The following is a 115,343-nucleotide window of genomic DNA, read 5'->3' on the forward strand; positions in this document are numbered from 1 at the left end:
AACATAACAGTTACTGATAATAATGCTGTTGTAAGCGGTGGTCCGATTGCATCTCTTGCTCCTGGAGCAACCGATACAACTACTTTCTCTGCATCTCATACAATTACCCAAAATGACATCAATAATGGATTTGTGTACAACTTGGCTTTGGCAACTGCCAAAGATCCTAAAGGAAATGACGTAACAGATACTTCTTCTGATCCTACTCCTTGTACAACCTGTCCGGTTGATCCTGAATGTACTGATTGTACGATTACTGAATTGAATCAATCACCGGCTATTACTATCACTAAAGATGGATTTTATACAGATACAAATCAGGATGGTAAAACCAATGTGGGAGATACTGTTGCTTACAAATTTGTTATCACAAATACTGGAAATGTGACTTTAACCAACATAACAGTTACTGATAATAATGCTGTTGTAAGCGGTGGTTCGATTGCATCTCTTGCTCCTGGGGCAACTGATACAACTACTTTCTCTGCATCTCATACAATTACTCAAAATGATATCAATATTGGATTTGTGTACAACTTGGCTTTGGCTACTGCCAAAGATCCTAAAGGGAATGACGTAACAGATACTTCCTCTGACCCTACTCCTTGTACAACTTGTCCGGTTGATCCGGAATGCACTGATTGTACTATAACTGAATTGAATCAATCACCAAGTATAGCCTTAGTAAAAACAGCTGTTTTTAGCGATACTAATAATGATGGTTATGCTCAGGCAGGTGAAAAAATCAATTATGCCTTTACAGTCACTAATACCGGAAACGTAACAATAAGTAATATTATTATCACCGACCCATTAGTAGGATTGGTATTAGCTGGAAATCCAATAGCAACATTAGCTCCGGCTGCCAGCAATAATGCTATTACCGGAATTTATACATTAACACAAGCTGATATCGATGCAGGCAGAGTAACCAACTCGGCTTTGGTTACCGGAAAAGATCCTAAGAACAACAACGTAACTGATACCTCAGGAACAACTATTGATAACAATACACCAACAGTTATAACACTCCCTCAAAACCCGGGATTAAGTGTTGACAAAACAGCTGTGGTCATCAGTCGTGGTAGCGAAAGTGAGGTTTACAGTTTTATTGATGATGTTATCAACTACACTATAAGTGTGACTAATACGGGCAATGTTACTATTAATAATATTATCGTTAAAGATCCATTGACCGGATTAGACACCACAAGTCAAAGTTTTAGCCTTGCTCCTGGAGAATCTAAAGATTTTTCTCAAAGTTATACTATAACATTAAACGATATGAGAGCAGATAGTGTTACTAATACAGCCACAGCCAACGGACAAACTCCTAACAATAGTCCAATAAGTGCCGAAGATAGCGTGGTTGTTGAAAAAGCTCAAGTTTTAGGTTGTGGCACTATAGTAGTTCACAATGCTTTTACTCCTAATGGAGATACTTTCAACGAAATATTTAAAATTGATAACATTGAAGATACACTTTGTTACCCTGAAAACTCTGTAGAAATTTACAACAGATGGGGAGTATTGGTATATGAAGCCAGAGGATACAACAATCAGGATGTATCATTCAAAGGGGTCTCTGAAGGCAGAGTTACAGTAGACAAATCAGCTGGATTACCTACCGGAACTTACTTCTACATCCTGAACTATACCGCTGTAGATTTACAAGGAGAAAATATCGCTAAAAGAGAACAAGGATACCTATATCTTTCCAGATAAAAAAAACTCAAATCTAACACCAGAGGTTTTAATAAAAACCTCTGGTTATAAAACTTAAGTCCGATGAAAACAAAATTACTACTAATCAGTTTGATGTTTACAGCAGTGATAAGTTATGCACAACAGGATGCACAATTTACACAATACATGTACAACACTATAAATGTAAATCCGGCTTATGCCGGTTCGAGAGGGGCAATGAGTATATTTGCCTTACATCGCACCCAATGGATTGGATTAGACGGAGCTCCTACAACTAATGCAGTTTCTATCAACACACCTTTTAACAATAGTAGATTAGGCTTAGGTGTATCCATTATCAATGATAAAATTGGCCCAACGACAGAAAACACATTATCAGCCGATTTATCATATACCATTCCTACTTCTGAAACTGTAAAACTATCTTTTGGGATTAAAGCTACAGCCAATTTATTTGATTTAGATCCTAATAAACTAAATCCTGAAAACAGTGGCGATCCTAAATTACAAGGGTTCAACAATAGATTTACACCTAATATTGGAGCTGGAGTTTACCTTCACTCTGACAAAGCTTATGTAGGTTTATCAATACCTAACTTTATTGAATCAAATCGCTACGATGATAATGATGTGGCGCTCTTTAAAGAAAAAATGACTTACTATTTAATTGCTGGTTATGTTATGGATTTAAGTTACAACCTTAAATTCAAACCTGCTTTGTTGACAAAAATGGTTCAAGGCTCCCCTTTACAGGTCGATGTTTCGGGTAATTTTATGTTTTTTGACAAATTAACCGCCGGTATTGCCTACCGCTGGAGTGCTTCAGTAAGTGCTCTGGTTGGATTTCAAATATCCGACGCTATGTATGTTGGTTATGGATATGATTTAGAAACAACCAAATTAGATAATTACAATTCAGGCTCACATGAGATTTTCTTGCGATACGAAATTTTCAAAAACAATAAAAAAATTACAACTCCAAGATTTTTTTAAAGACATATTTAAGTGTCTAAAAAAATGTGAACTCTCAACTTAGTCTGAAATGATTTAAGTAAAAAATGATGAAATCATGACACTTTCAAAAACAATTATTATAGAGAATATTATTTTTCTTTACTTAATAATAGCAAGTGTTTTTTCATGCCCTATTTATTCACAAAAAATAAATGCATCTGTTGCCAAAATAAAAGATACTATAACAAAATCTTCAACAGACTCAGCAACAATATCTAATTTAGTAAAAACTGTAATATCCTATAAAGTAGTAGAAAAAATCAATATGACATTTGGTGGTTACACCGTTACCTATGTAGTTTCTGATATAAGTTTAATTAACACAACCGATTTAGGACCAAACAATACCAGAATTGTAACTCCTATTTTTGATATAAAAAGACAAAATATTAAGACAATAAAAAGACCTGTAATCGACTCATTGAATCTAATGCCTGTAAATTTTGATTCAAATATAACCGTAAATTTTGATATACCTGAAAAACCTGTATTTGAAGAGATAGATATAAGTAACGGTACTGAATATATTGACATTGTAAAAACCTATGAAAGAGTTGTTGACAAAGGATTCAAATCGATAGAAATGTTAAAAAGAATAGCAAACGCATATTATTTCGACAATAAATTAGACAAAGCAGCTAAGTACTATCAGGATCTTTTTAATATGACCACTGATTTAGAACCTGAATATTATTTTAGATATGCCAAATCTTTAAAATTTATTAATAAACAAGACAAAGCCAATGAAATGATGAAAATATTCAATCAAAAAAACAATGGTTTATAACTAATTGACATGAAAAGACAAGAATTAAAACCCAATTATTATGAAAAATTATTTAACTGTTTACATGATAATAATAAGTGTTTTTTCATGTACTATTTATTCCCAAAATGAAAAAACAATAAATATACCCGATAAAAATAAAGTTGGCTATTCTGACATAGATCCTTTAAAAACCTATGAAAGAGTAATCGAAAAAGGATACAAATCAGCCGATATGCTAAAAAAAATAGGAAATGCCTATTATTTTAAAGAAGAACTGGACAAAGCGGCTAAATGGTATAAAGAATTGTTTTCCTTGAGTACCATTACTGATTTAGAACCTGAATATTATTTTAGATACGCCCGATCATTAAAATCTATTAATCAAAATGATGAAGCCAACGAAATGATGAAAATATTCAATCAAAAAAATGAGGCAAATACCGAAAAAAATTAAAACTCCAAAATCCATCCTTCTAAAAACAAATATTATGAAAAAAAATATACTCCTTTGCGTAGCTATAGTAAGTGTTTTTTCATTCAACATTTATTCTCAGAAAGCTAGTCTGGCATCAGCTGACAAAAAATATGACAGCTATGCCTATATTAATGCTATTAAAACTTATGAAAGAGTTGTCGAAAAAGGATACAAATCGGCAATACTGTTCCAGAAGTTAGGAAATGCTTATTATTTTAATGCCGAACTGGACAAAGCGGCTAAATGGTATGGCGAATTATTTGCCATGACTACTGATTTAGAACCTGAATATTATTTCCGCTATTCGCAATCTTTGCGTTCCATTGGCGAAAATGATAAAGCCAATGAGATGATGAATCAATTCACTCAATTATCAAACAATGACAACAGAGGGCAATTATTCAAAAAAAATCAGAATTATCTCGATGCAATAAAAGAGAATTCAGGACGGTACAAAATTGAAAATGCCGGAATCAATTCTAAATATTCCGATTACGGAACAACAATACATGACAACAAAATTTATTTTGCAACCGCCAGAGATACCGGAAGTTTAGGTCATCGAAAACATTCATGGACTGACCAGTTTTTTACTAATATATACACCGCCGATTTAGGAGATGAAATGACTGCGGGAAATCCTAAAAAATTCAATCGGTCTATCAATACTAAATTTCACGAAGCTACACCTGCTTTTACAAAAGACGGAAACACAATGTATTTTACCCGTAACAACTATCTCGAAGGAAAAAAAGGAAAAGACGGAAACAACGTTAATCTGGTAAAAATATACAAATCCACTTTAGTCGATGGAAAATGGACTAAAACAAGCGAATTGCCTTTTAGCAGTGATAATTACAGCACGGCTCATCCTACATTAAGTCCTGACGAAAAAACATTGTATTTTGCTTCGGATATGCCAGGAACATTAGGTCAGTCGGATATATTTAAGGTTAAAATAAACGAAGATGGGAGTTTTGGAAATCCTGAAAATCTAGGAAATGGAATCAATACTGCCGGACGTGAAACCTTCCCACATATAAACGATGAAAACGAACTCTATTTTGCTTCAGACGGACATCCGGGACTGGGTGGTTTAGATATTTTTGTTTCAAAACTAAACCCCAACGGTACGTTTAATGAAGTTCAAAATATAGGTGCCGACGCCAATTCGCCAAAAGATGATTTTGCTTATGTAATTGATACAAAATCCCGAAGAGGTTTTCTAAGTTCAAATAGAGATGGCGGTCAGGGATTTGACGACATCTACAACTTTTTAGAAACCAAAAGACTTATTTGTGAACAGTTACTATATGGTGAAATCACAGATATAGAAACTAAAATACTATTGCCTGACACAAAACTAAGTTTGTTTGACAGTCAATTTAATCTGATTAGCACCACAACTTCTGACGAAAAAGGAAACTACTCATTTGCTGTAGAATGCGGAAAAAAATATAGTGTGAGAGCCGAAAAAGAAGATTATACCACTATTGAAGAAAAAGTTACTATTGCAAAAGAAAATGGAAAAACACATTTCCCTCTTGCGCTGGAAAAAGCAAAATGCAAAGTAACTGTGGGTGATGATTTAGGTAAATGTTTTGGTATCAAAATGATTTATTTTGATTTTGATAAATCAGATATTCGTGTGGAGGCTGCCATAGACCTTGAAAAAATACTGGATGTTATGAACGAATATCCAAAAATGAAACTTGACATCCGTTCACATACTGATAGCCGTGGTTCTTTTAAATACAATGAATCTTTATCAGACAGAAGAGCTAAATCCACCATTGCCTGGCTGATTAAAAACGGAATCAATCCTAACCGATTAATTGGAAAAGGATATGGTGAAGGCCAATTGGTAAACCAATGTTCTGACGGAGTAAAATGTACTGAAGAAGAACACCAAATGAATCGTAGAAGCGAATTTATTATCACAGCACTTTGATACTAATTAAAATGTATTGAGTATTATTTTAGAAAAAAAGAACAAAATAGTTGTACTAAAAGGAACACAAATTATAACTATTCTACTAATAATACTTAAAAAACAGCTCTTTTTTATTAAATATATAGATATTTCTATTAAATTTAAAGCCTTATAATTATACAAAAATTATCAATACAATAATTTTTATGTAAAAAAACAACAGTGTTATGACAAAAAAACCACATAAACTTATAATATGAAAATACCCCAAATCTATTTTTTTATTTTAGTCAGTTTAGTATCATACAATGGATTTGCTCAAAATCCAAAAGTGTATATTACTGAGAGGGTTGGCGAAAGTTATGCTTATGTAAATGTTACAAAAACATACGAAAGAGTAGCTGAAAAAGGATATAAATCTATTGATTTATTCCAAAAATTAGGCAATGCTTTTTATACTGATTTGAATATGGGAAAAGCTGCTAAATGGTACGGTGAATTATTTGCAATGACTACCGATTTAGATGCAATATATTATGATCAATATGCAAAATCATTATACGCTATCGGTGAAAATGAAAAGGCCAATTATATCATGGCACAATTAAAACAAAAAGTAAACACAATCAAAAACAAATAACGAAAACCAGTTTTTTCTAACCACAAGAAACAGTTGTAAAATCATTTACAACTGTTTTTTTTTATTATTAGCCGTCATAAAACCAAGTTCATAAACAAAAAAAAGAGACTGTTTCAAATAAAACAGCCTCTTCAATACAAACTCAAACTCAATTATATTTTAGCAAAAATATTAGTATAATATTTTTCACCTGTAACAGAATCCTTTTTAATAGCTAAACCAAAATGAGTAAAATTCCCCACAATATTCACCTTGTGTTTAGGACTATTGAGCCAGGCATTTAAAACTGATTTTGCCGAATCGTAATTAAACGCAATATTCTCAGCAACTGCTTTAGCTCCTAAAACCTTCATTATATTTTCTGAACGGGCATAAAAATCATAGTGATTAAAAACCTTATTATTAATCATATAAATATCATGCTCCTCTGATTTGAATGAAATATGATTAATTTTTTCTAAACGATTCAGTCCTATACTAGCCCGATAATCATTAATTAAATCCATAGTTTCTAATTCAGCAAGATTGTAAGTGTAATTTAAAACTAATTCAGGTTTAACTATAGCACTTAAATTCTCCGCTTCCGTATTATCAGATGAACAGGAATTTAACATAAACAAAGCTAAAAACAGCATTGTTTTAGGTAATAAATTTAATTTCATTCAATTTAAGTTGGTTGGTTTTGTGGTATTCTTTTTTGGTTGCGCCAAACATACAAAGTTTATTCATCTCAATTTCAAAATAACTCAAAATCAAGTGTAATTTTAACATTAATTAAATGTTACCAATAATTTTTCTTACGGGACAAAATGCAAGCAATAAAAAACTAGCTTTCAATTTCTTACGAAAAAAGAAACAAAAAAAAGAGGCTGCAATTGGGGATTTGCAACCTCTTTAATTTTTTTAATACCGAAAGAGAATCGATTTGGGGAAAAATTCTCTTTAGTATTAAATAATTAGTATAAATAAAAAACCAAAAAAATTAAATTTTAGCAAAAATATTAGTGTAATATTTCTTTCCAGTTGTTTGGTTAGAACGAATAGAAATTCCAAAATGAGTATAATTACCTTCAATATTTTTCTTATGTGCCGGACTATTCAACCAGGCATTAAGAGCAGATTGAGGAGTGTTATAATTATAAGCAATATTCTCTCCAACTGTTTTTGCTCCTAACACTTTCATGATATTAGTAGAACGATCTACAAAACCATCATGACTTACTACATTATTATCAATCATATAATAATCATGTTCTTCTGACTTAAATGAAATATGATTAATAATCTCTAATGGATTCAAACCAATACTTACTCTGTAATCATTAATCAATTTCATAGTTTCTAACTCAGTTGCACTATAGTCATAATTCTCTACAATTACAGCAGAAGTTGAATCAGCTGTTACTTCTGATGAATCTGATGAACAAGAATTCATTGTAAATATTACTGTTAAAAGCAACATTAATTTGAGTAAATTTACTTTCATAAGCTAGTAGTTTAAGTTTAAAGTAGATTGTGGGGCAAACTCTTTAAATGTGTTAGTTTGTGTTCTTATTTCTTATTCAAACATACAACACTTTATCGGTAAACTACAAAAAAAATCGATGAAATACATCTTTTTTACTTAAAAAAGAAATTTTTCTTACATATTAAGGCGATAATCGTTCTTTTTTCCATGAATAATCTTCCTGCACAGAATAACGAATTCGATCATGCAAACGATTAGCTCTTCCCTGCCAAAATTCAACTTCCACAGGACGAACAAGATAGCCTCCCCAATGTTTCGGTCTCGGAATTACCATACTTTCAAATTCACTTTCCAGCTGTTTTAAATTTTCTTCCAAAAAATCACGGGACGGAATCACTTCACTTTGATTAGATACTACCGCTCCCAGCTTGCTTCCTTCTGGTCTAGAATCAAAATAATTATCAGAAATAATTTCCGAAGTCTTTTCGGCAATTCCCTTGATGATTACCTGACGCTCCGTATTATGCCAAAAAAAGGAAAGACAAACATGCGGATTCTGTTCAATAGCCTTTCCTTTTTCCGAATTATAATTAGTGTAAAAAATAAAACCTTCTTCATTGTATTTTTTTAACAACACTACTCTGGCCTTTGGAAAACCATCCAAACCAATTGTAGATACGGTCATAGCGTTAACTTCCTCTCCCGAAGCATTGGGACCACCAAAATCTTCTGTCTCGTGAAACCAGCGATGAAAAAGGTTAATAGGATCTTCAGGAATATTGGATTCTAATAATTCACTTTTTTCATAAGATCTTCTGTAATGACTTAAATCTTCCATAATATTTTTATTGTAAAATTTTAATTCTAAACTACAAATCAAATGTTTTTCCGTCATCGGCTAATAAAACATTCGGAAAAACGGTTTCTGCTTCGACCTTAAACAATTCTATAGCCTCGTAGCGCGTGGAGTAATGTCCTAAAATAAGTTGCTTCACCTGAGCTTTCTCGGCAATAGTAGCCGCTTCTATAGCTGTCGAATGCATGGTTTTTGCCGCTAAATTCACTTCTGATTGCAAAAAAGTGGCTTCGTGGTACAGAATATCTGTTTTTTCAATTATAGGCAATACAGCTTCATTATATGCTGTATCGGAACAAAAAGCATAACTACGGGGCTGTTCCGGATCAAATGTCAATTGCTCATTACTGACCAAAGTACCATCATCCAGAAGAATGTCTTTGCCATTTTTTATATTCTGATAATAACATTTCTCAATTTGGTATTGCTCAACCGCTTCGATGTTTAGTTTTCTTTTATCGATTTTTTCCTGAAACAGAAATCCATTAGTATAAACACGATGCTTTAAAGGGATGGTTTTTACCAAAACTTTTTCGTCTTCATAAATTAACTCACTTTGACCGGAAGTTAATTCATAAAAATGCAATCCAAAATTTGGCCAGGAATTAGATAATCGTAATTGTAACATGATGATTTCTTTGATTCCTTTAGGACCATAAATATGTAAATCGTTATTGCAATTCAATAATGAAAAAGTGGAAATCAAACCGATTAAACCAAAAAAATGATCGCCATGCAGATGCGAAATGAAAATTTGGTTAATCTTAGAAAACTTGATTTTATTTTTCCGAAGCTGGACTTGGGTTCCCTCACCACAATCGATAAGGAAAAGACGATTTTTGATTTCTAAAACCTGTGAAGTAGGATTGGTAAAAGTACGCGGAGTTGCTGCATAACAGCCTAAAATGGTTAATTTCATTTTAATTTTAGAATATAAATTTAAACTTTAAAATTATTGACATCTAAAATCAAAAATCTCAAATCTAAAATTTTAAATCAAAAGCCTAAGTCTCTTTCAATTTCTTCCATCTCAATAATATCATGAGCTTCTAACAAAGAAGGAACTACGGTAAATTTTTCAGGTAACGCATTGTAATCAAAATCAGCCACCACCACAACAAATGATTTTTTTGCTTTTTTATGTTGTTTAGATAATGGCAGGAATAATTTTAAATCACTTACCGGTATTTCTTCTTTGTAACCTAAAAGATCAATAATAATGTTATGCTTTTCATAACTCTTATATTGATGCGTAACCTTCATCAAAAAAGAAGTAAAATCACCCTGAGTATCCTTAATTGTAATAGTGTGGTCTTTTTGATCTACTTTCATGATGTTTGATTTTGAAATTATAAGAATCTAAAGTTACTAAGTTTTTTTTATTTACTGAATTTTTGACGCCAAAAGATAAATCACTGCCATTCGGATAGCTACTCCGTTTTCAACCTGATTCAAAATCACCGATTGTCCGGAATCAGCCACTTCAGATGTTATCTCGACACCTCTGTTAATTGGTCCCGGGTGCATAATTACAATTTCTTTATTCAAAGACTCTAATAATGCTTTATCTACACCATATTGTTGTGCATATTCTCTGGTTGATGGAAAATAATTCACGTCCATTCTTTCATTTTGCACACGCAACATATTGGCTACATCACACCATTCTAAGGCTTTTCTCAAATTAGGTTCTACTTTTACCCCTAAAGACTCAATATATTTTGGAATTAATGTTTTTGGGCCGCAAACTTTTACTTCGGCACCCTGCATTTGCAAAGCATAAATATTAGACAGCGCAACTCTTGAATGCAAAATATCTCCAACAATCACCACCTTTTTTCCGGCAACATCTCCTAGTTTTTCTCTAATTGAATAACTGTCTAATAAAGCCTGAGTAGGATGTTCATGAGCTCCGTCACCGGCATTTACAATACTGGCTTTTACATTTTTAGACAAAAAATAAGCTGCTCCGGGATTAGCATGACGCATCACCACCATATCTACTTTCATCGAAAGAATATTATTCACGGTATCAATAAGTGTTTCCCCTTTTTTAACCGAAGACTGTGCCGCCGAAAAACTAATCACATCGGCTGAAAGTCTTTTTTGAGCTAATTCGAAGGAAAGCTTGGTTCTTGTACTATTCTCAAAAAATATATTAGCAATGGTAATATCCCGTAACGAAGGCACTTTCTTAATAGGACGATTGATGACTTCTTTAAAATGATCCGCTGTTTCAAAAATAAGGTCAATATCATTTTTGTTAATATATTTAATACCTAATAAATGATTTACGCTTAATTCGCTCATTGTTTTTTTATTTGTTTGTAGTTTATTGTTTTTGGTTTATAGTTTTGTTTTGCATCCTGTTTTATACATCTGCTATCAGAAAACAATAAACTATAAACAACAAACGATTACATTTTTAACTTAATTAGTAACCAGATAAACGGTGTCTTCTCCATCATTTTCTTTCCAACTCACTTTTACCTTTTCATTATTAATGGCATCTACCTGTCTTCCTCTGTAATCGGGTTGGATTGGTAAATTACGACTAAAACGTCTGTCAATTAAAACCAGTAATTCTATTTCTGATGGTCTTCCAAAAGACTGAATGGCTGTCAGAGCCGCTCTGATACTTCGTCCTGTGTACAACACATCATCAATAAAAATGACTTTCTTATTCTCTACAATAAAATTAATATTGGTTTTATTGGCTTCTAATGGTTTTTCGGTTCTTCGAAAATCATCTCTGAAGAAGGTAATATCCAAATAGCCTAATTTTATTTCGGGAGTAGCATATTCTTTTTCCAGTAATTCCTTAAGACGATTGGCTAAAAAAGTTCCTCTGGGTTGAATACCAATTAAAATAGTATCTTTAAAATCAAGGTGTTTTTCAATTAGCTGACAAGCCAAACGATGAAGAATAATATTGACTTCTTTGGAATTGAGTAAAACTTTTTGAGTCATAGTAAAGTGTTATCTTGGGTCATGCAAAAATAGCATTTTTTTTTCAACCCTTTTTTTAATTCTGTTTAAAAAGCATAAAAAAACCGTCTCAAATTAGTATCGAGACGGCTTGTTATTATTATTTCCAATTCATTACAAATTGTACATTTTCTTTCTTTGTTCCTGAATTTTCTCATCATCCAGATATTCATCAAATGTCATGTAACGGTCAATCACTCCGTTTGGAGTCAACTCCACTACCCTGTTACCAACTGTTTGTGCAAACTCGTGGTCATGAGTGGTAAAAATCACCGAACCTTTAAAGTTTTTCAATGAGTTATTAAAAGCCGTAATCGATTCCAAATCCAAGTGGTTTGTTGGTTCGTCCAGCATTAAAATATTAGCGCGTTCCATCATCATTCTTGAAATCATACAACGTACTTTTTCTCCTCCTGACAACACATTACTGGTTTTTAAAGCCTCTTCTCCAGAGAAAATCATTTTCCCAAGGAATCCTCTAATAAAAACTTCGTCACGCTCTTCTTCAGTTTTTGCATATTGACGCAACCAATCTACCAAAGACAATTCATTTTTGAAAAAATCATGGTTTTCAACCGGTAAATACGCCTGGTTTGTAGTCACACCCCAATCATAAGTTCCGGAATCAGCTTTTTGATTACCATTCAAAATTTCGTAGAAAGCTGTTGTAGCACGGGAATCTTTAGAGAAAAGCACAATTTTATCGCCTTTTGCCATATTCAAATCAACATCTTTGAATAAAATTTCTCCATCAATTGAAGCGCTTAAATTCTGAACATTCAAAATCTGATCTCCTGCTTCACGCTCCTGATCAAAAATAATCGCAGGATAACGACGGCTTGAAGGTTTGATTTCAGAAATATTCAACTTCGAAATCATTTTTTTACGGGAAGTAGCCTGTTTAGACTTCGCAACGTTAGCAGAAAAACGACGAATAAACTCTTCCAATTCCTGTTTCTTCTCCTCTGCCTTCTTATTTTGTTGCGCTCTTTGTTTAGCCGCTAACTGACTGGACTCATACCAGAACGTATAGTTTCCTGAGTAATGGTTGATTTTTCCGAAATCAATATCAGAAATATGAGTACAAACCGCATCAAGGAAGTGACGGTCGTGCGATACTACAATTACTGTATTTTCATAATTCGCTAAGAAATTCTCTAACCAGGCGATGGTTTCAAAATCCAGGTCATTGGTAGGCTCATCCATAATCAACACATCAGGATTTCCAAAAAGCGCCTGTGCCAAAAGCACACGTACTTTCATCTTCCCTTCCATATCCGCCATCAACGTATAATGATGCTCTTCGCCAATACCTAAATTCGACAACATCGAAGCCGCATCAGAATCGGCATTCCAACCGTTCATTTCTTCAAATTGCACTTGCAATTCTCCAATTCTGTCGGCATTTTTATCGTTATAGTCTAAATAGAGTTCGTCCATTTCTTTCTTAACAGCATACAACACCTTGTTTCCCATAATAACGGTTTCCAGAACGGTATGTTCATCAAACATGTTGTGGTTTTGGTTTAAAACCGACATACGTTTTCCCGGTTCTAACTGTACGTGACCCGAAGTAGGATCCATATCTCCGGAAATGATTTTAAGAAAAGTAGATTTTCCGGCACCGTTAGCCCCAATAACTCCATAAATATTACCGTGTGTGAAGGTAGTATTTACTTCGTCAAACAAAATGCGCTTACCAAACTGAACTGATAAATTATTTACTGTTAACATGAATAGCTTTTATAAAATTTGCTGCAAAAGTACAAAAAAATAGCTATTTATCAGAATGGATTTTAAAGTTAGATCCCATCTTTATTTGTAAGAATATTTTAATATATTTGAATATAGATTCCTTAGTTGGTTTAACAATTTTAAAAGTAAAATATTTATTACACAAACATATTCAAATCGCTGTAACATTTAATAAAAAATGAAAAAAATAGCAACAATTTTATTTATAGGAATTATTCTGAATTCTTGTTCAAATAACGATAATTTAGATTCTGAAAATCCAGACGCCCTAGTAACAAGTATAAAGATTGATTTAATCAATGCAGTACAAATGGAAATTTTTGATTTTCAATTTGAGTATGACTATAAAAAAAGATTAATAAAAAAAACAACTGCTCAATTAATTCAGCAAAATGGGAGTTTTAACTATATCAATCTAGATGTATATACTACTTTAACATACAACAACAATAATGTTACTGTCGAAGATTTCTCAACTTCAAACAATTATCCTTTATCAAAAAACACGAATTATTACACATTAAATAACAAAAATCAAATTACAATCAGGGAAATTCCTGACATCTATTATAATGAAAGATCTAAAAAAATGTTTTATAAATATGCTAATAACAAACTAACAGAAATCATAACAACATACCCAAATAGACCTTACGATGTTATTATTCCTTATTATAGCTACATACTAACCTATTCTGAAAAATTTTATTATGATACTAATGGGAATTTATCAAAAACCGAATATTACGAACAACACGATAATGTAAATGTTGGCAATAAGACAATTAGAACATTTGAAAACTATGATAGCTCCTACAATCCTACTAAAAGACTTTTTCTATTAGAAGAATACTTCTACAGATCACTTTCAAATAACAATTTTCGAAGGTATACTCAAAAAACTTATAATGAGTTTAATGATTTAATAAATTTTTCAGAAAACAATTTAAGCTTTAATTATGATGCAAATGGAAACATTATCATAAACTAAATTTAGAAATAATCAGCAACTTATTCCCTGCTTACGCGAACGTTACGCTCGTGAACACAATCTGGGCTGTTGAACATTAAAATAAATTATGAAATTTTAAATAATTATTATGGAAATAAAACCTGGAGCATTTACTCTTTATGTTGGAATTTTATTGTGTCCTTATTATTAATCCTTGTATTAATATCAGAATGGCAAATTGATGAAAAAGGAGAACTTTATAGTGTATTTGGCATGTTTATTTTTTTCTTCTTTGCTAGCATTTATTTATTAATTCATCATTATAATTATAGAATATTAATTCTCGATAAATATATGATTATAACGGATGAACGAAAAAAAAGAAAAGAAATCTACTGGGATGAAATAGAAAAAGTCGATTATAACAAATCTTTTAACATGTTTATCATATTCAGTAACGGAAAAAAAACAAAAATTAGTTCAATTTATCCTCATTTCTTAAATTTTATTGACAAATCGAAGTTTTCCCCTAAGTTAAAAGAAGTATTAGTTGAAAACAAACCTGATAGCAAAGATTTGTAATCCCACAACAATGAGCAACTTGGTCGAATTACTTGATGAGATGCTTTCTCGTCAGCATGACAAAATTAAGGGTAAGTTGAATGTTTGGCAGAATTGTTTCATTCTTCTGGTTAGAAAATAACTTCATTTGCTTCAATCTGCAAAACCTGCGTGCCATTGAAACGTTTTAAAATAACTCACAACTCCTTATTTTCCGTAATTAGGTTAACTTTGCAGGAACTCAATTTAGAAAAATACAACCATGAATATTTTAGAATTAATTCAAAAAAGATATACTGCTAAACATTACCAATCTGACAAAGCGATTCCACAGCAAAAAATAGAAGATTTAAAAGAAATTTTGCGCCTTACACCTTCTTCCATCAACATTCAGCCGTGGAAATTTACTTTTGTACAAAATCCGGAAATGAAGTCCAAATTAGCTGCTGTTTCCATGCACAATACCGAGAAAATCAATCAGGCACAATTATTAGTAGTTTTTAGTGTAGCGGATGATTTGGATGCTTTTCAAAAAGTAGTCGAAAACGAATTACCGGCAGCCAGGAGAGATTGGTACAACAAAATCAAAGCCAGTACTCCTGAAGCCGAATTAAAAACATGGCTGGCCAAACAAGTATATATTGCCCTTGGTGTAGGTTTGACCGCCAGTATAGCTTTAGGATTGGATTCGACAGCTATGGAAGGCATTGAATCGGACAAATACGGTGACATTTTAGGAATGACCGAATACAAACCACTATTTGCGATGGCGGTAGGTTATGGCGCAGAAGACGATTTTAACCGTATTGAAGTTACACCTAAATCCAGAAGATCTTTAGAAAATGTAATTGAAACCATATAAAGACAGATTCTTTAAATTGCTAAACTAAAACAATCGTTATGTCAAATATCAACCTCATTATCGAAGAACGCGCTGCCGATATAGGAAATTTTCTGGTAGGCCGCTTGTTGCCTTTTCGTCAAAAACGCATGGTGGGTCCGTTTATCTACATTGACCACATGGGACCTGTAAAGATGAATGAACGTCAGAATTTTGATGTTTTGCCACATCCGCACATTGGTCTTTCTACCCTTACTTTTTTATTTGAAGGCAGTATTATGCACCGCGACACTCTGGGGAATGAAGTAGAAATCAAACCGGGTGAAGTCAACTGGATGACTGCCGGCAAAGGCATTGTTCACTCCGAGCGTACACCTGAGTATTTACGCCATTCTGAAAAAAACATGCACGGTTTACAAATTTGGGTAGCCTTGCCTAAACATTTGGAGCAAATGAATCCTGAGTTTTTTCATATTGACAGCAGCGAAATTCCGTCCTGGAAAGAAGATGATGTTCAATTCAAATTGGTTGCTGGAGAAGCTTTTGGAAAAAAATCCAAGGTGCCGGTGTACAGTCCGATGTATATGATTGAGATAAAATCGGTGAGCGAGAAAAAATTAAATATTGGTCAGCATCTTTATGGTGAAGCCGGTCTCTATATTCTGGAAGGCGGTATTGAAAACGACGGCAGCGAATATGGTCCGAAACAAATATTGGTAGCTAAAAACAGTACACTTTGCGAATTTACGATCCAGGCCAATTCGACTATCTATATTTTTGGCGGCGAAGCTTATCCCGAAGAACGTTTTATCGACTGGAATTTTGTTTCAACCGATAAAGAGTTAATCGAACAGGCTAAGCAAAACTGGATAGAACAAAAGTTTGACAAAATAAAAGGCGAAACCGAATTTGTTCCGCTTCCTGTATATCCGAAAAAGTAAAAAAAACAACTATAAATTTATAATCAATGGACATTAAAGCATTTTTATTAGACTGGCTGGAAATCAGTAACAGTTATAATACCGAAAACTATTTGGCAAAATATCAGGAAGATGCTATACTAGATGATCCTTCTGTTGGCAGAAAATTTGTAGGTCATAAAGAGATTCGGGAGTATTATACCAGTTATTTTATTGGCTATAAAACACAAACAGAATTGGTAAAATTAGATATTCAGGATACTGGCGCTCATATCGAAGTGGAATTTACAGGTGAATTTCCAGAAGAAAAAATTGGAGGAATCTTTGACTTTACTTTCAAAAACGATAAAATAGCAACCGTAATAGCCGATTTAAAATAAGATGAGCAACAACAACTTTGACGATATTATCAATCGTTCCTTAGAGATAAGAAAAAAATACCACGAATTAGAAGTCCAACATCATGACAGCGAATGGACTGTTGAAGAAGATGCTTTAGCTTTTTTAACAGATGCGGGTTTAGTTGGTCGAAATATTATGTCGCAACAACAACGTTGGCCTAAAGCCAATAGTCAATCGGAATTAGAACACAAACTGGGAGAAAGCATTTGGTGGCTCATCGTATTAGCAAACAGAAGTAATATTGACATCAAAGAAGCAATGGAACAGTTTTTATCCAAAACAGAAAAACTTATAGGTTAAATAAAAATTCCTTTTAACTATTTTAAGTTAATAACATAAACTCAAAAGGATGTCAAAACGAGACGAATTACATCAATTTCCTTTATATCAAAAAGCAGAACAAATTTACAAGATCACCAGAGGATTAATTGAAATTGTTCCTGCTGATAATGAGTTTCTTCAGGAAACAACGGTTCGATTTATGATGGAAAATGCCATGATAATTCCCGCTAAAATTGCCGGCGCTCAAGCAGTCGAATTGTATGATTTAAAAATGGAAAATGCAACCATTATTCGAAAAGCAGCCAGAGAGCTCTATGTTCAGGCAGGAAGTTTACGCTTTGAAGAAGCTATTTCTGATCAGGATTATATTCATTTATTGAGAACCGAAATTGATGAATTCCGACTTCTATTCATTGATTGGGTTGCCGGTTTTGATGTTTGGAATTACATCAAAGACAATTGGGGATTATTCAATCCTCCGGGAATAAGTGCTCACGACAAAGATCCAGATGACGACATTCCTTTTAATCCGAATGATTTTTTTAATCTTGATGACGAGGAGTAATTTTATACTAAAATTCAATCAAAAAAATAGTAGTTTCGCAGTACTAAACAATCAAAAACAATTATAATGGCATCAGGTTTTTTCGCACTATTAGATGATATCGCAGCAATTATGGACGATGTAGCTGTAATGAGTAAGGTGGCAGCTAAAAAAACAGCAGGAATTTTAGGAGATGATTTGGCGGTAAACGCCGAAAAAGCTTCCGGATTTGTATCATCGAGAGAACTTCCTGTTTTATGGGCAATTGCCAAAGGCTCATTTATCAACAAACTAATCATTTTACCCGTAGCCTTTCTGTTAAGTGCTTTTTCACCAATGGCTATCATCATCATATTAATCATTGGAGGATTGTATCTGGCTTATGAAGGTGCCGAAAAGATATATGAGTTCTTTTTTCCTCATCATCACGACAAAATAGCAATCACTGATAAAACTTTTACCGAAGAAGAAATTTTAACTATTGAAAAAGATAAAATTAAGTCGGCTATTATCACAGATTTTATTTTGTCTGTCGAAATTATAATCATTGCCTTAGGTACTGTAATTGGAGAGCCTTTGATGAAACAAATTATTGTAGTTTCTATAATTGCCATAGTTGCCACTGTTGGGGTTTATGGAATTGTAGCTCTAATTGTCCGAATGGACGAAGCGGGTTTAAAATTAATTCAGCTGAGTTCCAAAGAAGAAAGTTTTACCAAATCCCTAGGTACAATTCTAGTACAGGCTTTACCAAAAGTTATCAAAAGTTTATCGTTTATCGGAACTATTGCTTTAATCCTGGTTGCCGGAGGTATTTTTGTTCACAACATCGAATACCTACATCATTTAGCACCACAATTACCGGCTATCATTAAAGAGTTTGGTATTGGACTTTTGTTTGGTTTTATAACTTTAGGAGTTGTAACTCTTTTGAAAAAAATCATAAAAAAATAGTTTCACAATCCACTATAGAACAATACATTAAACCCATATTTTGACACAACAGCTTTTATTTTTTTGTAACTTAGTACTTTACAAAAAACAAAAAAAACAGTACGTTAATTCTAAATCTAAAAGCAATGCCAAAGTATGTTATTGAAAGAGAAATTCCGGAAGCCGGAAAATTAACTCCTGAGCAACTCAAAGCAATTTCGCAAACCTCTTGTGGAGTATTGCTTAAAATGGGTTCTGAAATTCAATGGGTTCACAGTTATGTAACGGATAATAAAATCTATTGTGTTTACAACGCACCAAATGAGGAAATGATTCTTGAACACGCCAAACAAGGCGGATTTCCTGCCAATTCCATCAGTAAGGTTTCCTCAATTATTGATCCCGTCACCGCAGAATAAAATTTAAAAATCAACGGCTGTTTCTTAAAAAAACAGCCTTTTTATATTTTATCTTCCGGTGTAATTAGGACAGCCAAAGCATTTTTTATCCAAATTGAACTGATAGGTCAATGACAACTCATAAACGCCTCCGGTTTTCCCTATTTTAGTAGTATTCATATCATACGAAAGTCCCAATCGTAAATGATCGTATTGCAGTCCCGTAAAAAGATTTACCGAAGTTAACAAATGACCATTCAAACCATTTTTAGCAGGATTAGTAACGGCTGTAACTCCAAAAAACATCTTTTCAAACAATATTGAAGTTCCAATATCCAGACGATTGTAACGTCCTTGCTGCATGTAATTAGCCGTAGCAAACATTTTAGTGGCATACGGAAAAAACTGCACGTCGATATAATCTGCCAAAAGGAATTCGTATCCTGTACTCAACGAGAAAAACGTATTCAAAGGCACATTTCCATCTTTATTAAAAGCAATATTGGGCTTGTTAAGGTGTTTCATCGAAAGACCAATCCACAAATCTTCGGTATTAAAAACCATGGCTGCTCCTACATCAAAAAAACCTACTTTATCATTTTGCAAAGCCGGATCAATTGAAGTTGCATTATTAATTCCTGTTCGAATATTAATTTGGTCTTCCAATAATAAATTTTGAAAAGCAAAAGATTTATAGCCAAAACCCACTTCTATTGCGGGTCTAAAATCCCATTCGTCACTTACCCGAACCCGGTAAGCATAATTAGCATTCAACTGCGAAAAATTATAATTGGTAGCACTTTCTCTTTGATTTAGAAAACTAACACCAATACCACTGTTCATTTCCTCACTCCAAGTATTGAAAAAAGCATAATCGGTATTAATTTTTAAATTCAAATCAGGCCATTGTTCTCTGTGAATAATCCCCATATAAGTGGTTTCCATATAACCTGTAAAAGCCGGATTTAAAGTTTCGGGAACCAAAAAATATTGAGTAAAAACAGGGTCTTGTGCTTTAACATTGGAATAAAAGAAACACAATATCAGGATGCTAAAAAATTTAATTCTCATGTGTAATTGTATTCTTTTATTTGATTAATGTAACCGAACCTTCTTCGGTAATGATATGATTGTAAAATGTTTTTCCCATCATTTTGAAATAGTAATTACCATTTTCGGCATCTAAATCTTTTACTTTTCCATTCCATCCTTTGATCGTTTCGCCGGTTTCACTGTAAATCATACTTCCCCAGGTATCATAAATATTCAAAGTAACCTCAACAAAACCTAAGAATACAGGTGCAAAACTATCATTAGTCCCATCATTATTAGGCGTAAAAGCTGTTGGCATTGCAACACTATAGCCTTTTTCGATGTTAATAGTGGTGTTATAAACATATTGACAACCAAAAGGATAAGTTACCGTTTGTTTTACCGCATAAGTCCCCACTCTGGTATAAATATGCGATGGATTTTCTTCGTCTGAGAAATTACCGTCTCCAAAATCCCAGGAAATATGGGTAAAATCTCCTGTTGCTAAATTGGTAAACAAAATAGGATCAAAAATTGAATACAAATTGTAAACATCCTTTCCATAAGAGTTATACGAAAAATTAGGATTTCCTAAAACAGGTGTATTGACATTAAAAGTAAAATCTTCTTTACACCCAAAACTGTCTTCCACACTAAAAACAATTAAACCGTTGTTATTGGTATTCATTATTTGGTTGTTACTGCCGCTAACCACCCCGTCTGACCAACTGAGTGTATAAGGCGGAATTCCTCCTCTTACACGACCTACAAAAGTCTGCTTGACAAATTTTGTCTCACAATCAAAATCTGTTATGGTTTCAACTGTTGGAGTTAGTTGTTCAAATCGGGTAATTTTCCATGAACTTGTTGCCTTACAACCGTTGGCATCAGTCACGTTAACAATATAATTATCTGGAGGTAAATTGATTAAATCTTCGGTTTTGGCACCATTTGACCAGACATAAGTAAATGGCGGAGTTCCTCCGGTAACAATTAAATTAATAGTACCGGTATTGGCATTATCACAACTCAACGGATTAGCAACATCAGCTCTTAACTCAATCGGTAAAGGTTCGGTTATTATAAAAGTTTGCTCTATTTTACATCCTTTTTTATCGGTAATAATAACCGAATACCTTCCCGGAGCCAGATTATTTCGCTCCACTCCGGCTGTACTATTATCACTCCAGACTAATTGTATAGGCGCTACTCCTCCAACTAAATTCAATCGAATATGACCGTCTTTTTCTCTGTAACAACTCACTTGTTTCACATCGGGAGTAATTGAAAATTCCGGAACATTGTCAATAACAACCGGGAACACTTTTGGACAGCCTAAAGCATCTTCAATAGTAATAACATAAGTCCCGGCCGACAAATTATTTTGTACTCTTCCTGTTCCTAAATTACTCCATTTAATGATATAGGGTTCCCCCGTTGTAAAAGGAACACCTCCTGTAATATTACTAATGGTAATCGAGGCATTGGCATCATTATAACAGGCGATTTCGGTTTTAGTGTATTGCAATTTAATTTCACTGTTTTGAGTCAAAACAACTGTTAAATTGTCCCTGCATCCTGAATTATCAGTTACTCTTAAATTATAAGTTCCGGCAGGCACATTTCTTAAATTCTTCGTGGTGCTTGTAAATCCGTTAGCTCCTGTCCATAAATAAGTATAATTAAAAACACCCGGACTAGTTTCTACCGCTCTTCCTCCTGTTACATTTACATCAATTTCTCCGGTAGCATAACCATAACATAGAATGTCCTGTTGCCTTGCCAAAGTAACATCCAAAAGTGGCGGATTAACAATGGTATAAGTTTCCTCAAGAACATTACAATTATTGACTTCGGTAATAGTAACATGATAAACACCTTCTGCTAAGTTTCGAAGATCTTTTGAACTGGAAAATGGATTGCCGTCTTTGGTCCAAACAAATCGGTAAGGCGTTGTTCCTCCGCTGACATTTAAAGTAATTTGTCCGTCATTCAAATTATGACAGGAAATATCTGTTTTAAATCCTGAAAAACGAAATTCATCCGGTTGTCTTACTACATAACTGGTAGAAAACGGACAATTGCCATCATCAATAATCGTCAAATTATAAGTTCCTGCAACTAAATTAGAAATATCTTCATCCGTACTTGTAAATCCATTAGGCCCTGACCAGGAAAACTGATAAGGATTACCTGTAGCAAAAGGAATTCCGCCTCTTACAGTTAAACTTATTGCTCCATCATTGGCTCCAAAACAAGTTGTATTTCTAATTACTGGATTGGAATTTATCAAAGGATCTACAATTACTGTCACTGTAAAATTAGGACCGGGACAACTTCCTGCTGTAGGCGATACAGTATAAGTAACAGTTGCCCGATTACTTGTATTGTTGATTAATGTCTGACTGATATTAGTTCTGGGACTTGACTGTGCCGATGCACCACTTATTGCTCCAAAGGGAGAAACCACTGGAGTTGACCAGGTATAAGTAGTTCCGGCAGGTACATTATCACCTCCTCCGCTTCTTGGAGTAATAGTAAAAGAGCTTCCACTACAAATTTTATCCGATTTTGGAGCAATAATGGGAGACAAAACCGTATTTACCGAAAAAATTCTCGATTTTGTATCAGAACCACAACTATTGCTTACCGTTAAAGTAGCGGTATAATTTCCACTGGTTGTATAATTAACCGGTCCCGGATCTAAAGAAGTAGAACTCGAGGGTGAACCTCCCGGAAAACTCCATAAATAAGTCAGCTCCGAATTGGGCGCACAATTCTCAACTACTTTCGCCACAGGTCGTATTGTAGCCGAATTACAAAAATCAGAAATTGGTTCTAAAGTAATAGTGGGTGGTTTTTTGACTTCAATGGTTTTTACTCTTTCACGTTCAATACCACAGGAATTTACTGTTGTCAATCGCAAGGTGTAAGTTCCTGAAACAGTAAAATTAATTACGGGATCTTTTGAACCTGAACCGGTTCCGGCAGTAAAATACCAACCCAGATTTTCGTTTTTACAATAAGGATCATAATAACCTATCATTTCCCAATAATATCGTTGAGGCCCGCAAGCCTGACTTGTATCTGTCGTATTGGTAATTGGTGTATTGGAATTGATACAAGCTCTTGTATAAGTAAAATCAGGTTGTAAAATAGGCTCTACACAAATAGTTCTGGTAAACCTTTGCCCTGTTCCACAAGGTGTTACTGCATCTAAAGTAACTGTGTAAGATCCCGGACGTGTATAGACATGACCAGGACTAACTTCTCTTGAAACAGCTGATCCGTCACCAAAATTCCAGGTATAAACATTTTGAGTACTACAACCATTGGTATATCCCGCCACAGTAGTATTACTGAAATAAACCGCCGAATTAACGCAGGCAATACTGGTTGCATTAAAACTTACTACAGGTTTGTCCAGAATAATAATAGGTCCAGCAGTTAAATTTGTACTACCACAAGAATTAGAGATGGTCAAAATAACGGTATTTCCACTCGGACAATTAAAACGGCTAAAAGTATGCGGAACGGGAAAATTTCGTGAAGCAGTAGGATTTGCAGCATTATAATACACTGAATTTTCTAAATCCGATTGGGTAAAATTCTTTGCTGTTCCGTCACCATAACTTATCTGATATCTTGTATCGGAAGGATTCAATGCCCAGGATCCAATAGCAAAATCCATCGGAGCATCTAAAGGCACACAAAAATTGGTGGTGTTTCCCGGAGCAATCAAAGCTCCCACGGGATTATTGGAATTTTTTACAATATACGAAATACGATTATTACATCCGCTTCCTCCCACAGCTGTAATGACCATATTAAATGAACCTAATTTAGTGTAAGTATGTGGTTTGGGAAAACTAACATTCGTTTCGGTACTGCCATCGCCCCAATCAATATTATAAGAAGTAATACAAGCCGTTGAAGCCGACCTGTTATCAACATTAATGGTGTAATTGGGATTCGAATTATTATCTCCACATCGCTCAAAATTAGATGCGTTTAAATTGATAAATCTTAAATCTGGTTTTTGTTGTACCGAAACTCTTTTAGTAACTGAATTATCTAAACCATTTCTATCTCTAACCGTTAATTTTACATCGAAATTTTGAACTCCGCAACCTAAAGCGGTAAAACTATGTGTAGGATTACTATCGGTAGATGTAGTTCCATCTCCAAAATCCCATAAATACGTATAAGGAGCATCGCCACTTACATTGGGGTTAAATGTTATTGGTGTATCCGAACAGCTGTTGTTGTTATTAAAACTAAAATCGACAACAGGTGCTGCTAAAACCTTAGTTTTCCCTGCTGGATTTAGACTAGCGGCTATTAAAGGATTAACTCCCAGCATTGTAATTAACACCAATAAAACAGCTGCAATTCGGTATCTTTTCAGCATAAAAAGCAAAATATATAATTTTCTGACAAAATTATATATAATTTTGAATTACAGCACATTTTTAAAAAATAAATGTAAAATTAACCATTCATTACAAATCAAATAACTCTCAAAGCCAACTGATAACTAAAAATTTTTCTAAAAATCACTATTCTTACTCTTCATAAAAAAAACTATTTTTGCAGTCTAAAATTTTTATCGATGCCAAATAAAAAATACAAAATAGCGGTTATCCAGTTAAATCTGAATGATGTTGCCGAAAACAATCTTAAAAAATGTATCTCTTGGGTAAGAGACGCTGCCGCACAAGGTGCTGAAGTGATTTCGTTACCAGAATTATACAGCAGTCATTATTTCTGTCAAAGTGAAGATGTTGACAATTTTGCCTTGGCTGAACCTTTATACAGCACTTCTTTTATAGCTTTTAGCGAATTAGCAAAAGAATTAGGTGTAGTAATTATTGTTCCTTTCTTCGAAAAAAGAATGGCCGGAATTTACCACAACAGTGCTTATATCATCGATACTGATGGAACTGAAGCCGGATTATACCGCAAAATGCACATTCCGGACGATCCTGCCTTCTATGAAAAGTTCTATTTCACTCCGGGTGACTTAGGTTTTAAAAACAATCCGACAAAAAAAGGAAATATTGGAACTTTAATCTGTTGGGATCAATGGTATCCGGAAGCAGCTCGTATCACTGCCTTAAAAGGTGCTGAAGTTTTATTTTACCCAACTGCTATTGGATGGCATCCGCAGGAAAAAGAACAATATGGCGAAAACCAATACGGTGCCTGGATGAACGTTATGAAAGGTCATGCTGTGGCCAATGGCGTATATGTTGCTGCCGCGAACCGAATTGGTTTAGAACAATATTTACCAAACACTCCCGGAATTGAATTTTGGGGAGCTTCCTTTATCTGTGGACCACAAGGCGAAATTTTAGCACAGGCTTCACATGACAAAGAAGAAATCCTAATTGCTGAAGTTGACTTAGACTTACAGGAAAACGTACGTCAGAACTGGCCGTTCTTCAGAGACCGAAGAATTGATGCTTTTGGTGACATTACTAAAAGAGCGATAGATTAAACCACAAAGATTCACATAGGAAACGCAGAGGCTCAAAAAGTTTTTTAGCAACCTTTAATCTTTCCATTAAAATCAAAATGGACTAAAACGTATTGTTTTAGTCCATTTTTTTATTCCTATTTCAACAGCAAATTACTCTAAATTAACACAAATTTATTTTTTTATAACTTCGAGAGCTTTACGAAAAACTTTGTGCCCTTTATGGTTAAAATTTTACCACAGATTATTTTGTGCTCTTTGCGAAAACTTCAAAAACTTTGCGGTAAAATGAAACTACAACAAATCAGGTTGGAAAAATTTCACCTTTCCATCTCCTTCACTACTTACTACCAATAAACTTCTTTTATTAGGACTTTTAGAAGCCGGAACAAACAACAAACCTTCCGGAGCATCGCCTGTTTTAATACTTTGTAAATATTGTGGTGCCGACGGATTAGTAATATCATAAACGATGACAGTATCTGTTCTTTCCAAACCTACAAACAAAATGTTTTTGTTTCCCATTTTAGCCACTACCACTGCTTCCGGTTCTGAACCTTTATCATCACTACGATTGTCATCATAAGTACCAAAATCATTTGAACGCTTATCCAAATCATTTTTACTGTCAAAAACCAAACTTCCTGTATTTCCGTTCCAAATGGTAAAAGAACGTGCTCCAAAACTGATTAATTCATCTAAATCACCATCGGTGTCTGTATCTCCTTCTGTCGAAATCAAATTCAAACGTCCCATTGAAGCGTCTGCTTTTAAAGTTGCTGCGTTAGGGAAAACAGTAGCGTCAAGTGTTAAATTCTTCAATCGGGCTATATCGGCATAACCGTCATACTCTCTGGCATCCCCTTCATTAGCGGTAATGAAATACGGTGTTCCGCTTACCGTATAACTGGCAATAGCATCCGGCATAAACAATCCTTTTAGTTTCCATGGATTAAAAGCAATAGCCCCGTCTTTATCACTTACATCAATTCCGTTCTCGGCAGTATTAAAATCTTTGTAACCTAATCCGAATAACGAAGTGATCTTTTTAGAAGCCAAATCTACCTTAGCTACTCCGTTATTTTCCTGTAAAGTTACCCAAGCCGTTTTAGAATCGGCAGAAATGGTGATGTATTCCGGTTCGATATCAGCTGCAAAACTGCTCGCCTTTTTTGAAACTCGAAATCCTTTTGTTTTTAAAGTAGTTAACTCACTTGCAAAACCGGCAAAATTCAAAGTGGTAACCGCATAATCCTTATTGACTTCAATGATAGAAACCGAACCATCCGGATCTACTGTATAATCAGCGTTTGGTTCTCCTTCGTTAGCCGTCATAATAAATTTTCCATCTGGTGAGAAAGTAATCATATCCGGCAATGCACCTACGGTAATTTCTTTTATCAAACTATAATCTGAAGTGTTAAAAACCACTACTTTTCCGTTTCCTTGTTTATTTACTGTCGATTCTAATGCAACAGCTAATTTTCCTTCATAAACTGCCACACTATTGGATGCCCCATTGTAAGTAGTTAAGCTAATAGAAGCTAATTTTACAGGATTAGTAGGATCAGTCAAATCAATAACATCAATCTGATTGGTTCCACTGTTGTTTACCGTGAAAAGTCTTTTTGTAGTTTCGTCATAAGCACTAATTTCGGCTGCGGCTTCCCCGCCAATAGTGATACTTCCAATTTCTTTGAAACTGGCAACGTTCTCGTTTACTTCGGTTTCCTGATTGTTTTCATTTCCTTTATCATTTTCACAACTCGTTAAAATAAAAAGAGCTGCCAATAATGAAATTCCAAAATTTCTCATGTTTGTTTATTTTTGTTTGAAACAAAAATAGATTTACAATACAGGTTTTAGATTAAGACAATATTATAAAATCTTTAACTTCAACTTCAAAAACTACTCAAAAGACTGTTTGCAAAATAAAAACAAAGCATAAAAAAAGCTGTTTCAACCTTAGTCGAAACAGCTTTTCTAATTTTTAATTGTATAAAATTACTTCACTCTAAAAGTAACTCTTCTCATGATTTGGCGTGCTTCCTGAGAATTTTTATTTACAGAAGCATCTTCACCATTACCTTTAACAGTTAATCTTGAAGAATCAATTCCTGCATTAACTAAAACATTTTTAACTGCTTCAGCTCTTTTTTGTGATAATTGTTGGTTATAACTTGAATTTCCTACTTCATCAGCATATCCTAATACATCTGCAGTTTTAGATGGATTATTTTTCAAGTATTTCACTAAAAAGTCAACACCTGACAATGATGCATTCGTTGGTTTTGCAGAATTGAAATCAAAATATACATTCACATAACCTCCGTTGATCAATTCTTCTACAGTACTATTAGTAGCGTTAGTAGTATTTTGTCCGTATTTATTATCTAAATAACTCTCTAAATTATCCGGAACACCATTTTTATTCTTATCAACAGATTGTCCTTTTGTATTAACTGTAGCATCTGCTGGAGTATTTGGCTCTAAATCGTATAAATCAGCTACACCATCTTTATCAGAATCAACAATACCTGTTTCGATTGCAGTAACTCTTTCTTCTAATGCGTCATATTTATCTTTTGAATACCAATCAGCATGCTTTTCGTTTTTCCCTAGGTAAAAAGTCAAACCAACAGATGCATTTAGAGTAACTCCATCAAAAGCACCAGTATATGCCGCACTCATTCCATCAAAGTTATGGTTTTGTCTTCCGTAAACCAAACCACTTAAGTCTCCTGTTAAAGCAACACTATTACTTAATTTAACTTGTCCAGTTAAACCAAGTATTCCATGTCCCATATAATCTTTTCCATTAAAACCGTTATCTGAAGATAATTGAGAAACTCCAAGTCCACCATGTGCCAATAAACCAATTGTATTAGTCCATGTCTCAAAGTTCAAGGCTCTTCCTAAATTAATAACTCCTTGTAAACTTGTTCTAATTAATTTACTTTCGAATGGAGCAGTGTTGTCACGCTCTTGGAATTTATCATATCCAAAATCAAGTTTTAAACCAAATTGAGGACTAAACATATATCTTACTCCTAAATCAGCGTGAAATGGATTAAGTGTAGCAGTTGAATACCCAGCTGTCATAGCTCTTAGTGGTTTGTTTACACCACCATTTAACTCAATAGACCATTTATCAAATGGATCTTTTTCAACAGTTCCCACTGAACTTGTTGATGCAACCTGAGCCGTTGCGGCAAATGTTAGTAGTAACAAAGATACAGAGGCAAATTTCTTTTTCATGTTTTACTTTTTTTAAAATTACTTGTTTTTAATTTTTAAAACTGGCACAAATATAAATCATATAATTCTGATAATTGTTATTTTTAGGTTATATAATTCCCATTATTTATTAGTATTTTTACTTAGACCCTTCTTTACAAACAAGTATTATTTTGATTATCAAAAAGTTAAAACCTCTGTTTTATCATCATATATGCTCTTAAAAAAATGTTATTTTTTTTAATTTGTAAGCTAAATTAACCTCATCATTTTAAATTCCCATCGAATGTTTATATTTGCGGTCATTAAATTTTAGCTTTTTTATGACAACTACAAACAGAAGATTTCCCGCTGAATGGGAAAAACAAGAAGGAATTTTACTTTGTTTTCCGCACAACGGAAACGATTGGCCCGGAAAATACGAAGCAATCCAATGGGCTTTTGTAGAGTTCATCAAAAAAGTAGCTACTTATGAAAAAGTGTTTTTGGTTGTAATTGATGAAAAACTACAAGCCAAAGTAAGCGATATGCTCGACAGAGCGAGAGTAAACCTTAAACAAGTTTCATTCATTATCCAAAAAACAAACAGAAGCTGGATGCGTGACTCTGGACCTATTGTGGTATATAAGGATGGAAAAAGAGAAGCCTTAAATTTTAACTTCAACGGTTGGGCAAAATACAAAAACTTCCAACTCGACAAACACGTTCCTGCAAAAGTTGCCGATGCTTTAAATCTTCCGCTAACACAAGTAACATACAAAGGTAAGCCTGTAATTGTAGAAGGCGGCGCGATTGATGTCAATGGACGAGGAACTCTATTAACTTCTGAAGAATGTCTGATGCACTCAAGCATCCAGGTACGTAATGCCGGTTTTACCAAAGAAGACTACGAAGCTGTTTTCAAAGAATATTTAGGTGTGACCAATGTGATTTGGCTGGGCGACGGAATTGAAGGTGACGACACACACGGTCATATTGATGATTTGGCTCGATTTGTAAACGAAGATACGATTGTAACTATAATAGAAACAGATCCTAATGACGCCAACTACAAACCATTGCAGGACAATTTAAAACGTTTGCAAAATGCTAAACTGGAAGACGGAAAAGCGCCGATTATTGTGACTTTACCAATGCCGAAACGTTTGGATTTTGAAGATTTGCGTTTACCTGCAAGTTATGCTAATTTCCTTATCTTAAACAATTGTGTTTTAGTTCCTACATTCAACGATCCTAACGATAGAAAAGCCTTAAATATATTAGCCGAATGTTTCCCTGACAGAGAAATTATCGGCATTAGTGCTATTGATTTAATTTGGGGATTTGGAACCTTACATTGTTTAAGTCAACAGATTCCCGAATAATATTTTCATTAACCGCAAAGAACATAATACCAACTTTGCGGTTATTTTTTTCACCACAGATTAACACAGATTTCATAAACATTTTCATTTATGAAAACAACTTATCTGAGCTTCTTATCCTTTCAGAAAGTATAAAACTTATATGGTGAAAAACATTTAGCCACTGATTATCACAGATTATAAAAAACTTTGCGAATCTTTGCGTTTACTCAGAGAACCTTGGCGGTAAAACTTAAAAAATTTGCGGTTAAATAATGGCTTTATAAAGCATCGCACATAAAATACCGAATCCAAAGCTCAACAAAGTCCCTATCAAAATATATTCAGTCAATCGGACATCTTTGGATTCTTTTAAATCACCAAATCTGAAAATAGATTTGGCAGCCAATAAAAACCCAATTCCTTCCCAGAAATTAATCATCACAAAAAAGAAAACAAACAACCGTTCTAAAATCCCTATGTATTTACCGGCATTATTAGTATTTCCGGTATCTGTTTTTATAATTTGCTCGCTCCATTTAGACAACAATACTTTTAAAATAATAGCACTCACATAAGTCACGGCAACCAAAGCCGTAATCAAAGCTAAACTTTGCTGTGAATACAAACCCGCGATAGCAATTTCGCATGGAAAATAATAAAATACCACCAAGGCTATCACAGCCAAATGCAACAACTGATCGATAAAAAACCATGATTTTGCCGTTTTCTTTTTTTCTAAATATAATTTGATACAATCAATCCCAAAATGACTCAAAGCAATCAAAATTACCGCCGGAAAATATTGTGAACTGAACCGTGTAGTAATAAGCAATAACAGCAAATGCACGCCTACATGACAATACAAATATTTAGACCTGACTTTTCTCTTTTTCTTATCGTTGACCCAGGTTGTAGGCTGCAATAAAAAATCACCAATCAAATGAGCCAAAAGCAAACTTAAAAATAATACTACCATTGTTTTTTGATTTGTTGTTTGTAAAATGCAATCATATTTTTTATTTCCTCATAGCCCGCTCTTTTTAGCGAAGCACTTATCGAGCTTTGACTTTTTCTGTTAAGCACTGTAGCCAATTGGTTTTGATTAATCTCAGGATTTTCAAAAGCTTTTTTAATCACCTCCGCAGATGTACTCGTCCAGTTATCAGCAATCATCAGCATAAAAGATAAAATTACTTCAAAAGCAGAATTGAATTCAGCCCAGGGAGTTTGTATGCCTAAGGTTTGTTTTTTCAAACTTTCAAAGCATTCACCTGAATTAATAAAAGCAGCTCCATTAGATTCGGTCACCTTATCCGCATTATAATCAATACCACCTACACCTATCGCCATCCGTACATCGAGTGCCTTATGTTGTTTGACAGTAGCTTTAATCAATAACGCTATCTCAAGTGCGTCTTCGGCCGAAACCAGCAACTGAAAACTGTCTCCCCGATAAATCTCCCAATCTTTGGGTTCGCTGCCATAACTGTTTAAAACAACCTTTAAATCAGCCAGCCATACTGCTGAAGCTAGTTTTCGGGAATGCATAATATCTCCTGTAATTACTGCTTTCATAATTTTTGATTTTAACGCAAGATACAAAAATTATCGTTAAATTAAGCGATAATTAAAAATATCGTTAAATTAAGCGATAATAAATATTATCGTCAAATAAAGCGATAATAAAACCAAAATTTGCATTTTCAGAATTCCCAATTATAAACTATCTTCGTTTTCAAAATTGAAAGATGAAAGATTGAAAGATTTTACAGAAGTAATTGCTACTAATAAAATCTGAAATCATTAATCTAAAATCTAAAATCCTAAATGTCTTCTAACAATCTCCTACTTACTCCTATCGAATACTTAAAAGGCGTTGGTCCCAGCCGGGGCGAATTGCTTCGAAAGGAATTGGGGATTCATAAATATGCTGATTTACTCAATTTTTACCCAAATCGTTACATCGACCGAACACGTTATTACAAAATCAACGAGTTGCAAAACAATATTGCCGAAGTACAAATCATCGGGAAAATTATCAATATCAAAACAGTAGAATTTGCCAAAGGCAGAAAACGTCTTGTTGCTACTTTTACAGATGATACAGGTCAAATGGAACTAGTATGGTTTCAGGGACACAAATGGATTCGGGAATCTTTGAAATTAAATCAAATCACAGTAATTTTTGGAAAATGTACTTCATTTAACGGCATGTACAATATGGCGCATCCCGAAATCGAATTGCTGAGCGAACACGAACAAAGTTTGCGTTCGGCTATGCAGGCCGTATATCCTTCGACTGAAACCCTGACCAACCGAGGGATTTCAAATAGAGTGATTAACAAAATGATGCAGCAATTGTTTTTGGAAACACAGGCTTTGTTTACAGAAACTTTACCTGATTATTTAACTCAGGAGTTAAAATTGATTCCCAAGAACGCTGCCCTATTCAACATCCATTTTCCTAAAAGTGCCGATGCTTTGAGGAAAGCCCAATTTCGATTAAAATTTGAAGAATTGTTTTTCATTCAGATACAACTGATTATGAAAAACCTGATTCAGAAACATAAAATAAAAGGACATCCGTTTACCAAGGTAGGTCAATTTTTCAACGAATTTTACCAAAATCATCTGCCTTTTGAATTGACCAATGCTCAAAAAAGAGTGATTAAAGAAATCCGAACCGATATGGGAAGCAATGCCCAAATGAACCGTTTACTGCAAGGTGATGTAGGTTCCGGAAAAACCATTGTGGCCTTTATGAGTATGCTTTTGGCAATGGATAATGGATTTCAGGCTTGTCTGATGGCTCCAACAGAAATTCTGGCCAACCAACATTTTTTAGGGCTTTCGGAATTAGCAAACAAACTTAACATCAACATCCGAATCCTTACGGGTTCAACCAAAACTTCCGATAGAAAAATTATTCACGAAGAACTGGAAAACGGAACTTTACAAATTCTTATTGGCACTCATGCCCTACTGGAAGACAAGGTAAAATTCCATAGTTTAGGCTTGGCAATTATAGATGAGCAACATCGTTTTGGGGTAGAGCAACGTTCTAAACTGTGGAAAAAAAATGATATTCCTCCACATATTTTAGTAATGACTGCCACTCCTATTCCACGAACTTTAGCAATGAGTTTGTATGGTGATTTAGATATTTCGGTTATTGACGAATTGCCTCCCGGACGAAAACCCATTCAAACCGTGCATCGTTATGACAGCAACCGATTGAAAATCTGGAAATTTATTCGGGACGAAATTGCTTTAGGTCGCCAAATTTACATTGTTTATCCATTGATTCAGGAATCAGAAAAAATGGATTACAAAGATTTAATGGACGGCTACGAAAGCATTTCAAGAGATTTCCCTCTGCCGCAATACGCCGTTTCTATTGTTCATGGCAAAATGAAACCAGCAGATAAAGATGCCGAAATGAAACGCTTTTCCGAGGGAAAAACCAATATTATGGTAGCCACTACGGTAATTGAAGTGGGTGTCAATGTTCCTAATGCTTCGGTGATGATTATCGAAAGTGCTGAACGTTTTGGTCTTTCGCAACTACACCAATTGCGTGGTCGCGTAGGTCGTGGTGCAGAGCAAAGTTATTGTATTTTGATTACCAGCCACAAATTGAGTTCAGACAGTAAAACCCGAATGGAAACGATGGTACGCACCAATGATGGTTTTGAAATTGCCGAAGTTGATTTAAAACTACGCGGTCCCGGAAACCTGATGGGAACCCAACAAAGTGGTGTATTAAATCTTCAAATTGCAGATATCGTTAAAGACCGCGAAATACTATCACTCGCCCGTGCACATGCCTTGAAAATCCTTTCTGACGATGCACCGCTACAAAAACCGGAACATGCCGTTTTAAGAGCTGTGTATATGGAATTGACTAAGAAAAAAAATATTTGGAATTACATTAGTTAAAAAACTAATAACAAACAACTTACTTACCACAATACAAAACAGCGACAGTTTTTTTTAGTAATTTTAAAAAAAGAAATAAACCTTTCTTTAAAATCAAGGTCATATTTAATTACACTAATAAAAAACACGCTTTCTACTTGTTAAATTTTATTTAAAATAAAATTGTTGTACCTACAAGTATCAAATTTACTTTTAACTTGCAAAGTCTAAAGATGTTCCTAAAAAAGGCTTTTCGACCATAAATCTACTTAAATATGAAAATTAAAAACATCGTTTACGCTTTATTGATTATCGGATTAGGTTCTTTCATTACGTATCGGGTAATGGAAAACAAAAGTGATTCTGAAAACAACAAAGACAAATCGGATAAAAAAAATCCAATTGCAGTAAATGGAATTGTCATAAAACCAGAGGTTTTTAACAGCAATCTCTCTTTGTCCGGTTCAATTGAGGCTAATGAACAAGTAGAAATTCGCTCAGAAGTTTCCGGTATTGTAGAAAGTATTCATTTCAAAGAAGGCAGCAACGTAAGCAAAGGACAATTGCTTTTTAAAGTCAATGATAGCGAATTAAAAGCACAGCTCAGTCAGGCAACAACTAAAGAAAAATTAGCCGCAGAAAATGAACGAAGAGCCCAACTTTTACTGCAAAAAGAAGCTATTAGTCAGGAAGAATACGATATTGCCAGAGCTGAATATGCTTCAACCAAAGCTCAAAGTCAGTTAATCAAAGCTCAAATTGCCAAAACTTCGGTAAGAGCACCCTTTTCGGGAAAAATCGGACTGCGTTCCATTTCTCCGGGAACTTACATCACTCCTACTGTTTTGGTTGCCAAATTAGTCAATATCGAAAAGGTAAAAATCAGCTTTTCAATACCTGAAAAATATGCTGCTCAGGTAAAAATAGGAACCCTAATCGATATCATGGTTTCGGGAACAGCCAAACCATATACCGCAAAAATATACGCCATAGAACCCGAAGTAGAAATTACAACTCGAACCTTAAAAATTCGTGCTATTGCAGATAACACCGATGGAAAACTGTTTCCCGGAACATTTGCTGATGTAAAATTGCCTTTAAACACCATTAATGATGCGATTGTAATTCCTACCGAAGCTATTGTTCCCGTACAAGAGGGAAAAAAAGTTTTTATTTCGAATATGGGAAAAGCCAAAGAAGTAATGGTAGAAGCGACCACCAGAACTGATGCTTCAATCCTGATTCTTTCCGGATTAAATGCTGGAGATACTCTCATAACCAGCGGTGTAATGTCGTTAAAAAATGATGCCCCAATAAAAGTGATCGTTCAAAAATAAAGGTTTTGAATTATGGGTTTTGAGTTTTCAAAATCGAAAATCTGAAGTCTAAAATCAAAAATCTGCCATCACAATGAGTTTATCCACCACCAGCATAAGAAGACCTGTTTTAACCATAGTACTAAACCTTTTAATTATATTGTTTGGTATAATAGGCTATACTTTTTTAGGAGTTCGTGAATTTCCATCAATTGATCCGGCTCAGGTTTCTATTCGTACCAATTATACAGGAGCCAATTCGGATATTATTGAATCCCAAATTACCGAACCACTTGAAAAAGCGGTCAATTCAATTGACGGTATCCGAAACATTACTTCTTCCAGTAATCAGGGAAGCAGTATTATTACCATTGAATTTAATTTAGACAAAGACCTTGAAAGCGCTGCCAATGATGTGCGTGACAAAGTCTCTCAGGCCGTTAGGAATTTACCAAAAGACATCGACGCTCCTCCGGTAGTTTCTAAAGCTGATGCCGATAGTGAGTCTATCATTTCTATGACGCTTCAAAGTGACCGCAGAAATTCATTAGAATTAAGCGATTATGCCGAAAATGTCATTTCACAACGATTAGAAACGATTCCGGGAGTTAGCGGCGTTCAAATTTGGGGACAAAAACGCTATGCCATGCGTTTGTGGATTGACCCCGTAAAATTAGCCGCTTATGGCTGTACTGTTGCCGAAGTTCGCGATGCCTTAAATGCACAAAACGTAGAACTGCCTTCCGGAAAATTAACAGGAAACAATACCGAATTAGCGGTAAAAACAATTGGAAACCTTTCCAGTGCCGAAGAATTCAATAACATTATTATTAAAACTGATGGAGATAAAATTGTTCGTTTTAGTGATATAGGAAACGCCAGTCTGGGTGCCGAAAATATCGAAACCCAAATGACACAATCAGGACTACCAATGATTGGTATGGCTATTGTTCCTATGCCGGGAGCCAATTATTTAGATATTTCTGAAGAATTTTATAAAAAATACGAAGCCTTAAAAAAAGATTTACCTGAAGATATCCAACTCAACATTGCATTGGACAACACCGCTTTTGTCAAAAAATCAGTACTGGAAGTTGCCGAAACATTAGGGATTTCGATTATTCTGGTTATCATAATAATCTACTTATTTTTTAGAGACTGGGCCATTGCATTCAGACCTTTAATTGACATTCCGGTTTCGTTGATTGCTACCTTTTTTATCATGTGGCTTTTCGGTTTTTCAATAAACGTACTGACACTTTTAGCCATTGTTTTGGCCACCGGACTTGTAGTTGATGACGGAATTGTAGTTACCGAAAACATTTTCAAAAAAGTCGAAGAAGGCATGTCGCCTATCGAAGCTGCGATAAAGGGTTCTAACGAAATTTTCTATGCGGTAATTTCAATTTCAGTCACCCTGGCGGCGGTTTTTTTACCTGTTATTTTCTTAGAAGGATTCGTAGGGCGGCTTTTCCGGGAATTTGGTGTTGTTATTGGTGCTGCGGTACTAATATCGGCTTTTGTGGCTTTGACTTTAACGCCAATGCTAAATGCATATTTAATGAAAGGCGGCGAACAAAAAAAATCCAATTTTTATATTAAAACCGAACCTTTTTTCGAAAAATTAAATAGCGGTTATACTAATTCGTTAAAAGCTTTTATGGATAAAAAATGGATTAGCTTTCCCATTTTGATTAGCTGTTTTGGAATCATTTATTTATTCTACACTTTACTGCCAAAAGAAACGGCACCTTATGATGATCGTAGTTCGGTAACCATGCGTATGACCACTCCTGAAGGTGCTACTTATGAATACACCGATCGTTTTATGCAGGAAATTTCAAAATTAGTTGATGATTCTATTCCGGAGAAAAAAGTAAGTTTAGTCATTACATCTCCCGGATTTAGTTCGGCTTCAATTAATAGTGGATTTATCAGACTCACCCTGAAAGATGTCAGCGAAAGAGAAGCTTCTCAAAAAGATATTGCCGATAAATTATCCAAATGGACTAAACAATATCCTAATGCTAAAACATCGGTTATTCAACAGCCAACAATTGCCGTAAACAGACGTGGTGGTTTACCAATTCAATATATTATTCAGGCTCCAACATTCGAAAAACTGCGTGAAAAAATTCCGGTTTTTATGGAAGAAGTGGGAAAAAGTGATGTTTTTTCAATTACCGATGTCAATTTAAAATTCGACAAACCCGAAATCAATGTAACTATCGACCGTAACAAAGCCGAAAGTTTAGGTATTTCGATACTTGATATTGCCCAAACATTACAACTTTCCTTAAGCGGGCAACGTTTTGGTTATTTTATTAAAAACGGCAAACAGTATCAGGTTATTGGTCAATTTGATCAAAAAGACCGTTCGAAACCGCTGGATTTGACTTCTATATTTGTTAAAAACAACAAAGGCGAATTGATTCAGATGGACAATGTGGTCAGTGTGGAAGAACAAAGTAATCCGCCGCAATTGTATCACAACAATCGCTACATGTCGGCAACGGTTTCAGCCGGTCTCGCTCCGGGCAAAAGTATCAGCGACGGAATTGATGCCATGAACGAAATAAAAGCCAAAGTACTTGATGATAGCTTCACCACTGATTTAGGTGGAGAATCCAGAGATTTTGTCGAAAGTAGCTCGAATACCTCTTTCGCTTTCGGACTCGCTTTATTATTAATTTTCCTGATTTTAGCAGCTCAATTTGAAAGTTTTGTTGATCCTTTCATCATCATTCTTACCGTACCAATGGCAGTTGCGGGAGCTTTATTTTCATTATGGTTATTTGACCAAACCTGGAATATTTTTAGCCAGATTGGAACGGTAATGCTTATTGGATTAGTAACCAAAAACGGTATTTTAATTGTTGAATTTGCCAATCAATTGCGCGAACAGGGAAAATCAAAATACGATGCTATTATGGAAGCTTCCGAAGCTCGTTTAAGACCTATTTTAATGACCAGTTTAGCCATTGCCCTGGGAGCTTTACCTATCGCATTATCGCTGGGGGCGGCTTCTACCAGCAGAATTGGAATGGGAGTTGTAATTGTAGGGGGAACTATTTTTTCTTTAATACTAACTTTATTTATTATTCCGGCGCTTTATTATATGTGGTCCAGAGCTAAGAAACATTATCCTGAATTTGACCGTATTGACGAATATGAAAAAGCAAGTAAATCGCAGATTTAATTTAACAAACCGATAGCTTTAAAAAGCTTTGGAGTTAAAAAATAATTTATAGCAACCATTTTCTATGAGAACTACATCTATTATAAAAAGTCTGTTTGTATTGCTGTTTTGCATCGCAAATGCAAATGCACAGCAAATCCTGACTATTGAAGAAGCACTAAAAACAGCATTAGAAAACAATTACGAAATTAAAATTGCGGCTAACAATTTAGAAGTAAATAAAACCAATAATGCCATTGGTAATGCCGGAATGCTTCCAACACTAACAGCCAATTTAGTTGATAATAATAACATTCAAAATCTATCGCAAACTCGTTTAGACGGAACGGAAAACAGTTTAAATAACGCAAAAAACAATAGTCTGAATTACGGTGTAAGTTTAGGTTGGACTATTTTTGACGGTATGAGTATGTTTGCCAAAAGAGAGCAATTGCAGGAACTTCAAAAACTGGGAGAATCACAATTAAAACTGAATATTCTAACTAAAATTGCCGATGTTTATGCTACCTATTTTGATTTAGTACAACAACAGCAGCAATTAGCCGCTTTAGACTCTACTCTGGTTATTTCTAATCAACGATTAGCCTTAGCGCAAAACCGTTTTAGCATAGGCAAAGCATCAAAACTGGAAGTTTTAAATGCACAAGTGGATTTGAACACCGACAAAGTGACGCTGTTAAAACAAAAAGAATTGTTTTTGAATACTAAAATTCTTTTGAACCAAATATTAGCACGAAACACCAAAACGGATTTTAAAGTAAATGCTGTTTTCACAGTAGATTCCAATTTAAAATTAGCCGAATTGAACGAATTGGCTCAAAAACAAAATCCACAATTACAAGCACAAATTATCAATAAAAGAGTTGCCGAACTGCAACTAAAACAAGTAAAAGCAAGTCGATATCCTACCGTAAGACTAACCACAGGTTATAATTTTAGTGAAACAGAATCCAGTTTAGGATTTGTTACCCAGTCTTCTTCAAGAGGATTCAATTATGGTTTTAATGCTTCATTGAATCTGTTTGATGGCTTTGCCCAACATCGAAATGAGAAAATTGCTAATCTGGCTATTGAAAATGCCAAAATACAAATTGAACAACAAAATCTAAATCTGGAAACCCAACTGGCAACTGCTTATCAAACGTATTTAACAAATTTAGAACTGATTGAACTGGAAAAAACAAACCAAACCATTGCCAAACAGAATCTGTCAATTACTTTAGATAAATTCCATATTGGCACCATAACCACTTTAGAATTCAGGACTGCGCAATTAAATTTTGTTAACGCAACCGTACGTTATACTAATGCACAATATCAGGCTAAATTATCGGAGATTGCATTAAAAGAATTGGCAGGAAATATTAGTTTTTGATTTATTTTTGCTAAAAAATAAAATCAATGACCTCATACAACCCAAAAGACTGGATTCGTTTTATCTTCTTTATCAGCAAGGCTGATACCATTCGAAAATTATTTCCAATAATGGTACTCATCGGTATCTATTCCGGAATTATTGGTTATTTGGAACTGGTATATTGGCATTTACCTGAAAACAGCTATGTAAAAAACATTTCTGTAATGCACAGCATGCTTGGTTTTGTAATTTCATTATTGCTGGCCTATCGAACCAATACAGCTTATGACCGCTGGTGGGAAGGTCGAAAAATGTGGGGAGCTCTGGTAAACAGCAGTCGAAATTTAGCTCTAAAATTATCAGCAATTTTAACTAACGAAACTGATCGTAGTTTTTTTAGAAAAATAATTCCCAGTTATGCTTCTATTCTGCAAAAACATTTAGATGATAGCGACACGGCCAAACAATTGTTTGACGATGTCGATTTGGAAATTGATCATCACAAACACAAACCCAATCAATTGGCTAAAATGTTGTTTCAAAAAGTAAATGATTTGTATGTTTCTAAAAAAATTACTGGCGACCAGTTGATTATCATCAACAACGAACTCCAATCGTTTACTGATATTTGCGGTGCTTGTGAACGCATAAAAAACACCCCTATTCCCTACTCTTACAGTGCATTTATCAAAAAATTCATTTTTATTTATGTACTTACCCTTCCTTTTGCTTATGTATTTATTCTGGGTTATTACGTCATTCCTGTAGTGGTTTTTATTTTTTATGTATTGGCAAGTTTAGAATTAATTGCCGAAGAAATTGAAGATCCGTTTGGAACTGATGCCAACGATTTACCTACCAAAAAAATTGCCGCAAACATTAAAAAACATGTGGAGGAGATTATTTAATTTTTTTTAACCGCAAATTACGCAGATTATCGCAAATTGATTTATTAATCCTGCAAGGTTTTCAGAACCTTGTAGGTATTTGTAGTTTGGTAGCTTATAAATTTTAATTATGCCTACAAGCTCAAAAAAATCCCTGCAAAAAAATCATCCTTATATGAATAAAACTCCTCTCCTAGTCCTGACAGTAGTGAAAAGCCTTTAGGGGAAGAAAGCTGCTTTTTTCCCGGGGATGCAGAGCGACCAACGGAAGCTCCTGCAGCTCCTTGGAAAAAGAGCTTGAAAACCTAAAGCTTGTAGCGAATGGCAGGGAGATACTTTCCTGAAAAAGCCAATTGCTTTACTCCTAAAAATCATCAAGAATATTAACAAAATCCGGGAGTAATAACTTTGAAGCTCGGTTGACAATGTTTATATTTGCAACCTTATTAAAATTTACAAATGAAAATATCATACAACTGGTTAAAACAATTCATTAAGACCGATTGGGATTCTGAAAAAACAGCAGCATTATTGACTGATTTAGGTCTTGAGGTAGAAGTGGTTGAAAAATATCAATCTGTAAAAGGAGGATTGGAAGGTATTGTAGTTGGTCATGTACTTACATGTGAAAAACATCCGGATGCCGACAAATTAAAAGTAACTACTGTTGATTTAGGAAATGGTACCCCAATACAAGTTGTTTGTGGTGCCAGCAATGTAGCAGCAGGACAAAAAGTACCTGTAGCCACAATTGGCACTGTATTATATGATAAAGAAGGAAATTCTTTTACGATTAAAAAAGGAAAAATCCGCGGACAGGAAAGCCACGGAATGATTTGTGCCGAAGACGAATTAGGTCTGGGAGAAAGTCATGACGGAATTATGGTTTTAGACAACGCTTTAGTTCCGGGAACTCCGGCAGCCAAAGTTTTCAAAATAGAAAATGACGAAGTTTTCGAAATAGGCTTAACGCCAAATCGTGCCGATGCAATGAGTCATTTGGGTACAGCCCGTGATTTGAGAGCGGGATTATTACAAAATGGTGTGAGCGTTGAATTAATTACGCCATCTATAAGTAATTTCAGGGTCGATATGCGTACCTTAAAAATTGACGTTAATGTCGAAGCTCCTCTTTTAGCACCTCGCTATTGCGGAGTTAGCATTTCGGGAATTACCGTAAAACCTTCACCAGCCTGGTTGCAGGATCGTTTAAAGGCTATTGGCATCAATCCAAAAAACAATATTGTCGATGTAACGAATTATGTTTTACATGATTTAGGACAGCCATTACACGCTTTTGACGCTGCAAAAATCAACGGAAAAATCCATGTAAAAACAGTTGAAGCCGGAACAAAATTCGTCACTTTGGATGATGTGGAAAGAACATTACACGAAGAAGATTTAATGATTTGTGACGACAAAGGACCAATGTGTATTGCAGGAGTTTTTGGCGGTCAAAAATCGGGAGTGACTGATAACTCTACTTCTATTTTCTTAGAAAGTGCTTATTTCAACCCGGTAAGCGTTAGAAAAACAGCTAAAAGACACCAATTAAACACCGATGCTTCTTTTAGATTTGAAAGAGGAATTGACCCGAGCATTACTGCTTATGCCTTAAAACGTGCGGCTTTGTTAATTCAGGAAGTTGCAGGTGGAAATATCACTTCTGATCTTATCGATATTTACACTAAAAAAATAGAAGATTTCTCCGTGTTTTTGAATTTTGATAAGGTTACCAAAATTATCGGGCAACAAATTCCAAAAGACACTATCAAAAAAATATTAGTTTCATTAGACATTAAAGTCAATAGCGTTTCGGATGCCGGTTTAGGTTTGACTATTCCTGCTTACCGCGTAGATGTTCAAAGAGAAATTGATGTAATCGAAGAAATCCTTAGAGTTTACGGATACAATAAAATTGATTTTTCGAATAAATTAAACGCTACCGTTTTTAACGCGCCGAGAAACGAAGATTATAAGTTACAGAATATCGTTGGAAACCAATTGAATTCACAAGGATTCCACGAAATGATGGCTAATTCGCTTACTACGGCTTCTTATGTTCAGCTTTCAGAAATGCTGAAAGAAGAGCATAATGTAACGATGTTAAATCCGTTGAGTAATGATTTGGCAACCATGCGTCAGTCTTTATTATTCTCAGGATTGGAAGCCATTGCTTACAACATCAACCGTAAAAATGCCGATTTAAGATTATTCGAATTTGGTAAAACCTACCATAAATTCCTTTCAGGCTACGAAGAGCACAAACATCTTACTTTGTTCTTAACAGGAAACAGAAATCAGGAAAATTGGACTAATCCGCAGAAACCTTCTGATTTCTTTTTATTCAAAGGTTATGTAGAAGGAATTTTTTCCAGATTAGGAATTACTAAAACACAGAGCAGTCCTGTAAAATCGGATGTATTCTCAGAAGGAATTGCTATTGGAACTTCTCAAAATGTGTTGGTAGAATTTGGTGTAGTAAAAAAATCAATCTTAAAGCATTTCGGAATCAAACAAGAGGTTTTCTATGCTGATTTTAATTGGGAAGCTGTTTTAAAAAGCATTCCTGGCAAAATTAAATTTACTGACATCACTAAATACCCGGAAGTACGAAGAGATTTGGCTTTATTGATTGACCAAAATGTAAACTACGACAGCATTTATGCTATTGCCAGACAAACAGAGAAAAGTTTATTAAAAGAAATCAATCTTTTTGATGTTTACGAAGGTAAAAATCTACCGGAAGGTAAAAAATCATACGCTTTAAGTTTTATTCTTCAGGACGATTCAAAAACACTTACTGATGCTCAAATTGATAAAATTATGGGCAAACTGCAAAAGAATTTTGAAACTGAACTGGGAGCAAGTTTGAGATAAAACAAAAGCTATTATACACAAAAAACGGCGCAAACTCTATAGAGATCTGCGCCGTTTTTTATTCCTGAAAGTCAAGAAGAGATGTTTTTTAGTCTTAAAACAACTTGTAAATTCTGTGAATAGGAATCATTACTCCTTGCTTTAAAATCACATTTTTGTCAGTAACTGCCCAAACAGTTGTATCTACTATCTTCTTGGATTCATTATCTTCAAAGAAGATTTTAATTTTTGAATGTTCTAAATTACCTAAAGACAAGGCCCGATTAATATCGCTTATTCTTGTTTTTATTTCGTTATCATCGTCCAGAACATCGGTCGTTGGAAACTTAAGAGAAGCTATGTCTTCTTTCTCAATGATTGCAAATTCTTCTGTCATAATCGTAAAATTTATTAATTAGTAAACCCGGATATTATTTTAAAGTAAGGCATTTTTACCTTTGTACTTTTTTCAATAACCATTACTTAAAAATAAAACCTAATCTTTATTTTAAATGCCAATTTTTTATTAATTTTTTCATAATCCGACAAAAATAATGCAACAATCTATTTCTCTTGCTTTTAGATAAAAACTAATTTTAAAAATACCGGATTAGCTTTCTTTCATTAACTAAAAAACCTACTTTTGAAACTTTCGTAATACTTATTCAAAGCATTTGATTACTAATTAACAATGGTATTTTAAGTTTGAACTATTGATTTTTCTAAAAAATGAAAAAAACACTTGCACTATTCTGTATCGTACTTTTCTTTGCTCAATGCAGCAGTATAAAAAAGAACAATGCTCGTTTGCAACAACTAATCGGAGTTGACCAACTTAAAAAAGACGTTGATTTTGCTCAGAAAAAAATTCAAAAACTCCATCCTAAACTGGATTATTACATCAGCAAGGCAAGTTTAAACCATCAGTTTGACAGTATAAAACTCACTATCGACAAAGCAATGACTCCGCTGGAATTTTATAAAAAAATCAGTCCTGTAGTTGCTTCGATAAGACAAGGTCACAGTTATGTTATAGCTCCCGAAAAAGCATTTTCAAAAAAAGAAACCAAAGCAATCCAAAAAAAAGGAATTGGTCCTTTTTCTCAATTTAATTTTTCCTTTTACGATAACAAATTATACATTATCAAAAACAAATCGTACAATAAATCAATAACAGCAGGAACTGAAGTCGTTTCGGTAAACGGCATAAAACCCAAAGAACTTATTGAAGAATACAACCGGTTTTACAGCTCAGATGGTTTTAATACAACTTATAAAAAACAAATTGCCCCCAAACGATTTATCTCGGCTTTCACCACCGAATACGGAATAAAAGACAGTTTAAAATATGTTTTAAAATCAAATGACAGCATTCAAACTGTCCTTATTAAAAGATTGAAACTGGACAGTATTGACAAAAAAGTTCGAAAAACAACTCCAAAAACCGCTGTTACAACTCCGGCAATCAGCAAAGAATACAAACAAGCTTTAAGACGAAAAAAACGAATTAACGGATACGACAAAGCCACTAATAGTTTTATTAGAACTCTTGAATTTTTCCCAAAAGACAGCAGTGTAGCCATCCTGAAAATTAAAGGTTTCAAAAAAGGGAATTTCAGAAAGTTCTATCACGAAAGCTTCGCCAAAATACAAGAACATAAAAGTCAAACCCTAATTATAGATTTAAGAAACAACGGCGGCGGTAGATTGAGCGAAATTGTTAATCTCTACAGCTTCCTCTCTGATAGTACTTTTGTATTCTTAAAAAAATCTGAAGTGGTCTCCAGAGCCAGTTTATTCGAAGGTGCTTATTTCAACAAAGGTTCTTATCCTGTAAAAGTTGTAAAAGCAATTTTCTCACCGTTTGTTTACGGTTATTTGCTGTTTACTGTTCGCAAAGACAAAGACGGTAAAAATTACATTTGCTCCGGGACAAAGCCTCATAAAATAGATAAAAAAGCTTTTAAAGGCAAAATTTATGTATTGATAAACGGAGCCAGTTTTTCGGCTTCGAGTATTTTGTCTTCCAATTTAAAAGGAAGCAAAAGAGCCACTTTTGCAGGCGAAGAAACAGGTGGCGATTATAACGGCACAGTAGCCGGATTTATGCCGGTTGTGTGCTTACCACATTCGAAACTAAAAATCAGAATCGGAATTATGAATATTGCTCCGTATCATCAAACCGAAGTCTTCGGACACGGTATCTATCCTGATGTTCCAATAATTCCTTCATTAGAAGATCAAATTCAAGGGAAGGATACTGAACTAGAATGGATAAAAAACACACTAAAAAACTAAAACCATTCTTTTTTCAAAATTCTTTCAATTAAAACATTGATTTTAACGCAACTGAAACCCGCTATTGTTTTAAAAATCACTAACTTAGTAGAGCCAATTTTAAACATACAGCAATATGAACAACGTAAAAGGATTAAATAAATGGGCCAATGCGCACACTTATTTCAGCTTAGATTTAGTACGAATTGCACTTGGAGTGTTTTTATTCGTAAAAGGAGTCCATTTTATCACTAATATTCAATATTTAGTCGATTTAATTTCTCCTATTGACAAAATTGGAGGAGGAATGTTTATGGTTCATTACATCACTCCCGCCCACATGATTGGAGGAATAATGATTGCTTTTGGATTACTGACCCGCTGGGCTATCATAGCACAATTGCCTATTTTAATTGGAGCTATTTTAGTCAATTTTATGGGGCAAATGCAATCTGAGAGTTTATTTCTTGCCTTAGGCACTTTGGTGGTTTGTTTGTTTTTCTTAGTATATGGAAGCGGTAAAAACTCAGCCGATTATTATTTTAAAATGTATCAATAAATGCAATCTGGATAACCGATTTGCACACAAAGCAAATCTTTTCTCTATAAAAGCCCGATTTTGTCGGGCTTTATTTTTGTTGTAATAAACTCATTTAAACTTTTTTAATAATGCTCCGGAGAAGCGCATCCTGTTTATAGAAATCTATGTATTTACGGATATTAGCTCCGTTAGGAGCGGTCTGTTAATTCTACGGTTCGCTCCTGACGGAGCTTTCTTTTCGAATAATTTGTTTTCTATAAACAGATCGTCCCTATGGGACGCGTTTTTTGTGTAAAAGATGTTTAGCAAAAAGTTTAAATCACTTTAATATCTCCTATCTCAAAAAAAGTCTTTAATCTAAAAGTTGTTATCGGTATGATTTTTAATTTACCTATCACATCCTTATTCTACGTATAATTACCAAATATTCTAACAGTAATTTTTCCTACTTAGTACGTATTCGCATTTACACAAGACTAAAAACCAATGTTTTATTTCAATTTTATGTTTTTACACCTGTTTTTAATTGCTTTATAACAGCAAAAAAGTCGGTTTAAAAAGCTGCTTTTTGCTGCGCAAGACATTAAGCATAAGTACAATTACGTAAGTATGTTTGCAGTGTAAACAATTTATAAAAAAACTTTAAAATCAACGATCATGAAATTACTCAAAACACTTTCTTTATCAATAATGGGATTAGTAGGTTCTGCGGCAATGGCTCAGGAATTCAGTTCTGACATTCAAATCAGACCGCGATACGAATACACAAACGGTTTTGGAACCTTATTAACTCCTACTACAAGCCATACTTCATTTGTTGGAAATCGTGCGAGATTAAATTTGAATTACAAAGACGAAAAATTAGCTGTAAAATTGGCTTTGCAAAATGTGCGTACCTGGGGTGCGGTAAACCATCTTACAGGAGGTGTTTCAAATGCAACCAATAGTTTTGTGTTGTTTGAAGGTTGGGCACAATACAGCTTTACTGAAAAATGGAGCACTAAAGTAGGTCGTCAGGTAATTTCTTATGATAACCAAAGAATCTTTGGAGGATTAGACTGGGCAAATCAGGGACGTAGTTTTGATGCTGCTTTGTTTAAATTTAAGGGAGCTAAAAGCCAATTGGATTTAGGATTTGCTTTAAATGCAGCTAATGAGAATAAAACAGTTCCAAGCTTCCCAACTTCAGTTTCATTTGGAACAGATTTAGATTTTAAAGATTTTCAATATGCCTGGTACCACACTGCTATAAAAAAATTAGGAGTAAGCTTTTTAGCCTTAAACATAGGGAGAGAATATTTAAAAACTCCAACAGAAGCAGAAACAAATTACTACCAAACATTTGGAACTTATGCTAATTATGCCGGTAAAAAATTAAGTCTTGACTTTAGTTTCTACGGACAAACCGGAAAAATTGGTACAAGCGAAGTTTCCGCTTGGCAAACAGCTGCTAACTTAGGATATGCTTTTACACCTAAATTCAAAGCGACTTTAGGATATGAATTCCTGTCAGGAAAAGACCAGGGTACTTCTCCTTCTATGGTAAAATCATTCAATCCTGTTTTTGGTACTAACCACGCTTTCAATGGTTTTATGGATTATTTCTACGTAGGAAACCATGCTAACTCAGTAGGTTTACAAGATCTTACTTTAAAATTAGACTTCCCGATTAAAAAAGTAAATCTTTCTGTTGCTCCTCATTTATTTTACACTGCAAATGAATTAACTGCAACTGATGATAAATACTTAGGAACTGAGGTTGATGTAACAGCGGTTTACAAAGCCAGCAAAGACATCACACTTATTGCCGGTTATTCACAAATGTTTGCTTCGGATGCTATGGTAGCTTTAAAAGGTGGTCTAAATGACACCACAAACAACTGGGCTTATTTAATGGTGAATATCAACCCGCAAATATTCGCTTCAAAAAAATAGTACATCAAAAAACCTACTTAATATAAGTCCCCACAATCTTATAATTATTTTTACTAAAAAAATCGAAGCCTCAAAACTTCGATTTTTTTTTATGCCTTTTCCAAAGGAAATGAGTATTCTTGCATCAGATAAATACAACCGTAGATTGATTTAGTTTAACAAAATAATTTGCGAATTTGCGGTAATTTTTAATTACGAAAAAATGAACATCGAAGACCTCGTAGGCAAATTCCAAATTACAGGCAGCAATCAGGATGCCGAAGACTACACTTACAAAGGAACCCTCACTTTGCGACTAGACCGCAACAAAAGAATCAAAGCCCAATGGTTCATTAATAACGAACAAGTACAAACCGGCAGCGGATTTTTCAGAGACAATATTCTGGTGATTAATTTTAAATATCTGGGCGAAGACGACAAATTTTTCAAAGGTGTGGTGGTCTATCGTTGTATTTCCAAAGATTTACTGGATGGTTTTTGGTCTGAAAAACACGGGAATCCTCAGTTTTTAGGAACGGAACGTGCTTTTAGAATTACTGAAGTATCACATTAATTTTCACATGTAAGAAATATTTTTATTTTTGTATTGCGTAGTTAAAAAAAACATGCGCAACAATAGAAATTAAAATAGGCGCATAACATGCCAATTAAGTATAAAAGATGTAATAATTTATGTGCATATAAACTAGTTATGTGCTATGTTACCAAAAAAACTAAACAATTATGAATAAATCCGAAATCACTGAAATATATTATTTTATATTATCACTTATTCTACTATTCGTGTTTATTTTATTTTATGGATTTGCATTTTCACTTCAAGAATTATCGTTAAAACTTTCTTATACTAAAATGTCCAATAATCAAAGCCTAATCTATTTTTGGCTTATTTTTATGTTTTTAATCACACTAACTAGACAAATAAAACTGAAATTCAGAAGTTATTACCCAAATTTAATTTTAATTATTCTTGGTTTAATACTTATGTTCTACTTCAATATATTTTCACAGAATACTCGTTCATATCAACTTACTATAAAAGAAGATACAATGATATACAAAACGGAAAATTTCACAAATGGTTATATAGCTTTCAGATTCGTACAATTATTAATCTTAGTTATATTGACTTTAAGTAGTATAAATATTATCAGGAGAAACAAAACACACAGCACATAACAGCTACTACAACTGATTTGGGCAATAGGCTTAATGGGAAAGTAGTTTTGTATTTGGGAAGTTTAGGCAAAACTGAAAATAAGGCTTAATTTAACCCTAAACCTCTTGTAGTAAGGGGACGTTATTTTATTAGTTACATTAAAAAAACATTATGCGAAAAATATCACTTTTCATTGCTACAAGTTTAGATGGCTACATTGCAAAGCCGAATGATGATCTTAGTTTTTTGAAACTCGTCGAAAAGGAAGGCGAAGATTATGGTTATAAAGAATTTACAGATACAATTGACACTTTGATTATTGGCAGAAAAACCTATGATTATGTTGTTAAAGAAATTGGTTCCTCTCATTACGACAATGAACAAAGAGACATATATGTTATTACAAGAACCACAAGACCAAGTGTTGGCAGGATAACTTTTTACACGGGTAAACTGACCGATTTAGTGGAACAACTAAAATCGGAAAATGGAAAAAACATATATTGTGATGGTGGTGCAGAAGTAATTAATGAACTATTAAAAAATGACTTGATTGATGAGTTAATTATCTCTGTTATTCCTGTTTTATTAGGAAATGGGACCAGATTATTTAAAGACGGGCGTCCTGAACAGTTACTAGAATTTGTAAAAGCAAAAACATTTGATACGGGATTGACACAATTGCATTACATACGAAAAAAATAAAAAAAACCAAAAAATGAAACACCTCATTAAACTAAGCTGTTTACTTTTATTAACAATTAGTCCTAAAGGATTAGCACAACAAACAGCAGTTACTCCTAAAGTAATCCTAACCGAGGCTGAAAAAACACTTCAATCGCAATGGCAGAGCAAACGGGTGGCTTTTTTAGGAGATTCCATGACCGATAAACGCCGTGTAGGGACTACTTATGTATATTGGGAATACCTGAATGAGTTATTAGGAATAGAATCTTTGGTGTATGGTATCAGCGGTAATCAATGGAATCATATTTACAAACAGGCTGAAAAACTACAGGCTGAAAAAGGAACGGATCTTGACGCTATCATCATTTTTGCGGGAACCAATGATTACATGCACGGTACACCCATTGGGGAATTCTTTACTGAAACGACCGCACAAACTAATTTTAATGGTAAAGAAGTAACTCGCAAATACCGCACTCCTATCTTTAATGATACGACCTTTTGCGGAAGAATCAACAAAGCAATGTCTTACTTGAAAAACAATTTTCCGGAGCAGCAAATTATTATCATGACACCTATTCACAGAGGATATGCCAAGTTTAATGACAAAAATGTGCAGCCTGACGAAAACTTTTGTAACGAACAAGGGTTATACATTGACAGTTATGTGGAGGTTCTAAAACAGGCGGCTTCCTATTGGGCTGTTCCCTTAATCGATTTGCATTCAACAAGTGGTTTGTTTCCAATGGCCGAATCGCATTTGCAATATTTTCATAAAAAAGACACTGACAGACTGCATCCTAACGCACTTGGAGATTACCGTCTGGCTAAAACCATTCAGTACCAGTTGCTGGCACTGCCTTCAGATTTTAAGACGAAATAATGCTACACAATTAAAATTGCAGATTTAAAAGGTCAAGAGCTAAAACAAAACTTGCAGAAAGCACTCAATAAGTGTACATTCGCCAAAAATTTTTATAATGAGCTTAGACAGAGAATTAAATAAACGCAGTGGAGGAAAATGTGAACTTTGTGGCGCAACCGAAAACCTAAAAGTGTATCAAGTTCTTCCTACCAAAAAAGGAGGAATTGACGAAGCCATTCAGGCTTGTTCAACTTGTGTGGAGCAAATTGAAAATCCGGGCAACGAAGATTTAAACCACTGGAGATGCTTAAATGACAGTATGTGGAGCGAACACATTCCGGTACAGGTAGTAGCCTGGCGAATGCTGAGTCGTTTGCGCACTGCGGGTTGGCCACAGGAATTATTAGACATGATGTATCTTGACGATGATACTTTAGAATGGGCAAAAGCAACCGGAGAAGGCGAAGACGACGAAAATAAAATTATCCACCGCGACAGTAACGGAGTAATTCTGGAACACGGAGATTCAGTAGTTTTAATCAAAGACCTGAAAGTTAAAGGTTCGAGTATGGTTGCCAAGCAGGGAACCGCCGTTAGAAACATTCGCTTAGACCACGAAAATGCCGAATACATTGAAGGAAAAGTCGATGGACAACAAATTGTGATTATTACACAATACGTGAAGAAAATATAGTCAGCAGAACACAGAGTTCAGAATGCAGAACGCAGTCAGCAGAAGGCAAGTTTGAACCTAAAAATTAGAAAGCAGATTCCAGATAAAAATATAAAATATTTAATCTGAAATCTGCTTTTTTTTCTGCGTTCTGCATTCTGAAATCTGCATTCTAAACACTGCCTTCTGCAAACTGAGTACTACTCCTCTACTTTCTTAATCACATTCCGGGCAACCTGAATTTTATATTTCTTGCCTTTCATTTTTTCATCCTTAATATGATGGAGTAAATCTTTTACTTTACTGAATTTTACTGCAGCAAACGAAATAAAATCTTTCACTTCGATTAATCCCAAATCGCCTTTTTCCAGTTTTCCTTTTTGAGAAAAGAATCCCACGATATCAATTTTATTCAACTTATTTTTCTTCCCGCCACTGATATAAATGGTTTGAAATTGCGGAGCTTTTGGTAATGATTTTGCATTTTCAACTGAAAAAACTTCTGTGTTTTCATAATCCACATAATCCATTTTTTTCTCCGATTCATGTGCAATAATATAAGCCGTTCCTGTGGCTGTCATACGGGCCGTACGACCATTTCTATGGGTAAATTCGTCTTCTTTTAATGGCAAATGATAATGGATTACATGATTCATTTCAGGAATATCGAGGCCACGTGCGGCTAAGTCAGTTGTAACCAGATAACTTACACTACCATTTCTAAACTGAATCAAAGCACGTTCACGCTCTTCCTGATCCATGCCTCCATGATAATAGGTCGAATAAATACCTTTTTCATTCAAAGTATCACTGATACGTTCCGCCGCATCACGGTGATTACAAAAAATAATTGCCGATTCGGATTGCAACGAACATAACAATTGAAATAATGTATTTAACTTATCTTTTTCCTTAGAAATAACCAATTTGGTAGAAAGATTCGATTCCTCTTCATTTTCAGGTATAAAGTCTAAAATGGTTGGATTCGCCACTCTGGTAAATTTTGGAATCTCAATATCAGAAGTTGCAGAAACTAAAACACGCTTGCTTACTTTAGCTAATTTCCCGATGATAAAAGACATTTGTTCATGAAAACCCAATTGCAAAGACTTATCAAATTCGTCTAAAATCAAAGTCTGAATTTTATCCAATCGGAAAGTTCCTCTTTCAATATGATCAACAATACGTCCCGGAGTCCCAATTAAAACCGCCGGCGGATTGCTTAAATTCTTTATTTCGGTATCGATGGAATGTCCGCCATAACAAACATTAACTTTATATAGAGTTCCCATTTTTTTCCAAACCTGCTCAATCTGCAAACCTAATTCACGTGATGGAACCAGAATTAAACATTGTACAGAAAGGATTTCAGGTTGCAGTATTTCTAAAACCGGCAACAAAAAAGCCAGTGTTTTTCCGGAACCCGTTGGCGAAAGCAGTAAAACATTATTGTCATTCAGAATAGTTTCCTGCGCTGTTTCCTGCATTTCATTCAGGCTTTGGATACCTAAATTGGAAAGTATATTGTTGGGATGGTGTTTCTTATTCATGCGGCAAAGGTAGTGTTTTTAGTCAGCAGTTTTCAGTCTTCAGAAGGCAGTTTTCAGAAGGCAAAAATTTAGAAGGCGGAACGCAGTCGGCAGAATGCAGTCGAATAAAGACTATCATAAAAATAAAAAAACAGATTTCAGATTAGAAGTTTATATTTCTAATCTGAAATCTGTTTTCTTTTTGCTTTCTGCGTTCTAAATTCTGCGTTCTGCTTCTATTTCCAACTCCCCACTTCTAACTTCCTACTTCTGACTTCCTACTTCTAACTTTTTATAATATTTTCTTCTTCAAATAATAATTTGATATTCTCATAAGAGTTTTTCAAAACCTCCGGAATATCATTTGGATGAATCCAGGCTACTTTTTCAATTCCTTCTTCTAATTGTCCCTGTGGTGTTCCTTCAAAGTCAGAGTACATTTCGAACCAATGCGTAATTTTTAATTTATATACGCCATTTCGTTTGAAAACATGATAAGTTTTTTGCAACTTATTGGTAATTTTTAACTGACCAACCCCTGTTTCCTCTTCCACTTCCCGCATGGCGGTTTGCTCAATTTCCTCTTTTTTTTCGACACCGCCTTTTGGCAAATCCCATTTTCCATTTCGAAAAATAAATAAAACCTCCCCTTTTTTGTTGTAAACTAATCCTCCTCCGGCTTTATTTACAGGGATTTTAGCTTTCAGGGTTTTCATAATCTCTTTTTCATCAGGGTGATAGAGATAAGCTTTCTGAATTTTATTTTGAAAAATTTTGATAATAATTTGTTCAATATCAATACTTTCTAACAAAAAAAGCTTAAAATCTGTTTCTTTTGAGATTTTATTTGTCAAAAAAAGTGGTTTGTCGTTCACAAAAACTTTATACATTTGTACTATGATTTTTAATAAAGATACAGCCGAAAAAACAGCCGAATTGCTTTTACAAATAAATGCAATTAAATTGAATCCTGAAAATTCTTTTACATGGGCTTCAGGATGGAAATCACCTATTTATTGTGATAACCGTCTAATACTTTCATTTCCAGCCATAAGAAATTATGTGAGAGATGAATTTGCAAAACACATCGAAAAACAATTTGGAAAACCAGACGTAATTGCCGGAGTTGCCACCGGAGCTATCGGAATTGGTATGCTTGTAGCTGAAGCTATGGGATTACCTTTTGTTTATGTACGTCCTGAACCTAAAAAACACGGTCGTCAAAATCAGGTGGAAGGTTTTTTACAAAAAGGACAAAACGTAGTTGTGGTAGAAGATTTAATTAGTACCGGAAACAGTAGTTTACTTGCTGTTGAAGCTTTACGCGCTGCAGGTGCCAATATTAAAGGAATGGCAGCTATTTTTACTTATGGATTTGATGTTGCCGAAGAAAACTTTAAAAATGCAAAATTAGACCTATACACTTTAAGTAATTATCAAAATCTGCTAAATTTAGCCGTAGCCAAAAAATACATTACTGAAAAAGAAGAAAGTACTTTAAGAGAATGGAGCGTTACTCCTTCTACTTGGGGACAGGTTGAGACCAAATAAAAACAATAACATGAACTTAGAAAGTCCAAAGGTAAACGTTGAAAAATCAGCTCAGGAATTATTCAATTTATTGACAGACATGAAAAATTTCGAAAAGTTAATGCCTGAAAACATTGCTAAGTTTGAAGTTATTGGCGAAGATTCATTTCTTTTTGGCCTAAAAGGAATGCCTGAAATTCAATTAAAAGTAACCGAAAAAACGGCTCCAAACAAAATTGTTTTTGGCGCTGCCAATGATAAAGTTCCTTTTACATTGATAACTAATATTGATTCGGTTTCAGCAACTTCCAGTGCTGTAAAACTCGATTTTGAAGGTAGTTTCAATCCCATGATGGCTATGATGGTTAAAGGTCCTATTGGGAAATTTATTGAAACCCTTGTTAACAATATTCCCAAGTTATAATTTAGATTTTTCTAAATCCACTTATAAAAAACGTCTCAAATCTGAGGCGTTTTTTTTTATATTCCGCATCAAACATTTTCCTTTTCTCACAAACACAAATCTTTGTTAATCAGTACAAATAAAATTAAAAAATCAACAAAAATTTGATACTTGTACCCTGATAAAATAGAAGATAAATGCTTAAATTTAACATACAAAGTTGTTTCTAACCCATAGTACTAATTTAAACAGATTCATCATGAGCTTATTGACAGACAATATCATTCCGGGTGAACACGGAAAAGTCTTTGGCACTAATGCCAATGAAGAAATGGAGTTGATTGAAATAAAAAACAAACTCTTAAATCTAGACGGTATCTCCGAAGTTCATATTAATAATTCCATTTTTCCAAAAGAATTTACTGTATTTACAAACAAAGTAATCAGTGTAGCGGAAATTGAAAAATCAGTAAAATCTATTGGCTTTCACGCTATTCCAAAAGAACTAATCTAACCGATAAAACAACTTAAAAAAACTCCTCTTGAAATTTATCACTTTTTAAGAGGAGTTTTTTTGTAACAAAAAAATCAAATATTCAATTTATTATCGTAATATTGCAATATAAATATATGACAATGGGAATTAGCAAAACAGAACACTTCACAGAAGAACAAAACGAACTGGCAACTTTAGCTAAAGCCATAGGACATCCTGCACGTATTGCCATCATACAACACCTTATAAAAGTCAACAGTTGTATTTGCAGCGATATTGTAAACGAACTTCCCCTGGCTCAACCAACAGTTTCCCAGCATCTGAAAGAATTAAAAAACGCAGGATTAATCAAAGGAAACCTGGAAGGAAACGCTATTTGCTATTGCCTTGATGAAAACGGATTTGAAAAAATAAAAAACTTTTTCGAAATCGTAAACAAGCATTTAGAAAACAAAAATCAATGTTGTTAATTTTTAAAATTACAAATCATGAAACTATCTGAAATTAAAAATCATTTAAGCAACATAGAAACCGTTGCTTTTGTATTAGCTGACGGAACTTATGTTCCGGAGCATTTCCATGTAACTGAAGTAGGTTTAATTACCAAAAATTTTATTGACTGTGGTGGTACTGTAAGAAACGAAACCGTAGTTAACTTTCAATTATGGGACGCCCATGATTTTGAACATCGTTTGAAACCTAAAAAATTACTGGACATCATTACTCTTTCTGAAAAAATATTAGGAATTGGAGATTATGAAATTGAGGTAGAATACCAAACCAAAGAAACCGTCGGAAAATACGACTTGGAATTCAACGGAAAAGATTTTACACTTTTGAACAAACAAACAGCTTGTTTAGCTTCAGATCAATGCGGAGTTCCTTCTGCTAAACCAAAAATGAAACTATCTGAAATACAAGCTCAAACCAGCTGTTGTACTCCCGGAGGAAGCTGCTGCTAATTACCCTAACCTGTTGGATGAAATTATTAAAAACTAATTTCATCCAACAGGTTATATCTATCAAATTTAAACTCAAAAAAATTAAAAAATGACATCGACACAAATTAACGTATTTCAGGAAATCGAAAAAACAATCAACAACTTTAATTTCGAAACTATATCCGAAGAACGCAAACTTGTTTTACAGCCTTTAATCGATTTTATTCAAAATAAACACAACAATCAGCAAGAAATCAGACTAAATTTAATTTGCACACACAATTCCAGAAGAAGTCATTTGTCACAAGTTTGGGCCCAAACAGCTGCTGCTTATTACAATATTAAAAATGTATTTTGTTATTCAGGCGGAACCGAAGCAACTGCCTTGTTCCCTATGGCAGCACAAACTTTAGCCCAACAAGGTTTTCAAATCAAAACTATCGCCGAAGGAAACAATCCGATTTACGCTATAAAATACTCCGAAAACACACATCCAATTATAGGATTCTCCAAAACCTTTGACAGCGAATTCAACCCACAATCTGAATTTGCCGCTATCTTAACCTGTTCCAGCGCTGACCAAGGCTGCCCTTTTATTGCGGGTGCCGAAAAACGCATTCCAATTACTTTTGAAGACCCTAAAGCTTTTGACAACACACCACAACAAGCCGAAAAATACAAAGAAAGAAGCATACAAATTGGAACAGAACTCTTTTATGTTTTTTCACAAATAAAAAAATAAGCATGTCAGCAAACAATTGTACACCGGCAATAGCCCGAAAAAAATTAAATTTTCTGGACAGCTATTTAACGCTTTGGATTTTTCTGGCTATGGCCATCGGAGTGGGTATTGGGAATTTTATTCCTTCCAGCGGTAATTTTATTAATTCATTTTCAAGCGGAACTACTAATATTCCTCTAGCAATTGGATTAATATTAATGATGTATCCGCCATTAGCCAAAGTAAAATACGAACAAATGGGCGAAGTATTCAAAAACATCAAAATTCTAAGTGCTTCCCTGATTCTGAATTGGATTATTGGTCCTGTTTTAATGTTTTTCTTAGCACTACTTTTTCTAAACGGATACCCCGAATACATGATTGGTGTTATATTAATTGGTCTCGCAAGATGTATCGCCATGGTAGTTGTATGGAATGATCTTGCCGAAGGAAACAGAGAATACGCAGCCGGACTTATTGCTTTAAACAGTATTTTTCAGGTATTACTTTATAGCGTTTACGCCTATATTTTTATCACCATACTTCCTCCTTATTTTGGTTATAACGGATTTGAAGTCAACATCAGCATTGGACAAATTGCCGAAAGCGTGGGCATCTACTTAGGAATCCCGTTTGCTTTAGGAATAATCAGCAGATATACTTTGATCTATATAAAAGGTGAAGATTGGTTTCAAAACAAATACATTCCGGTGATTTCACCAATCACATTAATTGCTTTATTATTCACAATTATAATAATGTTCAGTCTGAAAGGAGAAATGATTGTTCAAATTCCGATGGATGTTGTACGAATAGGAATTCCATTAGTTATCTATTTTACAGTAATGTTCATCATCAGTTTCTTTACAGGGAAATATTTTGGCGCTGATTATTCTAAAAGCACCGCCATTGCTTTTACCGCTACAGGTAATAATTTCGAATTAGCCATTGCTGTAGCTATTGGTGTTTTTGGCATCAACAGCGGACAAGCCTTTTCAGGGGTCATTGGACCATTAGTAGAAGTTCCTGCATTAATAGCATTAGTAAATGTTGCTTTTTGGCTCCAAAAGAAATATTTCACCAACACTTAAGTAATCCTACTTAAAAAAAGTATCTTTTTAAAATTTAACAAAAGCATCAGAATAAGTACATTTTTAAACTTATTTTGATGCTTTTTCGCAATATAATTTATGCGAATCCCTTTTTCAAGGCTCAATATTCGTCCTAAAAACACTAAAAACTTCATTTTAACAACATCTTTAACTCTAAATTGATTAGAAATTAAAAAAAACAAGCTTTATTTTTTACACATTTTCCATTTTAACCCACTCCTTTTCATAATATCTCAATTAACAACCAAAAACAAAAATTAAGTAATAAAATTAAGTATTTATACGTATATTTGCTTCGTAATACTTAATAATGATATTATGATTAAAATAATTGTAGTCGGAAACGGCATGGTGGGCTTCAAATTTTGCGAAAAATTCGTTTCAAAATCTGGACAAGAAAAATATCAAATTACCGTATTTGGTGAAGAACCGAGACGTGCTTATGACCGTGTTCACCTTAGTGAATACTTTGCAGGAAAAACAGCTGATGATCTATCAATGTCAACTGCAACTTGGTACGAAGAAAATAATATCATATTAAACACTTCTGAATTAGTTACTGATATTCATAAAGAAAACAAAACCATTACAACACATTTAGAGAATACTCACTCTTATGACTATTTGGTTTTAGCAACAGGATCGGCTGCTTTTGTACCTCCTATTGAAGGAGTAGAAAAAGAAGGGGTTTTTGTTTACAGAACTATCGAAGATCTGGATGCAATTATGGCTTACGCCAAAAAAATAAAACAAAACGGCGCTACTGAAGCTGCTGTTTTAGGAGGTGGATTACTAGGACTTGAAGCTGCAAAAGCAGTACGTGATTTGGGATTAAATCCTCACGTAGTTGAATTCGCACCACGCTTAATGCCAAGACAGTTAGACAAAGGCGCCAGTAATATGTTGCGTTCTAAAATTGAAGAATTAAACATCAAAATACACCTAAGTAAATCTACTCAATTCATTGACGGTGAAAACGCTATCACCGGAATGATGTTTGAAGAAGAAGAACTTTTAAAAGTAGATATGCTGGTAATCTCAGCAGGTATCAAACCACGAGATGAACTGGGAAGAGGCGCAGGTCTTGAAGTTGGTGTTCGTGGCGGAGTTGTGGTAAACAACAAAATGCAAACTTCTGATCCAAATATCTTTGCTATTGGAGAAGTTGCCCTATACAACCACATGATTTACGGATTAGTTGCTCCGGGTTATGAAATGGCTGATGTAGCTGCCGAACAAATCCTTCAAGGTGAAAAAACCATGAGAGAAAGCATCGATATGTCAACTCAATTGAAATTAATTGGTGTTGAAGTAGCGAGTTTCGGAGATCCGTTTATCGAACATCAGGAAGGAACTCCTATTATCTACGAAAATAAAGTAAGCGGAATTTACAAAAGAGTAAACATCTCTAAAGACGGTACAAAACTTTTAGGAGGAATCTTAGTAGGTGATTCCAGCGATTACAACACTTTATTCCAAATTTACAGCAACGGAATGGCTATTCCTAAAAACCCGGAAGATTTGATTCTGGGAGCAAGAGGCGGTGAAGCTTCTTCAATGGGTAGCGCAATGGACTTGCCTGATACAGCCGTTATCTGTTCTTGTGAAAATGTAACTAAAGGAAGCATCTGCTGCTCTATTACTGACGGAAATGCTGAAACTTTAGGTGATGTTGTAAAATTAACCAAAGCTACTTCGGGTTGCGGTGGTTGTAAACCAATGGTTGCCGACTTAGTAAAAGAAACTCAAAAATCATTAGGAAAAGAAGTAAAAGACGTTGTTTGTGAGCACTTTGCTTACAGCCGTCAGGAACTATATGATATTATCAAAATCAACAAATTCACTAATCATAACGAAGTTTTAGGAACAATAGGTAAAGGTGATGGTTGCGAAGTTTGTCGTCCTGTTCTTTCTTCTATCTTCTCTAGTATCTATAATGATACTGCTAACAAGCACGTTACTTCTCAAGATTCAAATGACCGATTCTTAGCGAATATCCAACGTAACGGAACTTACTCAGTAGTACCAAGAATGGCCGGAGGAGAAGTTACTGCCGAGAAACTAATCGCCATTGGTGAAGTTGCTAAAGAATACAATTTATACACTAAAATCACCGGAGCACAACGTGTGGACTTATTTGGTGCTGAACTAAATGACTTACCTGCTATCTGGAAAAAATTAATCGATCACGGTTTTGAAAGTGGTCACGCTTACGGAAAATCATTAAGAGCAGTAAAAAGTTGTGTAGGTAACGCCTGGTGTCGTTACGGAATGGATGACAGTACTACACTGGCTATCGAACTGGAAAACCGTTACAGAGGTATCCGTTCTCCACACAAATTAAAAGGAGGAGTTTCGGCTTGTATCAGAGAATGTGCTGAAGCAAGAGGAAAAGATTTTGGGGTTATTGCTGTTGAAGGCGGATGGAACTTATACATCTGCGGAAACGGTGGAGCAAATCCTAAACACGCTGTTCTTTTAGCTGAAACTATTGATAAAGAAACTGTTTTCAAATACATGGATCGTTTCTTAATGTACTACATCCGCACTGCGGGACCATTGGTTAGAACTTCTACCTGGTTAGAAAAACTGGAAGGCGGAATCGATTATTTGAAAAATGTAGTAATCAACGACAGTTTAGGAATCAACGCTACTCTTGAAGCCGAAATGCAACAATTGGTTGACACTTTCGAATGTGAGTGGAAACAAGCCATTGAAGATCCGGAAATGATGAAACGTTTCAGACATTTCACTAACTCAGATGATCGTGATGACAACATTGAATACATCCCGCTTAGAGATCAAAAAATGCCTAAAGCCTGGTAATATTTTCAATAAAGTAGTCTAAAATTTATGAATCTTTTTTTGTTTTCCTGACTCAGTTTAAAGTCAGGAAAACAAAAAAACCAAAAACAAAAAAACATGGAAAACGTACTAAACCAATATGAAACAGTTGCCCTTAATGATGTAAAAGTATGGTTCAATGCAGGAAAAACTGCTGATTTCCCTGCTGATGGTGGCGGATGCGTAAAATACAAAGGCAAACAAATTGCAGTAATCAATTTCGAAAGAAGAAACGAATGGTATGCCTGTCAAAATGTATGTCCTCATAAAATGGAAATGGTACTTTCCAGAGGTATGATTGGTTCTGTTGAAGACACTCCAAAAATTGCCTGCCCGATCCATAAAAAAACCTTTTCATTGAAAGACGGAAGCAACCTGAGTGGTGACGATTTAAAAATCGCAACATATCCTGTTAAAATTGTTGAAGGTGAAGTATTGATTGGCTTTATCGATTAAATATGTATCTTTGAAGTATTAAATAATACTCCAAATGACTACAACACCATTCCAACTAGCAAGCCAATGGATTGATGCCGAAAACGCACAAGATCCCAACATAGAAATAAACGAATCCATAAGTTTTCCTAAAGAACTTCTATACTCTAATAGAATGTATGAAAAACTTATGGATTTTTTTCCTAATGCCTCCGAAGAAGTACAAATTGCTGCCAAAGCACAACATATTTGTCGCTGGAAAATAGCCCGGGAATCCTACCCAATGGATCGTGTAGGTTACTTAAAATGGCGCGAAGACCTGAAAAAATTTCACGCTAAAACTACTGCCGAAATCTTAGAAAAAGCAGGTTATAGTCCTGAATTTATTGACAGAGTTTCATTTTTAATCGAAAAAAAATTACTCAAAAAAGATCAGGAAACCCAATTACTGGAAGACGTAATATGTCTGGTGTTTTTAGAACATTACCTGGAACCTTTTGTTGAAAAACACGATACCGAAAAACTAAAAAATATTATTCTGAAAACCTGGAATAAAATGTCTGAAAACGGGCATCAGGCAGCTTTAAAAATAAATTACAGTCCTGCCAACCTACAACTAATCAAAGACGCTATCGGACTCTGATTTAAATGACCATGCCTAGAGAAACCAAAGCCTTATCTGAAAAACTTAATTTTAAAAAATTAAAGCGACTGTATATTTTCGCCTTAATTACTATTGCTGTTACGGTTCTTCTAAGTCAGTTACTTATTCAGCACAACATCAAAAGTCAGCTTAACGATTCCCGTTTGATTAATATTTCGGGAAAACAACGAATGTTGAGCCAAAAATTAGCTAAAGAAATACTGATTTTAAACTCTTCTTCAAACCAATTGAATTTTAATCAGGAAATTGCTGCGGTCAAAAAAACATTGGCACTTTGGGAATTTACTCATCAGGCCTTAGAAAAAGGAAACGACAGCCTTAAATTCCCTAAAGAGAAAAGTCCCGAAATGATTGCGTTGTATCAGGACATACAACCTAATGCAGCAATCATAATTAAGTCAACAAAAAAGTATCTTGAAAACAGTCAAATCCTTTTAAAATCTCCTAAAGATCAGCAAGAAGTACAAACTATACTGGACAATATTGCCATTTTCCTGTCTAAAATGAACCGTATTGTAGAGCAATATGAATACGAAGCCTTAGAGAAAGTTACCCGACAACAAAATATAGAATACCTTATTTTAAGCTTCACACTACTGGTTTTATTTTTAGAATTCCTCTTTATTTTCAAACCTACCAATAAGAAAATTGAACTACTTATTTCCAAACTTCTAACCTCAGAAAAAAGAGCCATCAAACTGGCACGCGATACCGAAATTATTAGCGCCATCAAAGAGAATTCAGTAAAAGAATTAAAGTCACTGAATTATGCTATGGAAAACACTTTGTTGTATTGCAGAATTAGTCCCCATGGAAAAATTATCCACATGGGAGATAAATTTGCTAAACTATTACAATACAACCCTAATTTTGATACCGACAAAAGTTTCACCAAAGCCTTAACAGCAGTAGAAAAAGAACAACTGGACATTGACCGAATTATTGCCGACAAACATCGAAGTGGCTGGCAGGGAGAATTAAAAACGACCAATCGAAACGGCGAACCACTCTGGCTGGATATGTCGATGATTCCTGTTCGAATTAAAAAAGAAGAACTGGAACTACTTGTTATTTGTTTCAACATTAGCATTCGTAAAAAAGCAGAAATTGAAATCGAACGATTGAACAGAGAAAATACGCTTGAGAAAATCAATCAGCAAAAAATCATTTCGAGCCGAATAGTTGAAAATCAAGAGAATGAGCAAAACCGAATTGCCCGGGAAATCCACGATGGTATTGGTCAAATGCTTACCGGTTTGAAATTCAGTCTGGAAAGCATTAATTTGGATGACAAAGAAAAATCGGCTCAAAAAATCGAATACCTTAAAAAATTATCATTAGATATTATCAAAGGAGTTCGCACGGCAACTTTCAATCTGATGCCTCCGGAATTAAGCGATCATGGTATTGTTTCTTCGATAGCCAAATTAACTTTAGAACTTACAAAACTAACCGGAAAGAATATTCAGTTTTACAACAAAACCGATTTTGACCAACGTTTGGATTCCTTAATCGAAATCAACATTTACAGACTAACGCAGGAAGCCATTAACAATGCCATAAAATATGCCGATTCTTCGCATATTATTGTCCAACTTTCGCACAGCAATAAAATACTAAGTATTACTGTTGACGATAACGGTAAAGGTTTTGATGTTACATCCGTAGAAAAAAAGCGGAATAGCGAATCCGGAATGGGACTATTGTTCATGAAAGAAAGAGTACAATATATCAACGGAAGGGCTTTTATTAATTCAATCCCAGGCGAAGGAACCCGAATTACTTTTAATATTCCGATATAATTTTCAGAAAAAATACGTAAAAAATACGTAAATTGCGCAAACTTAGATTAAATACGTAAATTTTAGACTCTAAAAATAAGTAAGTTATGAACCAAACAATTCGAGTTGTTTTAGCAGACGACCATTTCTTTGTAAGAGATGGTATCAAATCGCTTTTGGAAAGTGAAAAAAACATAGTTGTTGTAGGAGAAGCAACCGATGGTCTGGAAGCATTAGAAGTAGTAACTACAACAAACCCTGACTTATTAATTGTTGATATCAGAATGCCTCACCATACTGGTATTGAAGTAGTAGAAAAACTTCGAAATCAAAATAATCCGGTAAAAATTATTGTACTCTCCATGCACGAATCGGAAGAGTATGTTTTAAAATCCATCAAAGCAGGTGCCGATGGTTACTTATTAAAAGGTTCCAGCAAAGAAGAGTTTTTAAAAGCATTACACTCTGTAGCGAATGGCGGTAAATATTTCACCGGCGATATTTCGTCAATTCTTATCAATCAGTTAACCAGTAGCACTGCTTCGACCTTAGAACCTAAACCGGTGCTTAATGAAGATTTAACCATCACTAAAAGAGAAAAAGAAATCCTTACTCTTTTATTATCCGGAAAAGGGAATAAAGAAATTGCAGAAGCTCTGGAAATCAGTAAACGAACTGCCGAAGTACATCGTTTTAACTTAATGAAAAAATTAAAAGTAAAAAACCTTATGGAACTTTCTAATAAGGCTACAGAATATTCGTTAATATAACGAAATTTATAAAAAAAGAAAATCTTCAATTCAAAATCCTGTTTTATGGTTCACACTATAAAACAGGATTTTTTTTCAACTAAACAAACTATGAGCCTGCTTTAAAAGCTTTATCAACAGTAACAGGAAAATCGCTTTATTGGAATTCAAACAAGTTCTAAAACACAATTATACTCCATTAGAAACAAATACGTATAAAAAATAAGTACAAATACTTAATTTTTTCTCAAAACCTGCGTTTTCGCAACTTTTTAACCGATTAAACAACGTAAATTTGTTGAAAAATATAAGTATTATGAAAAACGCAAACTCATTATCAAAATCGCACCGAATGTTATTTCTAAATACATTAGCCTTTACAATATGTTTTGCATGTTGGACATTAAATGGTGTGTTAGTCACTTATTTAGTGGAAAAAGGTATCTTTAACTGGAGCGTGGTACAAGTAGGATGGTTACTGGGAATTCCTATTTTAACAGGATCGATAATGCGTTTACCTATCGGAATTTTAACTGATAAATTTGGTGGTAAATATGTATTCTCATTTTTATTATTACTATGTTCTATTCCTTTATTTCTACTTCCATTTGCTGATAGTTTTGCCATGTTTGCTTTCTTAAGCTTTTTATTTGGAATGATTGGAACCGGTTTTGCTGTAGGTATTGGATACACATCAATATTTTATCCTAAAGAATGGCAAGGCAGAGCCTTGGGAATTTTTGGTATGGGAAATGCAGGAGCAGCAGTTACCACTTTTATTGCCCCTACGCTATTGAATCAATTTTCTGTTGATGATCCTGAAAACGGATGGAAATTATTACCCGTAATCTATGGAGTTGTTTTGTTAATTATAGGTGCGATCTTCTTATTGTTTGCCGAAAACAGAAAATTAGAACAATCAACCAGAACAATCCCACAAATGCTTTCAACACTAAAAAATATTCGTGTATGGCGTTTTGGAACTTACTACTTCTTAGTATTTGGTTGTTTTGTGGCTTATTCTCAATGGTTGTTACCTAACTTTATGAATGTTTATCAAACAAGTTTAGTTATGGGAGGAATGTTTGCTACGATGTTTAGTTTACCATCAGGAGTTATTCGAGCTTTTGGAGGGTATTTATCCGACAAATACGGAGCTCGAAAAGTAATGTACTGGGTACTGGGAACATCCGTTTTATTTAGTGCCTTATTAATGGTGCCAAAAATGGAAATTACCACAGCCGGAGCCGGAATTATGGCTAAAAAAGCAGGTGTTATTACTCAGGTTTCTCCAACCAATATCAAAGTAGATGACACCGATATTCCTGTAATTGAAAAAACAGAAAATATTACTGATGGTTCGAATATTTTCCCAACCAAAACATCCTGGCAAGAGGTAATTGTTACCGAAAATCAGGAAGTTGCCAAAAAAGAATTATTGGCAAAAGGAATTACCAAAATTAATTTTGATGCTAATATGTGGGTTTATCTGGTTTTAGTAATCTTAATTGGAATTTCCTGGGGAATTGGTAAAGCAGCCGTTTACAAACACATCCCTGAATATTTCCCTTCAGAAGTAGGCGTTGTTGGCGGAATGGTAGGATTACTGGGAGGTTTAGGAGGATTCTTCGGTCCTATTATCTTCAGTTATTTACTTACGGCTACCGGTTTATGGTCCAGTTCCTGGATTTTTATTTTAATCTTCTCTATCATTTGTCTGGTTTGGATGCACATCACTATTACAAATATGATGAACAAAAACCAACCTGCATTAGCTAAAGAAATTGAAACCAAAAACTAAATCATAATAAAATTATACTTAAAACTCCCTTTTGTTTACAAAAACGAAAGGGAGTTTTTTTTATACTTTATTGTACTATAAAAGAATTAAAAAAATCTCATAATTTTTCTAAGAAAAACACTTCTAACTCCTAACTTCCAACTCCCAACCTTTATAACCTCTTCGCTTCTTCCCAAAAAACATCCATTTCAGCCAGAGACATATCTTTTAAAGATTTCCCCAAATCATTGGCTTTACTTTCCAAATATTGAAAGCGTTTGATGAATTTTTTATTGGTTCGTTCCAAAGCGTCTTCAGGATTAACATTCAGAAAACGAGCGTAATTAATCATCGAAAACAAAACGTCACCAAATTCGGACTCTATTGTATCCTGATTCCCTGATTTTACCTCAACCTGAAGTTCTCCCAATTCTTCCTGTACTTTATCCCAAACCTGATGCGACTCTTCCCAATCAAAACCAACCCCTTTTACCTTATCCTGAATTCTGCTGGCTTTTACCAATGCCGGTAAACTTCCCGGAACGCCTTCCAAAACTGATTTTTTACCTTCTTTGAGTTTTAATTTCTCCCAGTTTTGTTTGACCTCTTCTTCGTCTTTTACCTCAACATCACCATAAATATGTGGATGACGATGAATGAGTTTTTCGCAAATTTCGTTACACACATCGGCAATGTCAAAATCATTAGTTTCGCTTCCTATTTTGGCATAAAAAACTATATGCAATAACAAATCGCCCAATTCTTTTTTGACTTCGCTCAAATTATTATCTAAAATAGCATCCCCTAATTCATAAGTTTCTTCAATGGTAAGATGTCTCAGTGTTTGGATAGTTTGCTTTTTGTCCCAAGGGCATTTCTCACGCAAATCGTCCATAATATCCAATAATCTCTCAAAAGCCTGTAATTGTATTTGTCTCGCGGTCATTGCTGTTTGTTTTTATGTAAAAATAAGAAATCCTGTGTCCTAAACGAATTGGAACACAGGATTTATTATGAAAATTCAGAATGAGTTATTCTGTTACTTTTTTAGCTTTCTTTGGTTTTTCAGCAACAGCTTCTTCAGCAACAACTGCCTCAACAACCTCTTCTGCCGGAGTTTCTTCAACAAGTAAACCTTTAGCCTGCAAAGTGTTGTACCAGTTTAAAATTTTCTTAATATCAGAAGCATACACTCTTTCTTCATCATAGTTTGGTAAAACTTCTTTGAAATAAGCTGCAAGAGTAGCATTATCTTCTTTGTGTGAAATAGCGGCTCCGTTATTTTCCTTAGCAGCAATAGCACTCATTACTTCTTTCAACGGTTTTTCACCTTCGTAAGTGTAAACTGAGATTTCAGATAATAAGCTCACATTACTTTTTAAGTTTACTGTGATTTTTTTTCCATCTGTTAATGATTCTGCTACAAAACCGGTACGTGTTTGTACTTTTAAAACATATAAACCTGGCTTGCCGGAAATCGCTAATATTTTTTCTAAATTCATGCTTTTTAAATTAGTATTAAGAATTCAATTTTATTTTTTCACTGCGGTTATTGGTCAAAAACAATACCAAAAGAGGATTTTTCAAAAATTTTTATCTTCCTTTTTTTCCAAAGAAACGCATTCTGTAATCCTGGAAAGTTTTTCCTTCCATGATGTTTTTTAGCTTTCCTTTGATTAATCGTTTTTTTAAAGACGAAATTTTATCGGTAAATAAAATTCCTTCTATATGATCGTATTCGTGCTGAATTACTCTGGCAATCAGTCCGTCGAAAACTTCTGTTTTCATGACAAAATCTTCTTCGCAATATTCCACAGTAATTTTTTCTTTGCGATATACGTCTTCACGAACATCAGGAATACTCAAACAACCTTCATTAAAAGCCCAATCATTACCTTCTTCTTTAATGATTTTTGCATTAATAAAAGTACGTTTGAAACCCTTTAACTGTTTTTGCTCATTAGCTTCTAAATCTTCATCGTCACTAAAAGGAGACGCATCTACTATAAATAAACGAATTGCTAATCCTACTTGTGGTGCTGCCAGTCCTACTCCCGATGCGTTATACATTGTTTCGTACATGTTAGCAATTGTTTCTTTCAAATCAGGATACTGGGGTGTAATTTCCTCTCCTACTTTTCTCAAAACCGGATCACCATATCCTACAATTGGTAAAATCATTGTTGTTGTATTAAATATTATTCACCTTAAAAAGGTTCTTCATCCTAAATTAGGATTGCCAAAAATAATAAAAATTTAGACAAAGCTAAGTAGGGAAACCGATAAATAGCATTTTAAAATTTATACTAAAAAACAATTTCATTTATTCTATTGATAAATCGCACAATTCATACCTTTGTAAATAATACGTAATTTATGGTTTCCAAAATTCAGAAGTTTATTTCCGGTACTGATTTCACTAATGCTTTAAAAATAACTATCGCCGCCGTTTCGCCTGTATTATTCTTTTCTCATTTAGGATATTTCAATATTGGATTCACTATTGCCTTAGGAGCATTCTTTACTTTTCCCAGTGATATTCCCAGCAATTTCAAACATAAAATCAACGGACTACTGGTTACTTCGCTTATCATTGCCGGAGTCAATTTGATTATTAATCTTTGCTATCCTTATCCCTGGCTTTTTTATCCTGTACTCATTGCATTGATTTTTAATGTTTCAATGATTTTAGTTTACGGACAACGCGCCACCATGGTTTCTTTTTCGGCTTTATTGTCATTATCATTGGCCTTTGCACATTTGAATACAGGCTGGGAAATCCTTCATTATTCAGGACTTTTGTTTGCCGGAGGCTTATTTTACACCTTTATTTCTGTTATTTTTTTTCATATAAAACCCAATCGCTATGTCGAATTACAAATGGCAGAATGTATTCGGCTTACGGCAAAATACCTGAAATTACGCGGAGATCTTTGGGAATTAAATTCGAATAGAAAAGCCATTACCAAAAAACAATTGCATTTACAGGTTGAACTGAATGTGCTACACGAAAACATAAGGGAAGTTTTAATTAGCAGCAGAACCAAATCAGGATCATCTGGACAAAACCGAAAATTTCTCCTGAGTTTTATTTCTTTAGTAGAAATACTCGAATTAGCCATCTCCACTTCTTTTGACCACAATAAACTGCATCAAAAATTTGATGGTTATCCAAAAGCTTTAGAAACGTACCAAAACTTAGCTTACAATTTAGGAAAAAGTTTAAAACTGCTTTCTAAAAGTATTCAGGAGAGCAAAGCATACCAATCTGAACACAACCTAATTGAAGATTTACATCTGTTTGAAGACACTATCAGTGATTACAAAAAGGATTTAAAAACCGATTCTTCCTCTGAAGAAGTTTTAATGCTGATTACGATGTTGCATTATGCCGAAAAACAAGTGGAAAAAATCATCACTTTAGAACGTGCTTTTACAGCTAATATTAACGCCAAAGATTTAAAAGGAAGAGATAAAGACATTGAGAAATTCATCAAACCTCAATATTATCCATTAAGTACTTTTGTTGAAAATTTCAGCTTTTCATCCACTGTTTTCCGACATTCACTCCGAATAACAATCACCGTTTTATTAGGTTACATGATTGGCAAAGTGCTTCCTTTAGAGAACGTTTATTGGATTATCCTTACCATTGTAGTTATCATGAAACAGGGATTTGGGCTCACTAATGAACGCACCTATCATCGCATCTTTGGGACTGTAGCAGGCGGATTTATTGCCTTTGGTATTTTATACATTATTCACGATTCCTACATTATCAGCACCATTGCTATTATTGCGATGCTTTTAGGATTTTCATTCAATCCCAGCAATTATAAAATTGGCGCTACTTTTATCACTATTTATGTTGTGTTAATTTACGGAGTATTATCTCCCGACAATGGTAACGTAATTGAATACCGTATTCTGGACACTATTGTTGGAGCTGCATTGTGTCTGCTTGCCAATTATTTTTTATGGCCTTCCTGGGAATTTTTAAGTCTGCCTACTTATATTCAGGATGCCATAGAAGCCAATCGAAATTATTTAAAACAAATTTCTATTCTGTACAACAAAAAAGGAGAAGTTCCTACCGAATACCGATTAGCCAGAAAACAGGCTTTTATCGAAATAGGAAATTTAATGGCTTCTTTCCAACGTATGTTGCAGGAACCAAAATCCAAACAAAGTAAATTGCCTCAGGTTTACAAACTCACCGTACTGAATCATTCCTTATTATCTTCTATTGCTTCACTGGGCACTTATATTCAATCTCACAAAACAACCGAAGCTTCAGAGGCTTTTAATGTTGTAGTGGATAAAGTAATTGAAAATCTGGAATTTTCTATCAACCTATTAAGCAAATCAAATTATAATGCTATTGCTGCTGCCTCAAACGAAGATTTTAACCAAAGATTAACCGAACTGAAAAACATTCGAGCCAAAGAATTAAAACAAATTAAACTGATTGATGAAGAAGCCTATCAAATCAAAATGCAGGAAGCACAATTAGTTATTGAACAATTAGTCTGGATGACCAGTTTATCTGAAAACATTGTAAAAACAACCCAGTTATTAATGGCTACAAAACAAGAAACCCAACATTAAGTTGGGTTTCTTGTTTACAAATCAAAAGACTGTACTATTTTATTTTTAAAACCTTAGCGGTATTAGCTCGCACTTCTTTTAATAATTCCGGGTTTTCATTTAATTTTTGTCCGTAAGAAGGAATCATCAATTTTAATTTTTCCTGCCATTCCGGAGTATCAATCTTATCTTTAAAACATTTTGTTACTAATTCGACCATGATAGAAACAGCAGTCGAAGCTCCTGGAGAAGCTCCCAGTAAAACAGACAAAGTTCCATCGGCAGTAGTAATCATTTCGGTACCAAATTCAAGTACTCCGCCTTCTTTTTCGTGTTTCTTAATCACCTGTACCCTTTGTCCGGCACGCTCTAACTTCCAGTCTTTACTTCTTGCACTTGGCACGTATTCGCGTAAAGCTTTAATTCTGTCCTGTGGTGATTGACGTACCTGTTCAATAAGATATTTAGTCAATGGAATGTTTTTATAACCTGCAATAAGCATTGGCATAACATTACTTGGCTTTAAAGACAAAGGCAAATCAGAATATTTACCGTTTTTCAGGAAACGTGTGGAAAAACCTGCAAACGGACCAAAAAGCAACTCTTTTTTTCCATTAATCATTCGGGAATCAATGTGTGGTACTGACATTGGCGGCGCACCTACACTGGCTTTCCCATATACTTTAGCCTCATGCTTTGCAATTACCTCAGGATTAGTACATTTTAACCATTGTCCGCTTACCGGAAAACCGCCATAACCATCACCTTCGGGAACATTTGCTTTATTCAACAAAGGAAGTGAACCTCCTCCTGCTCCTATGAAAACAAAATTAGTATATACTTTTTTACGCTCTCCGGTAGCCAAATCAGTTATTTTCAAACGCCATTTGCCACTCTCTCTCTTTTTGATTTTTCTAACCTCATGTCCAAAGTGAATACTAACTCCTTCCAATCCTGATAAATAGGCAAACATATTTCGGGTTAATTCCCCAAAATTAACATCCGTTCCTATTTCCATAGTAGTTGCGGCAATTTTATCTTCGCCTTTTCTATTTTCCATTACCAAAGGCATCCAGTCTTTAATCTGATTGTAATCAGTACTGAAAGCCATTTCTTGGAATAAAGGATTTGCCTGTAAAACTTCAAATCTCTTTTTCAGGAAATCTACATTTTTATCCCCCCAGACAAAACTCATGTGAGGAATACTTTTTATAAATTTCTCCGGCGATGAAACTTTGTTTTGTTCTACTAAATAAGCCCAAAATTGACGTGAAACTTCAAAAGATTCTGCAATACTAATTGCTTTTTTAGGATCAATACTTCCATCTTCTTTTTGAGGCGTATAGTTTAATTCACAAAAAGCCGAATGTCCTGTACCTGCATTATTCCAAGCATCAGAACTCTCAGCAGCAGCATTATCTAATCTTTCAAAAATTTGAATTGTAATATCAGGCTGTAATTCTTTTAAAATTACTCCTAAAGTAGCACTCATAATCCCAGCACCAATAAGGACTACATCAGAATTTGAACGTATGGTTGTATCAGACATAACTATTTTTTTAGAAAGCGCAAAGTTACTTTATTATTATCACAATAAAAACACTATTCAGAGTGTAAATAGTTACATTTATCACTAAGTTTAATGACTTTAACAAAGAATTATCAAAACATTTTGCGCGACAGGTAATCCTGCAGCATAATGGTAGCCGAAATTTCGTCAATCAAAGCTTTATTTTGACGTTGTTTTTTTTTCAATCCACTATCAATCATGGTTTGAAAAGCCATCTTAGAAGTAAAACGTTCATCCACCCGAAGCACTTTCATCTCCGGAAAATGATTGGTAAAATGCGTTACAAATCCTTTAATAATGGAAGCACTTTGCGAAGGCTCACCATTCATTTGCTTAGGCTCGCCTATAAGAACCAGTTCTACTTTTTCTTTCGAAAAATAATCTTTCAAAAAATCGATAGCAGTAGCCGAAGGAATCGTAGTCAATCCCGAAGCTATAATTTGTAGTTCATCGGTAACAGCAATACCTGTGCGCTTTTGTCCGTAGTCTATGGCGAGAATTCTTGGCATTTATTTTTTTTTTTGCAAAGATAAAGAATTAAAATCTCTCAATTTAAGAACAGCCCAAAAACCAAACTAATGAAAACAATTTTCCTTTTTGGCTTTTACTTAAAAAACCTATATTTGCTGAAAAATAATTTTAACAATGAGCAATTTACAAACAATTATAGAACAAGCCTGGGAAAACAGAGCTTTGTTGCAGGAAGAAACAACAACTAATGCGATTAGAGAAGTAATCGAATTATTAGATTCAGGAAAATTACGTGTTGCGGAACCAAAAGGAGACGGATGGCAGGTAAACGAATGGGTTAAGAAAGCGGTTGTGATGTACTTCCCTATCCAAAAAATGGAAACTTGGGAAGCTGGAATCTTCGAATACAATGACAAAATGTTATTGAAAAGAGATTATGCCGAAAAAGGAGTTCGTGTAGTTCCGGGAGCTTCTGCGCGTTACGGTTCATTCATTTCCAGCGGTGTAATCATGATGCCTAGTTATGTAAACATTGGTGCTTATGTTGATGCCGGAACAATGGTGGATACCTGGGCAACAGTAGGTAGTTGTGCTCAAATTGGTAAAGACGTTCACTTGAGTGGTGGTGTTGGAATTGGCGGTGTTTTAGAGCCATTACAAGCTGCTCCGGTAATTATTGAAGACGGTGCTTTCATTGGTTCTCGTTGTATTGTTGTAGAAGGAGTTCACGTAGGTAAAGAAGCCGTTCTTGGAGCGAATGTATGTTTGACTGCTTCAACTAAAATTATCGATATTACAGGTGACGAACCAGTTGAAATGAAAGGTTTTGTTCCTGCCCGTTCAGTAGTTATTCCTGGAAGTTACACTAAAAAATTTGCTGCCGGTGAATACCAAGTACCTTGCGCATTAATCATTGGTACTCGTAAACCTTCTACTGACTTGAAAACGTCTCTAAACAATGCGTTGAGAGAATATGATGTAGCGGTGTAATTTTAAATCTCAATATTAATAAATTCCAAATTCCAATTATTAGCTATTGGAATTTGGAATTTTTATTTTAAAACTAATCTTAATTGATTTTTTTTCCTTCAATTTGTATTCCTTTAAAGATTCGATTTCAATTATGAAGATACTTGTAATTCAACAAAAAATGATCGGTGATGTGCTCATCAGTTCCATTATTTGCAATAATCTAAAAAAAGCCTACCCTAATGCACAAATAGATTATCTTGTAAATTCTTTTACTATTCCTGTTATTATTAACAATCCTAACATTAATACTATTATAGAATTTACTGACGAATATAAGAAAAGTAAACTTTCATTTTTCAAATTTATCTTTAAAATCAGAAAAGAAAGATACGATATTGTTATTGATGCCTATGGAAAACTGGAAAGCTGTCTAATAACTTATTTTTCAAATGCTTCCCAAAGAATTGGTTATCGTGAGAAAGATAAATTTTTTGCTTATAATAAAAAAGTAGCACATCCTAATAAAAAAGAAACTTATCAAGGTTTAGCAATAGAACGCAGATTAAATCTATTTTCTTTTTTAATGAAAAAGAACAAAATAGATTCTTATCCACACATATTTTTAACTCCACAAGAAATAACTGAAAGTATATCATTTTTTGAAAAACAAAACATAAACATTGTAAATACAAAAACCCTTATGATTAGTGCCTTTGGCAGTGAAGAAAACAAAACCTACCCAATTCCTTATTTAATCGAATTAATTAACGTAATTGCTACTAATTATTCAGATTCAGTAATTTTACTTAACTACCTGCCAAGTCAAAAAAATCAAATTAAAGACATTGTTTCTCAATGTAGCCCTGAAGCAAAAAACCGAATTAATTTAGACCTTATTGGAAACGATCTTCGCTCTCTTATAAAAATTCTTTATCACTGTAACATCTTAATTGGAAATGATGGCGGAGCAGTAAATATTGCTAAAGCCCTAAACAAACCTACCTTTACCCTTTTCTCTCCTTGGATTGATAAAGACAGTTGGAGTATTTTTGAAGATAACATCCTGCATAAAGCCGTGCATCTAAAAGATTTTCTACCCGAAATTTTCAAGAAATTTTCAAGAAAACAACTTAAAAAAGAAAGCGAAAATTTGTATCAAAAATTAAAACCAGAACTATTCCAAAAAGAAATGATTCTTTTCATTAACAGTCATATAAAAAACAATCATGTATAAATTCCTTATTTACATTTCATATCCATATAGTATACCTATTGGAACTCCAATACAAAAAGAAATTGAACTTCAAGGACATTCCGTATATTGGTTTTCTGATTTAGAGGAAACAAAAAACTATTTTCAAAAAACTGAAAAAGTTTTAAATTCAGTTCAAGAAGTAATCAATTTCAATCCGGACATCATACTAACTGCTACTGATATGGTACCCGATTTTTTCCCAGGTATTAAAGTCCAAATTTTTCATGGTTTTCTCTCTAATAAACGAGAAGAAATGAAATCACACTTTAGAATAAGAGGCTTTTTTGACTTGTATTTAACTCAGGGACCATCAACAACATCAGTTTTTAAAGAACTTTCTGCAAAATATGGCTTTTTTGAAGTCATTGAAACAGGATGGTCTAAAGTTGACCCCTTATTCCCAATTGAAAACACAAAAACAACAAACAAACCTGTCATTATGATTTCATCAACATTTACAACTCGTTTAAGTTTAGCACTTAATGACGATGTTTTTAATAAAATTAAAAAAATGGCAGAAAGCGGAAAATACCAATTTATCTGTGTGCTTCATCCAAAATTAGACCAAGCAACAAAAGATAGATTTGAATCATTAAACAGTGAAAATTTTCAATATTACAACACTACAGATTTAGTTCCTTTATTCAAACAAGCAGATATTATGCTATCGGATACCACTTCTGCTATTGTTGAATTTTTATTGCAAAAAAAACCCGTGGTTACTTTTAGAACTAATAAAATAATGCCTCACCTTATCAATGTAACCGAAGTTGTTGATCTTGAAAAAAACATAGATTACGCACTTAGTTATCCTGAACAATTACTATTAGAAATTGAAAAATACATCCAAATCACGCATCCTTATTTTGATGGTAAATCCAGCCAACGCATAGTGAATGCCTCTATTGATTTCTTAAAAAAAGATCGTTCTTATTTAAAGAAAAAACCTTTTAATTTTTTGAGAAAATGGAAAATCAGAAAACAGTTAAAAACCTACTATTTTAAAAAATATTTCTAAAAAATAAAGCCAATAACTAATTAGTAGATATTGGCTTTATTGATTCTTCAAATTCATGAATTTAAGTACTATTTCCAGAATTTAAGTTTATTCTTAAGTCTTTTTTTTCTTTTAAATTCTTCCTGAAATTTAGTTGTTGCCTTCCACATTGAATCAAAAATTTCATTTTCCGATTTTTCTTTGTATAACTTGGAATATTCATTACTCATTACCTCAATCATTTTCTTTTGCGAGGTTAATCGGCTAAAATTTCTCATACGTTGTTCAAAATCCATCTTATGATGAAAGATCATTCTGTTCAAATCAACTAAACAAAACTGATATGTCTCATCAGTACATTTTTTTATTAAAGTATTTCCCGGCGAATGATCCAGAAATTCAATTCCTGCTTCATGCAGTTTAAAAGTAAACTTTACAAATTGTCTTAGAATATTATCATAATCAGGATAATCAGGAATCTGAACTAATTCTCTAAAAGTCAAATCGCATTCTAAATGCTCACTAACATAATAACTATCGTTTAATCCTATAAAATTGGAGTTTTCAAAATAAGCAATTGGTTGTGGGGTTCCAATTCCTTTAGCTAATAAAGCAGTTGCATATTCATAAGAACGTCTGGCTTTAGTTTTTCTAAAATACTTATATGCGATTTTATTAATTAAATGCGGAATTTTAAAGGATTTTATATTGATTACCTTCCCTTCAAGTTCAAATAATTTGATTTTATTTCTTTTTCCGTTTCCAAAAAGTTCTCCTTTAGAATCGAAGTTTTCAATATAATCCTGAATCACTTCTACTTTATCAACAAACTCTGAATTAAAAATATTTTTCATGATGCAAAAATAAAACAATGTTGGCTATTTACATTCAAATGTAAAATATTTTATAGTTTTGCTTACTAAAAAAACTTTCATGAATCTTTTAAAATCTATCCAACGAAATATTACCAAACAAAGAGTAATCAATTCTATTTTAAAAACAGAACAACATAATAACGACGTAATTAACATTCATAGAATTGACAAAAACAACGTAGGAGATTTTTATTGTGCGCCACATCATTATTTTGACATCTTAAAAGAAAAAAGTCTTGATATTTTTGATTACAAAAGTGAAAACAAAGCTGTTAGAGAACATTTTATTGAGGAAATTTCAAATCGTTCTTTAATCATCGGAGGCGGAGGTTTACTTAACCGAGGTGGTTTTACTAAACAAATGAAAATGTTTGAAAAACTAAACACCAAAGGAAAAAAAATAGTTTTATGGGGAATAGGTCATAATGAAAAATCACCTAAAACATATGGTAAAATTAAAGAATACAACATTAATATTGAATCATTTGGTTTAGTAGGCACCCGTGATTTTAGCATGCCTGGTGAATACCTTCCATGCGTTAGTTGTATGCATCCTATATTTGATCAAAATTTTGATATCCAAAATGAAGTCGGAATCGTATTTCATAAAGACACTTTGAAAAAAGAAAATATTACCAAAAAATACAAGAATTTTGCAACTTCATCTAACACTACCAATTTGGAAGATTTAATCCAATTCATAGGAAAGTCAGAAAATATTATTACCGATAGCTATCACACGATGTACTGGGCAATGCTTATGAACAAAAAAGTAATTGCAATACCTAATTCTTCTAAATTTTATGATTTCAAGTATCAACCAACAATATCAACTTTTGATGACGCATTAAATCATTTAAATAAAGGACAAATTTACGATGGTTTATTAGAAGAATGTAGAAAGGAAAATATAAAATTTGCTGAAAAAGCATTCAATTATTTAAATTTATGAAAATAAACTTCCCCCCTCCTATTGATGCTTCCATCTTTTATGCGTCCATAAATAATATTCCGGTGCTTCGTTTATTTGGTTTTCCACTTTTTTCAGAAACAAATCGGTAATTTGATAATCAGGAACGTTTTTTACATCTTCTGCCAAAATTTCAATTTCAGCTTCATAAAAACCTCTCTTTACTTTTGTCACTTTCAGATAAATCACATTCATATCAAATCGTTTGGCAAGCATTTCGGCTCCGGTAAAAACAGGCACTTCAATCCCCATAAACAGTCCTAGATACCTTCTTCCTTTTGCTCTTGGAGACTGATCACTAATAAAACCATAAAGTCCTTGATTCTTCTCAATTTCATTGCGCTCAATAATACCAACACTCTCCCGGGTATGAATTAATCTGGTTTTAAAATTTGAACGTATTTTTCGAACCAAATTATCAAAATAAGGATTACTCAATCGCTTGTAAATGGCAAATGCTTCGAAACTAATTTTTGTATTCATCAATATCGCCCATTCGTAACTGGCATAATGAGCCATCATCATCGCAATACTTTTTCCTTTTTTCTCTAAGTCTAAATAAACATCCAAGTTTTTAAAAACAAAACGCTTTTCCATTTCCTGTTTTGAAATCGACATAGTTTTCATCATCTCCAAAAACATATCACACATGTGTTTGTAGAATTTAATTTCGATTTCCTTACGTCTGGCATCAGTGTAATCAGGAAATGCTATTAATAAATTTGCCTTCACTACTTTTCTGCGATATCCAAAAACATAATACACCAATACAAAAACAATATCTGACAACACATAGAGTAATCGAAACGGTAAAAACGAAATTAATATCAGCAAGGGATAAGCCAGTATATAAACAAGGAATTGCATGGGTAAAATTTTGCTCAAAAATACAAATTTTATTTTCTGTGAAAACAGAAAACATATTTCTTAAAACAACTTGTATTGAATACCTTTGCTTTTATTTAAAAATCTTATGCAAGATATCAATACCGAAGTACATAAAGCTTACGAAATCATTAAAGAAGGGGGAATCATCCTTTATCCTACCGACACCGTTTGGGGAATTGGTTGTGATGCGACCAATCCGGATGCAATAGCCAAAATTTACGCATTGAAACAACGCGAGGAAACCAAAAGCATGATTGTTTTAATGAATGGTGAAAAAATGCTGTACAACGTCTTCAAAGAAATCCCCGAAGTAGCCTGGCAGATTATTGATTTATCTGAAAAACCAACAACTTTAATCCTGGATCAGCCCAGAAATGTCGCTAAAAATATAATCGCTGCTGATAACACTCTGGCTGTTCGTTTAGTCAAAGAGCCTTTTTGTTACAAATTATTAGAACGAATGAAAAAACCGTTGGTATCTACTTCTGCTAATATCTCTGGTCAGCCTACACCAATTGCTTTCAAAGATATTAGTCCTGAAATTATAAAAGGTGTGGACTATGTTGTAAATTTGCACCGCGATAAAATTTGCAAAAATCCGTCAACCATTATTAAATTGACCAATGACTGTCAAGTGAAGGTGATACGGAAATAAAAATTTACCGCAAATTCGCAAATTATTTTTTTAAAACTTATATGGAAGAATACATTTATAAGGATGAAAATTATACAATAGTCGGTATTCTATTTGAAGTACATAAGAATCTTGGAAAAGGTTTTTCTGAAATTGTATACAAAGATGCTATTGAATATGAATTTCAACAACAAAATATTCCATATCAACGAGAAAAAGAGTTTTCTGTAAAATACAAAGACACTACTTTAAAACATAAATTTTATGCAGACTTCGTAGTTTATGATAAAATTATTCTTGAATGATTGTTTCAACAACAGTCATTACAATCAGTGTTTGAATTACCTGAAAATCTCTAAAAACAAATTAGCGATACTTGCCAATTTTAACTTAATATCATTAGAATACAAACGCATTATAGATTCAAAAAAATAATTTGCGAATTTGCGGTAAAACAATATGAACTACAAATCAGCCTTACATCATCCGATTTTTAAAATTATTTCTCAAGCCTCTCAGGAACTACAACTTGAAAGCTACGTCATAGGCGGTTTTGTGAGAGATTTAATTTTAGGTCGTGATTTTAAAAAAGACATCGATATTGTTGCTGTAGGCAGCGGAATCGAATTAGCCTTAAAGGTATCCGAATTACTACCCAAAAAACCAAAAGTTCAGGTTTTTAAAAACTACGGAACAGCGATGCTCCGTTTTGAAGACACTGAAATCGAATTTGTGGGAGCCCGAAGAGAATCCTATACCCGAGACAGCAGAAATCCTATTGTCGAAAACGGTACACTCGAAGACGACCAAAACCGCCGTGATTTCACTATCAACGCTCTGGCATTATCATTAAACGAATCTAATTTTGGTGACTTATTAGATCCTTTTAACGGATTGAAGGATATGGACAACAAAATCCTAAAAACCCCCTTAGATCCTGACATTACCTATTCGGACGATCCTTTGCGAATGATGCGAGCCATCCGATTTGCTACTCAATTGAATTTTGAAATCGAAGAAAATTCATTGCAATCCATCTCCAAAAATGCGGAACGCATTAAAATCATCTCAGGAGAACGCATCGTGGACGAATTGAATAAAATTTTAGCAACCGACAAACCTTCTGTTGGTTTTTTACTGCTTTATAAAACCGGACTTCTTTCTATTTTATTACCCGAATTGACGGCTTTAAACCAAGTCGAAGAAATTGAAGGTCAAACCCATAAAAACAATTTTTACCACACACTGGAAGTTGTTGACAATATTTGTCCAAATACGGATGATGTTTGGTTGCGCTGGGCAGCATTATTGCATGACATTGGCAAAGCACCAACCAAAAAATTCAACAAAAAACAAGGCTGGACTTTCCACGGGCACGAATTTCTGGGCGGAAAAATGGTCAAAAAAATATTCGAACGCCTGCATATGCCTTTGAACCAAAAAATGAAATTTGTACAAAAAATGGTCATGATGAGTTCACGACCAATTGTACTTTCTCAGGACATTGTGACTGATTCAGCCGTACGTCGATTGGTTTTTGATGCAGGTGAAGACGTCGAAGATTTAATGACACTTTGTGAAGCCGATATTACAACCAAAAATCCGACAAAATTTAAAAAATACCATAAGAACTTTGAAATAGTACGCAAGAAAATAGTAGAAGTTGAAGAAAAAGATTCTATCCGCAATTTTCAGCCACCTATTTCAGGTGAAGAAATCATGGAAATCTTCGATTTAAAACCATCAAGAGAAATTGGCGTTTTAAAAGAAGCGGTAAAAGAAGCTATTTTAGAAGGAGAAATTCCAAACGAATACGATGCAGCTTATCAATTTGTTCTAAAACGTGCCGAAAAACTAGGATTAAAAAAAGTTACGAAATAACAGATTTAACAATACACTAAAAATGAGAAAAGAAGACAAATCAGTCATTATTTGGTTATTATCAGGATGTTTCCTTTTATTTTTAATGGTTACCGTGGGCGGAATTACAAGATTGACCAATTCGGGTTTATCCATGACCGATTGGCATTTAATAACAGACACTTTCCCTCCTCTGACCGAAGAAAAATGGAATGCAGCTTTTGAAGAATACAAGAAATTCCCTGAATACCAAAAAATCAATATCCATAACGATTTCCAATTAGACGATTATAAATTCATTTACTTTTGGGAATGGTTTCATCGTTTTATCGGACGTATCATCGGACTGGTTTTCATTATTCCATTTGTGTATTTCCTAATCAAAAAAAGACTTTCAGGCGAAACCATCAAAAAATGTATTGTATTATTAGCCATGGGTGGTTTTCAGGGTTTTTTAGGCTGGTTTATGGTTCGTAGCGGCTTGATTGACAATCCGGACGTGAGTCATTTCAGACTTTCACTTCATTTAACCTTTGCTTTTATCACCTTTGCTTACACCCTTTGGGTTGCTTTGGACTTGTTGTATCCAAATAGAACAGAAGTCATAATCCCGCTTCGAAAACTGGCTAGAATTAGCTTAGTTTTTTTATTGATGCAAATTATCTACGGTGGTTTTGTTGCCGGTTTAAATGCCGGTTTAATCCACAATCACTGGCCTTTGATGAGTGACGGACAACTTGTTCATGACAGTGTTTTTATTGAACAAAAAACATTATTCTTAAATCTTGTTGAAGGAAAAAGTGGTGTTCAGTTTGTACACAGAACTATGGCTTATATTGTAGTGGGACTTATTCTTGCCTTGTATTTCAAAAGCAGGCAATACAGCCTTTCGACAATACAGCAAAAAGGAATCAAAAGCTTAGTTATTATTGTATTCATACAGTTTGGCTTAGGTGTTTTTACACTACTGTTCAGCGTACCGTTATGGTTAGGATTAGCACATCAAATCACCGCTTTCTTTTTACTTACAGCAATGACCTTTAGTTTGCATCGATTGTCTAAATAGTATTTTTTAACTATATTTACTATAGACTATATTGTCGCATTTCCTGTTCATTCCTGCAAATGTCTAAACTTGCTGCACAAAACCAATTCCTTGATTTTTCTGACTATGGCAGATCGGCAGGGAAATGGATTGCCAATACGCTAAAAAACACGCGATTCACTCCTATTCATGTCACTTTCATTTTTGGACTATCAGGAATTATAGCCATATATTGTATTTTAAAAGGACATTATTATCTGGCTTGTTTTTTTATTATTTTAAAATCAATAATCGATGCCGCTGACGGCGAACTTGCCCGAATAAAAAAAACACCTTCATATACCGGAAGATACTTAGACAGTCTGTTTGATATTGTGCTTAATTTTTTATTTCTCGCAGCTATTTGTACTATTTCCGATAGTTCATTCCAAACTACTTTGGTAGCCTTTTTTTGTATTCAACTGCAAGGCACTTTGTACAATTATTATTATGTAATTTTAAGAAATAAATCTGCCGGAGGAGATACAACCAGCAAAATTTTCGAAAACAAAACTCCAAAAGCATTCCAAGGTGAAAGTCAAAAATGGGTCAATTTTTTATTTCAAATTTACATCATTGCCTACGGTGGTTTTGACAAAATAATTTACAAACTTGACCATGGCGCTTCCAGATTAAAAAGTTTTCCTAATTGGTTTATGAGTCTGGTTTCTCTCTATGGACTGGGATTTCAATTACTGCTAATCTCCGTTATGCTTGCTTTGAACTGGATTGAATTCATCATTCCGTTTTTCATTATTTATTCTTTATTAATTCCTGTTTTGATTGTAATTAGAAAAACATATATAAAAGAAAAAGAGTAAAAACGAAATGTCTTTACTCTTTTCGAAGGAAAATTATATTCTAACTATTTTTTACCCTTAATCGAACAACCAATTGCTTTTGTCATCTCAGGAGAAGGTGTTTTTCCACTCTCTAAGGCCGCAATAGCATTCTCAAGGTATTTTTCTTTAACATCAGCTGCGCTATCCACATTATCATCAATAGCTCCAATGTATTTTACCACACGGTTTTTGTCTAATAAAAAAACATGAGGCGTTTTAGTTGCGCCATATTGCGGATAAATCTTTTGCCCTTCATCAAACAAATAAGGGAAAGCAAAACCTTTTTCTTTGGCTCTTACTTTCATCAATTCGAAGCTGTCCTCAGGTTGTACTTCGGGATCGTTTGGATTTATCGCTAACAAAACATAACCTTTCGATTTGTATTTTTTAGCCAAAGCATTGATTCTGTCTTCATATTTTACCGCAAAAGGACAATGATTGCAGGTAAAAACCACTATAAAACCCTTTGCGTTTTTATAATCCGACATACCATACATTTTCCCGTCAACCGATTTTAATTTAAAATCAGTAGCCGTATCACCAATTTTATATGGTGTTGGCACATTTGAAGTAAAAGCCGTCGTAAAAAAGACAGCAGTAAACAATAAGAGAGCAGCTAATTTTTTCATAGTTTTAATTGTTAATTAATAGTTGAATTGACATATTGATTTAATTCTTCGTAGCTGGAAAACATTTTTTCCACGAATGCTTTTTTACCATTTTTTATAATCAAAGTGGCGGGAATTGAACCCGACCAATCTTTATCTACAATCGGTAACCAGATATTATAATCCTTATCGGTTAGCAAAACCACTTCCGATTGTATGTTTTTCTTTTTCAAAAAAGGCAACAATTTGGACTCATATTGGTTCTGAAAATCTAAACTTACCAGCACTACTTTGACTTTTTTATTATCAGAATTCAATTGCTCAAAATGAGGTAATTCTTTCACACAGGGAGCACACCAGGTAGCCCAAAAATTGACAACATAAGTAGTATTAGCATCACTCAAAACAGCTTTTTCCAAAGCGGTATAACTGTCATAAACCGCTACTTTCTGAGCCTGAATTTGAGAAGAAAAAAGAACTGTAAAAACCAATAACGCAAAATATTTCATATCTGTTTTTTTATTTTTTTTGAATCCAACGAAATTACAATCTTTACGTTATTTCTCACGCTGCATTAACAAAAAATTATTAGTGACTTCGCAAAAAAAATCAGCTAAAAACTCCTCTCCAAGACATCAAAAAGAACTAAAAAAACAGCATTAAAAACCGTTCAAAAAAAGCATTTTTTTCTCAAGTCAAAAACATCATTTTCTTTCAAAAAAACAACTGATTTTTCATTTGATTTTTCATCAAAAAAGCAGCCTAAAAAACAACTTAAAACCAAACCAAAACCACAAAAAAAAGAACCTGAAAAAGTCGCTAAAAAATACTCTTTAACAACAAGCGAATCGCATTCCTTTTTCACACATCGAATCACAGATACAACAATCAGATTTCAAAAAAAAGAAACTAAACAATTGAGAATAAAAAAATCAGTAAAGCAAAATCATTAAAAAAAGAACATCCAATCTAAAGCAGTTTCAAGCTGAAAATCACACCACCTTTACATTCGATTAAAAACTTAAATTCGAAAAACAACCTCCAAAAAAGTAACTTAAAAAAAGCACTCCAATCAATCCAAAAGACAAAAATAAAAACTATTTTTACCAACTTTAACTTAAAAAAAACAATCTTTACAATTCTTTCCAAAAAGGAACTTTTTAACTACAAACAGTTTCTAAAAAAGCTCTAATTTCTCAAAAAACAAACAAAAACAAGCAATAGAAATAATCTATAACTACTATTTAAAAAATTAAATTCCAGTATTTTAAAAAACATTACATAAACAATAAAATTAACATTGTGCTTTTTCAGTCTATCAACAAAATCAGAACAAATAAAAACTAATTCACTTAAGTAATTAAAAAAATAACAATGAAATTAACAACTATTACATAAAGTATTACTTTAATTAAATCCAACTTACAAAGCAGCTGTTTTATTTCTCCAAAAACACCTCATCCCCTTCCCGATTTGCAACAAAATTGAATCTCAAATTCACCCCAAAAACAACACTATAAATTGACACTCAAAATTCACCTAAGCTATTTCATTTCAAAATAGTCCTTTCAAAAAACAACAGCTCTTGAATTTTTAATTTATATTTACAGAAATCCATTTCCACAAAAAACGAAATGAATTTTACTGTCATTGGAACCTGAAAAAACAAGAAGAAAAGAAGCTGCTTTTTCATCCTTTTTTTGGCGGCAAAAAACCTCCAAAACAGCACTTTATTTTCGACAAAAAATCACTCAAAAAAAGATATCCAAAACCACCTAAAAAAACACTCAAAAAAATGAAAACTGAAAAAGAAAAAATGATCGATGGCGAGTACTATTTAGCCGGCGATTCCACCTTAGTAAAAGACCGCCGAAAAGCCAAAAATTTATTGCATCGTTTGAACGTAACCGAATACCGATTGACAAAAAAAGCACGCGAAATTTTAAAAGAACTAATCCCAAATGCAGGTCCTAACTTACACATAGAACCTCCTTTTCATTGTGATTATGGATACAATATTTTTTGCGGAGAAAATGTTTATTTCAACGTCAATTGTGTTGTTCTAGATTGTGCTAAAGTCAACATCGGCTCGAATGTATTTTTTGCTCCCGCCGTACAACTTTATACCGCCACTCATCCGCTCGATGCCGAACTCAGAAAGACACTTGAAAATGCTTTACCGATAACTATTGGAGACGATTGTTGGATAGGTGGCAATTCGGTAATTTGTCCCGGAGTAACCATTGGCAACGGATGCGTCATTGGAGCCGGTTCGGTTGTCACCAAAGATATCCCAGATAATTCTCTTGCTGTTGGAAATCCCGCCAAAGTGATTCGAAAACTAAACCAGTAAAACAATGCTTCAACTAAGCCATATTCATCATATTGCCATCATTTGCTCTGATTATGAAAAATCAAAACAGTTTTACACCGAAATTCTCGGACTAAAGATTGTACGTGAAGTATATCGTAAAGAACGAAAATCATATAAACTGGATTTAGCAATTAACAACAATTACTGCATAGAATTATTTTCTTTTCCTAATCCTCCGAAAAGAACTTCAAGACCCGAAGCCTGCGGATTGCGCCATTTGGCTTTTGCCGTTGAAAATCTGAATCAAACAGTTGCTTTTTTAAATTCAAAAAATATTTCCGCAGAACCTATTCGCATAGATGAATTCACTCAAAAACGCTTTACTTTCATCGCCGATCCTGACTTCTTGCCTATAGAATTCTACGAACTTTAATTTTTTTTAACTAAATTTTATTATAACAAAACAGTTCTTCTTTTTTAAATTTCGTTTGTTTTTATCTAAATTTGCAGTCCTTTTTAACAATATGTTATACAAATTTAGTTTCTGATGAATAAAACGGCGCAAATCAAAAAAAATCATCAATTCATTAAACTTCGAAAACTAATAATCGTTTCTGTATTAATTGGCTTTCTTTCCGCTTTTTTAGGAATAAGTTTAAAAAAAATCACCGAATACTACGAAGAAATATTCTTTCACCAATCTAACGCAAATCCTCTATTCTTAATCTTCTTCCCTATTTTTGGTCTGTCTGTCATTTATTTTCTAAGACTTTACATGTTCAGAAAAAAGGAAAATAAAGGCATCAAAGAGGTTTTTGAAAGCACCCATTCTAAAACAAAAAATCTACCTTCCTATAAAATTCTTTCACATACCATAAACGGATTATTGACCGTTATTTTTGGTGGTTCAACCGGAATCGAAGTTTCTACTGTTGTGGCAACAGCAACTATTGGATCGGTAGCACAACAAAAGGAAAACGTTTTTCGTCAATACAAAACGGAACTGATTTGCGCAGGAGTAGCTGCCGGAATAACGGCTTTATTCAGCAGCCCGATTGCCGGAATCTTATTTGCCCTGGAAGTCATATCCAAAAAAGTAAGCCGTGCGTTTGTAATCTCTAATCTAATTGCAGTTGCTATAGCGTTTGGATTATTAACCATTTTAAAAGAAGAACCTTTATTTGCGGTTTCAATAACCACCTGGCATTTAAGTGCTATTCCTTACTTTATTTTATTGGGTATTTTAGCCGGAATCAACTCCGTTTATCTGACTAAATGCGTTTTATTTGTCAAATCTCAATTTGCAAAAATCGAAACGCATTATTACAAAATCATCATTGGTTCGGTAATTTTAAGTATTTCGCTTTTTTTCTTTCCGCAATTATATGGCGAAGGTTATCACGCTATCAAAACTATTACTTCTGCTAATAATCAAATTCCTTTAACCCTAACTCTGGCTTTTACTTTTATAGGCGTTCTGCTTCTAAAACCTATTGTAACTTCTGTTACACTTGCTTCAGGAGGCGACGGAGGTGTTTTTGCTCCTAGTTTGTTTATTGGTGCTTTCTTGGGGTTATTAGTTGCTTCGGTACTCAATACCTTTTTTGATACCCAAATTATACCGGTTAACTTTATGGTAATTGGAATGGCCGCTGTTTTGAGTGCCAGTATCCACGCTCCTTTTACAGCTATTTTTCTGGTTTGTGGACTAACTAATAATTACACCTTATTTTTCCCAATATTAGCTGCTTGCTTAATTTCTAAATATACCGCAAAAATGATTTACCCTAACACGGTTTACACCTTTGTTCCTAGTATTTAATTTTAAAAATCATGCCAACAACTAAAATCAAACGTAGCTATCGCAAAACACGTTACATCCTTTACAAAGAAACATTAATTGATTACAAAGAACATTTTTGGTCCTTCATCGGTTCATTTGTTGGAATAGGTCTTATTGCTTATTCCCAAAGTCAGCAATTTTCTCATCAGGACATTGTTTACTTAATTGGTTCTTTTGGAGCTTCGAGCGTATTGGTATATGGAATTATCGAAAGTCCCTTTTCACAGCCCCGAAACCTTATTGGCGGACATTTAATTTCTGCTTTTATCGGTGTAACGGTTCATTATTTATTTCCCGATACAATTTACATAGCCGCGCCGCTTGCCGTTTCGCTGTCGATTGTTTTGATGCAAATCACTAAAACGCTGCATCCACCGGGAGGAGCAACGGCTCTGATTGCTATTATTGGTACTCAAAAAATCAAAGATTTAGGATATTGGTACGTGCTTTCTCCTGTATTAACCGGAGTATTAATTCTATTTTTTACGGCTTTAATTTTCAATAATATGACCCCAAGCCGTAAGTATCCCGCACACAGTACTTATCATAAACGTTACCTTAAATTCATCAAGCGCCTGAGACGAAATAACTAATTCCCTATCAGCTACTTCATTGTTTTTTTAATAAAAATTAACGAATCGCATTGGGATTAAAAAGGATTAAATGTACCTTTGGCTTTTTATAAAAAACAACGATTATGGTTTATAAATTTAGAGTAATCTTAGACGCAGAAGAAGATATTTTCAGAGATATAGCAATACTTGAAGACGATACTTTAGAAGATTTACACAACGCTATCTTCAACTCTTTTGGATTTGACGGTATGGAAGTGGCTTCTTTTTATACTTGTGATGAAACCTGGAATCAGGAGGATGAAATTTCGCTTTTTGATACCGGAGATGTTCCGGGCGAACAACGAATCATGAGTGATTATAAACTTTCGGACATTCTTGACGAGGAAAACACTAAAATTATTTATGTGTATGATTTTATCAATATGTGGACTTTCCTGGTGGAACTGGCCGCTATTGAGGAACAGACTGCCGGTGCTACTTATCCTGAAACTTTATTTGCTCACGGAGAAATGCCGGATGAAGCTTTAGAAAAAAACTTTGAAGCAGATAATGCTGATGATTTTTACGACGAATTTGAAGATGGCCTGGACGATGACGACATGGACATGTTTGAAGGAGACGACAGCTACGAAGATTACGGCTTTGAAGAAAATTGGAATTAGAAAAAATCGATATTAAGAATCAAGAGCCAAGATGAAAGACCTTAAAACGCTGTCTTTTTTCTTGGCTCTCGCATCTAAAAACAAAAACAACACATGATCAACCTATTCAACACACACATCGAGACACTTTCTATTCACAGAGTAGGAAATAAAAGCCGAAATGAGGCTATCTTTTTATCGGAGCAACCTTTCAACCTACAAGACGAAATTGTGCCTCTAATAAAAGAATTCTTCCTGAAACCTTTTAGAGAAAAAGAAGAAAACTATTTTCAATTTGCTCATGAAGTGGATTTGGATTACAATGACATGTACAAATACGCTACTGAAATTTTTGACAATCCGGCTAATCTGCATGAAGTTTCAAAAAAAATCACCAAACATTTATTTGAACAATCCAATCATCCGCATATTAAAAACGGTGAAGTTTATGTAACGCATTTAACCAACGTTAATATCGACAACACAGCTGTTGATGCCATTGGAATTTTTAAAAGTGAGTTACAAAGTGACTTTTTACAATTTGAAGAAAAAGAATCTAATTTAGAAATGATTCTGCAACAAGGAATCAACCTGAACAAATTAGACAAAGGTTGTTTAATCTTTAATCATAAAAAAGAAGAAGGTTACAAAATCCTAACCGTTGACAGCAACCGCTACGATGCCCGTTATTGGTTAGAGCATTTCTTATCCGTTGATGCTTTTGAAGACGAAAATTTCATCACAAAAAAATATTTGAAATTTTGCCAGGGCTTTGCCAAAGACGTTGTTTTCCCTGCCGAAGACAAAAAAGAAGAAGTTATGTTCATGAACCGTTCGGTAAATTATTTTGCCAAAAATGACGAATTTGAAGAAACTGAATTCTTAAACGAAGTTTTAGACAATCCTGATTTGATTCCGGAGTTTAAAAACTATAAGGTTGACAAAGGAGAAAAATACAGTATCGAAGATGTAACCTCATTCCCTATTGCCAATGCAGCAGTGAGCGATGCCCGAAAATCAATCAAAAACGTAATTAATTTGGATACAAACATCCAAATCAAAATGGATTTCATTAATCCGGAAAGCGCCGAAAAATTTGTAGAAAAAGGCTGGGACGAAGAAAAACAAATGTATTACTACTTAGTCTATTTCAACAAAGAACAAAAGTCTTAATCATTATAAAATTTGATTTCACTACTTATTTCATCTCCAATTGTTTAGACAGTTGGAGATTTTTTTTAATCACCACATACAAAAAAGAAAGATTAGACTTATTTATTTTTACAAAATAAGTACTTAGTCGATTTTTTAAGTGTTTTTATCTATAAAATTCTACTTTTACATTTCCCAAAAATAATTAACCTGCTCTTAATATGGATTTAATTGAAATGAAAAAGCTTTTTCTTAGCAAGAAAATTATATGCGCTCTGTTTGGACACAAAATGATTACTTCAAGAAACATTACCAACCACTTAAAAGAATACAAATGCACGGTTTGTAAAATGGAATTAACCAATACCGAAGAAGGCAGCCTTACTTTTCTAACTCCTGAATTAAAAGAAGTAAACGAAGCCTTAGTTCATTTTTATCAAAAAAAGCTAGTTGCAAAACAACATTAGTTTCCAATACAAATAAGCACTTGTAAATAAAGGCATCGAACAGCATAATTCACTATTTTTGTATAGTTAACAAAAGTAGCTATGAATCAGCATTTATCTAAAAACAGTCCTTTTAAAACCTTGATTTCTTTTCACAAACTCATTGAGTCTCTGGAGGAAATTGCCCTGTCGGATGTTGATTACCGCTCTAATTATGCCAAATCACTACTAAAGGAAATTGAGCATATTCCGGAATTCAGAACCGGAATCGAAGATTTTTCGGTTATTACAAACAATAAAAAACTCATCCGAAACTTGTTGGCTGATTTATTCCCTACTGCCTTAACTCATAATGAAATCAAAGCAGTAGCTATCCCTTTTCAAAATATCATTTTCAATCGTACTAAAAGATTTAAAAAAATAGTAAAAAACGCAGGAGAATCGGACTTATTAATACGAGATTTTAGCGAAGATCAGTTTTATGCTCTGAGTTGTATTTTGATTCTAAACGCTTATTACAATCAAACATTTGATTACAACAAACCTTTATTCTATGATATCCCCGATGCTGATGGAGTTTTAAAACATTATCGTATCCTTTACAATGCCGATTTTATAGAAATTTATCCTTCGGGAAATGCGCCAACTTTGAGCCAGGAGGATATTGATGAATTAATGGACAACTTTAACAATGTAGCTTTATGGAAAGAAAAATTCCCAGCGGAAAGTTGGATTTTAAAAGGATTTGGAATCATAAGCTTATTCGACGCAACTAAAGAAAGTGCCATTTCTAATTTAAAAAGTAATCTTTTAAAAAGAGATAAAAGACCGGAAAACGATACTAATGTTTCTGAAAGCATTTTCAGATCCATTTTCAAAATTCCCGATTTACGAATCGGAATCAGCATCTATAATGATGATGAAAAAAAGTTTACTAAATTACCTTTGGACAAAAACAGTATTGGCAGTTTTATTCTTCAAAATGAAAATGAAATGGAATGCTGTAATGCTTTCTTAGGCTGTTCATTGAACAGAATTTTAGAAGGTAAAGAAACTATTTCAATTTCAAATGTGGAAACTTTTGCAACTATTCCCGGAAATGAACGGTTTGCGCAATCATTACTCGATCAAAACATTAAAAGCTGTATTTTTACTGCTGTTGCAAAAGAAGACAAGTTACTTGGTATTATCGAACTGGTCTCGGCTACTCCAAGACAATTGAACAGCATCAATGCCAACAATCTTCAATTAATTCTCCCTAATATTATTGATACACTGGAACGTTACGACAGTGACCTTCAAAATCAAATTGAAGCAATAATTCAACGCGAATACACTGCCATTCATTCCAGCGTATATTGGAAATTTAAAGCCGAAGCACAAAAATACTTAAATACCAATGCCACAAATAAAGAACATACTTTTAAAGAAATTGTTTTTAATGAAGTATATCCGCTGTACGGTCAAATAGACATCAACGGTTCTTCTGAACATCGAAATAATACGGTAAAAGAAGATTTAAAAAGTCAATTGAACCATTTAATTGCTATTTTCGAAAATTCGAAATCAATACAAAAACTGCCTTTATTAGAACAGCTCAAATTTGAATTACACACTTATAGTGAGGATTTGGAAAAAGAATTAAAAGCCGATACGGAACAGCAAATTCAAACTTACATCGAAAAAGAGATTCATCCTTTTTTGAATAATGCTATTGCAGATTCTGATGATAAATTGCTTCTTGACGCTTATTTTGAAAATCTAGATCCAAAAACAAAACTGTTCTATCATGCCCGAAAAAAGTTTGACGAAGCAATGTCCATCATCAACAAAGAAATGGCAGCTGTTTTAGACAACGAACAAATTGAAGCTCAGGCAATTTTCCCTCATTATTTTGAGCGCTTTAAAACCGATGGTGTAGAACACAATTTATACATTGGAGCTTCCATAACTCCATCACAATCTTTTGATTTAATGTATTTGAACAATCTCAGATTGTGGCAACTACAAACCTTATGCAAAATGGAATTAGAACATCATCGACTAAAAAAAGTACTGCCTTATACTCTAGATGTTAGTTCGCTGATTTTAGTTTTTAGTTCACCAATATCCATTCGCTTTCGAATGGACGAAAAACGTTTTGATGTTGATGGCACTTATAATGCACGTTACGAAGTGGTAAAAAAACGCATTGACAAAGCACATATCAAAGGAACAACGGAAAGAATCACTCAAAAAGAGAAAATTACCATTGTGTATTCGCATCAATATGAAGAAACAGAATACTTAAAATACATTAAATTTTTACAATTCAAAAAAGTCCTTGAACCACAAATTGAACAATTTGAAGTTGAGGATTTACAGGGAGTTTATGGTTTAAAAGCTATCCGAATCAAAGTAATGAATACCGATGAAAATTTAGACAGCAGATATACCTACAAAGAACTTCTGGACACTTTGCACTAAGCTCTGATGCCGTTGAACGCCAGGAAAAAAGCCAGAAATGAAATGATAATTCCGACCATAAAAATATTATAAGTGATACGTAATAATTTGTATTTTTTTTCCAAAACAATACCTAAATAATACAGATCCTTAATCATAGAATTGTACAAATAACTGTTGTCTTTCATCATTTCATTAACTGCCCATTCGTATTCGTCCAAAGGCATTTTGTAAAAATTACCGAAGAACAATAAATTCACTTTTTTATCTTCGATATCTTTTCTTGTAAAAACTCCCGTGGTAACCTTTGGACGTGTAGAAAGAATAGCAAAAACTATAGAAACCACACTAAAAGTAAGCAAAACAAAGGTTGGAATAACCAAATGTGCATTACTGGGACTATCGAGTTTAGGAACTATGGTGGACAAAGCAATCGAAATAATGATAGCATTTACAGATAGTAAAATATTGGCTTTACTATCGGCAATTCCACTTAAACGGGTATGATTGTTCAGAGTAACTCTAAACATAGTATCAATACCACGATCTGGTTTACTTAGTTTAGGCTCTTTTTTAGACTTATCTTTTTTCTCTTTTTTTGCTTCGTTCTCTTTTTCTATCTTTTTAATTTTCTCCTGAATCAAGCTCACATTTTTATCCTTTAACGGTTGCCAATTGGCTACAGCATAATCCGTATAATACTGATGGCATTCTGTCAGCATTTTTAAATTCTCCTGAGCCCATTCTAAATCAGAAGTTTGTTTTTGCTTGACGATTTTCCATTCGGCTCTTAAACATTCGCAGCTGTCACAGTAATTTTCTTTTGTAAAATGATAAAAATCGGCATCCTTGATTATTTTTTCAAGAATAGTCTGAGGTTCATAAGAATACAATGTTGCCCTGATTAAAGCATTTACCTGGTCAATATAAGCCTTTGATTTGCCTTGTTTTTCTAAATAATCAGTAGCAATTTTTACACTGTTTTCTTCATGATTCTCAACTCCGTAAATATAACCCGTATCATGAAACCAAGCTGCTACAACAAGCACTTCAAGTTCTTCTTCAGTTAAATCTTCCTCTGCTGAAAGTATTTTTACAGCCTCAACCACATCAGAAGTATGATTGAAATTGTGATAAATAAATGAACCAGAAAGTTTATCTTTGAGTAATTTATAAACAAAATCCTGCGCTTGCTCTATAAGATTCATAGGTAATTTTTTATACTACTAAATTATGAAATTGTTTTCGGATATGCGATTCATCAAAATTAAAATATTTGTTTTCTCTCTTTTCATCTTATCAGTAATCACGTCTTGTGCAACATACCATGCACAGTGGGGAAAAGATTCAAAAAAAATCACACTATCTAACGAAAAGGATACCGCAAAAATTGCACACCGCTTTTTTTTAATTGGCGATGCCGGAAATGCCGATGAAGAAAATGCTCAAAAACTGCTGGGTATTTTAAAAGATCAACTTAGTCAATCCGAAAAAAATGCGACTTTATTGTTTTTAGGAGACAATATTTACCCAAAAGGAATGCCGGATGAAAAAGACAAAGCCGCATACGATATTGCGCTGGAAAAAATAAAACTTCAACTTGCGCTTTCTAAAAATTTTAAAGGGAAAACCATTTTTATTCCCGGAAACCACGATTGGTATTCAGGCATTAACGGGCTAAAACGACAGGAAACAATAGTAAACAATTATCTGAGCGAAAAAAAGGCTTTTCTTCCTGCTAATGGCTGTCCTATTGATGATAAAAAAATAAACGATCAACTGTGTTTAGTTACTATTGACAGCGAATGGTTTTTGGAAAATTGGGACCGAATTCCAACCATTAATGACGATTGCAGTATCAAAACACGTGAAGCTTTTTTTGAAGAATTTGAAAGTATTCTCAACAAAAACAAAGATAAAACGGTAGTTATCGCTATTCATCATCCGTTAATGAGTAACGGAACTCATGGCGGACAATTTTCACTTGAAAAACAACTATTCCCATTAGAACAAAAAATCCCTTTACCTGTAATAGGAACCTTTGTCAATTTCTTGAGAAAAACATCCGGAGTTAGTCCACAGGACATTCAAAACAAACAATATCAGATCTTAGTAAAACGCCTGAAAACACTTTTACAGCATCAGGATAATGTAATTGTCGTTTCAGGACACGATCATAATTTGCAATATATCGAAGACGAAAACATCAAACAAATTATCAGCGGTGCCGGTTCAAAATCAGAAGCTGCAAAAGCAATACATCCAAATGATTTCTCGTATGGCAAAAACGGATTTGCCACTTTAACAACTTACACTAACGGAAAAAGCGTGATTAAATACTTTGGTATTGAAAACAACAAATCCACAGTTTTATTCGAAAAAACAGTTTTTGAAGCTAAAAAAGAGATTATTCACAACTATCCTGAGACTTTTGCCTCCACCACAAAAGCCAGCATTTACAGTCCCGAAATGACCTCTAAAAATGCGTTTCATAATTTCCTTTTAGGTACACATTACCGAAAATATTACAGTCAATTCATTGAAGTTCCTGTCGTTTCATTAAATAATCTTTATGGTGGCGTTACTCCTTCCAGAGCCGGAGGCGGTCATCAGTCTAAATCCCTGCGACTTGATTCTAAAGATGGAAAAGAATATGTAATGCGGGCTTTAAAGAAAAGTGCCAGCCGCTTTTTGCAAAGTGTTGCCTTTAAAGACCAATATGTCGTAAATGAATTTGAAAACACCTATGCTGAGAATTTCCTGTATGATTTCTATACCACTTCGCATCCGTATGCACCGTTGGCTGTTGGGAATTTGGCGGATAAAATCGGTGTTTTACACAGTAACCCAAAGTTATATTATATTCCAAAACAAAAAGCATTGGGCGAATTCAACAGCAATTTTGGAGATGAATTGTACCTTGTTGAAGAAAGATCTTCTGACAGTCAAAAAGAGCTTCCTAACTTTGGAAAATCCGAAGCGATTATTGGAACCGACGAACTGCTTGAAAATTTACAAAAAGATGAAAAGTATGCGGTTGATGAAAACGAATACATCAAAGCACGCTTGTTTGATATGCTCATTGGCGACTGGGACAGGCATTTTGATCAATGGCGCTGGGCGGAATACAAAATTGGCAATAAAATTATTTACAAACCTATTCCCCGAGATCGCGATCAGGCTTTTTCAAAATACGATGGTGCTTTGTTGTCTTTAATAATGAATATTCCCGCACTTCGCCACATGCAAAGTTTTAAAAATGATATTAAAAATGTAAAATGGTTCAATCGCGAAGCTTATCCATTAGACATCGCTTTTCTAAAAAACGCGACCGAAAAAGACTGGATTACTCAGGCTCAATTTATTCAGAAAAATCTAAGCGATTCAGCTATTGATGCTGCTTTTGATAATTTACCAAAGGAAATTCTGGATGAAACTATTGCGGATATTAAACAAAAATTAAAACTTCGAAAAGCCGCATTATCCAATTATGCGAGTCAATACAATAAGGTTTTACAAAAAACAGTACTAATTGTTGGAACTAATAAAAAAGACCGTTTTAACATTAAACCTATTTCTAAAGACCAAGTTGAAATAACTGTTTTTAGAATCAAAAAAGAAGGAGAAGAAGTAGTTTACAGCAAAACTTTTGATAAACATGTCACTAAAAACATCTGGATTTACGGTTTAGACGACGAAGATATTTTTGATTTACAAAACACTCAAAAATCAGCTATCAAAATAAAATTGATTGGAGGGCAAAATCACGACAACTATAGAATTTCTAACGGAAAAAATATTAGTATTATCGATTTCAAATCAAAAAAGAACAGTTTTGAAACGGATTCCAGCACCAAAACTTTGTTAACTGATGATTATGAAATCAACTTATACAATTATCAAAAGCCAAAATACAATGCGTTTTCGGGTTTGCCATCCATTGGATTTAATCCTGATGATGGGATAAAACTGGGAATCATGGCTAATTACGCCATAAATCATTTCAAACAAAATCCTTATACGTTAAAACATACTATTAAAGCCAATTATTATTTTGCAACGGATGGTTTTGAGTTAAACTACCATTTAGATGTTCCAAAAATGATTGGAAAATGGAACTTTGGTTTTGACTCGCAATTTACCAGTCCTAACTTTGCTATTAACTATTTTGGTTACGGAAATAACACTGCTAATACTGACGAAATCAACGGAATGGATTACAACAGAGTACACATCCGAATGTTGAAATTGGCTCCTAAAATCGAAAAAACAGGACGATCAGGTAGTCGTTTTAGTTTCCAGCTTGCTTATGAGAATATTGAAATAGAAAATACTGCCGGTCGGTTTATTTCAATTCCGAATATTGTTAATTCTGAAATCTTCCAACATCAGCAATTTGCAGGAGCAACAGCTGAATACGGCTATGAAAATTACGACAATGCTTCGCTGCCAACTATGGGAATGGGATTTTTGGTTTCGGCTAATTGGAAAATGAATCTTAACAACAGCCAACAAAATTTTCCAACCCTGGAATCAAAAATCAATTTTAATCATAAAATTGACCGTCAGGGAAAAATCGTATTGGCTACTTTATTGAAAGGAAAAGCGATTTTAAATAATAATTTCGAATTTTATCAGGCAGCTGCCTTAGGCGGGGATTATGATTTAAGAGGATTTAGAAACCAACGCTTCATTGGGAATCAATCATTTTTTCAAAGTAGTGATGTGCGTTTTTCTATTGGAAAGATTAAAAACGGCCTAATTCCAATGTCTTATGGCTTTTTTGGCGGGTATGACTATGGAAGAGTTTGGCTAAACAATGAAAATTCTGACCAATGGCATCAATCTGTAGGTGGAGGTTTATGGCTGAACGGAATTAATACAATAACGGCGCGATTAAGTTATTTTAAAAGCGCCGATGAAGAAGCCCGAATTGCTTTTGGACTGGGATTTGGTTTTTAAAACCCGATACTATTTCCACCATCTACCGGTAAAACCGTTCCGGTTACATATTTAGATTCGGCTGTAGCATAAAAATAAGCTGCATCGGCAATATCATCCGGCTCGCCTAAAAATCCCATTGGGGTTCTTCCTAAAACCTTGTTTTTTCTTTCCGGATCAGTATCTAAAGCCTTAGCTGACATTTTGGTTTTGATAAATCCCGGAGCAATACAATTCACACGAATTCCAAAAGAAGCCAACTCAACTGCCATAGCACGGGTCATCGCTTCAATAGCTCCTTTACTGGCGCTGTATGCAATTACTTTTGGGATTCCGTATTGAGAAGCCATAGAACTAATGTTAACAATGCTTCCGTTTTTATGTTCTTTCATGTTTTTTACAACCTCTCTGCTTACAGAAAAAACACTTAAAAGATTAGTGTGTATCACAGAAAGAAAATCGGCATCAGTAACATCGGTAAATTCTTTCTTCAAGTTAATACCGGCATTATTTACTAAAATATCAATTGGTGCTTCTTTAGTAATTTCGGCAATCATAGCCGGAATTCCCTCTAAATTATTCAAATCAAAAATTACAGGAATGGCATTAGCACCTATTTCAGCACAGGCTGCTTCGGTTTTATCTTTGGTACGTCCAATGATATAAGTTTTAATACCGTTATCACATAATTTTTTTGCTGTTGCAAAACCCAAACCTGAATTTCCTCCTGTTACTATAGCTGTTTTAGCACTCATAATATATTTTTATTAAATAAATTGATTAAAAAGCCCAAAAATAATCATTTTTATAAGCTGATTAATAAGAAAGCAGCACACTTATTTAACCGTTTTTAGAACAAAAACGACAATTATGTAAATTCATTCGCTAAGTCTTTTATCAATTTTCCAAAATATTATTCTGATTCACATTCCGGAAAATGTACAATCGGAAAATTACAGGAATTCGCAATGAAACAAAGTTCGTTTGCTTTTAGGTGCAAATTCAATGCTTCATTAATTTTTTCGTTTTGTTTGATAATTACTTTTGGATATAAACGAATTTCTGTAAAACGGCCGGAACCATTATGAGAAACCTCTAAATCTGCTTCGGCATTATCCTGATAAGAAAGTACTTCAATTCCGTTTTGGGCACAAACATACAAATACGACATCATGTGGCAGGAAACAACGGCACTCAACAACAAATCTTCAGGATTGTATAAAGCGGGATCACCTTTGAAAGCTTTTGCCGCCGAAACATTAAGTATTTCTTTTCCTTCAATGGCAATTTGATGGCTTTTTTGATATCTTTTGGGGGTTGAATTCCAATCTAATTTTGCTTTGAATAAATGTTTAAATGCCATAGCTAATCTTTAAAAATCAAATATAACCAAATAATAACAGTTGGTAGCTAATGTTTGTTTACTGAAAAAAATAGAATTTTATCAACAATGAAAGTGTAGTCCCTTCGTTATATTTGCAATAGCTTCAAATTATCAAAACAAACTAAAATGAAAAAATATATAAGTCTCGGAATTGTATCCCTACTTTTATTTTCTTGCGGCACTGCTAAAAAAAATGCTTCAGCAGCAAATCAACTTCAGGAAAAATATTGGAAATTAATTGAAATCAGAGGTCAAAAAGTCACATCTGAAAATTATTTTAAAGAACCTCATTTTATATTAAAAGCTAAGGAAAATAGAATTACTGGAAACAGTGGCTGCAATTCTTTTTCCGGAACTTATGAATTAACTACTGAGACCAATCGAATTGCCATGTACAATACAGCAATGACCCGAATGGCCTGTATTAAACCAACTGTTGAAGAAGCTTTTATAAAAGTTTTGGAAACTGCCGATAATTATACCGTAAAAAATGATACCTTACAGTTAAATAAGGCCCGTATGGCGCCATTAGCCAAATTTGTGGCTGTATATCTTAAATAAATACTATGCTAAACTGGAATAATCTTATAAAATTTGCCACTCACGGCAATCCTACTCCGCCAAAAAGAGTAGAAAAAACAGCAAAAGAATGGGAATTAGAATTGACTCCTGAAGAATTCTACGTGACCCGCCAACATGGAACTGAAAGAGCCCATAGTTCTGAAATGTGCAACTTGTTTGAAGCCGGAAAATATGCCTGCAAATGTTGTAAAACTCCCCTTTTTGATGCTACAACTAAATTTCAAAGCGGAACCGGCTGGCCTTCATTCACCCAACCAATTGCTATTGAAAATGTAGCTTACCACAAGGATACCAGTTATGGAATGATTCGCATTGAATGTATTTGCAATATTTGCGATGCGCACCTCGGACACGTATTTCCTGATGGTCCTGAACCAAGTGGTTTGCGCTATTGCATCAATGCTCTCTCTTTGGAAAAAATAAAAGAATAGTTTTTTACCATTAAGATATTAAGGAAATTAAGTTTAGTAAATCTTTAAAATAGTAAACCTGACAGGTTTTTACAATCTGTCAGGTTTATTTTTTGAATTAAGTTTATAAGTTTGAATTCTTAATTTCCTTAATATCTTAATGGTTTAATTAAAAAAACTAAATTAGTTCATCAAAAACACGGTTAATCCTCTTGCCCCGTGAGCTCCCAGAACTAATGATTGCTCAATATCGGCAGTTTTAGAAGGTCCGGCAATAAAAGTTCCAAAACCATAATCTAAATCTCCAATGCGCTCATAAGCCTGTTGCATTGTAGGAACAATATCATTCTTATTAACAATAATAGCTAAATATTGCGGAATAAAAGGAGAAACTCTTTGTCCTAAAATAGCATCCGTTACCCAAAGACCTGAATTTTCGGCAACACCTAAATGTGCTTTTATAACAGCTAATTCTACATTTTGTAAACTATGCGGATCATCATTTGTCCACTCGGTTTCGGCAATGTCTGCTAATTCCGAAATGGTAGTAATCATTCTTTTTTCAGTTGGATAATGTGTCGCAATATAGTTTTTCACTTCGTCTAAACTACTCACTTCTTCACAAAAACCTCCAATACCTTTTAAAACCGTTTTGTAGGTTTCAATAACGTCAAATTTTTCTAATCCCAAAACACTCAGATCAGGCAATTCATTGACTGAAGAAGGTTGATTACTTTTTATCTTATTTAAAATACTGTCTCTGCTGCTCATTATTTTTTGTCTTTAGATTCTTTTTGCTTTTTAGCATACCATTCTCTAAATGATTCTTGTGGAGGCGTTGGCATTTCTCTTTGATTGTACCAAGCATTCATGCTATTATTTACCATAAAAGGCATATTTTTAATAACAAACCTTCCCGCTTTACCAGCAATTTTAAAAACGCTTGGATTTGCTAAAACTGCTGACATTCCTTTCATGGCAACAGTTTTAGAAGTAGGTGTATAACCTTCTTTTACTAATACCTGACGCCATTTGTACAACTGATCGTGAATATCAATTTTTACCGGACAAACATTGGTACAAGAACCACAAAGCGTACTTGCAAAAGGCAAATCGGCATTCTTTTTCATGTCTAAATTGGGTGCCAAAATAGAACCTATAGGACCTGCCACTGCATTATGATAACTGTGTCCTCCACTTCTTCTGTAAACTGGACAAGTATTCATACAAGCCCCGCAACGGATACATTTTAGTGAATTTCTAAATTCTTCACGTCCTAATTGAGTACTTCTGCCATTATCAACAATAACTATGTGCATTTCTTGCCCTTCTCTTGGTTTTTTAAAATGACTTGAAAAAGTGGTTATTGGCTGTCCTGTAGCACTTCTGGCTAAAAGTCTCAGGAAAACACCTAAATGTTTGCGTTGAGGAACTAATTTTTCAAATCCCATACAGGCAATATGTACATCGGCAAGATGCGCGCCCATATCGGCATTTCCTTCATTGGTACAAACTACAAATTCACCTGTTTCAGCTACAGCAAAATTCACTCCCGTAAGGGCTATTTTCCTGGTTAAGAACGTATCTCTTAATTCTTTTCGAGCCGCTTCGGTTAAATATTGTGGATTGTTATTCCCTTTTTCTGTTCCAAGATGTTCGTGAAAAGTATCACTTACATCTTCTTTTTTAAGGTGAATAGCAGGTAATACAATATGACTTGGCGGTTCTTTTCTTAATTGAACAATAAACTCCCCTAAATCGGAATCAATTACTTCAACTCCATTATCCGCTAAATATTCATTCAAATGACATTCTTCTGTAAGCATTGATTTGGATTTTACCATTTGGGTAACACCATGCTTTGCAATAATCGAATGTACTATTTTATTGTGTTCGTCTCCATCAGCAGCCCAGTGAACAATGATTCCGTTTTCTTTTGCTTTAGCCTCAAACTCCTGCAAATAATGATGCATATTTGAAAGCACATTGTTTTTTATATTTGAAGCAGTCTCACGAAGCGTTTCCCATTCAGGAATAGCATGAGCTGATTTATCTCTTTTTGAACGAACAAACCAAAGCGTTTCATCATGCCAGTTGACACGTTCTACATCTTTGTTAAAAGTAGCTGCCGCTGTACTGTGATCTATTGTGTTTTCTTTCATATTGAGTTTAATATTTCGGCAATGTGAATTACTTTAATATTGCTTTTTTGTCTTTTTAAAATTCCTTCTAAGTGCATTAAGCATGACATATCTCCACCGGTAATATAATCCACCTGGTGTGCTGCGTGGTCTTTTATACGGTCTTGTCCCATTTTTACAGAAACAGCTTCTTCGGTTACACAAAAAGTACCACCAAAACCACAACATTCATCTTTTCTGCTTAAAGAAACTAATTCTAAACCTTTGATTTTGCTTAATAATTGTTCCGGTTTAGAAAAAGGTGCCGCATTCAACTCACTCATTTGAGAAAGCTTTAATCCACGCTGGCCGTGACAACTTTGGTGCATTCCTACCTTATAAGGAAAATTTCCTTCGATAGATTCTACTTTTAATACATCGGTTAGAAATTCCGTCAACTCATACACATTATTTCTAATATGCGTAGCAGCAGCTTCATTCTCCTTAGAATGAAGGTGATCCTTCACATGCAGGGTACAACTTCCGGAAGGACAAACGATATAATCAAATTCAGAAAAATTATTCACAAAATTAGTATCACATCCGCCGGTTAAATGAGCATATCCGCTATTTGCCATTGGCTGTCCACAACAAGTTTGATCCATTGGAAAACTTACTTCACATCCTAATTTTTGTAATAATTCTAAGCTTGCAATACCTATTTGCGGATAAAACTGATCCACGTAACAAGGTATAAAAAGTCCAACTTTCATATGCAGATATTTATTTTTTAAAGGTCTCCCGATAGCTATCGGGGGTAATTCGCATAGCTGTTATTAGTTCTTCTGACTAATTAAAAGTTATGCTCATTTCATAGGGTTATTTTAATTGTTTAACACTTTATGTAAAATTGCCTATCAATATTCTTTTGTTGAATGATGATAGGCAAAGTTAGATATTAATGTTTGTAAAATTTCAAATCTATTAAATCATTTTGAATTGGTTTGGTGTTCCAATTTTTATGAATGGCTAAGGCTGCTCCTAACGAACTGGCCTGCGCCATGGATGCGGCGTACACTTCCATTGTTGGGTAAGCTTCGGCTAACAAATTCATGTAAATCGAATTTTTACTAAAACCTCCGTCCACAAAAACTTTCTTTACCGGACTGTTGTGAATCACTAAATTGGTCGAAACAATTTGTTGGGCTATTAAATCCAACATTAACTGATGGTAAGCTTCATCGTAATTTTCAAAATCAGATAAAGTTCTTTCATTGAAAGGACAATCTTTTAGAATATCACTATCACCGTTAGTATATTGTTTGAATTTAGATCTCAACTTAGTAATGATGTCTTTATCATAAAGAACGTGTTTGTAAGAATCGATTGGCGCATCAAAATGCTTTGCCAATTTTACGGACTGAATTTCATGCTCATTTCCTGCAAACAAACGGGAAGCCTTAACCGGTTTTCCTTTATAATGTAAGAAACACAGGCAGTCGTTTTGCAATTCGTCAAAAGTCAACTTTTTGCTATTGAAAGGATTCATTGTAATTACCCAGGTTCCTGTTGACAACAATACAAACGGATCTTCAAAATTGATAATGTAAGGAATCAAAGCCGAAGAACTATCGTGTAACCCAATCCCTACTGCGATATCACCTTCAACGGTAATAGCCTCTTCAGAATCGTGAATTGGAGGCAATTTTTCAGTTATTCCTTCCTTTTTAATCCATTTGTGGTATTTCATTCTATTGAAATTCCAAAGATTAGTATGACAACCAATGCTGGTAATATCAGTAAATCCTTCTTTGGTTAAAAGAAAACTCATGTATTGAGGCAAATGCAAACAGTGTTTTACTTTATCGAAAACCTCCGGTTTTTCGTTTTTCAAACGGTAAATTTGCATTCCTGAATTCAAGCTTCCTAAAACCGGAGAAGCAGTTTTCACTGCGAAAACTTCTTCTCCTTTGTATTTAGAATAAAACTCATTTTTAAGATTTTCAGGATATGGTTTCAGATAATTGTACAATGGCGTCAAAGGATTTCCTTCTTTGTCAACATACACAAAACTAGCACCATAAGTACTAAAATTAACTGCTTTTAAATTGTATTGTTTTTGAGATTTCATCTCTTCCCAACAACCCAAAAACCAGTCTTTTAGCGCTACAATATCTTCGCATGGAAAACCGTCTTCATCAACTGTTTCAGGAAGGTTTACTGAATTTTCCCAAACTATTTGATAGCTTTCGTTGAATAGAAAGGCTTTTTTATTTGTTTTTCCAATGTCGAAAATGGCTACTGCATTCATTAGCTAATTATAAATTATGAATTATTAATTATAGAATTAAGGAATTATTATTTGACTCAAAGAGTTCAACGTTATTAAGCTAAGTCTTTTTGTTTTTAATATTAAACAAAAAGACTTAGCCTATAACTCATAATTCATAACTCAAAATTATAATCCTGTTGCTACAGTTTTCAATCCTCTTGCTCCAATTAAAGCATCACGTACTCCTAATTCACGGTATAAAGCTACCGGATTAAGAGCTGCACCAGCACGCAAACGAGCTTCAGCTACTAATGCACGAACATCAGTACGGAAAGCATTTTGTAAAATTTCCTGAGCTTTAACTACGTCATTTTCATTTTGAGCAATTTCCAATGCTTTTCTATCTACAGAAAGTGCCTGAGCATAAGCAATCATGATAGCCTCAACAGATTGTAATAAATCTTCCATTGGATCTTTTACGTTGTGAGAAGCATCAATCATCCAACCTAAGTCAGTTGCATGATTCATTCCTCTTGCATCCATTCCTTCAACTAATTCATTGAAGATTAAGAATAATTGGTAAGGTTTTAATGCACCTGCAGTTAAATCGTCATCTCCGTATTTAGAGTCGTTAAAGTGGAAACCTCCTAATTTATCTTCCATTAATAATAAAGAAACAATTTGCTCAATATTAGCATTTGGAAGGTGGTGACCTAAATCAACTAAAGTTTTAGCTTGTTCACCTAATTTTTTCACATAAGAATAAGATTGTCCCCAGTCAGCAACTGTAGTGGAGTAGAAATTAGGCTCAGCACATTTGTACTCTAAGAATAATTTCCAGTTAGAAGGCAATGCTTCGTAAATTTCCTGTAAACTTTCTAAAGTGTTTTCGTAAGCTTTACGGAAGTTCAATTGTCCAGGGAAGCAAGATCCATCAGCTAACCATACAGTTAACGACTCAGAACCTAACTCAACACCTTGTTGGATTACGTCGATATTGTGTTGAACTGCTTGTTTACGGATTGATTTGTTTACATTTTGCAATGAACCAAATTTATAAGAATAAGCACTATCAGCCTGATCCTGGAAAGTGTTAGAGTTAACAGCGTCAAATTTCAAACCGTGTTGAGCTGCTAAAGCTTTGATAGCATTACGGTCAGTTGGGATATCCCAAGGGATGTGTAATGAGATAGCTCCTGAAGCATTGTTCAAAGCGTGTAACAAACCTACATCTTCGATTTTTTCTTCTAAAGAACGAGGCTCACCACCACCAGGGAAACGTCCGAAACGAGTTCCTCCGGTTCCTAAAGCCCAAGATGGGATAGCAATTTGGAAATCGATTAATTTTTTAATGATGCTTTCAGTTTCTGCAATTTCAGAAGCTGTGAAAACTAATTTATTTTTATGAGCTGTATAAAGACCGTCATTATGAGCAGCTACTTTGTTAGAATCTAATATCATGATAATTATAATTTTTTAAGGTAAATAGAAAACTTCTTTGAGTGAAACACTCACTGGGGAATTATCCGGATTGGCATCCATAATATCGCCCATATATTTCCACCATTTTTGCATAACAGGATGCTGAGGCAGTGTGTCTAAACGACTTGGATCTTCAATTTTTAAAACACCAAAAAGGGCATGTGTACTTTCGTCAAAAAAAATAGAGTAATCTTCTACTCCTACGCTTTTTAACAAATCGGCTAATTCCGGCCATAATTCATCATGTCTTTTTTGATATTCCTGAACCTGACCTTGATGCAACTGCATTTTAAATGCTACTTTTTTCATAAGCGGAAATTATTGTGGTAGACTCAAACAATTTTTAAAACCTTAAATTGTTATGAATAATTGTTTTAAAATAGAAGGAAAAAAAAAATTAAAAATGCAGTAATCAGATTAAGAAAAATCTAACGCCCGAAACAAATCGGACGTTAGATAAATCAATCTAAAAACTAACATCTAAAACTATCTATAAAAGCCCATAGATACTCCACCATCAACATTTAATGCATTTCCTGTTGATTTGCTTAACAAACCTCCAACAAAAGCGTAACATGCGTTAGCGATATCGTCCGGTAATATAATTTCATTTAATAAAGTACGCTTAGCGTAGTAAGCTGGCAATTCAGCTACAGTAATTCCGTAAGCTTTAGCACGTCCTTCAGCCCATCCACCTGACCAAATGTTTGAATCAGAGATTACAGCATCCGGGTTAACTGTGTTCACACGGATTTTATCAGCTCCTAATTCAGCAGCCATCAAACGTGTTAAGTGAGCCTGAGCCGCTTTAGCAGATCCGTAACCAGGGTTGTTTGGTCCTGCAACAACTGCATTTTTAGATACGATGTTTACGATATCTCCACCAAATCCTTGTTTACGCATTACTTCGATTCCTGCTTTAGAAACAATAAATTGTCCTTTAACCAAGATATCGTATAATCTGTCCCACTCTTCTAATGAGTGTTCAGCAATTGATTTAGAAATACTGATTCCGGCATTGTTAACTACAATATCAACTCCTCCAAACGCTAAACAAGCAGCATCTAAAGCTAAAGCTGTACTAGCATCATCAGTTACGTTTAATAAAGTACTTGAAACTGCATCTTTTCCAAAAGATTTGATAAAATCAGCTGTTGCTCCTTCTAAACGCTCTTCGTTGATATCATTGATTACGATACAAGCACCTTCTTCAGCAAATTTCTTAGCGATAGCCTTACCAATTCCTCCTGCAGAACCTGTAATCAAAGCGATTCTTCCGGATAATGCTTTTGGTTTTGGCATACGTTGTAATTTAGCTTCTTCTAACAACCAGTACTCGATGTCAAAAGCTTCTTGGTGAGGCAATGAAGTATATTCAGAAACAGCTTCAGCACCTTTCATTACGTTTACAGCATTTGTATAATATTCAGATGCCAAACGAGCCATTGTTTTATCTTTTGCAAAAGTAAACATACCTACTCCTGGATATAAAATTACAACCGGGTTTGGATCACGCATTGCTGGTGAGTTTGATTTTTTACAAGTATTATAGTAGTCAGTGTACATTTGACGGTAAGCTTCAAAAGCCGGAGTTAACTTCGCTTTGATAGCATCAACGTCTGATAAATCTTCGTTTGGAGCCAATTCAATTACTAAAGGACTGATTTTAGTTCTCAAGAAGTGATCCGGACAAGAAGTTCCAAGAGGAGCTAATTTCTCTAAATCATTTGAGTTGATGAATTCTAAAACTCTTGCGTCATCAGTATAGTGACCAATCATTTTACGCTCAGAAGAACAGAAACCTCTCAAGATTGGAGCTAATTTAGCAGCTTGTACTTTACGAGCTTCAACCGGAAGGCTTTCAATTTTTTGACCTCCAAAAACAGGACGCGTTTTTCCGTAGTTAGACTCTAAATACTCAGCACATTTTTCAATTACTTCAAGAGTGTTTACATAACTTTCGTATGAAGTATCTCCCCAAGTAAACAATCCGTGAGATCCTAACATTACTCCTTTTAATTTTTTACCTTTTGCAGCAGCTTCTTCAAGGCAAGCACGCATTTGCAAACCTAAATCAAAGCCCGGACGTTGCCATCCAACCCATCCAATCTCTCCGTTGAATAATTCTTCAGTGATTTTTTTACCGTCTTTTGCAGCTGCAATAGCAATAGCAGCATCCGGGTGCAAGTGATCGATGTGAGCAAATGGTAAGAAACCGTGTAAAGGCGTATCGATAGAAGGCGCTTTAGAAGCTAAGTCGAAAATACAGTGGTTGAATAATTCCACCATTTCGTCTTCATGCTCGATTCCTCTGTAAACGTTTTCCAAGTTGCGTAATCTTTCTAAGTAAAGAGCAGCACAACCTGATTTTGTTAATGTTCCAATATCACCACCAGAACCTTTAATCCACATTACCTCAGTAGCAGCTCCAGTTAATGGATCTTTATCAGTAATTTTTACAGAAGTATTTCCTCCTCCGTAGTTCGTTAATCTTAAATCCGCTCCTAATAAATTAGAGCGATAAATAAATAGTGCTACTTCATCCCCTGCTAATTCAGCAGCCTTAGCATCATCCCATAGGTAACTTACGTGTTTAAAAGTCATTGTATTTGTATTTGACATTGTTATATTAAATTTAAATTGTTATTCTTTTCTTATAATGAGTTTCCAAAACCAACCAAAACGATTGACAAGAACATTAAAGCAATTCCGAAGAAGAAAACTTTATAAGTCTTATCAGAAACTCCTTTCCATTCTTTCAAATAAAATCCCCAGAAATTAGCTGTCAAAATAATAGTTGACATGTGTAAAATCCAAGAACCGGCTCCATTCCCCATCTTACTTTCACCCATTCCGTAAAAGAAGAATTGTAAAAACCACATTGTTCCTGCTATTGCTGAAAACAAAATATTCTTTGAAATTGGGGTACTTTTATTCGTGTAATCACCAAAAGTTTTATTTTTAAAATTAAGATACATACACCATAAAAAATTGGTTGTAAGACCTCCCCAAAGTAACACTACATAAGTAACATTATTTTGATATAAAAACTCACCCTGTCCCGGATTTAATGCTTTCCAAGCCTCATTAGCAGTATCTGCCATTGGTTTTCCTGCTTCGATTCCAAAATTAAAGAATGAACTTAAAATCCCTGAAATAACGGCAATAATAAGCCCTTTTACTAAATTAAAATCTTTATCCTTGTCTTCATGACCTACTGCAAAATCTTTTTCTTTAAGTGTACCTGCTTTTCCTAAGAATACAATTCCTAAAATACAAACCAACACACCAACTAAAACTAATTGTCCTCCGGAAGTGGAAGCCATTGCTGTAAAAGATTCTTTCCCTTCAGTAGGATTGAAATTATAATAAATAGGCGGCACCAAAGCTCCAAAAGCCGAACAGAATCCTAATGTAATGGAATTCCCTAATGACATCCCTAGATAACGAACCCCTAATCCATAAGTCAATCCTCCAATACCCCAAATCAATCCCATTGAAAAAGTAAAGGCTTTTATTGAAGGTGCGGCAGCACTAATAATATCTGTAAAATTTGGAATGGTTAAATAAGCCGCAATAGGCGGAACAATCAACCAGGAGAAAAATCCTCCTACAATCCAGTAGCTTTCCCAAGCCCAACCTTTAACCTTTTTAAAAGGCATATAAAAACTTCCGGAAGAAAAACCTCCTATTGAGTGAAAAAGAATACCAAGAATTGATTCCATAAAATAAATTTGAGTTAAAGGTTAATTAATAGAAGTGTAAAATAAAAAAAAAGGAAAATAAAAACTGTCCTGTACAGTCCTTGTATTCGCATTATTTATACTTTTTTTACACATTTATGACAGATTTTATACTATTTGTTAGAATTCAATTAGAATTAAACCCGGAAAAAGCTAATTTTTACAACTACAGCTGATAAAATTAGTATCTGCTGTTTTTTAGACATACTGATTTAGCTTACAGACTAAGATAAAACTAAAATCTTAATTTTTTAACGTATAAAAAAAGAAAGAAAACTTACGATACAACTTTCAATATTAAAGTCGCAGAACCAGATAAGCAAAGAAATAAGCTTTCTGAATTTATTCGAAAACCCGGTACACAGGCACCATCAATTGATAAATGATACAGCGATTATCAAGAATATAGTGAAAGTAATTTTTAAGGAAAAAGAAATTAAAATTATCCTGAATAAGCATGGATACAAAGAAAGCTAAAACAATGATTGATTAGTATAATGGTCATCATATAATTTTATTGCGCCTTAGTTCCTGCAATATAGGAATCCAGATAATCTATAGTGTGTTTTTGATTTTCCATAATTGCTTTAACCACGTCTCCAATTGAAATAACACCAACAACCTGATTATCTTCTAAAACAGGTAAATGTCGGATTCTTTTATTGGTAACCAAATCCATACAATAATCCAATTTGTCCGTTGGTTTTACCGTAATCAAGTCGGTATCCATGATTTCACGTACCAGTGTATCTCTTGAAGATTTGTCTTTCAAAGCAATTTTTCGGGCATAATCTCTCTCAGACAAAATTCCTTTTAGAACATTATCCTCAATAACTAAAACTGCTCCAACATTTTTCTCTCCCATTATTCTCAAAGCCTCATATACCGTAATAGTAGAAACTATAGAGTAAACTTCGCTTCCTTTCACGCTTAATATTTGATTTACAGTCATGACAGTTATTTTTAAGTACCTATAAATTTAACGAAAAAAAACGAAAACAGAAAAAGACAAACTAACTATCTTCCTATTTTAATCCTGTATTCTTCCGGAAAAACTTTGAAATACCCGCGTAAGTCTAATTACAATGACCCTCTGAGAATCAACTTAAAAGGATTTTCGATATGCTCTTTGGAATTATTTAAAACTAAATTAGCAGCTGTAATTCCCATGGTTTTAAAATCGGTGGAAATGGTCGTAAGTCCGCTCATGATGTAATTTTTAAGAGGCGTTTCATTATAAGAAATCAAACCTACCTGTTTTCCGAGTATTAGATTTAAACTTATAATTTTATCTAAGATTTTTACCAAATCTTCTTCCATCAAATTAATGTAAACTTCTCCTTCTTTTACCTCCTCATCATCAAGATTGCTAATTACCTTAAAATTAAAAGCATAGTTATAACAAAAGTTTTCAAAACCTTTTACAATTTCTTTTGGGAAATAACTATTGACCGGAAAAATTAATTTTAAAGTATGGTATTTACTCAATGGTTCTAAAGCCTTACTTAATGCACTATAAATATCCTGCTCAAAATTTTCATACACAGTAGCAAATTCTCCTGAAATTCCCCTGAGTTTTTTTCCCACCAAGATCAATTTATCCTTCGGAATTTCGTCTATTAATTTTCGATAAGCATCCGATTTTTCAATAAAGTGAGGAATAATCACATAATGCGTATATTCATTTTTTTGTTGTTGGAGTAATTTTTTAAACAACGCATAATCATTATTATACACATAAAAATCAATTGCCGCCTTATCTCCTAATGTTTCCACAAAAGCATCATAAATGAGTTTTTTGTGCGCACTAAGCTTATTGAACATTAAAAATATTTTAATATCCTGCGAAACATCGGTATTGGCAATAAAATAACCTTTGCCGTGAAAAGCTTCCAGAATACCCATTTTTCTGAGGATATTATAGCCTTTTTCTATGGTTACTCTCGAAATTTCGTATTGAAAACTCAACTCATTAATAGAAGGCATAGCATCGCCTTTTTTCAAAACACCTTGCTTAATGGCATTCAATATCGCATTAACCAGTTGTTGGTATTTGGGCGTTGCTGAAAATTCATCAATACTAAGACTGTCTATTTTAGAAGTTTTTTTCATTAATTGTATGCTGAAATTAAAAAACAGACTTCAAATATAGTGATTAAAAAAAACTCTAATTCATAAATTTAATTCATGAAACGGTGTATTTCATTTTTATCAATACTTCCTCTTCAACCAATCTTCTGGCACTGAAATGATACAAATATTCATACTGCGATTGTCTTCACTTAGCATAGCCGACTGGATTTGAATTTTAGTCCCATCAGGACTCATCGTAGGATGTGGATGATCGGATGCCGTGACTTTATGACCAGTAGAAAGTAAAATCATCTCATGCGTATGACGATCAATGAGATAAATACTTCTCGAAAAATCATCTCCTACAGCCCATCGACCATCCGGCGAACCGCTTACATGCCACAAACCACTTCCTTTCTCTGTTTGTCCTTCTATTCTCATTTCTCTTGTACGCAAATTCACAATAGCCAGTCCCGTAGGTTTTTCTCTGGTTCCCGAAACTCCCCAGGCAGCTTCCTGACCGGGATTTGCTCCACTTACTGCTGTTCCTGTTGTATCGATACTCTGAATTTTACGATGTCCCATAATAGCTATTGCCACTTCGTCTTTACTAATCACAGCTTCGTGGGTTACCCATTCATACTCCGATTCAGGATATAACGGGCGAAGCCCCGTTCCGTCACTCATTACTGTCCAGGTACGCTGCGGCGATTTCCCTCCGGTTTCCCAACAAAAAATAATTTCGCCCGCTACCCATGGATTCGTTTGGATATGTCCAATTTGAAAAGGAACCGATACTACATATTTTATTTCGCCTGTATGTACATTCATCGCAGCAATTCCAGCTGGTCCGGCACCCATTTTTCTCGGTCCGTAACTTTCTTCTAATTTTACATCAGCAGCTAAATGTCTGGCAGCTTCTTCTTTTCCAACTCTAAAGTAAGCCCAATTTTCATCTCCATCCAAAGCCAAATCGCCTCCTGCTCCCATTTCCGGTTTAATGGTACCGCAAATTCGCTGGTATGCCTCTGCTTTTTTTAGCTTCCCAATTTTACTATCTGCAAATAATTTTTCCAAATCTACTTCTACAATTTGCATCGCTTCCTGCTGTGGTTTAGATACTTTGTTATTCTTCACAGAATTATTAAACGGTTTTCTCATGAAAAAAAGTTTCATGCTGTTGCGCGCCACATTTAGCATTCCGGTATAACCACCTTCGGTTACCTGAACCATTTCGCCTGTTTTTTCATGTACAGCCATCGCTTCGCCTTCAACTCTATTCGAACGAAAAATAAGCCATTCTCCATCCGATGTCCATTGATTATGTGTTTGATAAATTTTATTATCGCCCATGGGTTTACTGGTAAGAAAGGTGAGCATTGTTCCAGTTACAGGATCTTTCACTACTTTTTTTTCCGATGGAAAACGTTTTCCTATCTGAGCATTGGCATTCGAAAACACAAATAACAAACTACTAAGAACAATTAAAATATGCTGTTTCATAAAATATAAATTTAATAGATGGCGGAAGAAGTATTAATAACTTTTTGTTTGGATTTGTTTGATATCTAAATCCTTCAAAGGTTCGCTGTCTTTTACAGATAAATTAGTTACGTTCTTCATTACAAGCGATGCCGAATTTGTTCCTTTATCCAAAGTTATGTTTCGAAGTTTTATACCATTTACATCGTTTACAATTAGGGCTGGACGCGTTTCATTACCCATCAAATGCAGATTGATATTATTCAATTCTATATTTTTAGTATGACGAATAAAAAAACCATAGGCTGGAATTATTCCGAATTTTTGTGGTTCCGGATAGGCTTTTTCGAATTCAGGAACTTCTTGTTGAATACTCTCTTTTGATGCAGCATCCAGCGGACGATACCAAATACTAATATTACTCAAACGCACATCCTCAATATCATGCCCGGGAATACCACTAATTAAAGTAGCAAAACGAGAATCGGCATTATAAACGTTGATGTTACTGATATTAATTCGTCGCAAAGCGCCAATTGGAGTATTTTCTGGCGCACGCATCCTTCCGCCTAAGCGTAAAAAAATGGGAGAATTAATAATATCACGCATCGTAATATTACTAATAGTTACATCTT

The 115,343-nt window shown here is 34.1% G+C and carries 106 protein-coding genes (1 of these 106 running past the window's edge); 65 read left to right on the plus strand and 41 right to left on the minus strand.

Annotation, left to right across the window (positions count from 1 at the left end):
• The 6 genes from IEV84_RS07000 to IEV84_RS07025 all read left to right on the plus strand — a co-directional run.
• Positions 1–1,725 (plus strand): T9SS type B sorting domain-containing protein (locus tag IEV84_RS07000; protein ID WP_188493586.1); only part of this gene is annotated, 1,725 nt, incomplete at its 5' end.
• A 63-nt stretch (positions 1,726–1,788) separates the two neighbouring features.
• Entirely contained in the window at positions 1,789–2,700 is a 912-nt protein-coding gene (locus IEV84_RS07005; protein ID WP_188493587.1) for a PorP/SprF family type IX secretion system membrane protein, read from the plus strand.
• 76 nt (positions 2,701–2,776) lie between these two features.
• Positions 2,777–3,508, plus strand: coding sequence for a tetratricopeptide repeat protein (locus IEV84_RS07010; protein ID WP_188493588.1), 732 nt, complete (start codon positions 2,777–2,779; stop codon positions 3,506–3,508).
• Positions 3,509–3,548: 40 nt separating this feature from the next.
• The gene (locus IEV84_RS07015) at positions 3,549–3,944 is read left to right on the plus strand and encodes a tetratricopeptide repeat protein (RefSeq protein ID WP_229732629.1); all 396 of its coding nucleotides are present in this window, start codon (positions 3,549–3,551) and stop codon (positions 3,942–3,944) included.
• Positions 3,945–3,978: 34 nt separating this feature from the next.
• Positions 3,979–5,916 carry an OmpA family protein gene (locus IEV84_RS07020; protein WP_188493589.1) on the plus strand — a complete coding sequence of 646 codons (1,938 nt, stop codon included), beginning with the start codon at positions 3,979–3,981 and terminating at the stop codon, positions 5,914–5,916.
• Between the two features lie 238 nt (positions 5,917–6,154).
• Positions 6,155–6,538 (plus strand): flagellar motor protein MotB, encoded by a 384-nt coding sequence (locus tag IEV84_RS07025; protein WP_188493590.1) that lies wholly within the window; start codon positions 6,155–6,157, stop codon positions 6,536–6,538.
• A gap of 152 nt (positions 6,539–6,690) precedes the next feature.
• On the opposite strand, the gene IEV84_RS07030 is transcribed toward IEV84_RS07025, so the two are convergent.
• The 8 genes from IEV84_RS07030 to IEV84_RS07065 form a co-directional block, all read right to left on the minus strand.
• The gene (locus IEV84_RS07030) at positions 6,691–7,200 is read right to left on the minus strand and encodes a CAP domain-containing protein (protein ID WP_188493591.1); all 510 of its coding nucleotides are present in this window, start codon (positions 7,198–7,200) and stop codon (positions 6,691–6,693) included.
• 320 nt (positions 7,201–7,520) lie between these two features.
• Complete coding sequence (locus IEV84_RS07035; RefSeq protein WP_188493592.1) at positions 7,521–8,024, minus strand: CAP domain-containing protein; 504 nt, start codon at positions 8,022–8,024, stop codon at positions 7,521–7,523.
• Positions 8,025–8,187: 163 nt separating this feature from the next.
• A complete protein-coding gene (gene pdxH / locus IEV84_RS07040; RefSeq protein ID WP_188493593.1) occupies positions 8,188–8,844 on the minus strand; it encodes a pyridoxamine 5'-phosphate oxidase in 657 nt (218 codons plus the stop codon).
• Positions 8,845–8,875: 31 nt separating this feature from the next.
• Positions 8,876–9,781 (minus strand): ribonuclease Z, encoded by a 906-nt coding sequence (locus IEV84_RS07045; protein ID WP_188493594.1) that lies wholly within the window; start codon positions 9,779–9,781, stop codon positions 8,876–8,878.
• 77 nt (positions 9,782–9,858) lie between these two features.
• On the minus strand, positions 9,859–10,194 hold the full coding sequence (locus IEV84_RS07050; protein ID WP_188493595.1) for a ribonuclease Z: 336 nt from the start codon (positions 10,192–10,194) through the stop codon (positions 9,859–9,861).
• Between the two features lie 51 nt (positions 10,195–10,245).
• Positions 10,246–11,172 (minus strand): aspartate carbamoyltransferase catalytic subunit, encoded by a 927-nt coding sequence (locus IEV84_RS07055; RefSeq protein WP_071183328.1) that lies wholly within the window; start codon positions 11,170–11,172, stop codon positions 10,246–10,248.
• A 120-nt stretch (positions 11,173–11,292) separates the two neighbouring features.
• Positions 11,293–11,832 (minus strand): bifunctional pyr operon transcriptional regulator/uracil phosphoribosyltransferase PyrR, encoded by a 540-nt coding sequence (gene pyrR / locus IEV84_RS07060; RefSeq protein ID WP_188493596.1) that lies wholly within the window; start codon positions 11,830–11,832, stop codon positions 11,293–11,295.
• 132 nt (positions 11,833–11,964) lie between these two features.
• Positions 11,965–13,584, minus strand: a complete 1,620-nt coding sequence (locus IEV84_RS07065; protein ID WP_188493597.1) for an ABC-F family ATP-binding cassette domain-containing protein — start codon at positions 13,582–13,584, stop codon at positions 11,965–11,967.
• A gap of 199 nt (positions 13,585–13,783) precedes the next feature.
• Here IEV84_RS07065 and IEV84_RS07070 point away from each other — a divergent pair, with 199 nt between their 5' ends.
• The 9 genes from IEV84_RS07070 to IEV84_RS07110 all read left to right on the plus strand — a co-directional run bounded on the left by IEV84_RS07070 (position 13,784) and on the right by IEV84_RS07110 (position 19,459).
• Positions 13,784–14,596 (plus strand): hypothetical protein, encoded by an 813-nt coding sequence (locus IEV84_RS07070; protein ID WP_188493598.1) that lies wholly within the window; start codon positions 13,784–13,786, stop codon positions 14,594–14,596.
• Positions 14,597–14,665: 69 nt separating this feature from the next.
• Positions 14,666–15,139 (plus strand): hypothetical protein, encoded by a 474-nt coding sequence (locus IEV84_RS07075; protein WP_188493599.1) that lies wholly within the window; start codon positions 14,666–14,668, stop codon positions 15,137–15,139.
• Positions 15,140–15,380: 241 nt separating this feature from the next.
• Entirely contained in the window at positions 15,381–15,980 is a 600-nt protein-coding gene (locus tag IEV84_RS07080; protein ID WP_188493600.1) for a nitroreductase family protein, read from the plus strand.
• Positions 15,981–16,018: 38 nt separating this feature from the next.
• The gene (locus IEV84_RS07085; RefSeq protein ID WP_188493601.1) at positions 16,019–16,900 is read left to right on the plus strand and encodes a pirin family protein; all 882 of its coding nucleotides are present in this window, start codon (positions 16,019–16,021) and stop codon (positions 16,898–16,900) included.
• A 26-nt stretch (positions 16,901–16,926) separates the two neighbouring features.
• On the plus strand, positions 16,927–17,259 hold the full coding sequence (locus tag IEV84_RS07090) for a nuclear transport factor 2 family protein (protein ID WP_188493602.1): 333 nt from the start codon (positions 16,927–16,929) through the stop codon (positions 17,257–17,259).
• Between the two features lies 1 nt (position 17,260).
• Positions 17,261–17,581, plus strand: a complete 321-nt coding sequence (locus IEV84_RS07095; protein ID WP_188493603.1) for a nucleoside triphosphate pyrophosphohydrolase family protein — start codon at positions 17,261–17,263, stop codon at positions 17,579–17,581.
• 49 nt (positions 17,582–17,630) lie between these two features.
• Positions 17,631–18,128, plus strand: a complete 498-nt coding sequence (locus IEV84_RS07100; protein WP_188493604.1) for a hypothetical protein — start codon at positions 17,631–17,633, stop codon at positions 18,126–18,128.
• Positions 18,129–18,194: 66 nt separating this feature from the next.
• Positions 18,195–19,061: a DUF808 domain-containing protein gene (locus IEV84_RS07105; RefSeq protein ID WP_188493605.1), complete on the plus strand. Its 867-nt coding sequence runs from the start codon at positions 18,195–18,197 to the stop codon at positions 19,059–19,061.
• Positions 19,062–19,186: 125 nt separating this feature from the next.
• Positions 19,187–19,459, plus strand: a complete 273-nt coding sequence (locus IEV84_RS07110) for a DUF4242 domain-containing protein (protein WP_188493606.1) — start codon at positions 19,187–19,189, stop codon at positions 19,457–19,459.
• A gap of 48 nt (positions 19,460–19,507) precedes the next feature.
• On the opposite strand, the gene IEV84_RS07115 is transcribed toward IEV84_RS07110, so the two are convergent.
• Positions 19,508–20,509 (minus strand): PorP/SprF family type IX secretion system membrane protein, encoded by a 1,002-nt coding sequence (locus IEV84_RS07115; RefSeq protein ID WP_188493607.1) that lies wholly within the window; start codon positions 20,507–20,509, stop codon positions 19,508–19,510.
• Positions 20,510–20,525: 16 nt separating this feature from the next.
• Positions 20,526–24,881: a PKD domain-containing protein gene (locus IEV84_RS16505; protein WP_306451733.1), complete on the minus strand. Its 4,356-nt coding sequence runs from the start codon at positions 24,879–24,881 to the stop codon at positions 20,526–20,528.
• A 201-nt stretch (positions 24,882–25,082) separates the two neighbouring features.
• Between IEV84_RS16505 and IEV84_RS07125 the strand changes: the two genes are divergently transcribed.
• Complete coding sequence (locus IEV84_RS07125) at positions 25,083–25,970, plus strand: carbon-nitrogen hydrolase (RefSeq protein WP_188493608.1); 888 nt, start codon at positions 25,083–25,085, stop codon at positions 25,968–25,970.
• Between the two features lie 273 nt (positions 25,971–26,243).
• Here the strand turns inward: IEV84_RS07125 and IEV84_RS07130 are convergent, their stop codons facing one another.
• Positions 26,244–27,764 carry a choice-of-anchor I family protein gene (locus IEV84_RS07130; RefSeq protein ID WP_188493609.1) on the minus strand — a complete coding sequence of 507 codons (1,521 nt, stop codon included), beginning with the start codon at positions 27,762–27,764 and terminating at the stop codon, positions 26,244–26,246.
• Between the two features lie 189 nt (positions 27,765–27,953).
• On the minus strand, positions 27,954–29,207 hold the full coding sequence (locus tag IEV84_RS07135) for an OmpA family protein (protein ID WP_188493610.1): 1,254 nt from the start codon (positions 29,205–29,207) through the stop codon (positions 27,954–27,956).
• 302 nt (positions 29,208–29,509) lie between these two features.
• Here IEV84_RS07135 and IEV84_RS07140 point away from each other — a divergent pair, with 302 nt between their 5' ends.
• Complete coding sequence (locus IEV84_RS07140; protein WP_188493611.1) at positions 29,510–30,550, plus strand: agmatine deiminase family protein; 1,041 nt, start codon at positions 29,510–29,512, stop codon at positions 30,548–30,550.
• 247 nt (positions 30,551–30,797) lie between these two features.
• Here IEV84_RS07140 and IEV84_RS07145 read toward each other — a convergent pair whose 3' ends face one another.
• The gene (locus IEV84_RS07145; RefSeq protein ID WP_188493612.1) at positions 30,798–31,508 is read right to left on the minus strand and encodes a DUF3307 domain-containing protein; all 711 of its coding nucleotides are present in this window, start codon (positions 31,506–31,508) and stop codon (positions 30,798–30,800) included.
• Positions 31,502–32,107: a transcriptional regulator gene (locus tag IEV84_RS07150; protein ID WP_188493613.1), complete on the minus strand. Its 606-nt coding sequence runs from the start codon at positions 32,105–32,107 to the stop codon at positions 31,502–31,504. Before IEV84_RS07150 ends, IEV84_RS07145 begins: the two co-directional genes overlap by 7 nt.
• A gap of 252 nt (positions 32,108–32,359) precedes the next feature.
• On the opposite strand from IEV84_RS07150, the gene recG reads away from it, so the two are divergent.
• From recG to pheT, 6 genes are all read left to right on the plus strand, one after another.
• Positions 32,360–34,471 carry an ATP-dependent DNA helicase RecG gene (gene recG, locus IEV84_RS07155; protein WP_188493614.1) on the plus strand — a complete coding sequence of 704 codons (2,112 nt, stop codon included), beginning with the start codon at positions 32,360–32,362 and terminating at the stop codon, positions 34,469–34,471.
• Between the two features lie 254 nt (positions 34,472–34,725).
• A complete protein-coding gene (locus tag IEV84_RS07160; RefSeq protein ID WP_188493615.1) occupies positions 34,726–35,787 on the plus strand; it encodes an efflux RND transporter periplasmic adaptor subunit in 1,062 nt (353 codons plus the stop codon).
• A gap of 73 nt (positions 35,788–35,860) precedes the next feature.
• Positions 35,861–38,965 (plus strand): efflux RND transporter permease subunit, encoded by a 3,105-nt coding sequence (locus IEV84_RS07165; RefSeq protein ID WP_188493616.1) that lies wholly within the window; start codon positions 35,861–35,863, stop codon positions 38,963–38,965.
• A gap of 64 nt (positions 38,966–39,029) precedes the next feature.
• On the plus strand, positions 39,030–40,340 hold the full coding sequence (locus IEV84_RS07170) for a TolC family protein (protein ID WP_188493617.1): 1,311 nt from the start codon (positions 39,030–39,032) through the stop codon (positions 40,338–40,340).
• Positions 40,341–40,366: 26 nt separating this feature from the next.
• The gene (locus IEV84_RS07175; protein ID WP_188493618.1) at positions 40,367–41,230 is read left to right on the plus strand and encodes a bestrophin family protein; all 864 of its coding nucleotides are present in this window, start codon (positions 40,367–40,369) and stop codon (positions 41,228–41,230) included.
• Positions 41,231–41,668: 438 nt separating this feature from the next.
• Positions 41,669–44,089, plus strand: coding sequence for a phenylalanine--tRNA ligase subunit beta (gene pheT / locus IEV84_RS07180; RefSeq protein ID WP_188493619.1), 2,421 nt, complete (start codon positions 41,669–41,671; stop codon positions 44,087–44,089).
• 94 nt (positions 44,090–44,183) lie between these two features.
• Here pheT and IEV84_RS07185 read toward each other — a convergent pair whose 3' ends face one another.
• A complete protein-coding gene (locus tag IEV84_RS07185; protein WP_071183368.1) occupies positions 44,184–44,465 on the minus strand; it encodes a hypothetical protein in 282 nt (93 codons plus the stop codon).
• Between the two features lie 332 nt (positions 44,466–44,797).
• Between IEV84_RS07185 and IEV84_RS07190 the strand changes: the two genes are divergently transcribed.
• The 7 genes from IEV84_RS07190 to IEV84_RS07220 all read left to right on the plus strand — a co-directional run bounded on the left by IEV84_RS07190 (position 44,798) and on the right by IEV84_RS07220 (position 52,226).
• Positions 44,798–46,366: a S41 family peptidase gene (locus tag IEV84_RS07190; protein WP_188493620.1), complete on the plus strand. Its 1,569-nt coding sequence runs from the start codon at positions 44,798–44,800 to the stop codon at positions 46,364–46,366.
• Positions 46,367–46,481: 115 nt separating this feature from the next.
• Positions 46,482–46,904: a DoxX family protein gene (locus IEV84_RS07195; RefSeq protein WP_188493621.1), complete on the plus strand. Its 423-nt coding sequence runs from the start codon at positions 46,482–46,484 to the stop codon at positions 46,902–46,904.
• Between the two features lie 639 nt (positions 46,905–47,543).
• The gene (locus IEV84_RS07200; protein WP_188493622.1) at positions 47,544–48,821 is read left to right on the plus strand and encodes an alginate export family protein; all 1,278 of its coding nucleotides are present in this window, start codon (positions 47,544–47,546) and stop codon (positions 48,819–48,821) included.
• A 202-nt stretch (positions 48,822–49,023) separates the two neighbouring features.
• Positions 49,024–49,374 carry a hypothetical protein gene (locus tag IEV84_RS07205; protein WP_188493623.1) on the plus strand — a complete coding sequence of 117 codons (351 nt, stop codon included), beginning with the start codon at positions 49,024–49,026 and terminating at the stop codon, positions 49,372–49,374.
• 777 nt (positions 49,375–50,151) lie between these two features.
• Positions 50,152–50,685, plus strand: a complete 534-nt coding sequence (locus IEV84_RS07210; protein WP_188493624.1) for a dihydrofolate reductase family protein — start codon at positions 50,152–50,154, stop codon at positions 50,683–50,685.
• A 13-nt stretch (positions 50,686–50,698) separates the two neighbouring features.
• Complete coding sequence (locus tag IEV84_RS07215) at positions 50,699–51,550, plus strand: SGNH/GDSL hydrolase family protein (protein WP_188493625.1); 852 nt, start codon at positions 50,699–50,701, stop codon at positions 51,548–51,550.
• A gap of 97 nt (positions 51,551–51,647) precedes the next feature.
• Positions 51,648–52,226 (plus strand): PhnA domain-containing protein, encoded by a 579-nt coding sequence (locus IEV84_RS07220; protein ID WP_188493626.1) that lies wholly within the window; start codon positions 51,648–51,650, stop codon positions 52,224–52,226.
• Between the two features lie 179 nt (positions 52,227–52,405).
• Here the strand turns inward: IEV84_RS07220 and IEV84_RS07225 are convergent, their stop codons facing one another.
• Both IEV84_RS07225 and IEV84_RS07230 read right to left on the minus strand, forming a co-directional pair.
• On the minus strand, positions 52,406–53,755 hold the full coding sequence (locus tag IEV84_RS07225; RefSeq protein WP_188493627.1) for a DEAD/DEAH box helicase: 1,350 nt from the start codon (positions 53,753–53,755) through the stop codon (positions 52,406–52,408).
• 263 nt (positions 53,756–54,018) lie between these two features.
• Entirely contained in the window at positions 54,019–54,624 is a 606-nt protein-coding gene (locus tag IEV84_RS07230) for an NUDIX hydrolase (RefSeq protein ID WP_188493628.1), read from the minus strand.
• Positions 54,625–54,631: 7 nt separating this feature from the next.
• Between IEV84_RS07230 and pyrE the strand changes: the two genes are divergently transcribed.
• The 13 genes from pyrE (at position 54,632) to IEV84_RS07295 (ending at position 67,211) form a co-directional block, all read left to right on the plus strand.
• Entirely contained in the window at positions 54,632–55,285 is a 654-nt protein-coding gene (gene pyrE, locus IEV84_RS07235) for an orotate phosphoribosyltransferase (RefSeq protein ID WP_188493629.1), read from the plus strand.
• A gap of 10 nt (positions 55,286–55,295) precedes the next feature.
• Positions 55,296–55,688: an SRPBCC family protein gene (locus tag IEV84_RS07240; RefSeq protein ID WP_188493630.1), complete on the plus strand. Its 393-nt coding sequence runs from the start codon at positions 55,296–55,298 to the stop codon at positions 55,686–55,688.
• Between the two features lie 238 nt (positions 55,689–55,926).
• Positions 55,927–56,181 (plus strand): heavy-metal-associated domain-containing protein, encoded by a 255-nt coding sequence (locus IEV84_RS07245; protein WP_188493631.1) that lies wholly within the window; start codon positions 55,927–55,929, stop codon positions 56,179–56,181.
• A 122-nt stretch (positions 56,182–56,303) separates the two neighbouring features.
• Positions 56,304–56,633, plus strand: a complete 330-nt coding sequence (locus IEV84_RS07250) for an ArsR/SmtB family transcription factor (protein ID WP_188493632.1) — start codon at positions 56,304–56,306, stop codon at positions 56,631–56,633.
• An 18-nt stretch (positions 56,634–56,651) separates the two neighbouring features.
• Complete coding sequence (locus tag IEV84_RS07255; RefSeq protein WP_188493633.1) at positions 56,652–57,125, plus strand: DUF6428 family protein; 474 nt, start codon at positions 56,652–56,654, stop codon at positions 57,123–57,125.
• Positions 57,126–57,213: 88 nt separating this feature from the next.
• Positions 57,214–57,846, plus strand: coding sequence for an arsenate-mycothiol transferase ArsC (locus IEV84_RS07260; protein ID WP_188493634.1), 633 nt, complete (start codon positions 57,214–57,216; stop codon positions 57,844–57,846).
• Between the two features lie 2 nt (positions 57,847–57,848).
• Entirely contained in the window at positions 57,849–58,916 is a 1,068-nt protein-coding gene (arsB, locus tag IEV84_RS07265; protein WP_188493635.1) for an ACR3 family arsenite efflux transporter, read from the plus strand.
• A 339-nt stretch (positions 58,917–59,255) separates the two neighbouring features.
• Positions 59,256–61,763, plus strand: coding sequence for a nitrite reductase large subunit NirB (gene nirB / locus IEV84_RS07270; protein ID WP_188493636.1), 2,508 nt, complete (start codon positions 59,256–59,258; stop codon positions 61,761–61,763).
• A gap of 96 nt (positions 61,764–61,859) precedes the next feature.
• The gene (nirD, locus tag IEV84_RS07275; RefSeq protein WP_188493637.1) at positions 61,860–62,237 is read left to right on the plus strand and encodes a nitrite reductase small subunit NirD; all 378 of its coding nucleotides are present in this window, start codon (positions 61,860–61,862) and stop codon (positions 62,235–62,237) included.
• A gap of 34 nt (positions 62,238–62,271) precedes the next feature.
• Complete coding sequence (locus IEV84_RS07280) at positions 62,272–62,859, plus strand: DUF4202 domain-containing protein (RefSeq protein WP_188493638.1); 588 nt, start codon at positions 62,272–62,274, stop codon at positions 62,857–62,859.
• An 11-nt stretch (positions 62,860–62,870) separates the two neighbouring features.
• Positions 62,871–64,682 carry a sensor histidine kinase gene (locus IEV84_RS07285; RefSeq protein WP_188493639.1) on the plus strand — a complete coding sequence of 604 codons (1,812 nt, stop codon included), beginning with the start codon at positions 62,871–62,873 and terminating at the stop codon, positions 64,680–64,682.
• 86 nt (positions 64,683–64,768) lie between these two features.
• Positions 64,769–65,431 (plus strand): response regulator transcription factor, encoded by a 663-nt coding sequence (locus IEV84_RS07290; protein ID WP_188493640.1) that lies wholly within the window; start codon positions 64,769–64,771, stop codon positions 65,429–65,431.
• Positions 65,432–65,726: 295 nt separating this feature from the next.
• Positions 65,727–67,211, plus strand: coding sequence for an MFS transporter (locus tag IEV84_RS07295; RefSeq protein WP_188493641.1), 1,485 nt, complete (start codon positions 65,727–65,729; stop codon positions 67,209–67,211).
• 151 nt (positions 67,212–67,362) lie between these two features.
• On the opposite strand, the gene mazG is transcribed toward IEV84_RS07295, so the two are convergent.
• The 3 genes from mazG to def form a co-directional block, all read right to left on the minus strand.
• On the minus strand, positions 67,363–68,136 hold the full coding sequence (gene mazG, locus IEV84_RS07300) for a nucleoside triphosphate pyrophosphohydrolase (RefSeq protein WP_188493642.1): 774 nt from the start codon (positions 68,134–68,136) through the stop codon (positions 67,363–67,365).
• An 85-nt stretch (positions 68,137–68,221) separates the two neighbouring features.
• On the minus strand, positions 68,222–68,692 hold the full coding sequence (locus IEV84_RS07305; protein ID WP_188493643.1) for a DUF5606 family protein: 471 nt from the start codon (positions 68,690–68,692) through the stop codon (positions 68,222–68,224).
• A gap of 91 nt (positions 68,693–68,783) precedes the next feature.
• Positions 68,784–69,371, minus strand: coding sequence for a peptide deformylase (gene def, locus IEV84_RS07310; protein WP_188493644.1), 588 nt, complete (start codon positions 69,369–69,371; stop codon positions 68,784–68,786).
• Positions 69,372–69,566: 195 nt separating this feature from the next.
• Between def and IEV84_RS07315 the strand changes: the two genes are divergently transcribed.
• Positions 69,567–71,798, plus strand: coding sequence for an FUSC family protein (locus IEV84_RS07315; protein ID WP_188493645.1), 2,232 nt, complete (start codon positions 69,567–69,569; stop codon positions 71,796–71,798).
• A gap of 34 nt (positions 71,799–71,832) precedes the next feature.
• On the opposite strand, the gene IEV84_RS07320 is transcribed toward IEV84_RS07315, so the two are convergent.
• Entirely contained in the window at positions 71,833–73,326 is a 1,494-nt protein-coding gene (locus IEV84_RS07320; protein WP_188493646.1) for a malate:quinone oxidoreductase, read from the minus strand.
• Positions 73,327–73,439: 113 nt separating this feature from the next.
• Complete coding sequence (gene ruvX, locus IEV84_RS07325) at positions 73,440–73,856, minus strand: Holliday junction resolvase RuvX (RefSeq protein WP_188493647.1); 417 nt, start codon at positions 73,854–73,856, stop codon at positions 73,440–73,442.
• Between the two features lie 136 nt (positions 73,857–73,992).
• On the opposite strand from ruvX, the gene IEV84_RS07330 reads away from it, so the two are divergent.
• The 3 genes from IEV84_RS07330 to IEV84_RS07340 all read left to right on the plus strand — a co-directional run bounded on the left by IEV84_RS07330 (position 73,993) and on the right by IEV84_RS07340 (position 77,063).
• Positions 73,993–74,808 (plus strand): 2,3,4,5-tetrahydropyridine-2,6-dicarboxylate N-succinyltransferase, encoded by an 816-nt coding sequence (locus IEV84_RS07330; protein ID WP_188493648.1) that lies wholly within the window; start codon positions 73,993–73,995, stop codon positions 74,806–74,808.
• 133 nt (positions 74,809–74,941) lie between these two features.
• Positions 74,942–76,024 (plus strand): glycosyltransferase family 9 protein, encoded by a 1,083-nt coding sequence (locus tag IEV84_RS07335; RefSeq protein WP_188493649.1) that lies wholly within the window; start codon positions 74,942–74,944, stop codon positions 76,022–76,024.
• The gene (locus IEV84_RS07340) at positions 76,017–77,063 is read left to right on the plus strand and encodes a UDP-N-acetylglucosamine 2-epimerase (RefSeq protein ID WP_306451737.1); all 1,047 of its coding nucleotides are present in this window, start codon (positions 76,017–76,019) and stop codon (positions 77,061–77,063) included. Before IEV84_RS07335 ends, IEV84_RS07340 begins: the two co-directional genes overlap by 8 nt.
• Positions 77,064–77,131: 68 nt before the next feature.
• Here the strand turns inward: IEV84_RS07340 and IEV84_RS07345 are convergent, their stop codons facing one another.
• Positions 77,132–77,896, minus strand: coding sequence for a lipopolysaccharide kinase InaA family protein (locus tag IEV84_RS07345; protein WP_188493650.1), 765 nt, complete (start codon positions 77,894–77,896; stop codon positions 77,132–77,134).
• A gap of 79 nt (positions 77,897–77,975) precedes the next feature.
• Here IEV84_RS07345 and IEV84_RS07350 point away from each other — a divergent pair, with 79 nt between their 5' ends.
• Entirely contained in the window at positions 77,976–78,869 is an 894-nt protein-coding gene (locus IEV84_RS07350; protein WP_188493651.1) for a polysaccharide pyruvyl transferase family protein, read from the plus strand.
• A gap of 18 nt (positions 78,870–78,887) precedes the next feature.
• Here the strand turns inward: IEV84_RS07350 and IEV84_RS07355 are convergent, their stop codons facing one another.
• Positions 78,888–79,772 carry a lysophospholipid acyltransferase family protein gene (locus IEV84_RS07355; RefSeq protein ID WP_306451739.1) on the minus strand — a complete coding sequence of 295 codons (885 nt, stop codon included), beginning with the start codon at positions 79,770–79,772 and terminating at the stop codon, positions 78,888–78,890.
• An 88-nt stretch (positions 79,773–79,860) separates the two neighbouring features.
• On the opposite strand from IEV84_RS07355, the gene IEV84_RS07360 reads away from it, so the two are divergent.
• Genes IEV84_RS07360 through IEV84_RS07380 form a run of 6 tightly spaced genes read left to right on the plus strand, consistent with a single transcriptional unit; the run spans position 79,861 to position 84,174 of the window.
• The gene (locus IEV84_RS07360) at positions 79,861–80,430 is read left to right on the plus strand and encodes an L-threonylcarbamoyladenylate synthase (RefSeq protein WP_188493652.1); all 570 of its coding nucleotides are present in this window, start codon (positions 79,861–79,863) and stop codon (positions 80,428–80,430) included.
• Positions 80,431–80,471: 41 nt separating this feature from the next.
• The gene (locus IEV84_RS07365; RefSeq protein WP_306451741.1) at positions 80,472–80,714 is read left to right on the plus strand and encodes a GxxExxY protein; all 243 of its coding nucleotides are present in this window, start codon (positions 80,472–80,474) and stop codon (positions 80,712–80,714) included.
• Positions 80,692–80,844, plus strand: a complete 153-nt coding sequence (locus IEV84_RS16590) for a GxxExxY protein (RefSeq protein ID WP_306451743.1) — start codon at positions 80,692–80,694, stop codon at positions 80,842–80,844. Before IEV84_RS07365 ends, IEV84_RS16590 begins: the two co-directional genes overlap by 23 nt.
• A gap of 24 nt (positions 80,845–80,868) precedes the next feature.
• The gene (locus tag IEV84_RS07370) at positions 80,869–82,290 is read left to right on the plus strand and encodes a CCA tRNA nucleotidyltransferase (protein WP_188493653.1); all 1,422 of its coding nucleotides are present in this window, start codon (positions 80,869–80,871) and stop codon (positions 82,288–82,290) included.
• Positions 82,291–82,312: 22 nt separating this feature from the next.
• Positions 82,313–83,335, plus strand: coding sequence for a COX15/CtaA family protein (locus tag IEV84_RS07375; RefSeq protein ID WP_188493654.1), 1,023 nt, complete (start codon positions 82,313–82,315; stop codon positions 83,333–83,335).
• A 59-nt stretch (positions 83,336–83,394) separates the two neighbouring features.
• Positions 83,395–84,174 (plus strand): CDP-alcohol phosphatidyltransferase family protein, encoded by a 780-nt coding sequence (locus IEV84_RS07380; RefSeq protein WP_188493655.1) that lies wholly within the window; start codon positions 83,395–83,397, stop codon positions 84,172–84,174.
• A gap of 44 nt (positions 84,175–84,218) precedes the next feature.
• Here the strand turns inward: IEV84_RS07380 and IEV84_RS07385 are convergent, their stop codons facing one another.
• Both IEV84_RS07385 and IEV84_RS07390 read right to left on the minus strand, forming a co-directional pair.
• Positions 84,219–84,824 carry a thioredoxin family protein gene (locus IEV84_RS07385; protein ID WP_188493656.1) on the minus strand — a complete coding sequence of 202 codons (606 nt, stop codon included), beginning with the start codon at positions 84,822–84,824 and terminating at the stop codon, positions 84,219–84,221.
• 11 nt (positions 84,825–84,835) lie between these two features.
• Positions 84,836–85,312 carry a TlpA family protein disulfide reductase gene (locus tag IEV84_RS07390; protein ID WP_188493657.1) on the minus strand — a complete coding sequence of 159 codons (477 nt, stop codon included), beginning with the start codon at positions 85,310–85,312 and terminating at the stop codon, positions 84,836–84,838.
• Positions 85,313–86,598: 1,286 nt separating this feature from the next.
• On the opposite strand from IEV84_RS07390, the gene IEV84_RS07395 reads away from it, so the two are divergent.
• From IEV84_RS07395 to IEV84_RS07430, 8 genes are all read left to right on the plus strand, one after another.
• Positions 86,599–87,156: a sugar O-acetyltransferase gene (locus IEV84_RS07395; RefSeq protein ID WP_188493658.1), complete on the plus strand. Its 558-nt coding sequence runs from the start codon at positions 86,599–86,601 to the stop codon at positions 87,154–87,156.
• Positions 87,157–87,160: 4 nt separating this feature from the next.
• Positions 87,161–87,550, plus strand: a complete 390-nt coding sequence (gene gloA2, locus IEV84_RS07400; RefSeq protein WP_188493659.1) for an SMU1112c/YaeR family gloxylase I-like metalloprotein — start codon at positions 87,161–87,163, stop codon at positions 87,548–87,550.
• A gap of 114 nt (positions 87,551–87,664) precedes the next feature.
• Entirely contained in the window at positions 87,665–88,939 is a 1,275-nt protein-coding gene (locus tag IEV84_RS07405; protein ID WP_188493660.1) for a chloride channel protein, read from the plus strand.
• Between the two features lie 11 nt (positions 88,940–88,950).
• On the plus strand, positions 88,951–89,553 hold the full coding sequence (locus tag IEV84_RS07410) for an HPP family protein (protein WP_188493661.1): 603 nt from the start codon (positions 88,951–88,953) through the stop codon (positions 89,551–89,553).
• A gap of 104 nt (positions 89,554–89,657) precedes the next feature.
• Positions 89,658–90,197, plus strand: coding sequence for an IS1096 element passenger TnpR family protein (locus tag IEV84_RS07415; RefSeq protein WP_188493662.1), 540 nt, complete (start codon positions 89,658–89,660; stop codon positions 90,195–90,197).
• Positions 90,198–90,290: 93 nt separating this feature from the next.
• Positions 90,291–91,349, plus strand: a complete 1,059-nt coding sequence (locus IEV84_RS07420; protein WP_188493663.1) for a nucleoid-associated protein — start codon at positions 90,291–90,293, stop codon at positions 91,347–91,349.
• Positions 91,350–91,564: 215 nt separating this feature from the next.
• Complete coding sequence (locus IEV84_RS07425; protein WP_505661223.1) at positions 91,565–91,795, plus strand: DUF1660 family phage protein; 231 nt, start codon at positions 91,565–91,567, stop codon at positions 91,793–91,795.
• Between the two features lie 81 nt (positions 91,796–91,876).
• Positions 91,877–94,240, plus strand: a complete 2,364-nt coding sequence (locus tag IEV84_RS07430) for a GAF domain-containing protein (protein WP_188493665.1) — start codon at positions 91,877–91,879, stop codon at positions 94,238–94,240.
• On the opposite strand, the gene IEV84_RS07435 is transcribed toward IEV84_RS07430, so the two are convergent.
• Positions 94,237–95,427, minus strand: a complete 1,191-nt coding sequence (locus tag IEV84_RS07435) for a Pycsar system effector family protein (protein ID WP_188493666.1) — start codon at positions 95,425–95,427, stop codon at positions 94,237–94,239. The two genes, IEV84_RS07430 and IEV84_RS07435, sit on opposite strands and share 4 nt — an antisense overlap.
• 25 nt (positions 95,428–95,452) lie before the next feature.
• Here IEV84_RS07435 and IEV84_RS07440 point away from each other — a divergent pair, with 25 nt between their 5' ends.
• A complete protein-coding gene (locus tag IEV84_RS07440; RefSeq protein ID WP_188493667.1) occupies positions 95,453–99,181 on the plus strand; it encodes a metallophosphoesterase in 3,729 nt (1,242 codons plus the stop codon).
• On the opposite strand, the gene IEV84_RS07445 is transcribed toward IEV84_RS07440, so the two are convergent.
• Both IEV84_RS07445 and IEV84_RS07450 read right to left on the minus strand, forming a co-directional pair.
• Positions 99,178–99,915 (minus strand): SDR family NAD(P)-dependent oxidoreductase, encoded by a 738-nt coding sequence (locus IEV84_RS07445; protein WP_188493668.1) that lies wholly within the window; start codon positions 99,913–99,915, stop codon positions 99,178–99,180. The two genes, IEV84_RS07440 and IEV84_RS07445, sit on opposite strands and share 4 nt — an antisense overlap.
• A 158-nt stretch (positions 99,916–100,073) precedes the next feature.
• The gene (locus tag IEV84_RS07450; protein WP_188493669.1) at positions 100,074–100,523 is read right to left on the minus strand and encodes an OsmC family protein; all 450 of its coding nucleotides are present in this window, start codon (positions 100,521–100,523) and stop codon (positions 100,074–100,076) included.
• Between the two features lie 147 nt (positions 100,524–100,670).
• Between IEV84_RS07450 and IEV84_RS07455 the strand changes: the two genes are divergently transcribed.
• A complete protein-coding gene (locus IEV84_RS07455) occupies positions 100,671–101,105 on the plus strand; it encodes an META domain-containing protein (protein WP_188493670.1) in 435 nt (144 codons plus the stop codon).
• Positions 101,106–101,110: 5 nt separating this feature from the next.
• Positions 101,111–101,557: a peptide-methionine (R)-S-oxide reductase MsrB gene (msrB, locus tag IEV84_RS07460; protein ID WP_188493671.1), complete on the plus strand. Its 447-nt coding sequence runs from the start codon at positions 101,111–101,113 to the stop codon at positions 101,555–101,557.
• 162 nt (positions 101,558–101,719) lie between these two features.
• Here msrB and IEV84_RS07465 read toward each other — a convergent pair whose 3' ends face one another.
• The 12 genes from IEV84_RS07465 to IEV84_RS07520 all read right to left on the minus strand — a co-directional run.
• Positions 101,720–102,307 (minus strand): LutC/YkgG family protein, encoded by a 588-nt coding sequence (locus IEV84_RS07465; RefSeq protein ID WP_188493672.1) that lies wholly within the window; start codon positions 102,305–102,307, stop codon positions 101,720–101,722.
• Positions 102,307–103,698: a lactate utilization protein B gene (locus IEV84_RS07470; protein ID WP_188493673.1), complete on the minus strand. Its 1,392-nt coding sequence runs from the start codon at positions 103,696–103,698 to the stop codon at positions 102,307–102,309. Before IEV84_RS07470 ends, IEV84_RS07465 begins: the two co-directional genes overlap by 1 nt.
• Positions 103,695–104,429 (minus strand): (Fe-S)-binding protein, encoded by a 735-nt coding sequence (locus IEV84_RS07475; protein WP_188493674.1) that lies wholly within the window; start codon positions 104,427–104,429, stop codon positions 103,695–103,697. Before IEV84_RS07475 ends, IEV84_RS07470 begins: the two co-directional genes overlap by 4 nt.
• Positions 104,430–104,614: 185 nt before the next feature.
• The gene (locus IEV84_RS07480) at positions 104,615–105,967 is read right to left on the minus strand and encodes an FGGY-family carbohydrate kinase (protein ID WP_188493675.1); all 1,353 of its coding nucleotides are present in this window, start codon (positions 105,965–105,967) and stop codon (positions 104,615–104,617) included.
• A 147-nt stretch (positions 105,968–106,114) separates the two neighbouring features.
• Positions 106,115–107,389 carry a sugar isomerase gene (locus tag IEV84_RS07485; protein ID WP_066329692.1) on the minus strand — a complete coding sequence of 425 codons (1,275 nt, stop codon included), beginning with the start codon at positions 107,387–107,389 and terminating at the stop codon, positions 106,115–106,117.
• 15 nt (positions 107,390–107,404) lie between these two features.
• Positions 107,405–107,719, minus strand: coding sequence for an L-rhamnose mutarotase (rhaM, locus tag IEV84_RS07490; protein WP_188493676.1), 315 nt, complete (start codon positions 107,717–107,719; stop codon positions 107,405–107,407).
• A 177-nt stretch (positions 107,720–107,896) separates the two neighbouring features.
• Positions 107,897–110,032 carry a bifunctional aldolase/short-chain dehydrogenase gene (locus IEV84_RS07495; protein ID WP_188493677.1) on the minus strand — a complete coding sequence of 712 codons (2,136 nt, stop codon included), beginning with the start codon at positions 110,030–110,032 and terminating at the stop codon, positions 107,897–107,899.
• Between the two features lie 32 nt (positions 110,033–110,064).
• Complete coding sequence (rhaT, locus tag IEV84_RS07500; RefSeq protein ID WP_188493678.1) at positions 110,065–111,135, minus strand: L-rhamnose/proton symporter RhaT; 1,071 nt, start codon at positions 111,133–111,135, stop codon at positions 110,065–110,067.
• A 532-nt stretch (positions 111,136–111,667) separates the two neighbouring features.
• Entirely contained in the window at positions 111,668–112,105 is a 438-nt protein-coding gene (locus IEV84_RS07505) for a CBS domain-containing protein (RefSeq protein WP_188493679.1), read from the minus strand.
• Between the two features lie 128 nt (positions 112,106–112,233).
• Complete coding sequence (locus tag IEV84_RS07510) at positions 112,234–113,265, minus strand: GntR family transcriptional regulator (RefSeq protein WP_188493680.1); 1,032 nt, start codon at positions 113,263–113,265, stop codon at positions 112,234–112,236.
• Between the two features lie 99 nt (positions 113,266–113,364).
• Positions 113,365–114,729 (minus strand): TolB-like translocation protein, encoded by a 1,365-nt coding sequence (locus IEV84_RS07515; RefSeq protein WP_188493681.1) that lies wholly within the window; start codon positions 114,727–114,729, stop codon positions 113,365–113,367.
• Positions 114,730–114,762: 33 nt separating this feature from the next.
• Positions 114,763–115,343: the 3' portion of a rhamnogalacturonidase gene (locus IEV84_RS07520; protein ID WP_229732632.1), read on the minus strand. 988 nt of this gene lie beyond the right edge of the window; 581 of the gene's 1,569 nt are visible here — the last part of the coding sequence; the start codon falls outside the window, past its right edge; it ends in the stop codon at positions 114,763–114,765.

The sequence above is a fragment of the Flavobacterium palustre genome (genome assembly GCF_014639535.1).
Taxonomy (GTDB): domain Bacteria; phylum Bacteroidota; class Bacteroidia; order Flavobacteriales; family Flavobacteriaceae; genus Flavobacterium; species Flavobacterium palustre.

Excerpts from the sequence above, each read along its gene's own strand:
- IEV84_RS07255 (WP_188493633.1), top strand. The coding sequence starts at position 56,652 with ATGAAACTATCTGAAATTAAAAATCATTTAAGCAACATAGAAACCGTT.
- IEV84_RS07470 (WP_188493673.1), bottom strand. The coding sequence starts at position 103,698 with ATGAAAGAAAACACAATAGATCACAGTACAGCGGCAGCTACTTTTAAC.
- IEV84_RS07035 (WP_188493592.1), bottom strand. The coding sequence starts at position 8,024 with ATGAAAGTAAATTTACTCAAATTAATGTTGCTTTTAACAGTAATATTT.
- IEV84_RS07280 (WP_188493638.1), top strand. The coding sequence starts at position 62,272 with ATGACTACAACACCATTCCAACTAGCAAGCCAATGGATTGATGCCGAA.
- IEV84_RS07350 (WP_188493651.1), top strand. The coding sequence starts at position 77,976 with ATGAATCTTTTAAAATCTATCCAACGAAATATTACCAAACAAAGAGTA.
- IEV84_RS07240 (WP_188493630.1), top strand. The coding sequence starts at position 55,296 with ATGAACTTAGAAAGTCCAAAGGTAAACGTTGAAAAATCAGCTCAGGAA.
- IEV84_RS07150 (WP_188493613.1), bottom strand. The coding sequence starts at position 32,107 with ATGAAAGCAGTAATTACAGGAGATATTATGCATTCCCGAAAACTAGCT.
- IEV84_RS07175 (WP_188493618.1), top strand. The coding sequence starts at position 40,367 with ATGACCTCATACAACCCAAAAGACTGGATTCGTTTTATCTTCTTTATC.
- rhaM (WP_188493676.1), bottom strand. The coding sequence starts at position 107,719 with ATGAAAAAAGTAGCATTTAAAATGCAGTTGCATCAAGGTCAGGTTCAG.
- IEV84_RS07025 (WP_188493590.1), top strand. The coding sequence starts at position 6,155 with ATGAAAATACCCCAAATCTATTTTTTTATTTTAGTCAGTTTAGTATCA.
- IEV84_RS07085 (WP_188493601.1), top strand. The coding sequence starts at position 16,019 with ATGTCAAATATCAACCTCATTATCGAAGAACGCGCTGCCGATATAGGA.
- IEV84_RS16590 (WP_306451743.1), top strand. The coding sequence starts at position 80,692 with ATGATAAAATTATTCTTGAATGATTGTTTCAACAACAGTCATTACAAT.
- IEV84_RS07410 (WP_188493661.1), top strand. The coding sequence starts at position 88,951 with ATGCCAACAACTAAAATCAAACGTAGCTATCGCAAAACACGTTACATC.
- IEV84_RS07065 (WP_188493597.1), bottom strand. The coding sequence starts at position 13,584 with ATGTTAACAGTAAATAATTTATCAGTTCAGTTTGGTAAGCGCATTTTG.
- IEV84_RS07080 (WP_188493600.1), top strand. The coding sequence starts at position 15,381 with ATGAATATTTTAGAATTAATTCAAAAAAGATATACTGCTAAACATTAC.
- nirB (WP_188493636.1), top strand. The coding sequence starts at position 59,256 with ATGATTAAAATAATTGTAGTCGGAAACGGCATGGTGGGCTTCAAATTT.
- IEV84_RS07105 (WP_188493605.1), top strand. The coding sequence starts at position 18,195 with ATGGCATCAGGTTTTTTCGCACTATTAGATGATATCGCAGCAATTATG.
- IEV84_RS07315 (WP_188493645.1), top strand. The coding sequence starts at position 69,567 with ATGGTTTCCAAAATTCAGAAGTTTATTTCCGGTACTGATTTCACTAAT.
- IEV84_RS07015 (WP_229732629.1), top strand. The coding sequence starts at position 3,549 with ATGAAAAATTATTTAACTGTTTACATGATAATAATAAGTGTTTTTTCA.
- IEV84_RS07375 (WP_188493654.1), top strand. The coding sequence starts at position 82,313 with ATGAGAAAAGAAGACAAATCAGTCATTATTTGGTTATTATCAGGATGT.
- IEV84_RS07260 (WP_188493634.1), top strand. The coding sequence starts at position 57,214 with ATGACATCGACACAAATTAACGTATTTCAGGAAATCGAAAAAACAATC.
- IEV84_RS07030 (WP_188493591.1), bottom strand. The coding sequence starts at position 7,200 with ATGAAATTAAATTTATTACCTAAAACAATGCTGTTTTTAGCTTTGTTT.
- pheT (WP_188493619.1), top strand. The coding sequence starts at position 41,669 with ATGAAAATATCATACAACTGGTTAAAACAATTCATTAAGACCGATTGG.
- IEV84_RS07215 (WP_188493625.1), top strand. The coding sequence starts at position 50,699 with ATGAAACACCTCATTAAACTAAGCTGTTTACTTTTATTAACAATTAGT.
- IEV84_RS07225 (WP_188493627.1), bottom strand. The coding sequence starts at position 53,755 with ATGAATAAGAAACACCATCCCAACAATATACTTTCCAATTTAGGTATC.
- IEV84_RS07365 (WP_306451741.1), top strand. The coding sequence starts at position 80,472 with ATGGAAGAATACATTTATAAGGATGAAAATTATACAATAGTCGGTATT.
- IEV84_RS07130 (WP_188493609.1), bottom strand. The coding sequence starts at position 27,764 with ATGAGAAATTTTGGAATTTCATTATTGGCAGCTCTTTTTATTTTAACG.
- recG (WP_188493614.1), top strand. The coding sequence starts at position 32,360 with ATGTCTTCTAACAATCTCCTACTTACTCCTATCGAATACTTAAAAGGC.
- IEV84_RS07305 (WP_188493643.1), bottom strand. The coding sequence starts at position 68,692 with ATGAATTTAGAAAAAATATTAGCGATTTCCGGCAAGCCAGGTTTATAT.
- IEV84_RS07465 (WP_188493672.1), bottom strand. The coding sequence starts at position 102,307 with ATGAGCAGCAGAGACAGTATTTTAAATAAGATAAAAAGTAATCAACCT.
- gloA2 (WP_188493659.1), top strand. The coding sequence starts at position 87,161 with ATGCTTCAACTAAGCCATATTCATCATATTGCCATCATTTGCTCTGAT.
- def (WP_188493644.1), bottom strand. The coding sequence starts at position 69,371 with ATGATTTTACCAATTGTAGGATATGGTGATCCGGTTTTGAGAAAAGTA.
- msrB (WP_188493671.1), top strand. The coding sequence starts at position 101,111 with ATGCTAAACTGGAATAATCTTATAAAATTTGCCACTCACGGCAATCCT.
- IEV84_RS07190 (WP_188493620.1), top strand. The coding sequence starts at position 44,798 with ATGAAAAAAACACTTGCACTATTCTGTATCGTACTTTTCTTTGCTCAA.
- IEV84_RS07335 (WP_188493649.1), top strand. The coding sequence starts at position 74,942 with ATGAAGATACTTGTAATTCAACAAAAAATGATCGGTGATGTGCTCATC.
- IEV84_RS07320 (WP_188493646.1), bottom strand. The coding sequence starts at position 73,326 with ATGTCTGATACAACCATACGTTCAAATTCTGATGTAGTCCTTATTGGT.
- IEV84_RS07050 (WP_188493595.1), bottom strand. The coding sequence starts at position 10,194 with ATGAAAGTAGATCAAAAAGACCACACTATTACAATTAAGGATACTCAG.
- IEV84_RS07185 (WP_071183368.1), bottom strand. The coding sequence starts at position 44,465 with ATGACAGAAGAATTTGCAATCATTGAGAAAGAAGACATAGCTTCTCTT.
- IEV84_RS07090 (WP_188493602.1), top strand. The coding sequence starts at position 16,927 with ATGGACATTAAAGCATTTTTATTAGACTGGCTGGAAATCAGTAACAGT.
- IEV84_RS07360 (WP_188493652.1), top strand. The coding sequence starts at position 79,861 with ATGCAAGATATCAATACCGAAGTACATAAAGCTTACGAAATCATTAAA.
- IEV84_RS07420 (WP_188493663.1), top strand. The coding sequence starts at position 90,291 with ATGATCAACCTATTCAACACACACATCGAGACACTTTCTATTCACAGA.
- IEV84_RS07170 (WP_188493617.1), top strand. The coding sequence starts at position 39,030 with ATGAGAACTACATCTATTATAAAAAGTCTGTTTGTATTGCTGTTTTGC.
- IEV84_RS07345 (WP_188493650.1), bottom strand. The coding sequence starts at position 77,896 with ATGAAAAATATTTTTAATTCAGAGTTTGTTGATAAAGTAGAAGTGATT.
- IEV84_RS07295 (WP_188493641.1), top strand. The coding sequence starts at position 65,727 with ATGAAAAACGCAAACTCATTATCAAAATCGCACCGAATGTTATTTCTA.
- pdxH (WP_188493593.1), bottom strand. The coding sequence starts at position 8,844 with ATGGAAGATTTAAGTCATTACAGAAGATCTTATGAAAAAAGTGAATTA.
- IEV84_RS07115 (WP_188493607.1), bottom strand. The coding sequence starts at position 20,509 with ATGAGAATTAAATTTTTTAGCATCCTGATATTGTGTTTCTTTTATTCC.
- IEV84_RS07395 (WP_188493658.1), top strand. The coding sequence starts at position 86,599 with ATGAAAACTGAAAAAGAAAAAATGATCGATGGCGAGTACTATTTAGCC.
- IEV84_RS07010 (WP_188493588.1), top strand. The coding sequence starts at position 2,777 with ATGACACTTTCAAAAACAATTATTATAGAGAATATTATTTTTCTTTAC.
- IEV84_RS07415 (WP_188493662.1), top strand. The coding sequence starts at position 89,658 with ATGGTTTATAAATTTAGAGTAATCTTAGACGCAGAAGAAGATATTTTC.
- IEV84_RS07145 (WP_188493612.1), bottom strand. The coding sequence starts at position 31,508 with ATGGTAGTATTATTTTTAAGTTTGCTTTTGGCTCATTTGATTGGTGAT.
- IEV84_RS07200 (WP_188493622.1), top strand. The coding sequence starts at position 47,544 with ATGAAATTACTCAAAACACTTTCTTTATCAATAATGGGATTAGTAGGT.
- IEV84_RS07480 (WP_188493675.1), bottom strand. The coding sequence starts at position 105,967 with ATGAATGCAGTAGCCATTTTCGACATTGGAAAAACAAATAAAAAAGCC.
- IEV84_RS07475 (WP_188493674.1), bottom strand. The coding sequence starts at position 104,429 with ATGAAAGTTGGACTTTTTATACCTTGTTACGTGGATCAGTTTTATCCG.
- IEV84_RS07445 (WP_188493668.1), bottom strand. The coding sequence starts at position 99,915 with ATGAGTGCTAAAACAGCTATAGTAACAGGAGGAAATTCAGGTTTGGGT.
- IEV84_RS07405 (WP_188493660.1), top strand. The coding sequence starts at position 87,665 with ATGAATAAAACGGCGCAAATCAAAAAAAATCATCAATTCATTAAACTT.
- IEV84_RS07070 (WP_188493598.1), top strand. The coding sequence starts at position 13,784 with ATGAAAAAAATAGCAACAATTTTATTTATAGGAATTATTCTGAATTCT.
- IEV84_RS07245 (WP_188493631.1), top strand. The coding sequence starts at position 55,927 with ATGAGCTTATTGACAGACAATATCATTCCGGGTGAACACGGAAAAGTC.
- IEV84_RS07020 (WP_188493589.1), top strand. The coding sequence starts at position 3,979 with ATGAAAAAAAATATACTCCTTTGCGTAGCTATAGTAAGTGTTTTTTCA.
- arsB (WP_188493635.1), top strand. The coding sequence starts at position 57,849 with ATGTCAGCAAACAATTGTACACCGGCAATAGCCCGAAAAAAATTAAAT.
- nirD (WP_188493637.1), top strand. The coding sequence starts at position 61,860 with ATGGAAAACGTACTAAACCAATATGAAACAGTTGCCCTTAATGATGTA.
- mazG (WP_188493642.1), bottom strand. The coding sequence starts at position 68,136 with ATGACCGCGAGACAAATACAATTACAGGCTTTTGAGAGATTATTGGAT.
- IEV84_RS07495 (WP_188493677.1), bottom strand. The coding sequence starts at position 110,032 with ATGTCAAATACAAATACAATGACTTTTAAACACGTAAGTTACCTATGG.
- IEV84_RS07230 (WP_188493628.1), bottom strand. The coding sequence starts at position 54,624 with ATGTATAAAGTTTTTGTGAACGACAAACCACTTTTTTTGACAAATAAA.
- IEV84_RS07110 (WP_188493606.1), top strand. The coding sequence starts at position 19,187 with ATGCCAAAGTATGTTATTGAAAGAGAAATTCCGGAAGCCGGAAAATTA.
- IEV84_RS07005 (WP_188493587.1), top strand. The coding sequence starts at position 1,789 with ATGAAAACAAAATTACTACTAATCAGTTTGATGTTTACAGCAGTGATA.
- IEV84_RS07515 (WP_188493681.1), bottom strand. The coding sequence starts at position 114,729 with ATGAAACAGCATATTTTAATTGTTCTTAGTAGTTTGTTATTTGTGTTT.
- IEV84_RS07135 (WP_188493610.1), bottom strand. The coding sequence starts at position 29,207 with ATGAAAAAGAAATTTGCCTCTGTATCTTTGTTACTACTAACATTTGCC.
- IEV84_RS07195 (WP_188493621.1), top strand. The coding sequence starts at position 46,482 with ATGAACAACGTAAAAGGATTAAATAAATGGGCCAATGCGCACACTTAT.
- IEV84_RS07100 (WP_188493604.1), top strand. The coding sequence starts at position 17,631 with ATGTCAAAACGAGACGAATTACATCAATTTCCTTTATATCAAAAAGCA.
- IEV84_RS07210 (WP_188493624.1), top strand. The coding sequence starts at position 50,152 with ATGCGAAAAATATCACTTTTCATTGCTACAAGTTTAGATGGCTACATT.
- IEV84_RS07095 (WP_188493603.1), top strand. The coding sequence starts at position 17,261 with ATGAGCAACAACAACTTTGACGATATTATCAATCGTTCCTTAGAGATA.
- IEV84_RS07380 (WP_188493655.1), top strand. The coding sequence starts at position 83,395 with ATGTCTAAACTTGCTGCACAAAACCAATTCCTTGATTTTTCTGACTAT.
- IEV84_RS07285 (WP_188493639.1), top strand. The coding sequence starts at position 62,871 with ATGCCTAGAGAAACCAAAGCCTTATCTGAAAAACTTAATTTTAAAAAA.
- IEV84_RS07385 (WP_188493656.1), bottom strand. The coding sequence starts at position 84,824 with ATGAAAAAATTAGCTGCTCTCTTATTGTTTACTGCTGTCTTTTTTACG.
- IEV84_RS07455 (WP_188493670.1), top strand. The coding sequence starts at position 100,671 with ATGAAAAAATATATAAGTCTCGGAATTGTATCCCTACTTTTATTTTCT.
- IEV84_RS07450 (WP_188493669.1), bottom strand. The coding sequence starts at position 100,523 with ATGGCATTTAAACATTTATTCAAAGCAAAATTAGATTGGAATTCAACC.
- IEV84_RS07160 (WP_188493615.1), top strand. The coding sequence starts at position 34,726 with ATGAAAATTAAAAACATCGTTTACGCTTTATTGATTATCGGATTAGGT.
- IEV84_RS07205 (WP_188493623.1), top strand. The coding sequence starts at position 49,024 with ATGAACATCGAAGACCTCGTAGGCAAATTCCAAATTACAGGCAGCAAT.
- IEV84_RS07140 (WP_188493611.1), top strand. The coding sequence starts at position 29,510 with ATGACAACTACAAACAGAAGATTTCCCGCTGAATGGGAAAAACAAGAA.
- IEV84_RS07250 (WP_188493632.1), top strand. The coding sequence starts at position 56,304 with ATGGGAATTAGCAAAACAGAACACTTCACAGAAGAACAAAACGAACTG.
- IEV84_RS07330 (WP_188493648.1), top strand. The coding sequence starts at position 73,993 with ATGAGCAATTTACAAACAATTATAGAACAAGCCTGGGAAAACAGAGCT.
- IEV84_RS07435 (WP_188493666.1), bottom strand. The coding sequence starts at position 95,427 with ATGAATCTTATAGAGCAAGCGCAGGATTTTGTTTATAAATTACTCAAA.
- IEV84_RS07510 (WP_188493680.1), bottom strand. The coding sequence starts at position 113,265 with ATGAAAAAAACTTCTAAAATAGACAGTCTTAGTATTGATGAATTTTCA.
- IEV84_RS07370 (WP_188493653.1), top strand. The coding sequence starts at position 80,869 with ATGAACTACAAATCAGCCTTACATCATCCGATTTTTAAAATTATTTCT.
- pyrE (WP_188493629.1), top strand. The coding sequence starts at position 54,632 with ATGATTTTTAATAAAGATACAGCCGAAAAAACAGCCGAATTGCTTTTA.
- pyrR (WP_188493596.1), bottom strand. The coding sequence starts at position 11,832 with ATGACTCAAAAAGTTTTACTCAATTCCAAAGAAGTCAATATTATTCTT.
- rhaT (WP_188493678.1), bottom strand. The coding sequence starts at position 111,135 with ATGGAATCAATTCTTGGTATTCTTTTTCACTCAATAGGAGGTTTTTCT.
- IEV84_RS07125 (WP_188493608.1), top strand. The coding sequence starts at position 25,083 with ATGCCAAATAAAAAATACAAAATAGCGGTTATCCAGTTAAATCTGAAT.
- ruvX (WP_188493647.1), bottom strand. The coding sequence starts at position 73,856 with ATGCCAAGAATTCTCGCCATAGACTACGGACAAAAGCGCACAGGTATT.
- IEV84_RS07485 (WP_066329692.1), bottom strand. The coding sequence starts at position 107,389 with ATGATATTAGATTCTAACAAAGTAGCTGCTCATAATGACGGTCTTTAT.
- IEV84_RS07390 (WP_188493657.1), bottom strand. The coding sequence starts at position 85,312 with ATGAAATATTTTGCGTTATTGGTTTTTACAGTTCTTTTTTCTTCTCAA.
- IEV84_RS07045 (WP_188493594.1), bottom strand. The coding sequence starts at position 9,781 with ATGAAATTAACCATTTTAGGCTGTTATGCAGCAACTCCGCGTACTTTT.
- IEV84_RS07220 (WP_188493626.1), top strand. The coding sequence starts at position 51,648 with ATGAGCTTAGACAGAGAATTAAATAAACGCAGTGGAGGAAAATGTGAA.
- IEV84_RS07505 (WP_188493679.1), bottom strand. The coding sequence starts at position 112,105 with ATGACTGTAAATCAAATATTAAGCGTGAAAGGAAGCGAAGTTTACTCT.
- IEV84_RS07440 (WP_188493667.1), top strand. The coding sequence starts at position 95,453 with ATGAAATTGTTTTCGGATATGCGATTCATCAAAATTAAAATATTTGTT.
- IEV84_RS07425 (WP_505661223.1), top strand. The coding sequence starts at position 91,565 with ATGAAAAAGCTTTTTCTTAGCAAGAAAATTATATGCGCTCTGTTTGGA.
- IEV84_RS16505 (WP_306451733.1), bottom strand. The coding sequence starts at position 24,881 with ATGCTGAAAAGATACCGAATTGCAGCTGTTTTATTGGTGTTAATTACA.
- IEV84_RS07340 (WP_306451737.1), top strand. The coding sequence starts at position 76,017 with ATGTATAAATTCCTTATTTACATTTCATATCCATATAGTATACCTATT.
- IEV84_RS07430 (WP_188493665.1), top strand. The coding sequence starts at position 91,877 with ATGAATCAGCATTTATCTAAAAACAGTCCTTTTAAAACCTTGATTTCT.
- IEV84_RS07290 (WP_188493640.1), top strand. The coding sequence starts at position 64,769 with ATGAACCAAACAATTCGAGTTGTTTTAGCAGACGACCATTTCTTTGTA.
- IEV84_RS07055 (WP_071183328.1), bottom strand. The coding sequence starts at position 11,172 with ATGAGCGAATTAAGCGTAAATCATTTATTAGGTATTAAATATATTAAC.
- IEV84_RS07165 (WP_188493616.1), top strand. The coding sequence starts at position 35,861 with ATGAGTTTATCCACCACCAGCATAAGAAGACCTGTTTTAACCATAGTA.